109 protein-coding genes, 5 tRNA genes and 2 other annotated features (1 of these 116 running past the window's edge) are annotated in these 114,284 nt (G+C 53.7%); of the genes, 84 read left to right on the plus strand and 30 right to left on the minus strand.

Annotated elements, in window-relative coordinates; all coding sequences use genetic code 11:
* The first annotated feature begins 577 nt into the window (after nucleotides 1-577).
* The 12 genes from spoIIGA to KQX66_RS26270 all read left to right on the plus strand — a co-directional run bounded on the left by spoIIGA (nucleotide 578) and on the right by KQX66_RS26270 (nucleotide 11,470).
* Nucleotides 578-1,477: a sigma-E processing peptidase SpoIIGA gene (gene spoIIGA, locus KQX66_RS26215; protein ID WP_216795743.1), complete on the plus strand. Its 900-nt coding sequence runs from the start codon at nucleotides 578-580 to the stop codon at nucleotides 1,475-1,477.
* Between the two features lie 148 nt (nucleotides 1,478-1,625).
* On the plus strand, nucleotides 1,626-2,348 hold the full coding sequence (gene sigE / locus KQX66_RS26220; RefSeq protein WP_025853411.1) for an RNA polymerase sporulation sigma factor SigE: 723 nt from the start codon (nucleotides 1,626-1,628) through the stop codon (nucleotides 2,346-2,348).
* Between the two features lie 171 nt (nucleotides 2,349-2,519).
* The gene (gene sigG / locus KQX66_RS26225; protein ID WP_010491950.1) at nucleotides 2,520-3,302 is read left to right on the plus strand and encodes an RNA polymerase sporulation sigma factor SigG; all 783 of its coding nucleotides are present in this window, start codon (nucleotides 2,520-2,522) and stop codon (nucleotides 3,300-3,302) included.
* 423 nt (nucleotides 3,303-3,725) lie between these two features.
* Complete coding sequence (locus tag KQX66_RS26230; RefSeq protein WP_010491952.1) at nucleotides 3,726-4,025, plus strand: YlmC/YmxH family sporulation protein; 300 nt, start codon at nucleotides 3,726-3,728, stop codon at nucleotides 4,023-4,025.
* 98 nt (nucleotides 4,026-4,123) lie between these two features.
* Nucleotides 4,124-4,984 carry a peptidoglycan editing factor PgeF gene (pgeF, locus tag KQX66_RS26235; protein ID WP_216795744.1) on the plus strand — a complete coding sequence of 287 codons (861 nt, stop codon included), beginning with the start codon at nucleotides 4,124-4,126 and terminating at the stop codon, nucleotides 4,982-4,984.
* 79 nt (nucleotides 4,985-5,063) lie between these two features.
* Complete coding sequence (locus KQX66_RS26240) at nucleotides 5,064-5,753, plus strand: YggS family pyridoxal phosphate-dependent enzyme (protein WP_216795745.1); 690 nt, start codon at nucleotides 5,064-5,066, stop codon at nucleotides 5,751-5,753.
* 29 nt (nucleotides 5,754-5,782) lie between these two features.
* Nucleotides 5,783-6,208, plus strand: coding sequence for a cell division protein SepF (locus KQX66_RS26245; RefSeq protein ID WP_010491957.1), 426 nt, complete (start codon nucleotides 5,783-5,785; stop codon nucleotides 6,206-6,208).
* A 28-nt stretch (nucleotides 6,209-6,236) separates the two neighbouring features.
* Nucleotides 6,237-6,506, plus strand: coding sequence for a YggT family protein (locus KQX66_RS26250; RefSeq protein ID WP_216795746.1), 270 nt, complete (start codon nucleotides 6,237-6,239; stop codon nucleotides 6,504-6,506).
* A gap of 26 nt (nucleotides 6,507-6,532) precedes the next feature.
* Nucleotides 6,533-7,315, plus strand: a complete 783-nt coding sequence (locus KQX66_RS26255; protein ID WP_216795747.1) for a YlmH family RNA-binding protein — start codon at nucleotides 6,533-6,535, stop codon at nucleotides 7,313-7,315.
* Nucleotides 7,316-7,435: 120 nt separating this feature from the next.
* A complete protein-coding gene (locus KQX66_RS26260; protein ID WP_025853401.1) occupies nucleotides 7,436-7,915 on the plus strand; it encodes a DivIVA domain-containing protein in 480 nt (159 codons plus the stop codon).
* A gap of 60 nt (nucleotides 7,916-7,975) precedes the next feature.
* Nucleotides 7,976-8,245, plus strand: a binding site (T-box leader).
* 51 nt (nucleotides 8,246-8,296) lie between these two features.
* On the plus strand, nucleotides 8,297-11,065 hold the full coding sequence (ileS, locus tag KQX66_RS26265) for an isoleucine--tRNA ligase (RefSeq protein WP_216795748.1): 2,769 nt from the start codon (nucleotides 8,297-8,299) through the stop codon (nucleotides 11,063-11,065).
* Nucleotides 11,066-11,143: 78 nt separating this feature from the next.
* Nucleotides 11,144-11,470 (plus strand): DUF5665 domain-containing protein, encoded by a 327-nt coding sequence (locus KQX66_RS26270; protein WP_216795749.1) that lies wholly within the window; start codon nucleotides 11,144-11,146, stop codon nucleotides 11,468-11,470.
* A gap of 7 nt (nucleotides 11,471-11,477) precedes the next feature.
* Here KQX66_RS26270 and KQX66_RS26275 read toward each other — a convergent pair whose 3' ends face one another.
* Nucleotides 11,478-12,248, minus strand: a complete 771-nt coding sequence (locus KQX66_RS26275; RefSeq protein ID WP_216795750.1) for a TraR/DksA C4-type zinc finger protein — start codon at nucleotides 12,246-12,248, stop codon at nucleotides 11,478-11,480.
* A 117-nt stretch (nucleotides 12,249-12,365) separates the two neighbouring features.
* Here KQX66_RS26275 and lspA point away from each other — a divergent pair, with 117 nt between their 5' ends.
* The 3 genes from lspA to KQX66_RS26290 are packed head-to-tail and all read left to right on the plus strand — an operon-like array spanning nucleotide 12,366 to nucleotide 15,033.
* Nucleotides 12,366-12,893: a signal peptidase II gene (gene lspA / locus KQX66_RS26280; protein WP_216795751.1), complete on the plus strand. Its 528-nt coding sequence runs from the start codon at nucleotides 12,366-12,368 to the stop codon at nucleotides 12,891-12,893.
* Nucleotides 12,890-13,843, plus strand: coding sequence for an RluA family pseudouridine synthase (locus KQX66_RS26285; RefSeq protein ID WP_216795752.1), 954 nt, complete (start codon nucleotides 12,890-12,892; stop codon nucleotides 13,841-13,843). The genes lspA and KQX66_RS26285 overlap by 4 nt, the downstream gene beginning before the upstream one ends.
* A gap of 26 nt (nucleotides 13,844-13,869) precedes the next feature.
* Nucleotides 13,870-15,033, plus strand: a complete 1,164-nt coding sequence (locus tag KQX66_RS26290) for an aminotransferase A (RefSeq protein WP_216795753.1) — start codon at nucleotides 13,870-13,872, stop codon at nucleotides 15,031-15,033.
* Nucleotides 15,034-15,098: 65 nt separating this feature from the next.
* Here the strand turns inward: KQX66_RS26290 and KQX66_RS26295 are convergent, their stop codons facing one another.
* Together KQX66_RS26295 and dapD are read right to left on the minus strand one after the other, a co-directional pair.
* Nucleotides 15,099-16,247: an N-acetyldiaminopimelate deacetylase gene (locus KQX66_RS26295; RefSeq protein ID WP_216795754.1), complete on the minus strand. Its 1,149-nt coding sequence runs from the start codon at nucleotides 16,245-16,247 to the stop codon at nucleotides 15,099-15,101.
* A 76-nt stretch (nucleotides 16,248-16,323) separates the two neighbouring features.
* Complete coding sequence (gene dapD, locus KQX66_RS26300; RefSeq protein WP_025853391.1) at nucleotides 16,324-17,037, minus strand: 2,3,4,5-tetrahydropyridine-2,6-dicarboxylate N-acetyltransferase; 714 nt, start codon at nucleotides 17,035-17,037, stop codon at nucleotides 16,324-16,326.
* Nucleotides 17,038-17,438: 401 nt separating this feature from the next.
* Between dapD and pyrR the strand changes: the two genes are divergently transcribed.
* The 11 genes from pyrR (at nucleotide 17,439) to KQX66_RS26355 (ending at nucleotide 30,125) form a co-directional block, all read left to right on the plus strand.
* Complete coding sequence (gene pyrR, locus KQX66_RS26305) at nucleotides 17,439-18,020, plus strand: bifunctional pyr operon transcriptional regulator/uracil phosphoribosyltransferase PyrR (protein ID WP_063184227.1); 582 nt, start codon at nucleotides 17,439-17,441, stop codon at nucleotides 18,018-18,020.
* Nucleotides 18,017-18,925: an aspartate carbamoyltransferase catalytic subunit gene (locus tag KQX66_RS26310; RefSeq protein WP_216795755.1), complete on the plus strand. Its 909-nt coding sequence runs from the start codon at nucleotides 18,017-18,019 to the stop codon at nucleotides 18,923-18,925. The genes pyrR and KQX66_RS26310 overlap by 4 nt, the downstream gene beginning before the upstream one ends.
* 46 nt (nucleotides 18,926-18,971) lie before the next feature.
* Nucleotides 18,972-20,255, plus strand: a complete 1,284-nt coding sequence (gene pyrC, locus KQX66_RS26315) for a dihydroorotase (protein WP_216795756.1) — start codon at nucleotides 18,972-18,974, stop codon at nucleotides 20,253-20,255.
* Between the two features lie 322 nt (nucleotides 20,256-20,577).
* Nucleotides 20,578-21,753 (plus strand): glutamine-hydrolyzing carbamoyl-phosphate synthase small subunit, encoded by a 1,176-nt coding sequence (carA, locus tag KQX66_RS26320; protein WP_216795757.1) that lies wholly within the window; start codon nucleotides 20,578-20,580, stop codon nucleotides 21,751-21,753.
* Complete coding sequence (carB, locus tag KQX66_RS26325) at nucleotides 21,740-24,955, plus strand: carbamoyl-phosphate synthase large subunit (RefSeq protein WP_216795763.1); 3,216 nt, start codon at nucleotides 21,740-21,742, stop codon at nucleotides 24,953-24,955. The genes carA and carB overlap by 14 nt, the downstream gene beginning before the upstream one ends.
* Nucleotides 24,956-25,071: 116 nt before the next feature.
* Nucleotides 25,072-25,803, plus strand: a complete 732-nt coding sequence (pyrF, locus tag KQX66_RS26330; protein WP_308647278.1) for an orotidine-5'-phosphate decarboxylase — start codon at nucleotides 25,072-25,074, stop codon at nucleotides 25,801-25,803.
* Between the two features lie 37 nt (nucleotides 25,804-25,840).
* A complete protein-coding gene (pyrE, locus tag KQX66_RS26335) occupies nucleotides 25,841-26,500 on the plus strand; it encodes an orotate phosphoribosyltransferase (RefSeq protein ID WP_284439849.1) in 660 nt (219 codons plus the stop codon).
* Nucleotides 26,501-26,636: 136 nt separating this feature from the next.
* Nucleotides 26,637-27,155 (plus strand): sigma-70 family RNA polymerase sigma factor, encoded by a 519-nt coding sequence (locus KQX66_RS26340; RefSeq protein ID WP_216795765.1) that lies wholly within the window; start codon nucleotides 26,637-26,639, stop codon nucleotides 27,153-27,155.
* A gap of 14 nt (nucleotides 27,156-27,169) precedes the next feature.
* Complete coding sequence (locus tag KQX66_RS26345; RefSeq protein WP_216795766.1) at nucleotides 27,170-28,294, plus strand: hypothetical protein; 1,125 nt, start codon at nucleotides 27,170-27,172, stop codon at nucleotides 28,292-28,294.
* Nucleotides 28,291-29,244, plus strand: a complete 954-nt coding sequence (locus tag KQX66_RS26350) for an ABC transporter ATP-binding protein (protein ID WP_216795768.1) — start codon at nucleotides 28,291-28,293, stop codon at nucleotides 29,242-29,244. The genes KQX66_RS26345 and KQX66_RS26350 overlap by 4 nt, the downstream gene beginning before the upstream one ends.
* Entirely contained in the window at nucleotides 29,241-30,125 is an 885-nt protein-coding gene (locus KQX66_RS26355; RefSeq protein ID WP_216795770.1) for an ABC transporter permease, read from the plus strand. Before KQX66_RS26350 ends, KQX66_RS26355 begins: the two co-directional genes overlap by 4 nt.
* 109 nt (nucleotides 30,126-30,234) lie before the next feature.
* On the opposite strand, the gene mtnB is transcribed toward KQX66_RS26355, so the two are convergent.
* From mtnB to KQX66_RS26390, 7 genes are all read right to left on the minus strand, one after another.
* Nucleotides 30,235-30,879: a methylthioribulose 1-phosphate dehydratase gene (gene mtnB, locus KQX66_RS26360; protein WP_216795772.1), complete on the minus strand. Its 645-nt coding sequence runs from the start codon at nucleotides 30,877-30,879 to the stop codon at nucleotides 30,235-30,237.
* A complete protein-coding gene (locus KQX66_RS26365; protein WP_216795774.1) occupies nucleotides 30,869-31,537 on the minus strand; it encodes a 2-hydroxy-3-keto-5-methylthiopentenyl-1-phosphate phosphatase in 669 nt (222 codons plus the stop codon). The genes mtnB and KQX66_RS26365 overlap by 11 nt, the downstream gene beginning before the upstream one ends.
* Nucleotides 31,534-32,832: a 2,3-diketo-5-methylthiopentyl-1-phosphate enolase gene (locus tag KQX66_RS26370; protein WP_216795776.1), complete on the minus strand. Its 1,299-nt coding sequence runs from the start codon at nucleotides 32,830-32,832 to the stop codon at nucleotides 31,534-31,536. The genes KQX66_RS26365 and KQX66_RS26370 overlap by 4 nt, the downstream gene beginning before the upstream one ends.
* Before the next feature lie 15 nt (nucleotides 32,833-32,847).
* A complete protein-coding gene (gene proC / locus KQX66_RS26375) occupies nucleotides 32,848-33,714 on the minus strand; it encodes a pyrroline-5-carboxylate reductase (protein WP_216795778.1) in 867 nt (288 codons plus the stop codon).
* A 46-nt stretch (nucleotides 33,715-33,760) separates the two neighbouring features.
* Nucleotides 33,761-35,008, minus strand: coding sequence for a glutamate-5-semialdehyde dehydrogenase (locus tag KQX66_RS26380; protein WP_216795935.1), 1,248 nt, complete (start codon nucleotides 35,006-35,008; stop codon nucleotides 33,761-33,763).
* A gap of 66 nt (nucleotides 35,009-35,074) precedes the next feature.
* Nucleotides 35,075-36,208 (minus strand): glutamate 5-kinase, encoded by a 1,134-nt coding sequence (gene proB / locus KQX66_RS26385; protein WP_216795779.1) that lies wholly within the window; start codon nucleotides 36,206-36,208, stop codon nucleotides 35,075-35,077.
* A 73-nt stretch (nucleotides 36,209-36,281) separates the two neighbouring features.
* Nucleotides 36,282-36,504 (minus strand) — a binding site (T-box leader).
* Nucleotides 36,505-36,547: 43 nt separating this feature from the next.
* The gene (locus tag KQX66_RS26390) at nucleotides 36,548-37,759 is read right to left on the minus strand and encodes a pyridoxal phosphate-dependent aminotransferase (RefSeq protein WP_284439850.1); all 1,212 of its coding nucleotides are present in this window, start codon (nucleotides 37,757-37,759) and stop codon (nucleotides 36,548-36,550) included.
* Nucleotides 37,760-38,034: 275 nt separating this feature from the next.
* Between KQX66_RS26390 and KQX66_RS26395 the strand changes: the two genes are divergently transcribed.
* Together KQX66_RS26395 and KQX66_RS26400 are read left to right on the plus strand one after the other, a co-directional pair.
* Nucleotides 38,035-38,823: a class I SAM-dependent methyltransferase gene (locus tag KQX66_RS26395; RefSeq protein WP_216795781.1), complete on the plus strand. Its 789-nt coding sequence runs from the start codon at nucleotides 38,035-38,037 to the stop codon at nucleotides 38,821-38,823.
* Between the two features lie 102 nt (nucleotides 38,824-38,925).
* The gene (locus KQX66_RS26400) at nucleotides 38,926-39,723 is read left to right on the plus strand and encodes a carbon-nitrogen family hydrolase (RefSeq protein WP_216795783.1); all 798 of its coding nucleotides are present in this window, start codon (nucleotides 38,926-38,928) and stop codon (nucleotides 39,721-39,723) included.
* Nucleotides 39,724-39,747: 24 nt separating this feature from the next.
* Here KQX66_RS26400 and KQX66_RS26405 read toward each other — a convergent pair whose 3' ends face one another.
* From KQX66_RS26405 to KQX66_RS26415, 3 genes are all read right to left on the minus strand, one after another.
* Nucleotides 39,748-40,671: a LysR family transcriptional regulator gene (locus KQX66_RS26405; RefSeq protein WP_216795784.1), complete on the minus strand. Its 924-nt coding sequence runs from the start codon at nucleotides 40,669-40,671 to the stop codon at nucleotides 39,748-39,750.
* Nucleotides 40,672-40,873: 202 nt separating this feature from the next.
* A complete protein-coding gene (locus KQX66_RS26410; RefSeq protein WP_216795785.1) occupies nucleotides 40,874-41,032 on the minus strand; it encodes a hypothetical protein in 159 nt (52 codons plus the stop codon).
* Nucleotides 41,033-41,057: 25 nt separating this feature from the next.
* Nucleotides 41,058-41,399, minus strand: a complete 342-nt coding sequence (locus tag KQX66_RS26415; RefSeq protein ID WP_216795787.1) for a DUF2512 family protein — start codon at nucleotides 41,397-41,399, stop codon at nucleotides 41,058-41,060.
* Between the two features lie 214 nt (nucleotides 41,400-41,613).
* On the opposite strand from KQX66_RS26415, the gene leuC reads away from it, so the two are divergent.
* The 22 genes from leuC (at nucleotide 41,614) to KQX66_RS26525 (ending at nucleotide 66,716) form a co-directional block, all read left to right on the plus strand.
* Nucleotides 41,614-43,032, plus strand: coding sequence for a 3-isopropylmalate dehydratase large subunit (gene leuC / locus KQX66_RS26420; RefSeq protein ID WP_216795789.1), 1,419 nt, complete (start codon nucleotides 41,614-41,616; stop codon nucleotides 43,030-43,032).
* Between the two features lie 35 nt (nucleotides 43,033-43,067).
* Nucleotides 43,068-43,673 (plus strand): 3-isopropylmalate dehydratase small subunit, encoded by a 606-nt coding sequence (gene leuD, locus KQX66_RS26425; protein ID WP_216795791.1) that lies wholly within the window; start codon nucleotides 43,068-43,070, stop codon nucleotides 43,671-43,673.
* Nucleotides 43,674-43,861: 188 nt separating this feature from the next.
* Nucleotides 43,862-44,734, plus strand: a complete 873-nt coding sequence (locus KQX66_RS26430; RefSeq protein ID WP_054973961.1) for a 3-hydroxyacyl-CoA dehydrogenase family protein — start codon at nucleotides 43,862-43,864, stop codon at nucleotides 44,732-44,734.
* The gene (locus tag KQX66_RS26435) at nucleotides 44,731-45,945 is read left to right on the plus strand and encodes an acetate/propionate family kinase (RefSeq protein WP_216795793.1); all 1,215 of its coding nucleotides are present in this window, start codon (nucleotides 44,731-44,733) and stop codon (nucleotides 45,943-45,945) included. The genes KQX66_RS26430 and KQX66_RS26435 overlap by 4 nt, the downstream gene beginning before the upstream one ends.
* Before the next feature lie 40 nt (nucleotides 45,946-45,985).
* Nucleotides 45,986-47,284 carry an asparagine--tRNA ligase gene (gene asnS, locus KQX66_RS26440; protein ID WP_216795796.1) on the plus strand — a complete coding sequence of 433 codons (1,299 nt, stop codon included), beginning with the start codon at nucleotides 45,986-45,988 and terminating at the stop codon, nucleotides 47,282-47,284.
* 55 nt (nucleotides 47,285-47,339) lie between these two features.
* Complete coding sequence (locus KQX66_RS26445; RefSeq protein ID WP_216795799.1) at nucleotides 47,340-48,020, plus strand: DnaD domain-containing protein; 681 nt, start codon at nucleotides 47,340-47,342, stop codon at nucleotides 48,018-48,020.
* Nucleotides 48,021-48,247: 227 nt separating this feature from the next.
* Nucleotides 48,248-49,105, plus strand: a complete 858-nt coding sequence (locus KQX66_RS26450; protein ID WP_216795801.1) for an ABC transporter ATP-binding protein — start codon at nucleotides 48,248-48,250, stop codon at nucleotides 49,103-49,105.
* On the plus strand, nucleotides 49,065-50,168 hold the full coding sequence (locus KQX66_RS26455; protein ID WP_438804212.1) for an efflux RND transporter periplasmic adaptor subunit: 1,104 nt from the start codon (nucleotides 49,065-49,067) through the stop codon (nucleotides 50,166-50,168). Before KQX66_RS26450 ends, KQX66_RS26455 begins: the two co-directional genes overlap by 41 nt.
* Nucleotides 50,168-53,068 (plus strand): ABC transporter permease, encoded by a 2,901-nt coding sequence (locus KQX66_RS26460; RefSeq protein ID WP_216795803.1) that lies wholly within the window; start codon nucleotides 50,168-50,170, stop codon nucleotides 53,066-53,068. Before KQX66_RS26455 ends, KQX66_RS26460 begins: the two co-directional genes overlap by 1 nt.
* A 4-nt stretch (nucleotides 53,069-53,072) precedes the next feature.
* Nucleotides 53,073-53,951: an ABC transporter ATP-binding protein gene (locus KQX66_RS26465; protein ID WP_216795804.1), complete on the plus strand. Its 879-nt coding sequence runs from the start codon at nucleotides 53,073-53,075 to the stop codon at nucleotides 53,949-53,951.
* A gap of 212 nt (nucleotides 53,952-54,163) precedes the next feature.
* Nucleotides 54,164-55,633 carry an ABC transporter substrate-binding protein gene (locus KQX66_RS26470; protein ID WP_216795805.1) on the plus strand — a complete coding sequence of 490 codons (1,470 nt, stop codon included), beginning with the start codon at nucleotides 54,164-54,166 and terminating at the stop codon, nucleotides 55,631-55,633.
* A gap of 68 nt (nucleotides 55,634-55,701) precedes the next feature.
* Nucleotides 55,702-57,912 carry a hypothetical protein gene (locus tag KQX66_RS26475; protein ID WP_216795807.1) on the plus strand — a complete coding sequence of 737 codons (2,211 nt, stop codon included), beginning with the start codon at nucleotides 55,702-55,704 and terminating at the stop codon, nucleotides 57,910-57,912.
* Nucleotides 57,913-58,104: 192 nt separating this feature from the next.
* A complete protein-coding gene (locus tag KQX66_RS26480) occupies nucleotides 58,105-58,632 on the plus strand; it encodes a GbsR/MarR family transcriptional regulator (protein WP_253957447.1) in 528 nt (175 codons plus the stop codon).
* A gap of 168 nt (nucleotides 58,633-58,800) precedes the next feature.
* Nucleotides 58,801-61,902, plus strand: a complete 3,102-nt coding sequence (locus KQX66_RS26485; RefSeq protein WP_216795808.1) for an efflux RND transporter permease subunit — start codon at nucleotides 58,801-58,803, stop codon at nucleotides 61,900-61,902.
* Between the two features lie 58 nt (nucleotides 61,903-61,960).
* Complete coding sequence (locus tag KQX66_RS26490; protein ID WP_216795809.1) at nucleotides 61,961-63,217, plus strand: efflux RND transporter periplasmic adaptor subunit; 1,257 nt, start codon at nucleotides 61,961-61,963, stop codon at nucleotides 63,215-63,217.
* 31 nt (nucleotides 63,218-63,248) lie between these two features.
* Entirely contained in the window at nucleotides 63,249-65,066 is a 1,818-nt protein-coding gene (locus KQX66_RS26495; RefSeq protein WP_216795811.1) for a hypothetical protein, read from the plus strand.
* Nucleotides 65,067-65,197: 131 nt separating this feature from the next.
* Complete coding sequence (locus tag KQX66_RS26500; RefSeq protein WP_216795813.1) at nucleotides 65,198-65,749, plus strand: phosphatidylglycerophosphatase A family protein; 552 nt, start codon at nucleotides 65,198-65,200, stop codon at nucleotides 65,747-65,749.
* Nucleotides 65,750-65,861: 112 nt separating this feature from the next.
* The gene (locus tag KQX66_RS26505; protein ID WP_010492025.1) at nucleotides 65,862-66,026 is read left to right on the plus strand and encodes a hypothetical protein; all 165 of its coding nucleotides are present in this window, start codon (nucleotides 65,862-65,864) and stop codon (nucleotides 66,024-66,026) included.
* 78 nt (nucleotides 66,027-66,104) lie between these two features.
* Nucleotides 66,105-66,181, plus strand: a tRNA-Met gene (locus tag KQX66_RS26510).
* Between the two features lie 9 nt (nucleotides 66,182-66,190).
* Nucleotides 66,191-66,267 (plus strand) — tRNA-Ile (locus tag KQX66_RS26515).
* Nucleotides 66,268-66,278: 11 nt separating this feature from the next.
* A tRNA-Leu gene (locus tag KQX66_RS26520) sits at nucleotides 66,279-66,364 on the plus strand.
* A 133-nt stretch (nucleotides 66,365-66,497) separates the two neighbouring features.
* The gene (locus KQX66_RS26525; protein ID WP_216795815.1) at nucleotides 66,498-66,716 is read left to right on the plus strand and encodes a spore germination protein; all 219 of its coding nucleotides are present in this window, start codon (nucleotides 66,498-66,500) and stop codon (nucleotides 66,714-66,716) included.
* 108 nt (nucleotides 66,717-66,824) lie between these two features.
* Here KQX66_RS26525 and KQX66_RS26530 read toward each other — a convergent pair whose 3' ends face one another.
* Nucleotides 66,825-67,298: a hypothetical protein gene (locus KQX66_RS26530; protein ID WP_216795816.1), complete on the minus strand. Its 474-nt coding sequence runs from the start codon at nucleotides 67,296-67,298 to the stop codon at nucleotides 66,825-66,827.
* A 136-nt stretch (nucleotides 67,299-67,434) separates the two neighbouring features.
* On the opposite strand from KQX66_RS26530, the gene KQX66_RS26535 reads away from it, so the two are divergent.
* From KQX66_RS26535 to KQX66_RS26590, 11 genes are all read left to right on the plus strand, one after another.
* Nucleotides 67,435-67,671 carry a spore germination protein gene (locus KQX66_RS26535; RefSeq protein WP_010492031.1) on the plus strand — a complete coding sequence of 79 codons (237 nt, stop codon included), beginning with the start codon at nucleotides 67,435-67,437 and terminating at the stop codon, nucleotides 67,669-67,671.
* 6 nt (nucleotides 67,672-67,677) lie between these two features.
* The gene (locus KQX66_RS26540) at nucleotides 67,678-67,929 is read left to right on the plus strand and encodes a spore germination protein GerPB (protein ID WP_216795818.1); all 252 of its coding nucleotides are present in this window, start codon (nucleotides 67,678-67,680) and stop codon (nucleotides 67,927-67,929) included.
* 15 nt (nucleotides 67,930-67,944) lie between these two features.
* Nucleotides 67,945-68,571, plus strand: a complete 627-nt coding sequence (gene gerPC / locus KQX66_RS26545) for a spore germination protein GerPC (protein WP_216795820.1) — start codon at nucleotides 67,945-67,947, stop codon at nucleotides 68,569-68,571.
* Nucleotides 68,549-68,731: a spore germination protein GerPD gene (locus tag KQX66_RS26550; RefSeq protein WP_216795822.1), complete on the plus strand. Its 183-nt coding sequence runs from the start codon at nucleotides 68,549-68,551 to the stop codon at nucleotides 68,729-68,731. The genes gerPC and KQX66_RS26550 overlap by 23 nt, the downstream gene beginning before the upstream one ends.
* Nucleotides 68,731-69,117: a spore germination protein GerPE gene (locus KQX66_RS26555; RefSeq protein ID WP_216795824.1), complete on the plus strand. Its 387-nt coding sequence runs from the start codon at nucleotides 68,731-68,733 to the stop codon at nucleotides 69,115-69,117. Before KQX66_RS26550 ends, KQX66_RS26555 begins: the two co-directional genes overlap by 1 nt.
* Before the next feature lie 106 nt (nucleotides 69,118-69,223).
* Nucleotides 69,224-69,613 carry a VOC family protein gene (locus KQX66_RS26560; RefSeq protein ID WP_216795826.1) on the plus strand — a complete coding sequence of 130 codons (390 nt, stop codon included), beginning with the start codon at nucleotides 69,224-69,226 and terminating at the stop codon, nucleotides 69,611-69,613.
* A 216-nt stretch (nucleotides 69,614-69,829) separates the two neighbouring features.
* Nucleotides 69,830-70,030, plus strand: a complete 201-nt coding sequence (locus KQX66_RS26565) for a hypothetical protein (protein WP_216795828.1) — start codon at nucleotides 69,830-69,832, stop codon at nucleotides 70,028-70,030.
* A gap of 230 nt (nucleotides 70,031-70,260) precedes the next feature.
* Nucleotides 70,261-70,500 carry a WYL domain-containing protein gene (locus KQX66_RS26570; RefSeq protein ID WP_216795829.1) on the plus strand — a complete coding sequence of 80 codons (240 nt, stop codon included), beginning with the start codon at nucleotides 70,261-70,263 and terminating at the stop codon, nucleotides 70,498-70,500.
* Nucleotides 70,501-70,514: 14 nt separating this feature from the next.
* Entirely contained in the window at nucleotides 70,515-70,685 is a 171-nt protein-coding gene (locus KQX66_RS26575) for a hypothetical protein (protein WP_216795941.1), read from the plus strand.
* A 504-nt stretch (nucleotides 70,686-71,189) separates the two neighbouring features.
* Entirely contained in the window at nucleotides 71,190-71,513 is a 324-nt protein-coding gene (locus tag KQX66_RS26585; RefSeq protein ID WP_216795836.1) for a MazG nucleotide pyrophosphohydrolase domain-containing protein, read from the plus strand.
* An 81-nt stretch (nucleotides 71,514-71,594) separates the two neighbouring features.
* Nucleotides 71,595-72,158 carry a 3'-5' exonuclease gene (locus KQX66_RS26590; RefSeq protein ID WP_216795838.1) on the plus strand — a complete coding sequence of 188 codons (564 nt, stop codon included), beginning with the start codon at nucleotides 71,595-71,597 and terminating at the stop codon, nucleotides 72,156-72,158.
* 521 nt (nucleotides 72,159-72,679) lie between these two features.
* Here the strand turns inward: KQX66_RS26590 and KQX66_RS26595 are convergent.
* Together KQX66_RS26595 and KQX66_RS26600 are read right to left on the minus strand one after the other, a co-directional pair.
* Nucleotides 72,680-72,752: transfer RNA gene (locus KQX66_RS26595), tRNA-Val, on the minus strand.
* 112 nt (nucleotides 72,753-72,864) lie between these two features.
* Entirely contained in the window at nucleotides 72,865-73,623 is a 759-nt protein-coding gene (locus KQX66_RS26600) for a hypothetical protein (RefSeq protein ID WP_216795839.1), read from the minus strand.
* Between the two features lie 937 nt (nucleotides 73,624-74,560).
* Between KQX66_RS26600 and KQX66_RS26605 the strand changes: the two genes are divergently transcribed.
* A complete protein-coding gene (locus tag KQX66_RS26605; RefSeq protein ID WP_216795847.1) occupies nucleotides 74,561-74,875 on the plus strand; it encodes a hypothetical protein in 315 nt (104 codons plus the stop codon).
* Between the two features lie 1,079 nt (nucleotides 74,876-75,954).
* Here KQX66_RS26605 and KQX66_RS26610 read toward each other — a convergent pair.
* Nucleotides 75,955-76,027, minus strand: a tRNA-Val gene (locus tag KQX66_RS26610).
* A 189-nt stretch (nucleotides 76,028-76,216) separates the two neighbouring features.
* On the opposite strand from KQX66_RS26610, the gene KQX66_RS26615 reads away from it, so the two are divergent.
* Nucleotides 76,217-77,167 carry a hypothetical protein gene (locus KQX66_RS26615; RefSeq protein ID WP_216795849.1) on the plus strand — a complete coding sequence of 317 codons (951 nt, stop codon included), beginning with the start codon at nucleotides 76,217-76,219 and terminating at the stop codon, nucleotides 77,165-77,167.
* On the opposite strand, the gene KQX66_RS26620 is transcribed toward KQX66_RS26615, so the two are convergent.
* Entirely contained in the window at nucleotides 77,144-77,590 is a 447-nt protein-coding gene (locus tag KQX66_RS26620) for a PilZ domain-containing protein (RefSeq protein WP_253957449.1), read from the minus strand. The two genes, KQX66_RS26615 and KQX66_RS26620, sit on opposite strands and share 24 nt — an antisense overlap.
* 371 nt (nucleotides 77,591-77,961) lie before the next feature.
* Between KQX66_RS26620 and KQX66_RS26625 the strand changes: the two genes are divergently transcribed.
* Nucleotides 77,962-78,255, plus strand: coding sequence for a DUF1811 family protein (locus KQX66_RS26625; protein ID WP_010492069.1), 294 nt, complete (start codon nucleotides 77,962-77,964; stop codon nucleotides 78,253-78,255).
* Here KQX66_RS26625 and KQX66_RS26630 read toward each other — a convergent pair.
* A complete protein-coding gene (locus KQX66_RS26630; RefSeq protein ID WP_216795851.1) occupies nucleotides 78,252-78,974 on the minus strand; it encodes a Crp/Fnr family transcriptional regulator in 723 nt (240 codons plus the stop codon). The two genes, KQX66_RS26625 and KQX66_RS26630, sit on opposite strands and share 4 nt — an antisense overlap.
* 206 nt (nucleotides 78,975-79,180) lie before the next feature.
* Here KQX66_RS26630 and mobA point away from each other — a divergent pair, with 206 nt between their 5' ends.
* Nucleotides 79,181-79,813 carry a molybdenum cofactor guanylyltransferase gene (gene mobA / locus KQX66_RS26635; RefSeq protein WP_216795852.1) on the plus strand — a complete coding sequence of 211 codons (633 nt, stop codon included), beginning with the start codon at nucleotides 79,181-79,183 and terminating at the stop codon, nucleotides 79,811-79,813.
* 118 nt (nucleotides 79,814-79,931) lie between these two features.
* Nucleotides 79,932-80,462, plus strand: a complete 531-nt coding sequence (locus KQX66_RS26640; RefSeq protein ID WP_216795854.1) for a divergent PAP2 family protein — start codon at nucleotides 79,932-79,934, stop codon at nucleotides 80,460-80,462.
* On the opposite strand, the gene KQX66_RS26645 is transcribed toward KQX66_RS26640, so the two are convergent.
* From KQX66_RS26645 to KQX66_RS26655, 3 genes are all read right to left on the minus strand, one after another.
* The gene (locus KQX66_RS26645) at nucleotides 80,416-82,056 is read right to left on the minus strand and encodes an ATP-binding protein (RefSeq protein ID WP_216795861.1); all 1,641 of its coding nucleotides are present in this window, start codon (nucleotides 82,054-82,056) and stop codon (nucleotides 80,416-80,418) included. The two genes, KQX66_RS26640 and KQX66_RS26645, sit on opposite strands and share 47 nt — an antisense overlap.
* A gap of 171 nt (nucleotides 82,057-82,227) precedes the next feature.
* Nucleotides 82,228-82,461: a DUF3892 domain-containing protein gene (locus tag KQX66_RS26650; RefSeq protein ID WP_216795863.1), complete on the minus strand. Its 234-nt coding sequence runs from the start codon at nucleotides 82,459-82,461 to the stop codon at nucleotides 82,228-82,230.
* Between the two features lie 43 nt (nucleotides 82,462-82,504).
* The gene (locus tag KQX66_RS26655) at nucleotides 82,505-83,248 is read right to left on the minus strand and encodes an MBL fold metallo-hydrolase (RefSeq protein WP_216795865.1); all 744 of its coding nucleotides are present in this window, start codon (nucleotides 83,246-83,248) and stop codon (nucleotides 82,505-82,507) included.
* 186 nt (nucleotides 83,249-83,434) lie between these two features.
* On the opposite strand from KQX66_RS26655, the gene KQX66_RS26660 reads away from it, so the two are divergent.
* From KQX66_RS26660 to KQX66_RS26670, 3 genes are all read left to right on the plus strand, one after another.
* Nucleotides 83,435-83,782, plus strand: a complete 348-nt coding sequence (locus KQX66_RS26660) for a YhjD family protein (protein WP_216795867.1) — start codon at nucleotides 83,435-83,437, stop codon at nucleotides 83,780-83,782.
* 232 nt (nucleotides 83,783-84,014) lie between these two features.
* Nucleotides 84,015-84,629 carry a stalk domain-containing protein gene (locus KQX66_RS26665; RefSeq protein ID WP_054972058.1) on the plus strand — a complete coding sequence of 205 codons (615 nt, stop codon included), beginning with the start codon at nucleotides 84,015-84,017 and terminating at the stop codon, nucleotides 84,627-84,629.
* A 100-nt stretch (nucleotides 84,630-84,729) separates the two neighbouring features.
* Nucleotides 84,730-85,029: a DUF1292 domain-containing protein gene (locus KQX66_RS26670; protein WP_054972059.1), complete on the plus strand. Its 300-nt coding sequence runs from the start codon at nucleotides 84,730-84,732 to the stop codon at nucleotides 85,027-85,029.
* Between the two features lie 125 nt (nucleotides 85,030-85,154).
* Here the strand turns inward: KQX66_RS26670 and KQX66_RS26675 are convergent, their stop codons facing one another.
* A complete protein-coding gene (locus KQX66_RS26675) occupies nucleotides 85,155-85,574 on the minus strand; it encodes a DUF1885 family protein (RefSeq protein WP_025853302.1) in 420 nt (139 codons plus the stop codon).
* A gap of 137 nt (nucleotides 85,575-85,711) precedes the next feature.
* Here KQX66_RS26675 and KQX66_RS26680 point away from each other — a divergent pair, with 137 nt between their 5' ends.
* Nucleotides 85,712-86,554: a Cof-type HAD-IIB family hydrolase gene (locus KQX66_RS26680; protein ID WP_216795869.1), complete on the plus strand. Its 843-nt coding sequence runs from the start codon at nucleotides 85,712-85,714 to the stop codon at nucleotides 86,552-86,554.
* Between the two features lie 270 nt (nucleotides 86,555-86,824).
* Here the strand turns inward: KQX66_RS26680 and KQX66_RS26685 are convergent, their stop codons facing one another.
* Nucleotides 86,825-88,294: an aminotransferase class I/II-fold pyridoxal phosphate-dependent enzyme gene (locus tag KQX66_RS26685; protein WP_498047104.1), complete on the minus strand. Its 1,470-nt coding sequence runs from the start codon at nucleotides 88,292-88,294 to the stop codon at nucleotides 86,825-86,827.
* A gap of 365 nt (nucleotides 88,295-88,659) precedes the next feature.
* Here KQX66_RS26685 and KQX66_RS26690 point away from each other — a divergent pair, with 365 nt between their 5' ends.
* Nucleotides 88,660-89,838 (plus strand): MFS transporter, encoded by a 1,179-nt coding sequence (locus KQX66_RS26690; RefSeq protein WP_216795878.1) that lies wholly within the window; start codon nucleotides 88,660-88,662, stop codon nucleotides 89,836-89,838.
* A gap of 68 nt (nucleotides 89,839-89,906) precedes the next feature.
* Here KQX66_RS26690 and KQX66_RS26695 read toward each other — a convergent pair whose 3' ends face one another.
* A complete protein-coding gene (locus KQX66_RS26695; protein WP_216795880.1) occupies nucleotides 89,907-90,497 on the minus strand; it encodes a GNAT family N-acetyltransferase in 591 nt (196 codons plus the stop codon).
* Between the two features lie 48 nt (nucleotides 90,498-90,545).
* Complete coding sequence (locus KQX66_RS26700) at nucleotides 90,546-91,208, minus strand: TetR/AcrR family transcriptional regulator (RefSeq protein ID WP_216795881.1); 663 nt, start codon at nucleotides 91,206-91,208, stop codon at nucleotides 90,546-90,548.
* A gap of 205 nt (nucleotides 91,209-91,413) precedes the next feature.
* Here KQX66_RS26700 and KQX66_RS26705 point away from each other — a divergent pair, with 205 nt between their 5' ends.
* Entirely contained in the window at nucleotides 91,414-92,610 is a 1,197-nt protein-coding gene (locus KQX66_RS26705) for a macrolide family glycosyltransferase (RefSeq protein WP_216795884.1), read from the plus strand.
* A 90-nt stretch (nucleotides 92,611-92,700) separates the two neighbouring features.
* On the opposite strand, the gene KQX66_RS26710 is transcribed toward KQX66_RS26705, so the two are convergent.
* The 4 genes from KQX66_RS26710 to KQX66_RS26725 form a co-directional block, all read right to left on the minus strand.
* Complete coding sequence (locus KQX66_RS26710; RefSeq protein WP_216795885.1) at nucleotides 92,701-93,462, minus strand: hypothetical protein; 762 nt, start codon at nucleotides 93,460-93,462, stop codon at nucleotides 92,701-92,703.
* Between the two features lie 162 nt (nucleotides 93,463-93,624).
* Entirely contained in the window at nucleotides 93,625-94,050 is a 426-nt protein-coding gene (locus KQX66_RS26715) for a universal stress protein (RefSeq protein ID WP_216795887.1), read from the minus strand.
* 96 nt (nucleotides 94,051-94,146) lie between these two features.
* A complete protein-coding gene (locus KQX66_RS26720) occupies nucleotides 94,147-94,473 on the minus strand; it encodes an SPW repeat protein (RefSeq protein ID WP_216795888.1) in 327 nt (108 codons plus the stop codon).
* Between the two features lie 197 nt (nucleotides 94,474-94,670).
* Entirely contained in the window at nucleotides 94,671-95,297 is a 627-nt protein-coding gene (locus KQX66_RS26725; RefSeq protein WP_216795890.1) for a DUF1054 domain-containing protein, read from the minus strand.
* 200 nt (nucleotides 95,298-95,497) lie between these two features.
* Between KQX66_RS26725 and KQX66_RS26730 the strand changes: the two genes are divergently transcribed.
* From KQX66_RS26730 to KQX66_RS26785, 12 genes are all read left to right on the plus strand, one after another.
* Nucleotides 95,498-96,454 (plus strand): ABC transporter permease, encoded by a 957-nt coding sequence (locus KQX66_RS26730; protein ID WP_216795892.1) that lies wholly within the window; start codon nucleotides 95,498-95,500, stop codon nucleotides 96,452-96,454.
* Between the two features lie 30 nt (nucleotides 96,455-96,484).
* The gene (locus KQX66_RS26735) at nucleotides 96,485-97,363 is read left to right on the plus strand and encodes a carbohydrate ABC transporter permease (protein ID WP_216795894.1); all 879 of its coding nucleotides are present in this window, start codon (nucleotides 96,485-96,487) and stop codon (nucleotides 97,361-97,363) included.
* A gap of 143 nt (nucleotides 97,364-97,506) precedes the next feature.
* Nucleotides 97,507-99,072, plus strand: coding sequence for an extracellular solute-binding protein (locus tag KQX66_RS26740; protein WP_253957450.1), 1,566 nt, complete (start codon nucleotides 97,507-97,509; stop codon nucleotides 99,070-99,072).
* Between the two features lie 301 nt (nucleotides 99,073-99,373).
* Nucleotides 99,374-100,411 (plus strand): response regulator, encoded by a 1,038-nt coding sequence (locus tag KQX66_RS26745; protein WP_216795904.1) that lies wholly within the window; start codon nucleotides 99,374-99,376, stop codon nucleotides 100,409-100,411.
* Nucleotides 100,411-102,276 carry a sensor histidine kinase gene (locus KQX66_RS26750; RefSeq protein WP_216795905.1) on the plus strand — a complete coding sequence of 622 codons (1,866 nt, stop codon included), beginning with the start codon at nucleotides 100,411-100,413 and terminating at the stop codon, nucleotides 102,274-102,276. Before KQX66_RS26745 ends, KQX66_RS26750 begins: the two co-directional genes overlap by 1 nt.
* Nucleotides 102,277-102,314: 38 nt before the next feature.
* Nucleotides 102,315-103,082: an SDR family NAD(P)-dependent oxidoreductase gene (locus tag KQX66_RS26755; RefSeq protein WP_216795908.1), complete on the plus strand. Its 768-nt coding sequence runs from the start codon at nucleotides 102,315-102,317 to the stop codon at nucleotides 103,080-103,082.
* A complete protein-coding gene (locus KQX66_RS26760) occupies nucleotides 103,079-105,202 on the plus strand; it encodes a heparinase II/III domain-containing protein (protein ID WP_216795916.1) in 2,124 nt (707 codons plus the stop codon). Before KQX66_RS26755 ends, KQX66_RS26760 begins: the two co-directional genes overlap by 4 nt.
* Entirely contained in the window at nucleotides 105,195-107,504 is a 2,310-nt protein-coding gene (locus KQX66_RS26765) for a DUF4962 domain-containing protein (RefSeq protein ID WP_216795918.1), read from the plus strand. The genes KQX66_RS26760 and KQX66_RS26765 overlap by 8 nt, the downstream gene beginning before the upstream one ends.
* 900 nt (nucleotides 107,505-108,404) lie before the next feature.
* Nucleotides 108,405-109,685, plus strand: a complete 1,281-nt coding sequence (gene ectB / locus KQX66_RS26770) for a diaminobutyrate--2-oxoglutarate transaminase (RefSeq protein ID WP_216795940.1) — start codon at nucleotides 108,405-108,407, stop codon at nucleotides 109,683-109,685.
* A 74-nt stretch (nucleotides 109,686-109,759) separates the two neighbouring features.
* Nucleotides 109,760-111,328 carry an esterase/lipase family protein gene (locus KQX66_RS26775; RefSeq protein WP_216795920.1) on the plus strand — a complete coding sequence of 523 codons (1,569 nt, stop codon included), beginning with the start codon at nucleotides 109,760-109,762 and terminating at the stop codon, nucleotides 111,326-111,328.
* 9 nt (nucleotides 111,329-111,337) lie between these two features.
* A complete protein-coding gene (locus KQX66_RS26780; RefSeq protein ID WP_216795927.1) occupies nucleotides 111,338-112,048 on the plus strand; it encodes a 4'-phosphopantetheinyl transferase family protein in 711 nt (236 codons plus the stop codon).
* 123 nt (nucleotides 112,049-112,171) lie between these two features.
* Nucleotides 112,172-114,284, plus strand: part of the annotated coding region (locus KQX66_RS26785) for a non-ribosomal peptide synthetase (RefSeq protein ID WP_216795929.1) (this coding region is incomplete at its 3' end). The annotated region continues 1,072 nt past the right edge of the window; 2,113 of its 3,185 annotated nt are in view.

Raw genomic sequence — 114,284 nt, forward strand, 5'->3', positions numbered from 1 at the left:
TTCAGCATGAATAAAATCCTGCGAATGAGCGAGATAGAACGAGAAAACAGCATCATACTGAGGGAGGCGGACGTAAACTCTTACGGGATATACCCCACATCTATTTGGCTGAGTTTTTCTACTCTTGGAGTTTCTCAACATCCGGAGCCACCTCACGGTACGTGAGGCGGCTATGCTTTTTTCTTCGCCTCCTCACGTACCGAGAGGTGGCAGTCCTCTTCCTACTCCTCCCTTGGTTGGGAGGAGTGGGACCTCGCTAGATCAGCTTGTGTGGCGGAGAGCAGCGTATGTGCCGTAGAGTTTACGTGCCGCCTTTGAACTCGGGTTCTTACCGCAAGGTAAGTTGAATAGAACCCGAGTTCAACAGCGGCCGAAGGCACATACGGCTGCTCGCAGCCACACGCCCTGCTGATCAAGTTCCAACTCCCGCTCCATCAACTCACTCCCCCCAACCCCCTCCTCTCGACAAAAATAGTACCGCCCCCTCGGCATGTTTAGACAGACTTTGAAATACAATTGGGATATACTTGTCTCATTCGCGGCAAGCGGGCGGCAAGTTGGGCGGGAGGTAACGAAGATGGTCGTGTACATCGATGTCATTTTCCTCATGAACGTGCTGATCGACGGCGCGCTGCTCTGGACGACGGCCTGGTCGCGCAAGCTCCGTTACCGCCCGTGGCGGTTGGGGCTTTCCGCGGCCATCGGAGGCAGCTATGCGGTGATGCTGTTTTTTCCGCCGTTATCGTTTCTGTTTACGTTTGCGCTAAAATTCGCGCTTTCTCTGCTGATGCTGCTGACCGCCTTCGGATTTGGGGGATTGCAGCATTTTTTGCGGAACCTTGGCGCATTTTACGTCATCAATTTCATGGCAGCCGGTGCCGTCTTCGGGTGCGCCTACTTTTGGCAATCCTCCAGCGAAATCATCAATGGTATCTTGTTCAGCCACGATCTGGGGGTCACGCTAACGATGCTGGCCTTTTCCTTCCCGTTGGCGGTATGGCTGTGCCGGAATGTCCTGCAAGCCTTAAGGCGCAAGCAGGAGCTGACCTCGTTCTTGGCCAAGGTGGAGGTCCATATCGACGAATTTGCTTCCAGTTGCACCGGACTTATCGATACGGGCAATCAGCTGTACGATCCGCTGACGAAAACGCCGGTCATGGTCATGGAAGCGACACAGTGGGGGGAGCGCATTCCCGAAGCATGGCTGGTCAAAATCCGCCGGGCTGAAGTAGATCAGCTCGTGACGTCGATTGGTACCGAACCCTTTGTCTGGCAAGATCGCTTGCGCCTTGTGCCGTATCGGGGGGTGAACCGGAATACGCAGTTTATGCTGGCGCTCAAGCCGGACCGGGTCGTGATCACAACGGGAAGCGAGCAGATCGAGGCGAATAAAGTACTGATCGGTCTGGACGGCGGCCGCCTCAGTTCGGACAACGCTTACCAGGCCATCATTCATCCTTCGCTAGTCAACATGTAACACGAGCGGGACCCGATATCTGCTGCCTGGCTTGTCGCAGCTCAAGGCCGTGCTTGTAAGGGAGACCGAAGCTTGACCGCAAGAAAGCTGTTTTCACGACTGGGGATGTCCGGATATTAAAACGGTACGAATGGGAGGAAGCGTAAACATGATGGTCAAGTGGAAGCTGATGCTGCAAATTATGTATTTTCGCCTGCTGCTGGTGCTGGGGCTCAAATCGGACGAAATCTACTACATCGGTGGAAGCGAAGCGCTGCCGCCCCCGCTCACACGCGAAGAGGAAGAATATTTACTGGAAAAGCTTCCTTCAGGAGATGCGGCCATCCGCGGCATGCTGATCGAACGAAATCTGCGGCTCGTCGTTTACATCGCGCGTAAGTTCGAGAACACAGGCATCAATATCGAAGACCTTGTATCGATCGGCGCAATCGGCTTGATCAAAGCGGTCAATACGTTCGATCCAGAGAAAAAAATCAAGCTCGCCACGTACGCCTCGCGATGCATCGAAAACGAGATTTTGATGTATTTGCGACGTAACAGTAAAATTCGCACCGAAGTTTCGTTCGACGAGCCGCTCAATATCGATTGGGACGGCAACGAGCTTTTGCTGTCGGATGTGCTCGGGACGGAAAACGACACCATCTACCGCAATATCGAGGAGCAGGTCGACCGCAAGCTTCTCCATAAGGCACTTGACAAGCTGTCGGAGCGCGAGCGGATCATCATGGAACTGCGTTTCGGCCTGCAGGACGGCGAAGAGAAGACGCAAAAGGACGTTGCGGACATGCTCGGCATCTCCCAGTCGTATATTTCGCGGCTCGAAAAGCGCATCATCAAGCGGCTCCGTAAAGAGTTCAACAAGATGGTGTAAACTGGAAAAAGTTTTTTTCATCGGCGATGAAAGCGAAACCGTCCTTGCCGGAACTGGCTTTGAACGATTTTTAAGGAGCGGTATGTCCGTTTGAGAGCCCGACGAGACCGCATAAAAAAGCATTCCGAGGAGATAATTAACAGTAATGTTTCTCCTTGGGAGGTAATCACGGTGACCCGAAACAAAGTCGAAATATGCGGCGTCGATACGGCAAAGCTACCGGTTTTGACCAATGCGGAAATGCGTGAACTATTCGTGGACCTGCAAACGAATAATGAACGATCTGCAAGAGAGAAATTAGTCAACGGCAACCTCCGGCTCGTGCTGAGCGTCATCCAGCGGTTCAACAACCGGGGGGAATTTGTCGACGACCTGTTCCAAGTAGGCTGTATCGGACTGATGAAAGCCATTGATAATTTCGATTTAAGCCAGAATGTCAAGTTTTCCACCTACGCGGTTCCGATGATTATTGGAGAGATCCGCCGTTACCTTCGGGACAACAACCCGATCCGCGTGTCCCGCTCCTTGCGCGATATCGCTTATAAGGCGCTTCAGGTGCGCGATCAGCTGACGAATCAAAATTCGCGGGAGCCCACCATTTACGAAATTTCGGAAGCGCTCGGCGTGCCGAAGGAAGATGTCGTGTTTGCGCTCGATGCCATACAGGACCCGGTGTCGCTTTTCGAACCGATCTATCATGACGGCGGCGATCCGATCTATGTGATGGACCAGATCAGCGACGACCGGAACAAAGACGTCTCGTGGATCGAGGGCATTGCCCTCCGGGAAGCGATGCGAAAGCTGAACGACCGCGAGAAAATGATTTTGTCCATGCGCTTTTTCGACGGTAAGACCCAGATGGAAGTGGCCGACGAAATCGGCATTTCCCAAGCGCAAGTATCCCGGCTCGAGAAATCGGCCATATCCCAGATGCAGAAGCATGTGAAAAACTGACGGGAGCTTGCCCGACCTGCGAAGATCCGACCGACTCGCTACAATGCAGCGGGCGCGGTCTTTTTTTATAGCCTGGCGGACATTTTGCCCAAGTTGCTCATATAGTATAAGAAAAGCTTCTTATCGAAGCCTGTTCGAGGAAGATACATTCGTGTTTTAGAGGAAGCTTTTCTTGCGATATAGAATTCAATCAGCTCCGCTGATAACGTATAAATTCTATATCTAAAAAAAAGGGCATTTGCTGAACCGGTTTTTTGGTTTTGAAACGTCTATTGGCGAGTTGGTCGTAGAGTGAAACGTGATACGCGGCGAGTTTTTTTCAGACCGTGTTTGAGCCGAAGCGGATTACTTTTCACTCGCAGACGTGTCGCCAGCGAAGCTGCCAAAATCGTTCCGCAATATGCCTTCCCCGGTGGTGACAGCGTGAAAATATCCGATTTCCAAACCAAAGACGTGATCAATATCGTCGACGGCAAAAAGCTGGGCCAAATCAGCGACTTGGAGCTCGATCTCCGGCAAGGACGAATCGAGGCGATCGTCGTCCCGAATTCCTCCCGTTTTTTCGGATTGTTCGGCGGCGGAACCGATGTGATTATCCCTTGGAGCAACATCGTCAAAATCGGTATGGACGTCGTCCTGGTCAAGCTGGAGGACGTCCGGGCTTTCCGGCAGCAGGAGCCGGCCGATAACGTGTATGAGTACAACCGCCAGTCCCGCGGATAGGGCAAACGAAAAGAAGCGTGCATTCACCCGGACGAACAAGGGTGTTCTTTTTTTTCGCTTCGTGTATACTGAGTAGTAAAAAGACGGGAGGCGGACCCATGGAACCTTTTGTAATCCGACAAGCCGATAACGGCTGTGAATTGCTTATGCTGGAGCGTTTCATGAACGCCTGTCCGGCCGTGACGGCCGGCTTTACGACAAGACGAGGCGGGGTTAGCCGCGAAGCCTTCGACACCTTGAACTGCGGGCTTCACGTGGAGGATGTGCCCGCAGATGTGGTTGCGAACCGAAAATTGCTGGCCGAATCGCTCGAGTTGCCGTTCGAATCGTGCACATACGCGGAGCAGGTGCACGGGAAGGAAATTCAGGTTGTTGGCAAAGGGCAGAGCGGTGCGGGCAACGATTCTCGGGAGAAGGCGCTGCAGGGCAAAGACGGCTTCGTGACGAACGAACCGGGAGTCTTTTTGCACGCGTTGTTTGCGGACTGTGTGCCGCTGTATTTTTACGATCCGGTCCGCAAGGCGGTAGGATTGGCGCATGCAGGGTGGAAGGGCACCGCCTTGCAAATCGCTACGGCAACGCTGGAGACGATGAGCGCGGCATATGGCACCAAGCCCCGGGACGTGAAGGCCGCTATCGGCCCTTCCATCGGCGCATGCTGCTACGAGGTGGACGATGCCGTTATTGCGCGAATGGACAAGGTGCTGGAGAAGGTTGCGCCGGGCGGCGGCGCCGACGAATCCGGCCGTTCACCGTTCTACGAAAAAAAGCCCAACGGCAAATACAAGTTGAACTTGCAACAAATAAACCGACAAATTATGATAAAAGCAGGAATTATGCCGTCTCATATCGAAATAAGTGGTTTATGCACAAGCTGCCGTACCGACTTGTTTTTCTCGCATCGCAAAGAGGGCGGAAAGACCGGTAGAATGGCGGCATGGATCGGACTGCGGGAATAGAGGCTGGGGGGACTCTGGCTTGATAACACCGGAGACCGCCCCATAGCCGGGCAGGCCGAAAGCGAGGTGAATTGACGTTATGACTGTAGAGCTGAAGGAACGAATCGAAGAAGTCCGCAAGCGTATTGCCACGGCTTGCGCCCGCGCGGGGCGTAGCCCTGAAGAGGTGCGCGTCATCGCCGTGACGAAGTACGTTTCTCTGGAAACGACAGGACAAGCGCTGCGGAGCGGACTGACGGATGTCGGCGAGAACCGCTGGCAGGATGCCGCTGCCAAATGGGAAGCATTCGGCAGTGAAGGCGTGTGGCATTTCATCGGACATCTGCAAACGAACAAAGTAAAGGACGTCGTCGGACGATTCGCGTATATTCATTCGCTGGACAGGCTGTCGCTGGCCAAAGAGATCGAGAAGAAGGCGTCGGCGCTCGGAATCGAGGTTCCGTGCTTTATTCAGCTGAACGTGTCGGGGGAAGAGACGAAATACGGTTTGGAGCCCGGCGAGCTGCTTGATTTTGTGGCGGAGCTGCGGAGTATGAAGCATATCCGTGTGACCGGTCTGATGACTATGGCGCCTTACGAAGCGGAGCCCGAGGCGACCCGCCCGGTGTTTCGCGGGTTACGCGAATGGCGGGACCGTCTGAATCGGGAAGCCGTGCTCGACTACGAAGTGACCGGTTTATCGATGGGAATGTCGAACGATTTTGAAGTGGCCATTGAAGAAGGAGCGACTTGGGTGCGTCTTGGTTCGGTCTTGGTAGGTAAAGAGTGACAGAGATGAAACTCCGAGGAGGAAAGGATATGGGCGTAATGAATAAATTCATGAACTTTCTGGGCTTGCAGGAAGAGGAAGAAGTCGTGGAGCGCGAGCGCGTCGTAGAGCATCATGAAGAAGCTGAAACCCCGGCGCAGGAATTGCGTAAAAATAAGGGGAACATCGTCAGCATCCATTCACAAAAAAACGTGCGGGTCATCTTGAACGAGCCACGGTCTTACGAGGAAACCCAGGAAATTGCCGACCATTTGCGCTCACGCCGGCCTGTCGTCGTCAATCTGCACCGGGTCCGTCCGGATCAGGCTACGCGGATCGTCGACTTCCTGAGCGGTACCGTGTATGCGCTCAGCGGTTCCATCTCGAAGATCGGACCGAACATTTTTTTGTGCACTCCGGATACCGTGGAAATTCACGGTTCGATTTCGGAAATGATGCACCATAACGAAGAATAGCGTACTTAGAAAGAACGAGGTGAACGGCTTGTACTACATTGAAGATTACATTCGCACTTTAATTTCGATTTATCAGTACGTGCTCATCGCCTACGTTCTACTCTCCTGGCTGCCGAGCGCGCGCGAAAGCTTTATTGGGGAAATACTGGGGAAGCTGTGTGAGCCGTATTTGTCCGTATTCCGCCGTTTCATTCCTCCGATCGGCGGGATGATCGATATTTCCCCGATTGTCGCGCTGATTGCGCTGCGTTTTGTAGGGGAAGGAATCGTTGCGGTTCTCCGCTTCATTATTCCGTAGCCTGATATGGCAGGAGACGTAAACCGATGATGCAGGAACAACTCTATGCCCACTTCCATCCGGACGAACACCGCTTTGTCGATAAGGCGTCGGAATGGGTGGAGCGGGCCGGACAGCATACGGTCAAGCTGACCGACTTTTTGGACCCGCGGCAAATTTTCATCCTGACCACGCTTGCCAACCGGAACCCCGACGTGCAGGTGCGATTCGACGGCGGGCATCCGGGCGCGGAACGGAAGCGGGCATTGGTCGCTCCGGATTATCGCGTGCTGGACGACGAAGAGATGGGAATCAGCCTCATTGAAATTACCTCCGAGGACGAAAAGCTGAAGGAGCTGGACCACGGCGATTTCATGGGAGCGATCCTCGGACTTGGCATCAAGCGCGATAAAATCGGCGATATTTATGTACGGGAAGACGGCTGCCATTTTCTCGTAGCTTCGGAAATTGCCGATTATATCCGGCTCAATCTGAGTCAGGTGCACCGGCTGCACGTGCGGACGGAGCAGCTACCGCTCGATAAGCTCATGGCGACGGAAACGAAGATGGACGAGATGCTTTTATCGGTCGCTTCGCTTCGTCTGGATGGCATCGTAAGCGACGTATACCGGTTGAGCCGGGCTAAAGTGCTTGTTCCGATTAAAGCCGGGCGGTGCAAAGTGAACTGGAAGCAGGAGGAAGATCCGAGCAAGCCGCTGAAGCAGGGGGACGTCGTATCGCTTCAAGGGTTCGGACGCTTCAAAGTGCTGGAAGTCGAAGGGGTAACCAAAAAAGGGAGATACCGTTTAAAAATCGGCAAATATGCGTGAACGCCGATTTTTTTTGTTTGCCGATGCAGGAATATGCCAGCAACTGTCGAATATAGGATTACGCATGCGCGGACAACATAGGACCATAGCTTTTTTGCCAAATTTGCAGGAGGTGCAGCAATGGCTTTAACACCGCTCGATATACATAACAAGGAGTTCAGCCGCTCGTTTCGGGGATATGACGAAGATCAAGTGAACGAATTTCTGGATCAGGTCATTAAAGATTACGAATCGCTGATCCGTGAAAATAAAGAGCTGCAAAATCAGTTGGCCGCGATTCAAGAGCGTCTGGACCATTTTGCCAATATCGAAGAAACGCTTAGCAAAACGATCATTATCGCGCAGGAAGCTGCAGATGAAGTGAAAAATAACGCGAAGAAAGAAGCGCAGCTGATCATTAAAGAAGCGGAGAAAAACGCCGACCGCATCATTAACGAATCGCTGACCAAAGCGCGTAAAGTGTCGGTAGAGATCGAGGAGCTGAAGAAGCAGGCGTCGATCTACCGGACACGGTTCCGTACGCTCATCGAGGCACAGCTGGAGCTTCTTAGCAAGGAAGATTGGAGCTCGCTCGACCGGGTGGAAATCGAGCAGCCATAATGGGCCCAAAGTTGACGTAGAAGCTCATTTCCGCTATACTCCCTGTATAAGTTAACATGAATCAAAGCGATGACTGGGACGAGTACTTGACGTCCAGCGGAGGCCAGCGAACCGGGGGGATGGTGCGAGCCCGGACTTCGGCGGTCAAGGAATATCCCCCAGGAGCATCTCTTGAACCTCGTTCCGGAAGTAAAGAGCATCGGCTGATCCCGTTATCGATCAATGGAGCGAAGACTTCGAGCAGGGCAGGGACCGTGAAGATCACGGGCGATTGCTTTGACGCTTGGTCGTCTTAATCAGGGTGGTACCGCGAGACTTCTCGTCCCTTAGGGATGCGAGGTCTTTTTTTTGTTGCAAATTCAGTTAGGAGTGAGACAATCAATGGATTATGGAAAAACGCTAAACTTGCTGCAAACGGACTTTCCGATGCGCGGCAACCTTCCGCAGGCTGAACCGAAAATGCAACAGCATTGGGACGAGACGGACATCTACCGTCAAGTGCAGGAGAGCCGTAAGGGCAAACCGAAGTTTGTTTTGCACGACGGACCGCCATATGCGAACGGCGACATTCATATCGGCCACGCGCTGAACAAAATTTTAAAGGACATTATTGTCCGTTTCAAAACGATGCAGGGCTACGATGCGCCTTACGTGCCGGGCTGGGATACGCACGGCTTGCCGATCGAGCAGGCCATCACCAACAGCGGCAAAGTCGACCGGAAAAAAATGAGCGTGCCGGAATTCCGCGACTATTGCAAAGACTACGCTTTGCAGTGGGTGGAGAAGCAAAAAGCGCAGTTCAAGCGTCTCGGTATCCGCGGCGATTGGGATCGCCCGTATATTACGCTGCTGCCTGAATACGAAGCGCAGCAAATCCGCGTTTTCGGCGGGATGGTGACGAAAGGCTACATCTACAAAGGGTTGAAGCCGGTGTACTGGTCGCCTTCTTCGGAAAGCGCGCTGGCGGAAGCCGAGATCGAATACCGCGACAAGACGTCGGCTTCGATTTACGTAGCTTTCGACGTACAGGACGGCAAAGGCAAGCTGCCTGCGGACGCCGCCATCGTCATCTGGACGACGACGCCTTGGACGATACCGGCGAACCTGGGGATCAGCGTCCATCCGGATTTCGACTACGTCCTGGTAGAAGCGGGAGGCCGGAAGTTTGTGCTGGCGCAAGGACTGCTCGAAGCGGCGGCCAAGGAGATCGGCTGGACTGATGTGAACGTTGTACAGACGTTCAAGGGCAGCGAGCTGGAGCATGTGCTCTGCCGCCATCCGTTCTACGACCGGACGTCGCTCGTGATGACCGGCGAGCATGTGACGCTGGAAGCCGGGACGGGCTGCGTACACACCGCTCCGGGGCACGGGGAAGATGACTTCGTGATCGGGCAAAAATACGGTCTCGGTGTCTTGTGTCCGGTGGACGACCAGGGGCATATGACCGCGGAAGCGCCGGGCTTTGAAGGGCTGTTTTACGATAAAGCCAATAAAGCGATCACGGAAAAGCTTCAAGAAAGCGGCCACCTGTTGAAAATGAGCTTTATTCAACACCAATATCCACATGACTGGCGGACGAAGAAGCCGGTTATTTTCCGGGCGACCGAGCAGTGGTTCGCATCGGTGGACAAATTCCGCCAAGCGATGCTGGACGAGATCAAGCGCGTGAAGTGGACGCCAGAGTGGGGCGAGATTCGCCTTCATAACATGATCGCCGATCGCGGCGACTGGTGTATTTCCCGTCAGCGGGCGTGGGGCGTGCCGATTCCGATCTTTTACTGCCGCAGCTGCAACGAGCCGCTGGTCAATGAGACGACGATCGAACATGTCGCTTCGATTTTCGAGAAGGAAGGCTCCAACGCCTGGTTCCTGCGTGACGAGAAGGAGCTGCTCCCGGCGGGTATCGTTTGTCCGAAATGCGGTCATGACCACTTCCGCAAAGAAACGGATATTATGGACGTATGGTTCGATTCCGGGTCCAGTCATTCGGCTGTGCTCGAAACACGGGAAGAGCTGCAATGGCCGGCCGATCTGTATTTGGAGGGCTCGGACCAATACCGCGGCTGGTATAACTCGTCCTTAATTACCGGCGTGGCAGTCAAAGGACAAGCGCCGTACAAAGGCATTCTGAGCCACGGCTTTACGCTGGACGGCGAAGGACGCAAAATGTCCAAATCGCTTGGCAACACGATCGATCCGAATCAGATGTGCAACAAGCTGGGCGCCGATATTTTGCGCTTGTGGGTGTCTTCGACCGACTTCCAGGCGGATCAGCGCATCTCGGACAACATTTTGAACCAAATTGCCGAGAGCTACCGGAAAATTCGCAACACGCTGCGCTTTTTGCTCGGCAACCTGTCAGATTTCGATCCGGCCAAAGACCGCGTAGCCGTCGAGCAAATGAGCGAATTGGATCGGTTCGCGCTGCTGCGTCTGCACCGGATGACGGATCGTGTCATTAAGGCGTACGACAACTACGATTTCCACGTGGTGTATCAGACCGTGAACCATTTCTGCGCGGTTGATATGAGCGCGTTCTATCTGGATATTTTGAAAGACCGGTTGTATGCCAGCCTTCCGTCCGATCCGGCACGCAGAGCGGCGCAAACCGTATTATACGATGCGCTGACGGCAATAACTAAGTTGATTGCTCCGATTTTGCCGCATACGGCCGATGAAGTATGGAAGTACATTCCAGGTACGACACTGCCGAGCGTACAGCTCGCAGAGCTGCCGACGGTCGATGCAAACTTATTTGATGCAAATCTGGAACAAAAATGGGAAAAATTCAGCGGCGTGCGCGACGATGTGCTGAAAGCACTGGAGGAAGCTCGGAAGGAAAAGCTGATCGGCAATTCGCTCAGCGCCTCGGTACATTTGTACCCGAGTGCAGAGACGTACGAACTGCTCGGCGGCTTCGAACGATTGGATCTGCTGTTTATCGTTTCCGCGGTGACAGTTCATCATCCTGACGAGACAGCCCCAGAGGGAGCTCAAACGTTCAAGGGGCTTGCCGTAAAAGTTGCTGTGGCCGATGGGGAGAAGTGTGAACGCTGCTGGATCGTTACGCCGGAGGTCGGTCATGACTCCGAGCACCCGACGCTGTGCAAACGCTGCTCGGAAGTGTTGAAAGCCAGCGCTGCAGGCTGAGGGGCTAGCGAGCCATCCATGGGAAGGGAAGTTCTTCCCATGGAAAGCTCGTTATTTGAACCCCGGGAGGGTTGCGCAATGGAACAGACGACGAAAAAGAACGACCAGGAAAAGCTGCTAGAGCAGGTTCACAAAAAAGTTAGCGAAATTGCGGCGAACATCGAACGGACGCAAATTGCCGACTACGTTCTGCTCATGAATAGCCCGATCCGCCTGATTTGGACCAACCTGCTTGCCGGGATTTCACGCGGCGTAGGCATTGCGATCGGTTTTACCATTTTTGCGTCTACGATCTTGTATCTGCTGCAGGCGCTTAACGTGTTAAACTTGCCTATTATCGGGAATTATATTGCCGATATTGTCAAGCATGTGCAGTACCAGTTGGAAGGAAGAAGGACGTTCTAGATCAACCTTACGAAAAACGGTCTTCGGCTTCTTCCTCGGGTTCGAGCAAGCCGTCTCCTTCGCCGCTGCGCATATAGTGTTGGTACGCCTTATTGCGGACGACCGTGACCTGACGGCCATACATGTCGGTGGCCAGGAAGCTTTCGATCGGTTCGACGTATCCTTCGGATTCGTCGGCTTCGATCTGCATCTCGTTGTAGCTGTCGGATTCGTTCGGATCGTCGGCCATCGCCGGCGTATTGGACGTTCCCCAGCTTTCGACGATTTGCCAGGCGTCTTCGCCGTCGAACTGCGTCTGCCCTTCGCGTTCGTCGAGACTAGTTCTTCCGAACGGCGGGTCAAGAAATTTTTCTTCCGCGGGCCGGCGTTGGGACATATCGGGGTCGGGTACATGCTCGACGCAGTAGGCGGTTGTAGGGACGGCTTCCAGCCGTTCGTGCGGAATCGGCTGCCCGCATACCCGGCAAATGCCGTATTCTCCCGATTCCATACGCGCCAGAGCCTCGTTGATGTCGGTAAGCTGGTGCTCGGCATTTTCGTGAAGGGCGATATCTTTGCCGCGTTCGTACATCTCGGTGCCCAAATCGCCGGGATGGTTGTCATAGTTGGAAAGCTCTCCGGTCTGGACGCGCATGGAATCGCCAAGTCCCATATGCTCGCGCGATTCCAAGTGCCGCTCCAGCCACTGCTTTTCTTCCGTCAGCTTGGCTTTGAGCGCTTGGATCTGCTGCCCGGTAAGCGGACCGGGTGAACCGGATTCGAACGGAAGGTTAGTCAAGAAAAGCGCCTCCTTTTGTTTAAAGCAAGCATGTATCGTTATGTTTCGCGCCACCCGTTGTTTTTAGCTAGGTAAATGTATGCAGGTTGTCAGCAAGCCCAATAAGGAGTTGTTATCTTGAGATATTACATTTATGCTTTTATCGTTCTCCTGTTGGACCAGGCTACCAAATGGCTTATTGTAAGCCGATTGGAGCTAGGGGAATCGCGATCGGTTATCGGCGATTTTTTCCAAATCACCTCCCATCGGAACGCCGGAGCGGCCTTCGGCATTTTGCAAAATCAGCGTTGGTTTTTCCTGGCGATTACCGTTCTTGTAGCGGTTGGGGTGGTCTGGTATTTGCAGAAGACGCGAAAAGAAGGAAAGAAGCTGCTGCCTTTTGCTCTGAGTTTGCTGCTTGGAGGGGCACTCGGCAATTTTATCGACCGTGCGCTGTTCGGCGAAGTTGTGGATTTTCTCGATTTTCACTTCCGCTTCAGTTTCTTCGGCATCCCGGTGAACTATCCGTTCCCGATCTTTAACATTGCCGATTCCGCCATCGTCGTCGGGGTCGCCTTGATCTTCGTTGATTCACTGATCAGCTGGCGCCAGGAAGCGAAGCAAAACGCAGCCAACAAGCTGGAAAGCGGGGACGCGCAATCATGAATGTGACCGAGCAAGGATGGTCGGAGCAGGACCAGCGATTCGAATGGACGGCCGAACCGGAAGACGCCGGTGAACGCATCGATAAGTTCATTACGGAAGCGCTGGAGGAAGAAGTGTCCCGCACGCAAGTGCAGCAATGGATCAAGGACGGCTGCGTGAAGGTTGACGGCCGCGCCGTGAAGCCTAACTACAAGCTTTCCGAAGGAGACGCCATGACCCTGGTCATGCCCGAACCGGAAGAGCTGGTGCTTACCCCGGAACCGATTCCGCTGGACGTTGTGTATGAGGATTCCGACGTGATTGTCGTAAACAAGCCGCGAGGTATGGTCGTCCACCCGGCGCCGGGACATTACAGCGGAACGCTCGTCAACGCGCTTTTGTATCATTGTAAGGATTTGTCCGGCATTAACGGCGTCGTTCGGCCCGGCATCGTTCATCGTATCGATAAGGATACATCGGGTTTGCTGATGGCCGCGAAAAACGATCTGGCTCATTCGGGGCTGGCTGCTCAACTTAAGGCGCATACGGTCAATCGCAAATATTATGCCCTTGTGCATGGAAACGTTCCGCACGAGAACGGCACCGTCGATGCGCCGATCGGACGAGATCCGAAGGATCGGAAGCTGTATACCGTCACCGAACGGAACAGCAAGCATGCGGTCACGCATTTTCTCGTAGTGGAGAGGTTCGGCGATTATACGCTATTGGAGCTGAAGCTGGAGACGGGGCGCACGCATCAGATTCGGGTGCACATGAAATTCATCGGACATCCGCTTGTAGGAGATCCGGCTTACGGTCCTTCCAAAAGCAAGGGAGTCCTGATGGAAGGACAAGCGCTTCACGCGGCCGTGCTCGGATTCGAGCATCCGCGCTCGGGAGCGGAGCTGCAGTTCGAAGCGCCGATTCCGGACGATATGCAGCGGCTTCTTGAAGTGCTGCGAACAAGGTAACAAGGTAAGGGACATGGGGGAACACTATGGAACAGCTTGAGCGCTTGATAAACCCAAGTGTAAAAGAGATTCAAATCTCTGGCATTCGGAAAATTTCCAATTTGGTTGCGAATTATAAAGACGCCCTCACGCTGACGATCGGCCAGCCTGATTTTCCGACACCGGATCACATTATGCGCGCAGCTGAGCGGGCCATCGAAGAGCACCGTACGACCTATACGCCGAATGCGGGTCTGCTTGAGCTCCGGCAGGCTGCAGCGGCGTTCATGGAACGCAAATACGGGCTCGGCTATTCCGGGCTGGAGGAAGTGCTCGTAACCGTGGGCGCGAGTCAAGCGCTGGACATTACGCTTCGCACGATTTTGGAACCGGGAAGCGAAGTAATCCTGCCGGGGCCGATCTACCCGGGCTATGAGCCGCTCATTCGCCTGTGCGGCGGCGTGCCGGTTTATGCGGATACCCGCGGCACCGGCTTCAAACTGACGGCGGACGTACTGGAGCCGTATTTGACCGATAAAACGCGGTGTGTCATTTTGGCTTATCCGTCCAATCCGACCGGCCGGGTGATGAGCGCAGAGGAGCTTGCCGATATCGCCCAGCTGCTCGAATCGCGCAAGCTGTTCATCATTTCCGACGAAATCTACAGCGAGTTGATCTATGACGGGCCTCATCGTTCCATTGCCTCCCTGCCTAGGATGCGGGAGCGTACCATCGTCATTAACGGATTGTCGAAATCGCATTCGATGACGGGGTGGCGAATCGGCTTTACGTTTGCCCCGGCTTATTTGACGCAGCACATGGTTAAGGTTCACCAATACAACGTCACCTGTGCGAGCTCGATCAGCCAGTATGCAGCCATCGAAGCGCTGACGGCGGGACTCGACGATGCGCTGCCGATGAGAGCCGAGTATGTGAAACGGCGGGACTTCGTCTATGACCGGCTCGTCGAGATGGGCTTCGAGCTGGCGAAGCCGGAGGGAGCGTTTTATTTGTTCCCTTCGATTGAGCGCTTTGGCTTGTCTTCCATGGATTTTGCCATGAAGCTGCTGGACGAACAGCGGGTGGCCGTTGTGCCGGGAGATGCGTTCTCCGCGCTTGGGGAAGGCTATATCCGTTTATCGTACGCTTATTCGATGGACGTTTTGGAGCGGGCCATGGAGCGGTTGAAGGTGTTCGTAAACAGCCTGTAGGTAAAAATAAAAGCTTCTCATCCCGTTTCTCTGTGACAGAGACGGTGACGAGAAGCTTTTATTTGTTAGTGTTCGCTTTTCCAAGTCAGGAAGCGACTCATCAGGTCGATGGCCAGGTCGATGGCACGTTCGTCCGGCTCCAGCTTCGCATGATGCAGTCCGTAAGGGGTTCCGACGCCAAGCCAGAACATGAATCCGGGAATCGCTTCGAGAAAATAACCGAAATCTTCGCCGGTCATCGCTTCGGTACATTCGATGAGTTGAAGGGGAAGTGAATGATCGATTTCCCGAACCCAGTTCATAAATTGGCCCGTCACATCCGCCTCGTTAAACACCTGCCGGTAATTGGCGCCGTAATCGATCTCGGCCTTGCAGGCGAAAGCCGTCTCCATTCCGGCAACGAGCGCCTCGATCCGGGACTTGACGAGCGACATCGTTTCGGCCGAGAGTGTCCGGATCGTTCCTTCCAGACGGGCCGTCTCGGCGATAATATTTTGCTTCGTGCCGCCGTCGATCTTGCCGATCGTAATGACCGCCGAATCCAGGGGATTCACATTGCGGGAAATGACGGTCTGCAGTTGTCCCACAAGCTGGCACGCGGCAATCACCATATCATTGGCGTTGTGCGGGAAAGCCGCATGTCCCCCCTTACCCGTGAGGGTGATGAACAGCTCGGACGTATTGGCAAACAAGATGCCCGGTTTGGTAGCCACGGTGCCTACCGGATATTCCGGGGCGATATGCAAGGCGAAGATTTCGTCAGGCATCCAGTCCCGAAGTTCTTCGCATTCGAGCATCGGCTTGGCGCCCCCGGGACCTTCTTCCGCGGGCTGAAAAATAAAGGTTAGATTATCGCGAATCGGCTGCTGTGCAAAATGAGTCAGGATACCGAGGCCGATGGACATATGCAGGTCGTGCCCGCAGGCGTGCATAAAGCCGGGATGCTCCGAGCGGAAGTCGTACCCGGTGTCTTCCGTAATCGGGAGCCCGTCGATGTCGGCGCGGTAGCCGAACCGGCGCTTGGGCGCGGTTCCTTTCACATTCACGATAATTCCGGTTCGCCAAGTTCGGACTTCGAGCCGCTCCTGCGGCAAGGTTGCGATGTAATCGAGCAAATACCGCTGGGTCTTATACTCCTGAAACCCGAGCTCCGGGATTTTATGCAAATCTCTGCGGATTTGGACAAAGCGGCTCGGGTTGACGGCTACGGACATGGTGTCAATGCCTCCTTTGGTGAGGGAATGAAGAGAAAGGCCCGGCGTCTGATCGCCGAGCCTTGAATGCGCCGAATTACAGATTGCGCAGATCTTTCAAAATTTCCGTTTTCGACTTCGTTTTGTCGTCTACTTTTTTAATGACGCGGGCAGGGGTACCGGCAACGACGCTGAATTCCGGCACGTCTTCCACGACGACTGCGCCTGCAGCGACGACGGAACCTTGTCCGACGCGCACGCCTTCGAGAATAACGGCGTTAGCTCCGACGAGCACGTCGTCTTCGATCACGACAGGTTGAGCGGAAGGCGGCTCGATCACGCCCGCGAGGACGGCGCCTGCTCCGATGTGGCACATTTTGCCGACTTTCACGCGGCCGCCGAGAATGGCGTTCATATCGATCATCGTGCCTTCGCCGATAGTTACGCCGATGTTGATTACGGCTCCCATCATGATGATTGCGTTATCGCCGATGCCGACCATGTCGCGGATAATCGCGCCCGGTTCGATGCGGGCATTAATATTTTTGAGGTCCAGCAGCGGTACTGCGGAATTGCGGCGGTCATTTTCGACGACATAGTCTTCGATTTTGCCAGCTTCCGCATCCAGCACGCTTTTTACTTCCGCCCAGTCGCCGAACAGCACGCCGCTTTTGCCGGAGATGAACGCTTGAATGTTGTCTCCGAAGGAGATGGATTCCAGGTCGCCTTTAACATATACTTTAACCGGAGTCTTTTTCTTGCTTGTTTTAATGAGATTAATAACGTCTTCCGTATTCATTTCGATCGACATAAACGGGATTCCAGCTCCTTATGTAGTGATACCGTGAACGAAAACGGGCATGATCCGTTGTCCCGAAGATCACGAACTACATCTTTTATAGCATAAAACGCATGCCCTAGCAATCCTTGGCCGGTTAATCGGAGGGCGACCCAGAATGTATTGACATTGGGTGTCGAACATGGCATAATGCTTGTAACTGAATAGCACCTTTAAAATCAGTCCCGTGAGGCTGGCAAGGTGAACGACGAATCGAACGGTCCAAGCGGATGCGCCGACGGCATAGATGCCGGTGAGGTGTGTCTGTTCCGGTGTAACCTGTTCTGTTTCTGTGCGCGCAAACCTTGCCGATACGGCAAGGTTTTTTTATGGTCAAAATCGCGAAAGCTTTGGTGAAGGAGGTTGCCTGACCGATGGAGTCTGCTGAGCATGTGTTAATGGATGAAACTGCGATACGGCGGGCTTTGACTCGTATCGCCCATGAGATTTTGGAGAAAAACAAGGGCTTCGAAAACTGCATGTTAATCGGCATCCGGACACGGGGGATTTACCTTGCAAAGCGGGTGGCCGACCGAATCCGCGAGATCGAGGGCATACCTGCTCCCATCGGCGAAGTGGATGTGACCAAATACCGGGACGACCGAAGCGGCTTGCTGGAAGCGACCGTATCGGGAGCCCGGGAAGATGCGCCGGGAAGCGAGCAGGCAAACGATCGTCTGGAGGTTCACAACAAAAAGCTCATTTTGTTCGATGACGTGCTGTTCACGGGACGCACGGTAAGGGCAGCCATGGATGCCCTGATGGATCTCGGCCGGCCGCAAATGATTCAATTGGCGGTGCTGGTAGACCGGGGGCACAGGGAACTGCCGATTCGTCCGGACTTCGTAGGAAAGAACATTCCGACGTCCCGGCTCGAAAGCATCGAAGTACAGGTGAATGAAGTGGATGGGGTGGATCAAGTCGTCATCACAGGACAGAGGAGGCCAAACGAATGACACAGCTTCAAGTACAGTCGGAAAAACATTTGCTAGGCACCAAAGGACTTAGCGCCGGAGAGCTGAACGCGATCCTCGATCGTGCGGCCCACTGGGAACAGCATCCGGTAAAAGTGACGAACCAGCTGCAAGGGCGCTTTGTCGCCAACATGTTTTTTGAAAACAGCACAAGAACGAGATTCTCCTTCGAGGTTGCGGAAAAAAGGCTTGGAGCGGAAGTACTCAACTTCGCGGCAGCCGTCTCCAGCGTACAGAAGGGCGAATCGATCTACGATACGGTGCGAACGCTCGAATCGATGGGCATCGACGCCGGCGTCATCCGCATGAAGCCCAACGGGCTGCTGGCCGAGCTGGCGCAAAAAATCAAAGTTCCGCTGATCAACGCGGGTGACGGCAACAACGAGCATCCGACGCAGGCGCTGCTCGATCTGTATACGATGCGCAAGCAGTTCGGCGAAATCCGCGGCCTTCATGTGGCGATCGTCGGAGATATCCAGCACAGCCGCGTGGCGCGTTCAAACTTGTGGGCGCTGCAAACGCTGGGAGCCAAAGTAAGCTTCTGCGCGCCGCCGGTCATGCAGGCCGCCGAGCTTGCGGAGCATGCGCCTTACGTCTCGATCGACGAGGCGCTGAAAGCCGACGTGGTCATGATGCTGCGCGTGCAGCTCGAACGGCACGAAGGCTCGCTGTTCGGCTCGGCCGAGGAATATCGCGCCGCGTACGGGTTGACGGCAGAACGCGCCGCCCGCATGGCGCCGCACGCGGTCATCATGCATCCGGCTCCGTTCAACCGGAATGTGGAAATCGACGATGAGCTGGTGGAATGCGAGAAATCGAAAATTTTTACGCAAATGAGCCATGGCGTACCGATCCGGATGGCGGTCATCGAGCGGGCGCTGAGCTAAACCGAATCCTTAACCTACTACGAAGACGAAACGAGCGGAGGTTCCCATGGGAATTTGGATACTGAATGCCAGCCTGACGGCTGGGGGCAATGAATTAAAGAAAAAGCACGTGTTCGCGAATGGCGAACGCATCGAGCAAATCGTCGACGCAGGGGAAGCATTGCCGGATACGGCCGGGCATACGGTTATCGATGCCCAGGGCAAGCTGCTGGCGCCCGGACTTATCGACATGCACGTGCATCTGCGCGAACCGGGCTTCGAATATAAGGAAGATATCGCATCGGGTACCCGCTCGGCGGCGCGTGGCGGTTTCACAACGATTGCCTGCATGCCGAACACGCGGCCAGTCATCGACACAGTGGAAACGGTGCAGTACGTGCTGAACAAGGCTAAGACCGAAGGCATTGTACGCGTCCTGCCTTACGGCTGCATCACGAAAAACGAGCTTGGCCGCGAGCTCACGGACTTCGATGCCTTGAAGGAAGCCGGGGTCATCGGCTACACGGATGACGGCGTCGGCGTGCAAAGCGCACAAATGATGAAGGATGCGATGGCTAAAGCGGCCTCGATCGGCATGCCGGTTATCGCGCACTGCGAGGACAATACGCTGGTCGAAGGCGCTGCTGTAAGCGAAGGCGCATTTGCCCGCAAGCACGGACTCAAAGGGATTCCGAACGAATCCGAAGCGATTCATGTCGGCCGCGACATTTTGCTAGCTGAAGCGACAGGAGTGCACTACCATGTATGCCACGTCAGCACGGAGCAGTCGGTCCGCCTGATCCGGCAAGCGAAGCAGATCGGCATTAAAGTAACCGCCGAAGTGTGCCCGCACCACCTGCTGCTGTCCGACGAAGACATCCCGGGGATGGATGCGAACTGGAAAATGAACCCGCCACTGCGCACTCCACGCGATGTGCAGGCCTGCATCGAGGGCCTTGTCGACGGCACGATCGACATCGTAGTCACCGACCACGCTCCGCACAGCGAGGAAGAGAAAGCGCGCGGCATGCAGCTTGCCCCGTTTGGCATCGTCGGCTTTGAGACGGCCTTCCCGCTCTTATACACGAAGTTCGTCGCTACGGGCCAATGGACGCTGGAGTTTCTGCTCGATAAAATGACCAAGCTGCCGGCGCAAGTATTCGGACTCCCATGGGGAACGATCGAGGTTGGCAAAGCCGCCGATCTGACGCTGATCGACCTCGAAACGGAGAAGGAGGTCAACCCGGCGGAATTCCTCTCCAAGGGACGCAACACGCCGTTCACCGGTTGGAGCCTGAAAGGCTGGCCGACCTTAACCATCGTCGGCGGAAATGTCGTCTGGTCCGAATAGGAAAAGGCGAGTAGACCTCCGCTGCGTGGGGAACCTACAGTTAGGGAAATAAAGGAACCGAGTTCCTTATTTATAGAATTACGGCATTTTTAATGAAAGAACGGCTAGAGTGCGTCGCGCACGCTGCCCGTAGTACCGTAAAGCGTGTCCGGCCGGCCGCGGGGGCGTCAGCCTCCACGCCGTCCGATCCCCCGTCGCAGCTCCTTCAAAGCTACGTACCCCCTTATGCGACAGCTTGAGGGGTCCAGGGGCAGCGCCCTTCGGGTCCCCCTTTGAAAAGGGGGATTAGGGGGATGAATACCACATAAGGAGATGACAGCAGATGCAGGCAAGATTGTTGTTGGAAGACGGTACGCTGTTTACCGGCAAAGCATTCGGAAGCACCGGCGACTCGGTTGGCGAAGTTGTGTTCAATACAGGCATTACAGGATACCAAGAGGTATTGTCCGATCCGTCCTATTGCGGACAAATCGTGACTATGACGTACCCGCTGATCGGAAATTACGGCATCACGCGCGACGATTTCGAATCGATTCGTCCGTTTATTCACGGATTCGTCGTTCGCGAGCACGAAATGGTGCCCAGCAACTGGAGAGCCGAGTACTCGCTGGACAGCCTGCTTAAAGAATACGGCATTATCGGCATCAGCGGCATCGATACCCGGATGCTGACCCGTCGCATCCGTCACCATGGCGTCATGAAAGGCATCCTGACCACCTCCGAGAAGCGTGTGGAAGAGCTGCTGGAGCAGCTTAAAGCATCGCCACTCATGACCGATCAAGTATCCCGCGTATCCACGAAGAGCGTGTTTAGCGCACCGGGAACGAAAGAACGCGTCGTGCTCGTCGATTTCGGCTCCAAGAGCGGCATTTTGCGCGACTTGACCAAGCGCGGCTGCGACGTCGTCGTCGTGCCGCAGGATACGACCGCGGATCAAATCCGCCGTCTGGCGCCGGATGGCATCCTGTTGTCCAACGGCCCCGGGGACCCGAAAGATGTGCCGCATGCGGCGAAAATGATCGCCGAGCTGCTCGGCGAATTCCCGATCTTCGGCATCTGCCTCGGCCATCAATTGTTCGCTCTGGCGAGCGGCGCCGATACGGAAAAGCTGAAGTTCGGCCATCGCGGCGGCAACCACCCGGTAAAAGATTTGGCTACGGGCCGCTGCTACATCACATCGCAAAACCATGGCTACACCGTAAATGAAGAGTCGATCGCCGGCACGGATTTGGAAGTGACTCATATCAACAACAACGACAAGACGATCGAAGGGCTGCGTCACAAAAAGTATCCGGCCTTCTCCGTTCAGTATCACCCGGAGGCAGCGCCGGGACCGTTCGATTCGAGCTACTTGTTCGATGACTTCCTGCAGCTGATCCGCGATCATAAGCAAAACAACCCGCAGCTTCCGCGTCAGGCGCAGATCGCAGCGGCATACAAAGCGGGCAGCACGGCCGTATCCGTATCGAAAGGGGAATTCCACTATGCCGAAAAATAATAACCTCAAAAAAATTCTCGTGATCGGCTCCGGTCCGATCGTCATCGGACAAGCGGCGGAATTCGACTATGCCGGTACGCAAGCTTGCCAGGCTCTGAAAGAAGAAGGCTTCGAGGTCGTTCTGATCAACAGCAATCCGGCAACGATCATGACCGACACGAACATGGCCGACAAAGTATACATCGAGCCGATTACGCTCGACTTCGTGACTCAAATCATCCGCCAAGAGCGTCCGGATGGCTTGCTGCCGACCCTCGGCGGACAGACCGGCCTCAACATGGCGGTTGAGCTTGCGCGTGCCGGCGTGCTGGAGCGTGAAAACGTGAAGCTGCTCGGTACCCAGCTGACGGCAATCGAGAAAGCGGAAGACCGCGATTTGTTCCGCGATCTGATGCGCGAGCTGGAACAGCCGGTGCCGGAAAGCACAATCGTTACGACGGTGCAGGAAGCGCTCGATTTTGCGAATGAAATCGGCTATCCGATTATCGTACGTCCGGCGTACACGCTGGGCGGCACGGGCGGCGGTATCTGCGCCACCGAGGAAGAGCTGCTGGAAACCGTTTCCTCCGGTATCCGTTACAGCCCGATCGGCCAATGTCTGATCGAGAAAAGCATCGCCGGCATGAAGGAAGTTGAGTACGAGGTAATGCGCGACGCGAACGACAACTGTATCGTCGTGTGCAACATGGAAAACTTCGATCCGGTCGGCGTTCATACGGGCGACAGTATCGTTGTGGCGCCGAGCCAGACGCTGTCGGACCGCGAATACCAAATGCTGCGTTCCGCATCGCTCAAAATTATCCGCGCCTTGAACATCGAAGGCGGATGCAACGTACAGTTTGCGCTGGACCCGCACAGCTATCAATATTACGTCATCGAAGTGAATCCGCGGGTTAGCCGCTCGTCGGCGCTCGCTTCCAAGGCAACCGGCTACCCGATTGCCAAGATGGCAGCTAAAATCGCGATCGGCTATACGCTCGACGAAATCGTCAATCCGGTAACGGGTCAGACGTACGCTTGCTTCGAGCCGACGCTGGACTATATCGTATCCAAAATCCCGCGCTGGCCGTTCGATAAATTTACGGCGGCAAACCGCAAGCTCGGCACGCAAATGAAAGCGACCGGCGAAGTCATGGCCATCGGTCGTACGTTCGAAGAATCGATTCACAAAGCGGTACGCTCCCTTGAAATCGGCGTGCACCGCCTGTATTTGAAAGACGCGGAGGCATTGGATCAAGAGACGCTTGAGCAGCGGCTTGTGAAGCCGGACGACGAGCGCATCTTCCTGATCGCCGAAGCGCTCCGCCGCGGATACAGCGTGCAGCAACTGCAGGATTTGACCAAGGTGGACTGGTGGTTCCTGCACAAGCTGGAAGGCTTGATCGCGTTTGAAGCCGAACTGCTTGCGCCGGAGTTGAGCGAAGAGCTGCTCCGCGAAGCGAAGCGCAAAGGCTTTACCGACCGCGCTATTGCCGAGCTGCGCCGTCAAGCCGACAAAGGGCTGAGCTTGACGCAGGAAGCGGACGTTCGCACATACCGGATCGGTCTGGGGCTGAAGCCGGTCTACAAAATGGTCGACACCTGCGCCGCGGAATTCGAAGCGACGACGCCTTACTACTACTCGACTTACGAGACGGAAGACGAAGTGAAGGAAACGGCCAAGCAAAAAGTTGTCGTGCTCGGCTCCGGTCCGATCCGAATCGGTCAAGGGATCGAGTTCGACTACTCGACCGTACATGCGGTATGGGCCATCCAAAAGGCCGGCTATGAAGCGGTCATTATCAACAACAACCCGGAGACGGTATCTACGGATTTCAATACATCGGACAGGCTGTACTTCGAGCCGCTGTTCTTCGAGGACGTCATGAACGTCATCGAGCGTGAGCAGCCGATCGGCGTTATCGTCCAATTCGGCGGACAAACGGCGATCAACCTCGCGGCACCGCTTGCGAAAGCGGGCGTGCGCATCCTCGGCACAGATTTGGAGAACATCGACGCGGCTGAGGACCGCAAAAAGTTCGAAGCGCTGCTCCGTCAGCTTGACATCGCACAACCGCCGGGTGGTACGGTAACCTCGGTGGACGAGGCTGTCGGCATGGCCTCCCGTTTCGGGTATCCGGTGCTTGTCCGCCCGTCGTATGTCCTTGGCGGCCGGGCGATGGAAATCGTCTACTCCGACGAAGAATTGCTGAGCTACATGGAGTACGCAGTCAAAATCAACCCGGAACATCCGGTACTCATCGACCGTTACATGCTTGGTAAAGAAGTCGAAGTCGACGCGATCTGCGACAAAGAAACGGTCCTGATCCCGGGCATCATGGAGCACGTGGAGCGGGCCGGCGTTCACTCGGGCGACTCCATCGCGGTATACCCGCCGCAGACGGTATCCGCCGAGCTGAAGCAAAAAATTATCGACATTACGACCAAAATCGCCAGAGGGCTGCAGGTCGTCGGTCTCGTCAATATCCAGTTCGTCATCTATCAAAACGAAGTGTATGTGATCGAAGTGAATCCGCGCTCCTCGCGTACGGTTCCTTTCCTCAGCAAAGTGACGAAAATTCCGATGGCCAACGTCGCAACCCGCGTCATTATGGGCGAAAAGCTGGCCGATATGGGCTATGAAACCGGCTTGTGGCCGGAGGACGAGTTCGTATCCGTCAAAGTGCCGGTCTTCTCCTTCGCGAAGCTGCGCCGTGTCGATACGACACTCGGGCCGGAAATGAAATCGACGGGCGAGGTCATGGGCCGCGACAAAACGTTTGCCAAGGCGCTCTATAAAGGTCTGATCGGCTCCGGCATGAAGATTCCGCCGACTGGCGCGATCATCGCTACGATTGCCGATAAAGACAAAGCCGAAGCGATTGATATTTTCCGCGGCTTCGAAAGATTGGGCTACCGCATCGTCGCTACGGGCGGAACGGCACAGGCTTTGGAGGACGCCGGTCTCCAGGTGAACCGCGTCAACAAGCTGAGCGAAGGCTCGCCGAACATTCTCGATCTGATCCGCAACGGCGAAGCGCATTTCGTCGTCAACACGCTGACGAAAGGCAAAACGCCGGAACGCGACGGCTTCCGGATTCGCCGCGAGGCGGTGGAGAACGGCGTCGTCTGCATGACATCGCTGGATACGGTTAGCGCGCTGCTGCACGTGTTGGAATCCATCTACTTCCAATCTACGGCCATGCCTGCGAATCACGCATAACAACAATTGCATTAGCACAGCGTTCCGCTCCTTGCGGAAATGCTGTGCTAATCCCTTGATTAGGCCTTCTACGAGCCTCAGATTCACCCGATTTTAAAGAAAAGGGGCGGTAACTTGTGTCTACCAACTTAGCGGCGGCGAAGCGCATCATGGTTGCGCTCGATTATGCCGAGGCGAAGCAGGCGGAGTCGCTCGTCCGGTCGCTGGAAGGCATTCCGTGTTATTTGAAGGTGGGAATGCAGCTGTTTTACAGCGCCGGTCCGGCGTTTGTACAAATGCTCAAAGAAAAGGGCTATAACGTCTTTCTCGATCTCAAAATGCATGATATTCCGAATACGGTCAAAGGTGGAGCAGAGAGCATCACGAAGCTTGGCGTCGACATGTTCAACGTTCATGCGGCCGGCGGCAAGCAGATGATGGAGGCGGCGATGGAAGGCGTGGACAAGGCGCTTCAAGCCGCATCCGGTCCCAAGCCGATCGTCATCGGCGTAACGCAGCTTACCAGCACAAGCCAGGCGGTCATGAACGAAGAAATCGGCATCGCAGGGACGGTAGAGGATGCGGTGATCCGATATGCGCGATTGGCCCAAGCCGCCGGGTTGCAAGGTGTCGTCGCTTCTCCGCTGGAGGTCGTTCGAATCAAAGAGACGTGCGGCAGCGGCTTTGTGACCGTAACGCCGGGCATCCGTCCGGCAGGAGCGGACATTGGCGATCAATCCCGCGTCATGACGCCGGAGCAAGCGTTCGCCCAAGGGACGGACTATATCGTCATTGGTCGTCCGATCACAGCTGCTCCTGACCCGAGAGCGGCGCTGGAAGCGATTATCGCTTCTGTCGAAGGGCTGTAAAAAGCGCATTTTTTTATACTTAAGGAGATGAAATCGAATGACAACCCCATCGATTCGTATAAATCCGGAGCTGGCCGGGCAAATTGCCGCCGATCTGCTGGCGATCGGCGCCGTGGCGCTTCGTCCGCAGCAGCCGTTTACTTGGACATCCGGTCTGAAATCGCCGATCTACTGCGATAACCGGCTGACCATTTCGTTCCCTGAGATCCGCGAACGGATCGCCGAAGGCTTCGTTGCGCTCATCCGCGACAATTTCCCGGATGTCGAAGTCATTGCGGGAGCGGCAACCGGAGGAATTCCTCATGCGGCTTGGGTAGCTCAAAAGCTCGGTCTGCCGATGGTTTACGTGCGTGACAAGGCCAAGGGCCACGGGAAGGAAAACTTGATCGAAGGCTTGATCAAGCCCGGCCAGAAGACGGTGGTCATCGAGGACTTGATCTCGACGGGCGGCAGCTCGCTCAAGGTGGCCTTGGCCGTCAATGAAGCCGGGGCGCAGGCTCTTGGGGTGCTTGGCATCTTCTCGTATCAGTTCGGGAAAGCGAAAGAGGCCTTTGCGGGATCGGGCATTCCTTTCGAGACGCTGACGAATTACTCGATACTGCTCGATGTCGCTCTTCGGAACGGCAGCATCCAAGAGCAGGATTTGCAGGCGCTGAAAGCATGGCGTGAAAATCCGAGCGAATACGGCAAAGTCTAAACAAAATTTATGGCATTCGAATTCTTCCGCTACGGTAAAGGGAAGAGTTTGGATGCTTTTCTTTTTTCACCGGGTGATACAAAATAAGGCTGACCCCTGTCTTATGTATAGCTGCAGCTGAAAGGAGGACATCACATTGGAACATCCGGATTCCGATTATTTCCGTCATATATTTTATAAGCATTACCCGTCGGTGCGCCGAAAATTAATCGCGTTAGTCCGCGACGAGGCAGCCGCCGAGGACTTGGCCCAGGAAGTATTTCTGCGGTTATACCGCAATCCGCCGGACGATCCGCAATTGATCGGCGCTTGGCTTCATCGGGTACTGACCCGGATCGCCTACGACCATATGTCCAAGCGAGCTCGCGAACGGGCGCTTCAGGAGAAGCAGGAGCTCCATCTCCGGGTAACGGAGCAGGAAGGCAAGTCGAACGAGGAGACGGTTTTGGAGCAGTTTGAGCACGAGGAATTGCGCGGTTGGCTGGACCAGCTTTCGGAACGCGACCGGAAAGTATTGCTCCTTCGATTCTCCGGCTACAGTTACGCGGAGATCGCCGAGAAGCTTCAAATTCGCGCACCGCTTGTAGGGACGCTTATCAACCGGGCGACCGCCCGATTGAAACGGCATGCGAAATTGCAAACTCAAGTTGAATAGGAGGACCACGGCATATGACTGAGTCATTTGTAAGGAAAAATTCCGACCCCACGAATGCGGCTTGGGAGAAGCTTCAGCAGCGGCTTGCTTCCGAACCGAAATCGCTTCGTTGGGAGGAGTGGGCAAAGGATGCCGATAAATTAAATCCGTCGTTGGCAGCAGCCGGGGAGACAGAATCGTTACAATCAATCGCTGTTTCCGACGATAGTCGTCCATTGCCTGTTTTGGAACCGGACAGGACAACGGAGACGACTAAAACTTATCCGTTCATTCGTTGGATGAAACGGCGCAGGAAGCGGGTGGCTGCTTCGGCCGCGGTGCTGGTACTGGCCGCTTTCCTGGGCACGCCAATCGGCAACGAAGCGCTGGCTTCCATATTGAATAAATTTCGGATGCAGGAAATGACAGTCGTTCAGGAAAACGATCTGAGGTATTTGCTGAACAGCGCTTTTCCGGAAGGACAAACGAAAGAAAACATCAACAAACTTGGAGCATTCACGAATACATCCGGCAAAATAAGAGGATCTTTTGAAGCCAATGAGCTCTCGCAGATGCTGGGACGCAGCATCGTCTTTCCTCAGGATTACAACGACAAGCAAGATAAGCCTTACGTTAGCCCCTCCAATACGCTAACGTTAAAGTTGAACGTTGACGAAGTAAACCGGGCAATGTCCAGGCTTGGCGCGAAGCAGATGCTGCCTGAATCCGTGGACGGGAAACCGATTACGCTTGAAACGGGCGAAAAAGTTCATCTGAACGTGAAAAACGGCGAACGAAGCTACTCTCTGACCCAGGAGCCGATTACCGTCGTATCAGTCGATCCGTCGATTCCGGTGGCCGAAGCGCTGCAAGCGGTTCTGCAGTTCCCGCTGCTGCCGGAGGATTTGAAGCAGAACTTGCAGAACGTGGACCTGCTTACTACCGGAAACGTGCCGCTGCCTATCATCGCGAATGAGCCTACCGAGAAGGTCAAAGTGGGAAACACGGATGTGCTGCTTATGACGGAATCTACGAAAAATCATAATTATTACAATGCCATGTGGGTGAAGCAAGGTCAACTCTTCAAACTTTATGGCTATGAATATCTCACGGATCGCGAAGCACTGCTTGGCAAAGTGAAGGAGCTGATCGGCTCTTGACCGGGCTAGCCATTACAGCGCATGAGCTGACGAAAGATTACGGCAACGGCCGCGGCTGCCGCAGCATTACGATTACCGTAGGGGAAGGGGAAGCCTTTGGCTTCCTCGGTCCGAACGGAGCTGGCAAGAGCACCTTTGTGAAAATGCTCGTCGGCTTGATCCGGCCGACGCAGGGCCACGGTGCGATTTGCGGCCATCCGATCGGCTCGTTGGAAGCGAGAAGGCATTTCGGCTACTTGCCGGAGTTGTACCGGTACCAGGATTGGCTCAGTGGCGAAGAAGTGCTGCAACTGCATGGCCGGCTATGCGGCGTCGAAGCTTCCGAGGCGAAGCGACGCATTCCGGAGCTGCTCGATCTCGTCGGGCTCGGGCTGCGGGGCAAAGACCGGGTGAAGCTGTATTCCAAAGGAATGCAGCAGCGGCTCGGCTTGGCTTGCGCCTTGGTGAACGACCCGCCTATCGTTTTTTTGGACGAGCCGGCCTCCGCGCTTGATCCATTGGGCCGGAGAGACGTACGAGAATTGCTCCGGCTGATGAAGGCGCAAGGAAAAACCATTTTTCTCAACTCGCACCTGCTGGAGGACGTGGAGCTGCTGTGCGATCGCGTGGCCTTGCTGAATAACGGTCAAATTCTGCAGGTTGGTTCCGTGGCCGACGTGCTGCACGAGACATCCCGCTGGCACCTTCGTGTCGGCGGGTTTGCGCCGTTTTTGCTGGCCTGGCTTCAGGAAGCCTCGGGCCTGACCGTACGTCTTCTTGAGATGGGAGCGGAAGAAGATTCGGTCTGGCTGGAAGCGGAGCTGGAGGATGACGAACAGGTCGGCTGGTTGAACGCGCTTGTTATCGAACAGGGGATGACGCTCTATGAAGTAAAGAAGGCAAAAACGAAGCTGGACGAATGGTTCGTCAGCTCTGTTGCCGGACGGAGCCACAGGGGGGAACGCGAATGATTACCATCATCGGCTCGACTTGGAAGGAGCTGCTGCGCAAACGGGTCATGCTGCTGACGCTGCTGATGACCGTCATTTTCTTGTTCGCCTTCTGGTTTGTTGCCAAAACCATCGGAGCAAGCTTGCATGACGGCACCTATAATCCGTCGGACGTGCAATATATAATTGCCGTTTACGAACGAAGCGCGATGATCTTGTCGCTCGGCTTTTTTTTCGGTTCGTTCGTCATTGCTTTTTTGTCCATTTTTAGCTCGTTCTCCGTGATTGCAGGGGAAGCCGAGCAGGGCGTACTGCAGGCCTTAATGACTCGGCCATTATCCCGTTTATCCTGGTACATGGGTCGATGGATCGGATTTGTCAGTTGGGGAATCGGTTACGCGGCGCTGCTTTTTATATCGATTCTGCTGGTGGCTTGGGCTCATGCAGGTATTCCCGGAGATATCGTGTCGCTGACGCGTTCGTTTGCTTTGTTTATTTTCGTTGTGCCACTGCTTGTGTCTTTATCGATGCTGGGCTCCTCCCATTTCTCTTCCACCGGGAATGGCGTGTTGATGACGATGCTCTACGGGGCGGGATGGCTTGGGGGCATGATTGAAAAAGTGGCAGGCTCGGTCCAAATTGATCAAAATATAGCCATTAAGCCGCTGCTGACCATCGCAGGAATCATGTCTCTTGTCATGCCGGCCGATTCGCTGCAAAGCCGAATGCAAGCAGAGCTATTTGCCGTGAACGAGCTTCAAGGCATCGTGAATCTTAGAAGTCTTTTCGGTTTTGTCGGTGTCGGCCAAGTGCCGTCAAACGCCTTTCTAATGTACAGTGCCGGATATATGCTTGTTATGCTGCTGCTCGGCTTGTGGTCGTTTCGGAGAAAGGACCTATGAATGCTTTTTCGATAAAAAAAAGCCCGTCTGTTCCTCACCGCGATGCGATGAGGGGATAGACGGGTTTTTGCGTTTAAGCCGAGTAGGACCGTGTTCTTACTGAAACGGTCTACTTCTTCAGCAGGGCCCAGCGATAGGCGTACTCGAACAGGAACTCGAACGCTTCGAGGTGCCGCTTCGCTTCGAAGGCATTGGCGCCCCAGGCATAAATGCCGTGCTTGCGCAGCAAAATGCCGGGAATGCGCGGCACGATTGCGCCTTCGACCAATTCGGCGATCCGCGGAATTTCCGCGTAGTTCGGGAGAATCGGAATATCGATGTGCGCTTCCTCTTCCCATATGTTGAATGCTTTGATCAATTCGACCCCGTCCACCGGCACGCTGCCTCGTTCCGCATACAGCTCGGAGACGAGGTTGTTGAACACGGTGTGCACATGAAAAATCGCGCCGCAGCCCGTCAAACGGTAGATCTCGCAGTGAATCAACGTTTCCGCGGACGGCTTCAGACCGGTCGTTTCGATCGGTTGGCCCGACTGATCGACCAGCAAATAGTCGGAAGGCGTATTGACCGATTTGTCCTTGCCGCTCGCCGTAATGGCAAACGCAAACTGCTCGGGAGAAAATTCCCCCGTCCGGATCGACAGATTACCGCTTGTTCCGGGAAACCAGTCGCGTGCGGCAAGCAAAGTTTTAATCTCCCGCAGCTCGGCGAACGCCTGCTGCTTCTCTTCCAAACGAATAGCGCTAAAGCTCACGCACTTTCATCTCCTCTAACCGCTTGATCACGTCGTGAAAATCTTCAAATGGATAGTAATTCAACCCGAGGTCCTGACACAGCTCGATCAGATGGGAGCGGGCGAATACCGTATCGGCCAGCTTGGCCCCGGCAAAATCGGTTACGCTGTCGCCGATCATAATGCGCTCGTACTTCTCCCGCGGGTAGGAGCGAATGATTCTCGTTTTGCACATGCCGCAGTCGTTATCACATTCGGCATCGCATGAATGCGGCCACAAAATGCGAATATGCGTGCCGCTGAAGTCGCTCGCGTTGCAATAAATGTTCTCCTTGGGGATCGCAAATGATGATAGAACGGGATAGACGAAAAAGTCGATTCCGCCGCTTGTCACCAAAAAGAGGATGTCCTCCTTCTTGCAGTAATCCAGCAACTCGCGGAACCCGCTGCGAATCGTCACGTTGCCGATCGCGTAATCGACGACTTCCTGCCGGCGGGAGGTCGGCAGCAGCGCAAACATGCGTCCGACGCCTTCCCGGATCGTAATTTCCTTGGAGATGACTTGATTAACCAAAGTATCCCAGCCCTCAGGCTGAAAATGCTTCATAATCGCTACGATATTGTCGTTCACGGTAATCGTCCCGTCGAAATCGCAAAAAATAACCCGCTGCTTGCTCATTCTTTAATCCCCCACGCGTCAATAGCCGCCTGCAGCTCAGGATGTCCGTCCGCGGCATACACCCGCAGCGGAACGCCCGACTGGCAGCCGTCGATCGCCTGCCGGAAGGCCCGCCCGCCGGCTGCAGCGCCCATAGGATGGCCATGTACTCCGCCTCCCGCATTGACGACCACTTGCCCGCCAAAATCTCGCAAGATGAGCGGCACAAGTCCGGGATGAATGCCGGCCGAAGGAACCGGAAAGCTCGCCGCAAGCGGAACTTGTCTGTTCGCGGACGTTGATGTGCCGTCCCCGCCGTAAATATAATCGGCCGCTTCGGTTGTCAGCAGCGCTTCCTTGATCGCCATGTTCTCTTCCTTCGGCATGACGACGGAACCGTACGGTGAAGGGAACAGCACCAAATCGGCCCCGGCTAGCCGCATGAGCTTGCCAAGCAGTACGTTCGCGGCGATGCCGTGATACGGCGACGGATACAAGGCCCCGGCGAGCGACGGATGAGCCATCAGCGGCACGTTGACGTCAGGGTGCCGGCTCAGCTCGCTGAGCGCGTCGAAGCCGTAAGCCAGCACATTAAACAGCAGCGCGTTGGCTCCGGCGTCGATCGCTTTTTTGGCTTGTTCGACGAGCCCGAAGGTCGGTCCGGTCAAATTGGCCGCGTACAGCAGCTTCTGCCCGGTTTCCCGTTCGGCTTCGGCCGCCGCCTGCATGCACAGCTCGACCCGCTTCTCGATCGGGGTCAGCGGATTCTCAAACAAAATCTCGTCGTCCTTGATCAGATCGACGCCGCCGAGCGCCTGCTGATAAAACTGCTCCCGCAGCGCGGGCAAATCGTGGCCGATCACGGATTTGAAAATGCTCATCAGCAGTGGACGGTCGTGGACGCCAAGCAGCTTGCGCACGCCCCGGGTGCCGAAGCGCGGTCCCGGAAAGGCGGATAGGAACGACTCGGAAAATGCCAGGTCGATCAGCTTGATCCGGCCGTCCATTGACAGCTTTCCGAAAACCGTGACAAGCAGGGCAGGGATATCGCGGCTGAAATTAATATCGGGATAAGCGATACGAATATCCGCATATCTTGCGGAAGCGGGCTCGCCTGCTGACGGTTCGTGTACGTCCACGCTGACGACGCGCCCGAGATGCTTTTCCATTTCCGCCTTGCGCTCTTCCGGCAGCTCGGTCCAGCTTCCGACAGTCAGACCGACAGCGATGCCGGTCGCTTTTTTATGAAAATCGGCTTTCTCGTCATAGCAACGGTAGGTGGCTACGCAATACGCTGAGGATATAGCAAGACTCACAAACGGACACCTTCTTTACTTGGTATGGGAAGCGATGGAAGCGCTGATCGCCGCGCCCATTTCGGCGGAACGTTCCGTGGCACGGCGTATTGCTTTGGAGACCGCATCGGTGAAGCCGCAGTGGTCCATCGTCTCGATGGCCGCCTGCGTAGCGCCGTTCGGAGACGTCACCTTGCGGCGCAGACCGGCCGGCTCTTCTCCGCTCAGCTCGACCATGCGGGCCGCACCCATCACCGTTTGCACGGTCAGACGCTTGGCCTCCTCATACGTTAGCCCCCCGCTCATTCCGCCTTCGATCATGGCTTCCATCATATAATAAATGTAGGCCGGGCCGCAGCCGGATAACCCTACAATCGTTTCCATCAGCGATTCTTCGACGATCGATACGATGCCGACGGAGCGGAACATCTCTTCGCCCAACTGCTGCTGCGCGTCCGAGACGCCGCGGGAAAAGCTGAGCCCGGTTGCTCCAAGCCCGATGGTGCTGGAGGTGTTGGGCATCGTGCGGACGATGGCCCAGCCGGTGCCGCCGAGAATCGCTTCCATCATGTCGATGGAAAGTCCGGCAATCACCGATACGAGCAGCTGCTCTTTGCGAAGCATCGGCTTCAAATCAAGTAAACCTTGAGCGGCGTCGCTCGGCTTAAAGGCCAAGACGACGATATCGGCTGAAGCGATAGCATCGTTTCGCTCGGCAGCTCCCGTGGCGTATCGAATGCCGTACTGATTCTTCAGTTCTTGCAGACGGGTTTCATTCGACCGGTTGACGGCTACAAGCTGTTCCGGCTGCATACCCGCCTCGGAGATGAGCCCCCGGATGATCGCTTCCGCCATGGAGCCGGCGCCGACGAACGTGATGTTTTTGGATAAAATCTGTGACATATTGGCTGCTCCTTTCGAACTTTGCAAGTGTATACGATCTTCTGGGTTAACCGCGAATTTGCCCGTCTCCGACAATGCAGTATTTGCTCGACGTCAGCGCCGGCAAGCCCATAGGACCGCGAGCGTGCAGTTTTTGCGTGCTGATGCCGATTTCGGCGCCGAAGCCGAATTCGAAGCCGTCCGTGAAACGGGTGGAGGCGTTATGATACACCGCTGCGGCATCGACTTCCTGCAGGAAACGCACAGCGTTCGCCTCGTCTTCCGTCACGATGCATTCCGAGTGCATCGTCCCGTGGCGGCGTATATGCTCTAGCGCCTCATCCAGTCCGTTTACGACACGAACGTTCAAAATATAGTCGTTATACTCGGTATCCCAGTCGGCTTCCGTGGCCGCCTTCACCGTCGGTACAAGCCGCTGCGTTTCCTCATCGCCCCGCAGCTCGACCATTTGCTGCACGAATTGCTCGGCGATGCTCGCCAGATGTCGTTCCGCGAAATCGCGATGCACCAGCAGCGTTTCCATCGAGTTGCATACGGAAGGCCGCTGTACTTTCGCGTTGATGGCGATCTTCAGCGCCATATCCGGCTGCGCGCTGGCGTCGATATAAGTATGGCAAATGCCAGCTCCGGTCTCGATCACCGGCACGGTTGCGTTTTTGACGACGTTCTGAATCAAAGAAGCGCCGCCGCGCGGAATAAGCACGTCGAGCAGGCCGTTCAGCTTGAGCATTTCGTCCACCGATGCACGGCCCGGGTCCATGACGAGCTGCAGCGCGTCTGCCGGAACGTCCGTCGATTTCAGCGCCGCATGAAGCACCTCGACGATCCGCTTATTGGAATGGAGTGCCGAGGAGCCGCCGCGCAGTACGACGGCGTTGCCGGTTTTCAGGCAAAGTCCTGCCGCATCCACCGTTACGTTCGGACGAGCTTCGTAGATGATGCCGATAACGCCGAGCGGCACGCGGACCTTGCGGATTTGCAGGCCGTTCGGGCGGTCGAACGCCTCCAGCGTATCGCCGATCGGATCGGGCAACGCGACGACCTGCCGCAATCCGTCGGCCATCGCTTCGATCCGCTGGCGGTTCAGGGCCAGCCGATCGAGCAGTGAGGTGCTGATGCCGCTCTCGCGTCCGCGCTGCAGATCCTCCGCATTCGCGGCGATAATCGATTCGGCCTCCGCTACGAGGGCATCCGCCATGCGCAGCAGCGCGTTGTTCTTTTGCTCTGTACTGAGCAGGCCTAGCTTCGGCGCGGCTTGCTTGGCCAGCTTCGCTTTTTGCACCACTTCGCTCAGGTTTAGAGCTTGATCCGTTGTCATGTTCAACTTCCTCCTTCAGAGCGTCGTTTTAGGTCGTTCTTGCTAGGTTTCGGCAGCATCCTTTGCTTTTGCCGGGGATGCGAGGGTAATCCATTCGTCGCGATGGATGACTTCGATGCGCGATACCTCGATCCGCTTCTGCACTTCCTCCGTACTAAGACCGGCAACGGCCTGAAGCTGCCAAGAGGCATAATTGACGACGCCGCGCCCGATCGTTTCCCCATCCGGGCCGAGCACTTCGATGACATCGCCGGGATGGAACTCCCCGGTCACTTCCTTGACTCCCGCGGGCAGCAAGCTTTTGCCGCCTGCGACGAGCGCGAGCTCGGCGCCTTCGTCTACGTAGACGGCGCCCTGCGGCTGGGAGTGAAACCCGAGCCACTGCTTTTTCATCGGCAAATTATGCTCTGCCGTATCGAAATAAGTGCCTTTCCCGGTTCCTTCCACGGCCAGCATCAGATCGCCGGGCTCCGCAACGCGCCCGACGAACACCGGCACACCGCCGCGCATGGCGATTCGTGCGGCTTCGATTTTGGAGCGCATGCCGCCGGTGCCAACACTGGAACCGGAACCGCCGGCAATCCGGTAAATGCTTTCGTCGATTTCCAGCACGCGGTCGATCCGTTTGGCGTCGGCGTTTTTGCGCGGGTCTTCGGTGTACAATCCGTCCGTATCGGTGAGAATGACCAGCCTTTGCGCCCGGACCAGATTGGCTACGAGGGCGGAAAGCGTGTCATTGTCGCCGAATTTCAGCTCGTCGACCGAGACCGTATCGTTTTCGTTAATGATCGGCAGCATTCCGCGGCGCAGCAGCTCTTCAATCGTCATCTGCGCGTTGTGGATTCGCTTGCGGTTGGAGAAGTCGGAGCGGGTAAGCAGAATTTGACCTACGCCTACGCCATGCCCCGAGAATGCGGCCTGATATGCTTGCATCAGCAGCGCCTGCCCGACGGAAGCGGAGGCCTGCTTCTCGTGCAGCAGCTTGGGACGTGCCGTGTAGCCCAGCTCCCGAAAGCCGGCTGCCACGGCACCCGAGGTCACGAGGAGTACGGGAAAGCCTTGGGCGCGAAGCGCCGCCAGCTCATCTGCAAAAAATGCGATTTTTGCCCGATTCAATCCGCCTTCGTCGGACGTTAGCGAGCTGCTGCCGATTTTCACTACGATCGTTTGCTGCATAGGAATCACTCTTTCCATGACTGATCTGGCTGTCGCCCGGGGCAGGGGCGGAAAACACAAAAAGGCCCCGTCCTTTAAGGACGAAAGCCTCTACTTCCGCGGTACCACCTTACTTGATGAATTGAAGACCAATCCATCCTGCTTCAGACCCTTGTAACGGCAGGGAAAGCCGTCCAGCTCGTCGCTGGCCGTTCAGGGGCGGGTTCGGCAAGGCTCCACGGTAAATTCTCGCAGCCGGTGGAATTTACTCTCTGATCGTGCAGGGGCTTTCCTACTATTCCCATCAATACGTTTTGCTTTTCATTAGCATAGCATGAGGGGGGAGGTTTGTAAAGGCGATCAGCCGAACAGGCGAAGCGCGTCGATTCGGTCAACCGCTTCGCGGAGCCGCTCTTCGGTGCTGAGCAAGCCGAGGCGCACATAGCCTTCGCCGTGATCGCCGAAGCCGACTCCCGGAGCGACGACAATCTTGGCCTGCTCAAGCAGCATGTCGGAGAACGATTCCGACGTATAGCCCTTCGGCACAGGCAGCCAAGTGAAGAAAGAGCCTTGCGAACGCGACGCCTGCCAGCCGATCCGGTCCAAAGCGCCGAACAGGGCGTCTCTGCGGCTCTGGTACATCTGCACGAGCTCGCGAACGCTATCCTGCGGGCCGGTCAACGCGACGGCCGCCGCCTCTTGGATGCCTCCGAACAAGCTGCAGTAGTAATGATCCTGAATCAAGTTGATCATCCGGACGATTTCGGGATTGCCGAGGCAGAAGCCGACCCGCCAGCCGGCCATGTTGTACGTTTTGGACAGCGTGTAAAATTCGACGCCGACTTCCTTGGCGCCCGGCAGCTGCAGGAAGCTGACCGGCTTCTGCCCGTCGAAGCCGATGGCGCCGTAAGCAAAGTCGCTGGCAACTACGACACCGTGCTTCGCTGCAAAAGCAATCGTCTCTTCATAAAAGGAAGCCGGAGCCGAAACTGCCGTCGGATTGTTCGGATAGTTGATGAACATCAGCTTCGCCCGATTCACGTCATCGGCTGAAAGCGCGCTGTAATCCGGCAGGAAGCCGTTCGATTCCAGAAGCGGCATAAAAGCCATCCGGGCACCGGCCAGGGCGACGCCGGACCAGTAATCCGGATATCCGGGGTCCGGCACCAGACAGACATCGCCGGGATTGAGCAGGCATTGGGCAATTTCCACAAGGCCGGTTTTGCCGCCGAACAAAACCGCCACTTCCGTTTCCGGGTCAAGCTCGACGCCGTAATCCTCCCGGTATCTTTGGGCGACGGCCTCTTTTAAGAACAAGTAGCCGTTGAACGGAGGGTAGCGGTGGTACTGCGGATTTTCCGCCGCTTGCTGCAGCGCCTTGACGATGTGCGGCGGGGTCGGGCGATCCGGATTTCCTTGTCCCAGATTGATGACGTCGTGTCCTGCAGCAATCTGGACATTGGCCTTGCGCACAAGCGTGGCGAAAAATTGGGTGGGTAATTCTTGCAGCCGCTGTGCCGGAATCATGGGAAAAGCGCTGACGGCTGCTTTTGTCGGGTTGTTGGTATTCATCTATGTCACTCCATTTAGTTTGGTTTCAAATGTGTTGCCTTACAATTAATTCCTTGTGTTCTTATCGGAATATGGTAAATACCCTGAGCGGATAGGAATAATGTAACATGAAAAACGGTGTGTGTATACGGGTCTATTTCATCGAATCATCCGTTTATCTGTCGAGTCTTCTATAATGTGCGCAAAATCAAGAAGATGTGTTATAATGATTGCATAAAGTTTCACTAAATGATATTTAGTTTCATATAATGAAACTAAATTGCGGAGGGAAATCCATGGCGATAAGCTTTCACGATGAATACAATAAATATACCTACACGGGCAGACACGCCGATTCCGGCTGGATGGAGCTGATCCGAAAGAAGGCGCGCCCCCAAGGGAAAGCGGCAGCGGACATCGGCTGCGGCGGGGGCATTTACGCTGTTGCTTTGGCAGAGCTGGGCGTTTCGTCGGTCGTCGGCATCGATTTCTCCGAAGCGATGCTTGAAGGAGCCGCAGAGCATTGCGCGGCCTACGGGCAAATCCGTTTGACCCAAGGGACCGCGGATCGGACGGGACTGCCCGAAGACTCGGTCGAGCTTGTGCTGGAGCGCGCGCTGATCCACCATATCGCCGCGGAAGCGCTGCCGGACGTATTCCGCGAGGCGCAGCGGATTCTCAGGCCCGGAGGGCTGCTGATTGTGCAGGATCGCACGCCCGAGGACTGCCTGCTTCCCGGGAGCAGGGAGCATCTGCGCGGCTACTGGTTCGAAAAGTACCCGCGTCTCCGCGAGCTGGAAGCAGGACGCCGTCACGATGCGGCGGCCATACGCAAGGCTCTGGAGGCATCCGGGTTCTCGGTTGTGGAAGAAACGCAGCTATGGGAAGTGCGCAAAAGCTACGCAAGCTATAGCGACTATCGGGAGGAGCTTTTGAGCCGGAAGGGACGTTCCATTTTACATGAATTGTCGGATGCGGAGCTTCAGGATTTGGCGGTTGCCATCGCAGCGGACTCGGGCTATGAAATGAATGAGCCCGCTCTGGAGCGGGACCGCTGGACGATATTCTTTGCGCAAGCGCGTTGAAGTTCCGCTTCCATTGCTCTATGATAATAGGAAGAAGCGGCGTAGCGCCCTAAAACGGGCCGCTGCGTCCGGAATTTCGAGACGGGTAAGGGGGAAGGTTAGATGGCTGGGCAACGATGGAATTTGGCTCTGCTGCAGATGGACATCGCAATAGGAGAACCCGAACGCAACTTCGCAAAGCTGGGGAGCCTTCTGAATGAAGCGGTCGCTCACGATTCGAAGCCGGATGTGATCGTGTTTCCGGAGATGTGGAACACCGGCTACGCGCTGGATCGGATTCAGGAGCTCGCGGACCGTTACGGAGAGCGGACCGAAGCGCTGCTGTCGGCGTTTAGCCGAAAGCACGGCGTAAACATCGTCGGCGGTTCGATCGCGGAGAAGCGGGACGACGGCGTTTACAATACGATATTCGCATATGACCGGCAAGGAAACCGTGCAGGAGACTACTCGAAAATTCATTTGTTCCGGCTGATGGATGAGGAGAAGTTTCTGCAAAGCGGAGACTGTGCGGGCGAACTGCAATTGGACGGCATTCCGGCCGGCATGATGATCTGCTATGATATCCGCTTTCCGGAGCTTGCGCGAAAGCTAGCGCTTGGCGGCGCGCAAATTTTGTTCGTTCCGGCCGAATGGCCGAATCCGCGGCTGCATCACTGGCGCACGCTGCTGATGGCGAGGGCGATCGAGAACCAGATGTTCGTCGTCTCCTGCAACCGTGTAGGCGTGAGCGGGACGACGGAGTTTTTCGGCCATTCGATGGTTATCGATCCGTGGGGCGAGGTGCTGGCAGAAGGTGGGGAGGCCGAAACGATCGTTCGCGCTGCCGTCGACCTCAGTCAGGTGCCTGCCGTGCGCAGCAAAATTCCGGTATTTGAAGACAGACGTCCTTCATTATATTAAAAAGGTACGAAAAACCGGCTCGGATCATTCCGACCGGTTTTTTGCGCGTTCGGCTTCCATCACTTGGCGGAATGTCTCCATGAACGCGGCGACCGCCTTCGATAAATAGCGCCCCTTGCGGTGGGCGATGACGAGGGTACGGGTCGGCCGGTTGGTCAGCCGTAGGTAAGCGGGCGCAAGCTCGTTCCATCCCCTCAACAGCATATGCGGGATGAAGGCAATGCCCATCCCTGCCGCGACGAGCGACTGGACCGTCTCGATATTGCTGCTCTCGAACACGATATTCGGCGTAAATCCGGCGTCGTTGCACAATGCGATTGCGATTTGACGGAAGCCCTGGCCTCTTTTCAGCGCGATGAACGGCTCCTCCTGCAGCTCCGCAATATCGACCGTTTTGCTTCCTCCTGCGGCCAGACGAGCGGCCAGCGGATGCTGCGGCGGGACGGCCAGTACGATCTCTTCCTCAATGACCGGTTCGTAGTCGAGCGAGTCGTCGATCAGGGGCAGGGAAAGCAGGCTAATGTCGGCTTGTCCGCTCGCCGTCAATTGTTCGAGGTTCGAGGTCGTCTCTTCGACGAGCACGATGTCGATTTCCGGGTAGCGCTCCTGGAAGACGGGCAGGACAAGAGGCAGCACGTGTGCGCCCGTAATCGGGAGGCTGCCCACGACAAGCTTGCCTTTGCGCATTTGGGAGATGTCTTCCATTTCTTGTTTTAACTGCTCGACCATGTCGAGAATTTTTTGCGCTTTTTCTACAAAGCGGGTACCGGCATAGGTGACCTCCACCGAGTTGGTCGTCCGTTGAAACAAAAGTACGCCGAGCTCCTTCTCCAGCTTGGAAAGCTGCTGGCTGAGCGACGGTTGGGCGATATGCAGCTTTTCGGCTGCGCGGGAAAAGTTCTTTTCGATGGCAATTTGCAAAGCGTATTGCAGCTGGCGCAGTTCCATGCGGCTCGGCTCCTTTTATAAAGAATACCTATCAATGCTACGTTAATCGTAGCGTATTTATTATAAGAATGAAAGAGCCGATGTGCGGCAGCTCCCCGTTCGCAAACAAAAAGGAAGAAAGAGCGGGAGGCTCCTTCTTCCAGGGCAGAACGGAATATGGTCTGAAACGAGCAAGCAGCCGCATTTTTTCGGCCGCAAAGCATCAAGTCCCGCAAGAGCCGGGATACCCGTCGTTCCGTTTCATTTCTTCCAAATGCTCGCGCATCTCTTCGTCTCCGGGCATTTCGGCGACCAGCTTTACTTTGCCGGGAGCGGGCTCCTTTGTTGGAGCAGCATCCTCAGGGCGAGGCGTATCGGTCATTGCGCAGTCCTCCTCGGGGGTATAATCAGGAATACCAACGGACGTCCCATCTTCGGAGCAGCAGGTGGTACCCGAATTCTACGGCAGCCGTGACGACGGCGATAACGGCAAGCTCCCGCCAGGACAATCCCCAATAATATGCGGTTCCGACGGCCCATAAAAATAAAGCGGCCAGCAGTCCGTCGGCCAAGGTTGCGGCACCGTTCCCGAATTCGTCGAGAATCCACTGATCTCCGAGAAAAAAAGCCAGAATGCTCAGGCTGCCGGAGGCCATTAGCGCCTGGAAAAGTGTTGCGTTGGAAAAATAAAGCAGCAGCGGGACGGTAAATAGAGCGTTTAGGACGAGTTTGACAAGCAGCTTGCTCACGCTTTCCAGCTCCCTTACTTTTGCTTTTGTTGAAAGGTTGTCCAATCGGTCCTTCATTTATGCAGTGGGAAGGGGAAGAGCCCCTGGCCTTTTTTTTGATTAACTCATAGCGAAAACCTATGAAGGCTATAGATATTATATCTTGGATCAATGAAGATGGACGTGATACGATAAGTGACATTAGGAGCATTATTCAGATACCGAGGTGGAACCGATGGCAAAAACAATGTTCGAAAAAATTTGGGACAATCACGTCATTCATTCGGAGCCGGGCAAGCCGAGCATCATTTATATCGACCTTCAACTGGTCCATGAAGTGACTTCTCCGCAAGCGTTCGAAGGCCTTCGCCTAAGCGGCCGCAAGGTGCGCCGTCCGGACTTGACGTTCGCAACGATGGATCATAACGTACCGACCAAGGATCGTTTCAATATCACCGATCCGATTTCCAAGCAGCAGATCGACACGCTCTCCAAAAACTGTGCGGATTTCGGCGTTACCCTGTTCGACCTGGACAGCATCGATCAAGGGGTTGTCCACGTTATGGGACCGGAGCTCGGTTTGACGCATCCCGGCAAAACGATCGTCTGCGGCGACAGCCACACGTCTACGCACGGCGCGTTCGGGGCTTTGGCGTTCGGGATCGGAACGAGCGAGGTGGAGCACGTGCTTGCGACGCAGTGCTTGCAGCAAGCGAAGCCGAAAACGCTGGAAGTGCGCATCAACGGCAAGCTGAAGCCAGGGGTTACGGCGAAGGACTTGATTCTCGGCGTCATTGCGAAATACGGCACGGATTTTGCAACCGGCTATGTTATTGAGTACACGGGCGAAGCGATTCGCGGCTTGTCCATGGAAGAGCGCATGACCGTGTGCAACATGTCGATCGAAGCAGGTGCAAGAGCAGGCTTGATCGCTCCGGACCAAACGACGTTCGATTACCTCCGCGGACGCGAATATGTGCCGCAAGGCGAGGCGTTCGAGCAAGCGGTAGCGGCGTGGAAGCAACTGACGACGGATGAGGGCGCAGTATACGATCGCGTGGTCGAGTTTGACGCGGACAGCCTGATTCCGCAAGTTACCTGGGGTACTAGCCCGGGTATGGGTACCGACGTCACGTCCCGCGTGCCGAATCCGGCGGATTTCAGCACGGAGAACGAGCGCAAAGCGGCGGAAAAAGCGATCGAGTACATGGGCTTGACACCGGGAACGCCGATGACGGATGTTACGATCGATTACGTATTTATCGGTTCCTGTACGAACGGCCGGATCGAGGACCTGCGCGCGGCGGCTGCCGTGGCTCAAGGCTACAAGGTGTCGCCGAGCGTGACGGCGATCGTCGTGCCGGGCTCGGGCCGGGTAAAAATCCAGGCGGAAAAAGAAGGCCTCGATAAAATTTTCATCGAAGCGGGCTTTGAATGGCGCGATGCCGGCTGCAGCATGTGTCTGGCGATGAACCCGGACGTGCTGAAGCCGGGCCAACGCTGCGCTTCGACATCGAACCGGAACTTTGAAGGCCGTCAAGGCCGTGACGGACGCACGCACCTCGTGTCTCCGGCGATGGCAGCTGCGGCAGCGATCGAAGGCCGTTTCACCGACGTGCGCGATTGGAATTTCAAAGTGAAGCAGGAAGCTTAAGAAGATTATCTTATCGAAGCGAGGAGTTAACCGACATGGAAGCTTTTAAACAGCATACCGGCCTGGTCGGTCCGGTGGACCGCGTGAACGTGGACACGGACGCCATTATCCCTAAACAATTTTTGAAACGCATCGAGCGTTCCGGCTTCGGCCAATTTCTGTTCTACGAGTGGCGTTTTGACCTCAATGGCAATACGATTCCGGAGTTCAGCCTGAATCAGCCGCGCTATCAAGGCGCTTCCGTTCTGATTTCCCGCGCCAACTTCGGCTGCGGCTCCTCCCGGGAGCATGCCCCTTGGGCCATTCAGGACTACGGGTTCAAAGTCGTGATCGCACCGTCGTTTGCCGACATTTTCTACAACAACTGCTTCAAGAACGGCATCCTGCCGATCAAGCTGAGCGAAGAGCAGGTCGAGGAACTGTTCCAGCGCACCGCGGCGAAAGAAGGCTACAAGCTGACCGTCGATCTGGAGAACAAAAAGATCACCGACGATCAAGGCCTCAGCATCGACTTCGATCTGGATGAGCACCGCCGCCAGTTCCTGCTGCTCGGTCTCGACGATATCGGTCTGACGCTGCAGCATGAAGACAAAATTTCGGCATACGAAGCGGCGCACAAAGCGCGTCTCGCGTACAAATAAGCGACGAATAGCCCGGCCCGACTCTCGAAAAAGAGTTAAGGTCGGGCTATTTTTTTGTCCTGCCGCATTTTATCATACAATGTTCAAAAACTTTCGACAATTTTCATGAAAAGTGTGATCTATGTTTTTTCAAACGCCGAAAGCGTTGTGTATAATATCACTGGAAGCATGATGGGAGGGTGACAGAAATGAGTTTTGCCAGAATCGGCGTCGTGGGCGCCGGAACAATGGGTCAAGGTATTGCCGAAATGTTGGCAGCCAAAGGGTTGGAAGTCATGCTGATCGAACGGACGCCTGAAAAACTGGATCAGGCCTGGGAGCAAATCGAGATCAGCTTGGACAAGCAGCTGGAGAAATGGGCGATCACTCCCGTTGAGAAAAAATTGATTCTTTCGCGCATCGCGAAGGAAACGTATATTCACCGGTTGGCCGAATGCGACATGGTTATCGAAACCGTTTCGGAAGATCTGGAGATTAAAAAGGAAGTATTCCGCAAGCTTGACGAGGTATGCCCGCCGTCGACCATTCTCGCCAGCAACACGTCTACGCTCAGCTTGACGGAACTGGCGGCGGAGACGCAATATCCGGAGCGTGTCATCGGCCTTCATTTTTTATATCCGGTCTCGAAAATTCATTTGGTCGAAATCATCCGCGCGCTGCAAACGGGAGAGGATGTTTTCCAGGAGACCCGGAAATTCGTCGAAGAAACGATTCAAAAACGCGGCATTCAGGTATATGAATCGCCGGGCTTTGTCACGACGCGCCTGATCTGCGTGCTGATCAACGAAGCGATGCATGCGCTGTCGGAGAGAGTGGCGAGCGCCGACGATATTGATAATGCGATGCGAATCGGCTATGATTTTCATTATGGGCCGCTGGAGATGGCAGACCGCTTCGGCCTGGATTCGATATTGGCCGCAATGGAACGTATGTTCCGTGAATTCGGCGATGTGAAGTACCGGCCGGCGGTGCTGCTGAAGCAGATGGTACGGGCCGGTCATCTCGGCACGAAGACGGGACAAGGCTTTTTCCGCTACGATAAGGACGGTGACCGGATATGATCGTACTCGTCATTAATGCAGGCAGCTCCTCGCTTAAGTTTCAGCTTTACGAGATGGAGAACGAATCCGTACTGGCTAAAGGGAAGGTCGAGCGGATCGGGATGGAGTCCGCGATCTTGACGTTCGAGCCGGAGGGCAAACAGGACGTTCGTGAAGTCAGCGAAATTTTGGAGCATACGACCGCGATCCGCAAGGTCTTGGACATGCTGGTGCATCCGGTCCATGGGGTGCTCGAATCGGCGCAGCAAATCGATGCGGTGGGACACCGGGTCGTGCACGGGGGCGAATCGTTTTCCAATTCGGTCCTGGTCAACGAAGAGGTAAAGCAGGAGATCAAGCGACTGTTCGATCTGGCTCCGCTGCACAATCCTGCCCATATGCTCGGGATTCAGGCGGTCGAAGCGAATATGCCGAACGTGCCGCAGGCCGTCGTCTTCGACACGGCGTTTCACCAAACGATGCCGCCGGTGACGTATTTGTACCCGATCCCGATGGTGCTCTATAAGAAGCATAAAATTCGCCGCTACGGGTTCCACGGCACCTCGCACGCTTATGTGAGCGAGCGCGCTGCGGCATTCCTCGGACGGCCGCTCCGCGAGCTGAAGCTGGTCACCTGCCACATCGGAAACGGGGCGAGCTGCACCGCGGTGATGGACGGGCGGTCGTACGATACGAGCATGGGGATGACGCCGTTGGAAGGGCTCATGATGGGAACGCGGAGCGGGGATATCGATCCGGCCATCGTCCCGTTTACGATGGGCAAGGAGGATTTGACGCTCAGCGAAGTGAACTCGATGCTGAACAAGCACAGCGGGCTGCTTGCCATCTCGGGAATCGGCAGCGACATGCGGGAGATTGACGAGGCAAGGCAGACGGGAGACCGCAATGCGGCGCTCGCGTTCGATATGTACGAGTACCGGCTGCGCAAATATATCGGCGCTTACGCGGCTGCGATGAACGGCTTGGACGCCATCGTCTTCACGGCGGGCGTCGGGGAAAACTCCGCTTCGCTGCGGGCCGCGGTGTGCCGCAATCTCAGCTTTCTCGGCTTGGAGCTGGACGAAGCGGCGAACGATCGGCGCGGGTCCGATGAACGCGCCATCACGACGCCGGGCTCCCGGGTACAGGTGCTTGTCATCCCGACCAACGAGGAGCTTGTTATCGCCCGGGATACGTACAGGTTGATTTTGGACCGAAATGATGTAAACTAGTGAACGATGGTCAATTTTATAAGTAGGCGGAGGAATGTTCATGAACCGTAACCTGTGTATGATCGGGGATGTGAATAAACATACAGACGAAACGGTGACGATCGGCTGCTGGCTGCATAACATCCGCTCCAGCGGCAAGATCCGTTTCCTGCAGCTGCGGGACGGCTCCGGTTTTATACAGGGCGTCGTCGTCAAGAGCGAAGTGCCGGAGCAGGTATGGGAAGATACCGGCAAGCTGACGCAAGAGAGCTCGCTCTACGTCACCGGAACGGTCCGCGAGGATACGCGCAGCAAAGGCGGCTTCGAGCTGACGGTAACCGGCGTTGAAATTATTCAAGTCACCAGCGATTATCCGATCACGCCCAAGGAGCACGGCGTCGATTTTCTGATGGATCACCGCCATCTGTGGATCCGTTCGCCGCGTCAGCGGGCGATTCTGGTCATCCGGGCGCAAATTATTCGGGCGATTCAGCAATTTTTCGACGAGCGCAACTTCCATTTGGTCGATCCGCCGATTTTGACTCCTTCGTCCTGCGAAGGAACGACGAATTTGTTCCATACGAAATATTTCGACGAGGACGCTTATTTGACGCAGAGCGGCCAGTTGTATATGGAAGCTGCGGCGATGGCGCTTGGCCGGGTCTACTCATTCGGTCCAACTTTCCGGGCGGAGAAATCGAAGACGCGCCGGCACTTGATCGAGTTCTGGATGATCGAACCCGAGATGGCGTTCGTTACGCACGAAGAGAATCTTCAAGTGCAGGAGCAGTTCGTCTCACACATCGTACAGTCGGTACTGGAGAACTGCCGCAAGGAGCTTGAGACGCTGGAGCGCGACACGACGAAGCTGGAGAAGGTCGTGGGACCGTTCCCGCGCATTACGTACGACGAAGCGGTTAAGTTCCTTCAAGAGAACGGTCACGAATTCGCATGGGGCGAAGACTTCGGCGCGCCTCACGAAACCGCCATTGCCGAGAAATATGAGAAGCCGGTGTTCATCACGCATTATCCGACGGAAATCAAGGCCTTTTATATGAAGCCGGACCCGAATCGTCCGGAGGTCGTGCTTTGTGCGGATCTGATCGCTCCCGAAGGCTACGGGGAAATTATCGGAGGCAGCCAGCGGATCGACGATCCGGAGCTGATGGAAGAACGCTTCCAGCAGCACGAGCTGTCCAAAGAAGCGTACCAGTGGTATCTCGACCTGCGAAAATACGGCTCCGTGCCGCACTCGGGCTTCGGCTTGGGGCTTGAGCGCACGGTTGCCTGGATTTGCGGGCTCGATCACGTTCGCGAGACGATTCCGTTCCCGCGGCTGCTGTACCGCTTGTACCCGTAAGGTCTGCATGCGGAAGCCGTCTCTCGCGAGTCTGTAAGTGGAAAGTAGGGTAGGCATGAGACGTAGCGATTACGATACGAAAGAGCTGCCGTCCGTGCTGCTCGCGGGCTGGCAGGACGGGAACGTCGACGTTCCCTACTGGTTGTTCAAATATTACAAGCAGCTTGGGCTGCTGGAGCCGGACGTGATGCTGATTCTTCATGTCATGGCTTTTAAACAAAAGGAAAACAAAGATTTTCCGACATTGGAAGAGCTTCAAGCCCGCATGTCGCTGCCGCAGGAGAAAGTGATTGCGGTGCTGCAAAAGCTGATCCGGGAGCAGCTGCTTCGGATCGATGAGATCGAAGATCCCGTTACGGGAGTCCACAGCGAAGCTTATAACTTGCAACCGCTGCTGGAGCGGCTCGCGGAGTGCCGCATTGAAGAGCATCGGGCGGAACTGGCGGCCAAGAAACAGGCCGAGCGGACGGGCAAAGCGGAGAGAAAAGATATTTTCTCGATTTTCGAAAACGAATTTGGCCGCCCGCTCACTCCCATGGAGCTGGAGTCGATATCCGGGTGGATCGACAAAGATGGCTATCCCGAGGAGCTTATCCTCGCCGGTCTTAAGGAAGCGGTGTTTGCCGGCAAGCTGCATTTCCGGTACATCGACCGGATCTTGCTGGAGTGGCAGCGCAACCGGATTACGACCGTTGAGCAGGCGAAGGAGCACTCGCAGAAATTTCGTTCCCGGTAAGCGGGAACAAAACAGCCCTGCACGCAGAAAATTGCGTGCAGGGCTGTTTTGCGTTATTGAGCGGTGTCCTGCGCTGGGGGGGACACCTGAGCAAGCGAGTCGAAAAACGTGAAAAACATTTTAAAAAACTGTAGTTTTTTTGTAACTTTTTTGTGATTTGTGGCGTCTATTATATTAGGCGTGACATGATTTTACAGATTTATAGAACGGTTAGAAGGAGGGGCCACATGTTCCAATGGCTGCGCAAACCTAAGAATGAAGCGCAGAATGAAGCGGCAGCCGCCGTGCCAGCCGCTCCGCAGGAGATCGACACCGCCGCGGCGCCGGAAGCTTCGGCCGACGGGGAAGCTGCTGCGGCAAGCGACGGCGCGAGTGTATTGGTCGATACCAGACCACCCATTGATACGAGTATCCCGCTCCTTACCGTAACGGGAGTGGAGCGTTCATTTCCTGTCGGAGGACAGCAGCTTCATGTGCTTAAGGGAATCAATATGGAGCTATATCCAATGCAGCTCGTTATGCTGAAAGGCCGGTCCGGCTCGGGGAAAACGACCCTGCTGAACATGATCGGCGGTCTGGACCAGCCGAACCGGGGACAAATCATGTTCAAGGAATACCCGTTCCATGAATGCAGCGATGACCAGCGGACGTACATAAGAAGAAAAGAGATCGGATTTATTTTTCAATCGTTTGCTTTAATGCCTCTTTTGTCCGCTTGGGAAAACGTGGAATTGTCACTGCGCATGGCGAAAGTTCCCCGATCGGAATGGAAAGCCCGCATCACCCATTGCTTGGAGCTGGTGGGCCTCAGCAAGCGGATGCACCATCGTCCGTTCGAGCTGTCGGGCGGGGAGCAGCAGCGTGTCGCTATTGCCAAAGCCATCGCGCACAAGCCCAGTCTGCTGCTTGCCGACGAGCCGACGGCGGAGCTTGATTCGCAAATGGGTGCGCAAGTCATGGCGGTATTCCGGGACATTATCCATACCGAACGCATGACGATTTGCATGACAACGCATGATCCGACAATAATGGAGGTTGCCGACCGTGTATTCGAAATGGTGGATGGAAAATTTATCAGTAGTTAAAAAATCGGGCCGCCCGTTGCTGCTCGTTTGCATCGCCGCATCCCTCGCGTTGTCGTCCGGATGCTCGCTGCTGCCAAAGGAGGACGAGGAGGAAGCGCTGCCGGCCATAACCCCGCCCCAGCTGTCCAAAAAACCGGAGTATACGGTTAAAACCGAGACGCTGGTGTTCGACGTTCCTCTCTCCGGGAAGCTGATGTCGACCGTAGAAGAAGATTTATACTTTACGGATGATGCCAATCGGCGCATCAAATCCCTCCCGGTCAAAACTGGAGACAAGGTTGAGCAGGGACAGGTGATCGCCGAGCTCGACGTCACGGAGCAGGAAAACAAATTGCGGCAGAAACGGCTGCAGACGCGCCAGGATGAATTGAGTATGATCGAAAAGCTGCGCAAAGCCGACGAGACAGGCCCCGAGCAACTGGAGCGGGACAAAATCGAATTTGAATTAAAAAAGGAAGAAGTCACCACGCTTGAAAAAACGATCGCCGGCGCCAAGCTGACAGCCCCTTATGCAGGCACGATTATTTCCGTATACATGAAAAAAGGGGATACGGCGAAGGCCTACGATGCGGTCGCCACGATTGCGGATCTCTCCCAGCTTACGGTGGCTGCAACCATTAGCGCGGACAGCTTGTCGAAAGTCGCCGTTGGCATGGAGGCTGAAGCGGACATCAACGGCGTAGGCAAGGTCAAAGGCAAAGTATCGAAGCTTCCGAGTCCGAAGGCCGGAAACAATGGCAATGGCGACGGCGGGTTCCCGGGCGGAGGCCAGCAGAAAAAGCCGGATTCGATTGAAAACTATTTGCTGATCCAGCTTGACCAATTTCCGGAGGGACTTGCCCACGGAACGCCGCTCGGGGTGAAAGTTATTACCCAGCGTAAGGAGAACGCCGTTACAATTCCGCCGGCCGCTCTTCGTTCGTATGCGGGCCGCAATTACGTGCAGGTTGTGGACGATAAAGGCAACAAGCGCGAAGTGGACGTCGAAATCGGACTGCAGACGTCGACGGCTGTAGAGATTGTGAAAGGTCTCACGGCAGGGCAGAAAGTAGTGGGACGCTAATGGCGATGCTCCGGTTTTTATTCCGTAAAATGTGGAACACGCGCTGGCTGACGCTCAGCACGCTCGCCGGCCTCATTATGGCCGTCGCTTTTACGACCAGCATCCCGATGTATTCCGACGGCTCGCTTAAGCGCGTCGTGTCGAAATCGCTGGAGGAGAAGAACAACGGGCTTTCCGCCGGTGCCGTCATGATCCGATTTCAAGCGTCCGGCAACGAAAAAGCCGATTTGAACGCGCTGAGTGACGTTGATCAATACATAAAGGAAGATTTGCCTAAGGACATCGCGTTTCCGTATGATGCTTACGTACGGACGTATTCGATTCGCGGCTCGCAAATTACGCCCGAGGATACGAGCAAGGTCGATCCGAGCAAACGCCGGCAGATGACGCTGATGGCCCAGAACGGCTTGAAGGATCAAGTCGAGCTGACGCAGGGGCAGTGGTTCTCCGAGCAGCCGCAGGGCGGAATTATTGAAGCCGTTATTCACGAGGAAGCGATGTTCCGCAACGACCTTCATATCGGCGACGTCTTCACGTATCCGATTAGCGGCGGAAACGGCATTGCCCCGCTCAAAGTGAAAGTGACGGGAACGTTCAAGCCGAAAAACGAAACCGATCAGTATTGGTATCAGGGCATGGAAGGGCTGCTTACGTCCTTTTTTATGAGCGAAGCCGGCTTTAACGATTACGTGCTGAAAAGCAAAAAAATTCCGCTTAGCTTGGCCAATTGGTATTATGCTTTTGATTTACGGGAAATCAAGACAAGCCAGCTGTCCTCGCTCGAGACGAAGCTGGAACGTTTGGATATCGTCTTGTTCCAAAAGCTCAAGAACACAAGGGTGGATATTTCCTTTATCCCGCTGCTGCAGGAATTTAAAGTGCAAAGCTTGCAGTTGCAAATGCTTCTCTTTACATTAGCAGCGCCGATGATTGCCATGGTGTTCTATTATATCGTCATGAACGCCAGACAATCGCTGGACCGCCAACGCACCGTCATTGCGGTGATCCGCAGCCGGGGCGGCAGTACGAATCAAATCATCTGGATTTATTTGCTCGAAGGGCTGCTGCTCGGCGCGATTGCGATGATCATTGGCCCGCTGCTCGGCTGGTTTATGGCGAAGAGCATAGGTTCGTCGAGCGGCTTCCTGACGTTCGTCGACCGCAAGGCGGTACCTGTCGGGGTATCGGCCGAAGCGCTGCTGTACGGTGTGGCCGCAGTCGTTATTGCGCTGATGGCCAGCGTCATTCCGGCCATTGTCTATGCCAAAGCCTCCATCGTGAGCTATAAGCAGAAGCTGGCCAGATCGGATCGAAAACCGTTTTGGCAGCGCTGGTTTTTGGATGTGGCGCTGATCGGTCTGGTGGGCTACGGGTATTACCTGTTCCACGACCGGCAAGATTTATTCAGCCGGACCGGGCTTACGACCGATCAGTTGAGCGTGAACCCGCTGCTGTTTTTTATTCCGGCATTGTCGATCATTGCGCTTGGACTGTTTTTCCTGCGCATTTTCCCGTGGCTGCTCCGCTTCGGCAACTGGCTGGGCAAAAGGCTGCTGCCGGTTCCCGTCTATCTGACGCTGACCCAGCTCTCGCGTTCGTCTACGGCGTACTATCCGCTCATGCTGCTGCTCATTTTGACGCTCGGGCTCGGCATCTACAACGCTTCGGCGGCTCGGACGATCGATTTGAACTCGACGGAGCGGGTGCTTTACGCCTACGGCACCGATGTTACCATGAGAGCGGAATGGACTTCCGTATCCGACGATCTGCCGTCAACGTCCAACCCGAACAAGGGCGGGCAAGGGCAAGGGCAGGGGCAAGGGCAAGGGCAAGGCGGAGGAAAGAACCCGGGTCAGGGAGGCGGCGGTCAGCCGGGAGGTCCAGGGGAACCGCCGCCAAAGCTGCGTTTCATTGAGCCTCCGTTCCAAGTGTTTCGGGAGCTGGAAGGCGTCGAGCACGCAGCACGCGTGCTGCAATCGAAGGGGAATGTGGTCGTTTCCGGCAAGTCGCTCGGACAGGGCATGCTGATGGGCGTCGATAACGTCGATTTCGCGAAAGTGGCCTGGTTCCGCAAAGATTTGTACAAGACGCATCCTTACAACTACTTGAATTTGTTGGGGCAATATGAGCAAGCGGTCATCATTCCGACCTCTTTTGCCGAAAAACATCATATCAAGTCGGGGGATTTGATCAGCATTTCGGTTTCCAGCCAGCCGGTCGAGTTTGTCGTGGTAGCTACCGTGCCTTACTGGCCGAGCCAGTATCCGGATCAGACGCCGTTTTTTATCGCCAACCTCGACTATGTGTACGATCAAGCGCCTGTCGTACCTTATGACGTATGGATGAAAATGAAAGACGGAGCCAAGGTGGCGCCGGTCATTGAAGCGCTCAAAGCCAAAAATATCGGCATTGCCAGCGTCAAAGACGTCCGCAACGAACTGATCACGCAGAAAAAGCACCCGGCGCGCGGCGGCGTGTTCGGCATCTTGAGCCTCGGTTTTCTCGTATCCGTTCTTGTCTCGTTGATCGGCTACATTTTGTACTGGTTTTTCAACTTGTCCAGCCGGGTCGTTCAGTTCGGCGTGCTGCGTGCTATGGGATTGTCGCGCCGGCAGCTTACGGGCATGCTGCTGCTTGAGCAGATGTTTACCGCCGGTCTGGCCATTGCACTCGGTCTCGGCATCGGCAAACTGACGAGCTACTTGTTCCTGCCGTTCCTGCAAACTGCGGAGAACGTTAAGACGCAGGTGCCTCCGTTCCGCGTTATATTCGATGCGAGAGATACCGATCAGTTGTATGTCGTCATAGCCGTTATGATGCTGACCGGTGCCGGGTTGTTGTTCCTTCACATCAGAAGGCTACGCGTACACCAGGCCGTGAAGCTGGGAGAGGAGAAATGATGCAGTGATTCATTGCGACGGGCTCGTCAAAATATACAAGACCGACGATATCGAGGTCGTTGCGCTTCATGGGCTGAACATTTCCGTCGCCCAAGGGGAAATGATGGCGATCATCGGAAACAGCGGCAGCGGCAAGTCGACGTTACTGAACATTCTGGGGGGGCTGGACCGCCCCTCCGCCGGCCAGGTGCGCGTAGGCGAATGGAACCTGCTGAAAATAACGGACGACGAGCTGGTGCAGTACAAGCGCAAAACCGTCGGCTTCATCTGGCAGAACAATGCGCGTAACCTCATTCCTTACTTGACGGCGCTCGAGAACGTGGAAATGCCGATGATTCTCAGCGGCCAGTACGACCGCGCCTATGCAAAGCAACTGCTGGAGTGGGTCGGCCTCAAAGAACGGCTCAACAACAAGCTGCAGCAGTTGTCCGGCGGCGAGCAGCAGCGGGTGGCGATTGCCATTGCGCTTGCGAATCGCCCGTCCTTGCTGTTGGCTGATGAACCGACCGGTTCCGTTGATACGCGGACGTCGGATATGATCATGGACATTTTCCGGCATCTGAATTCCGAGCTTGGCGTGACCATCGTTATCGTAACCCACGATATGGCGCTTGCCGGCAAGGTGGACCGCGTCGTCGCCATCCGCGACGGGATGACGAGCACCGAATTCGTCAAGCGCAACCCGAACCTGGACGCCGAAGGCGAGACGGCGGTGTCGCACGGATCGATTCACGATGTCCATGAAGAATATGTCGTGCTCGACCGGGCGGGACGGCTTCAAATTCCGAGGGCGTATTTGCAGGCGCTCGGAATCGAAGGAAAAGCATCAATGGAATTCGACGGCGAGAAAATCATTATACGTACGCCGAAGTCGCTGGATTAGCACGAAGGATTTCGGGAAGCGGAGAGAACCGTATAAACCGATGAGTTGTTCGAATCTTCCAATCCGAACATTAAGCTGGAAGCAATGGCAAAGTGAGGGGGATGCCTTGCTCCTGAAAATGAAAGAAAACCCGAATGCGTCTTTCGATCATTAATCTTTTGTTAAATACTTCCTTGATTATACATAGAAACTAATCCGGAGGGATCCTGAAAATGCAAAAATATGTTAAGAAGACGGTGGCTGTATCGCTCTGCGTCGGCTTGATGGCGCCGACACTGGTTGCATGCACGAAATCCGGCAGCGGGGACAGCAAAACCGAGAAAGTGCTTCGGATCGCAACCAGCATGGGATATGGCGGGGACAACGAGTATTTCCGGCAGCAGTTCACCGAATTGTTCGAATTTGCGAATCCGAACATTAAGCTGGAATTCATCTCGACATCGGATGACCGTTACATGTATGGGGGCCGCCCGGATCCGAAGGAAAAGCCGAAAGATCCGATGGATAAGCTAAAGGAAGTCATGACGGGCGATAGTCCGCCCGATGTCGTGATGGTTGGTTACGATCAACTGCCGGAGCTGATCAGCAACAATATGCTGAAGCAGCTCGATCAGGACATCGCGAAGGACAAATTCGATACGTCCGATATCGTTCCTGCGGTCATCGAGGGCATTAAAAAGGCGGGCGACGGCAAAATTTATGCGCTGGCGCCGACCTTCTACTCCTCCGCGCTTATCTACAATAAGAAAATATTCGACGAAGCCGGAGTTCAGTATCCGACCGACAAGATGACCTGGGATCAAACGTTCGATCTGGCCCGCAGATTGACGAAAGGGGAAGGGGAGAACCGCAAGTACGGCTTCTCGTTCTCGACGCACAACATGGGGGATGACATTTTCTACGCGACAAATATGTATACGGCGCCGCTCGATCTCAAAACTTTCGACGATAAAGGCGAGAAGATGACCGTCGATTCCGATCAATGGGAAAAAGTGTGGAAGACGCTGCTGCAGCTAAAAACCGAGAAGATTTTGCCTGAGCCGGTCGACTTCTCCAAACGGCGCAACCCTGGGCCTAACGAAGACTACAACCCGTTCATGGACGACGATTTCATATCCGGTCGTGCAGCGATGTCTATCATAAACTACTATCAAATTGGCCAGTATACGAACGTCATGAAAAATGCGGCGAATATCAAAGGCTTCACCCCGTTCGAATGGGATGTCGTTACGGTACCTGTGCATCAGGAAGCGCCGGAATACGGCGGCAACATCAGTCTGGACGGTCTGATGGGCATTAACGCCAAGGCCCAGAACCCCGAGGACGCCTGGAAATTTATCAAGTTTATCAACGGCGAGGAATGGGCGAAGCTGAAAGGCAGCAGCAGCCACAATTTGGTATCGCGTCAAAAGTACATCAAGCCGAAGGAGGGCGCAGAAATCAACATCAAAGCGTTCACGACACTGCTTCCTGCGCCAAGCCGGGACTACAAGATTTATCGCGAAAAACCGGGCTTGTACGAAGTGGAGCGCCTTGGCTCCCAAAAATTCCAGCAAGTCGTCCAAAATAAGCTGCAAGTGCGCGATGCGCTCAAGCAATGGCAAACGGAAGGCGATGCGATGCTGCAAAAAATTAAAGAGAATCCGAATGCTCAGTTTGATTCGATGATGCAGGGGGGATAAGATGTCCCTTCTCAGCAAGAATGCGGGCAGTACGTTCGGAGTGAAACTCAACAAGGAGGAACAACAAGATGAATTCCAAACGCAAACGATATAAAACTTGCATAGTTCTGCTGGCAGCCGTACTTGCCTTCGGGTCGGCGCTCCCCGCCTTTGCGGCGGAGAGCGGCGGCACGACCCCGCCTTCGGGGACAACGGCGACAGTCTCGACAGGGACCGCTCCGGCGATCGGAAAGGTCGCTCTTAACGCGACCAGCTATTTCGAGCTTAAAAATGTGGTCATGATGCCGGAGCAAGGTAACAAGACCGTGACATTCACCGTAGGGGTCCACAACGGAGGGACGACCGACCTGCAGTTCATCGATTACTGGCCGCGGCTGCGGACGAAAAGCGGCAACCAAATTTCCGTTCGCGTCCTGCCGCAGGACAAGGATAAAAACCGCATTCCGGCCAAGTCGAGCCAAGACATCAGCTTTTACGCAACGGTGAACGAATCGACGGACCTGAAAGATCTTATTTTTGAAATTATCAAATGGGACTTCAGCATGCCGGAGGCGGATTTTGTGCGGAAAATCGGAGATGTGAGCGTTCCTGACGACTATTCCGTCGTTACGCAGGCCGGTCAAGCACATACCATTCAAATGGCAAGCAATCCTGTCAAAGGCACCATCAAAAAAGTATTGATGAGCAAGAACGAGAAAAATTATACTCCGACCGTCGTCCTTAATCTGGAGAACGTAGGCTCAAAGAGCGTAGCGGTACCCGGATATCAATATTTGCTTCGCACAAGCGAAGGGTACATGTATCCGCTTGACGCCAAGACGGTAAAAGATTTGACCCTCAATCCGCAAACGAACAAAGATATCGACCTTACGGGGTCCGTTCCGGTCTCCGTCTCAACGGAAGGCTGGCAGCTCGTGATCGTTCAGAACGCGCAGGATTTGAAGCTGAATCTGCCGATTGCTTTCTTCGCTTTACCGGCCGTATCGGATACGGACGGGGTAGACACGGGCAAAGCCTTCAGCTTCACGAACAAAGCGGGTACCTACACGGCTCAACTGAACACCGTCCAAAGGCTGCCTTGGGAGGATCAGGATATTTTGACCGCAGGGTTTACGCTTTCCAACAAAGGTCCCGAAGCGCTTCCGATCCCGGATCTGACAGGGTATTTCAAGCTGGACGACAACGTGAAGGTGGAAGCGAAGCTGGTTCGGACGGACAATGTCATCGGTCTGGCTCCGAATGCAGAAGCTCAATTCCAGTTTATCGGAAAAATTCCTTACACGTCGCAATTCGGCAAGGTCAAGCTTGTGCTGCAAGAGAAAACAGGCAGCGGCAGCAGCGACGGCAAGACAGACCAGCAGACGGCGGCGAGCGATTTGCTCGAATTCGTACACCGCTCGGAGCTGATGAACATCCCTTATAATAACTTCGGCGAAACGTATAAAGTGACCAATGTGGGCCGCAGTGTAAGCTACAAGGTACGCTCCGTCACAACATATGCGGGGGACACGGCCGATACGTATACCGCTCTTCTCGAAGTGGGCAATTTGGAAACAAGAGCATCCGACATCTCGAAGCTGGTAGGCTATTTCAAGACAGCCCAAGGAAGATATTATCCGGCATCCATCTCCGAGGTTAAATCAAAAATCAGTCCGGACGGAAAGGCGCTTCTCCTGCTTTCGACTAATATTGCGAAAGGGTTCCCGACCTCCGGCATGAGCGTGATTATCGGCGAAGCCGTAACCGAAGGCAAATTGACCGAGGCGGATAAAAAACCAGATGCTTATGTCAACGCTGCGGCATACTGGCTGCCGCAAGAAGAGTTTACGGTCAAGAAAGACTTCAAAAATATAGATCTCGTGCCTTACCAGCTCTCGCTTAGTAATATTCGCTCCATAATCGATCAACAAGGCGTAAAGCTCAAGTTGGACTACGAGCTTACCAAAGATTTAATGCTGACCACGAACATGGAAGGGCGCAAACTGATTCTTGAGCTTGATGACGCTGACCGAAAAATTAAATTTAACAAAGAGTTTGATTTCAAAGACTTCGACGGTGGGTCGACTGATAAACAAGGTACGGCCAGCGGTAAGCTTGATCCGAAGGACAAGATCTTCATCGGAAAGCATAAGGACTTGGAATTGCAAGCTGACGATAAAAATCTGATTTTTGAAGTTAGCTATGTAAAAAAATTCAAGCTTAACCTTTACGATTCGTTCCAAGGACAAAAGAAGCTGATTGCTACTAAAGAGGTCGAGTGGTTTATTACCACGGAATAATATTTTACTTTTTTTTGATGAAACGAAACCGTTTCTGCATCAGTTGCGTAAAACTGTGCAGAAGCGGTTTTTTGCTGGGAACTCAGTGACATCTATGAATAATTGGTTAAAAGTTCATTGGGGGGATTGACAGGTTTTTCAAGACGATTTATTGTTATTAACGTTAACAACATTCTTAACGATGTTAATTCAATGAATAAGGAGAAAATAATGAGTAAACCGCATCTCTCGTTCGGTGAGTATAAGTGGACGGTCACCCAACAAATGTCCCGGACTTTTGAATTGGAAGGATTCAGCCCGCTGGTCGGCAAAATATTCGGCCTCCTTTTATTTGCGCCCAAACCGGTCAGCCTGCAGGAAATCGCCGATCAGCTTGGTGTAACGAAAGCAGCCGTTAGCGTCCAGGTCCGTGCGTTGGAAAAATACTCCATGTGCCAAAAAGTTCCGTTGAGAAGCGATCGCAAAGACTACTATTACATATCCGACGATTTCACACTGATCAGCATGCGGGCCAGCAAGCAAAAAATCGAATCGATTACCAGGCAATGCGAAGAATTGTTGTTCACTCTTAAAGGAATGTCTCAGATTGATGAGGAGGAAACAGAATCCTTTGAGGTTTCCAAGCGAAGGTTTACGGAAGTTTCCGCGATGTACCGGATGTTTTTATCTCGACTGGAGGGGATCGAAGAGGAGTGGAGCCGATTAAGAGAGCAGCTATAAACAGATAGACGAAAGACGGGACGCCCGGATTTTTTTTATGTTATGACTTTTTTCACCTTACAGCCGTTAACGAACCAAGCTATACTGAAAAAAGATTTATGGAAAATGAAGGGGTAACCGGAAACGCCTCGTCTAAGTAGTCAGCAACCGTAATGGAGGAGTAGAGAGATGAATTCATTAACAAATTTTTCGATGAAGAACATCGCCGCAGTAATCATTATTGTGCTGATGTTGTTTGGCGGCGGTACTTATGCGGCTTCCATCTTGAAAATGGAACTCATACCGAGTACTACTCAAACGAGATTCAATATTACCACCCAGTATACGGCTCCTCCTAAGGATGTTTTGGAGCTTGTCACCAAGCCTGTCGAGAAAGCGGTGGCGGGACTAGACGGCATCAAATCTTTAAAGTCTACCTCCAGCGATAACTTCTCTATGGTTACCGTAGAACTGCAGCAGGGGAAGAAGATTGAGGATGCCAGAAGGGACGCCGAAGGCTTGCTTGCGAACGTAAAGCTGCCCCAAGGCGCGGAAAAACCGAAGGTTCAGACCTCTAGCGCCGAAGCGAGCGCCATTTACTACCTCTCGGTGTACGGCGAAAACAACATGAGCCAGCAGGAGCTGGATAAGATCTACAAGGATATCGTCCAGCCTGGCTTTGCGGCCATCAAAGGGGTTGACCGCGTCGATGGGGTCGGCAATAAAGAAGCGGTTCTGACCTTAAGAATGAACGGCAATGCAATTAGCAGCTACGGATTGACACCGGCACAGGTGTCCCAAAGCATTCAAGCTGCCATTCTGACAAGCCCTGCGGGATTAGTCGACTTCAGCGGGAACACGCAAATGGTACGTGTCAAGAGCGATCTCAATACGATTTACAGCCTGGAAAACATGAAAATTACGGCTACGGGGGGACAAACGCTTCTTCTGAAAGACATTGCCAAGGTTGAAGCGATTTCCGAATCCAGATTCATTTCGCGCCTCGACGGCAAGCCGGCCATCGGTGTGACGATCTACAAAACGAAGAACTCCAATGACGTTCAATTGGCTGCGGAAGCAGACGCTTTGATGGCCAAGTGGAAGCAGGATTTCCCGAACCTTACGTTTAAACCGCTTTTTGCTACATCGAGCATGATCAAGGATTCGATTAACGGCATGGTTAAGGAAGGAGCGCTCGGCGCCCTGCTTGCCTCTATTATGATCCTGCTCTTCCTTAGAAATGTTCGGATGACCATCATCGTTTTGGTCTCTATTCCTTTATCGCTGTTAATCACGCTGCTTATCATGGCTCCGCTCGATATTTCGCTCAACATCATGACGCTGGGCGGGATTACGATCGCGATCGGGCGTGTCGTGGACGACAGTATCGTCGTTATCGAAAATATTTACAGCGAGCTCGTGAAAGTTCACGAGCGCGGGGAATCGGTCATTAAGAAAGCGACCGCGCAAGTGGCTTCGGCGATTACGTCCTCCACGCTTACAACCGTCGGGGTATTTGCTCCAATCGCCTTTGTCGGGGGAGAGCTCGGGGATTTGTTCCGTCCGTTCGCCGTCACGCTTTCCGCTGCGTTGATGTCTTCGCTGCTGGTGGCCGTGACCGTGATTCCGATGCTTGCCAAGATGCTCGTGCTGCGTTCCAAAAATATTAAGGTGCACGACGAAACGCAAGTCGGCAAAGTGTCCGGCGCTTATTTGAAAGTGCTGAAATGGTCGCTTAACAACCGCATCAAAACGATGCTGCTTTCCATGCTGGTTTTTATTGTGGCTATCGTAGGTACGGTTCCGCTCCTGGCTGTGGAATTCATGCCTTCCAGCGATTCGGATAAACAAATGTTTATTATGATCAAAATGCCTCGGGAAACTTCGCTTGCGTCCAACGACTTGAAAATGAAAGAGATCGAAGCGATGATTCGCGAGACGAAAAACGAGGCGGGAGAGCCTGCTTTCGAATACATGCAGTCCTATGTAGGCGGCGGTTCTACGGACAATCGCATAGACTACGAAAGCCAGTTGATTGGCGCGGCATCGCAGGGAACGAATGCCAAGAAGCTGCTGAATGAAACCAAGGAAAAAATATTGTACCTGCTTCCCAAAGGCTCTGAGGTAAACGGTATGCTGCTAAGCGGTGGCGGACCTGGTGGCGGGGGAGACTTCTCCTATATGCTTAAAGGCGACGACCTGAATCTGCTCACCCAGGGAGCTAAGCTGGTAAAGGATAAGCTTAAGGAAATTCCGGAATTTAAAGATGTAAAAGACAGCTTGAGCGAATCGAAGAATGAAGTGGAAATCGCCGTAGATCAAAATAAAGCCAGACTGTACAATTTGTCTTCGGGACAAATCGTCGAAACCGTGAATTCTTGGCTGAGAGAGGAAAAGATTGGAGATCTGAAATTCGACAATACGACCTTCTCCACCAAGATCATGCTTGACAAGAGCTTCAAGGATTCCATTGACAAAATCGGAAACTTTCTGATTAAGACTCCTACGGGAGCCACTGTCAAACTGAACGAAGTAGCGAAGGTTCGCCAAATCGAGGCTCCGGCGTCGATCACCCGGGATCAGCAAGTTCAATACGTAACGGTAACGGCAACGATCGAGTCCAGGGACAAGGGCGGCGTTAGTGCCAAAGCGGCGGAAATGCTGAAAACAGTGGAGCTTCCGTCAGGAGTTCGCCCTGAAGTCAAAGGGGTATCCGACGATATTCAGAAAAACTTCATGCAAATGTTCGTAGCCATGGCCGTCTCCATCTTTATTGTGTATCTGATCATGGTTCTGGCTTTCGGAAATGCTAGTGCGCCGTTTGCGATCTTATTCTCTCTGCCGCTTGCGGCAATCGGAGGCTTGCTTGGCCTGCTCGTCAGTGGCGAATCGCTCAACCTTACCTCATTGATCGGATTCTTGATGCTGATAGGTGTCGTGGTTACCAATGCGATCGTGCTTATCGACCGCGTGCAGCAGCTGAGGGAGGCAGGACAGTCCGTACGCGACGCGCTTTTGGAGGGCGGCTTATCCCGACTTCGTCCGATTATCATGACCGCGGGGGCTACTATTATTGCCCTGCTGCCGCTGGCTCTTGGGTTCTCTAAAGGAGCGCTTATCTCCAAAGGCTTGGCTGTTGTCGTTATTGGCGGATTGACCACCTCGACATTGCTCACACTGATCGTTGTACCGGTCGTATACGAAATTATTCACAATACCAAGTCTCGCCTCGGCCGCTTGTTCAACAGAAAGACATCGGAATCCAAGTCGACGCCGGTGACGAATGCTTAAGAAAGCATTTCATTCAGATAGATAGAGAGTTCCATAAGGGAAAAAGGAGAATCAGCCCATGAATCCGATCATGTCAAAATCTTTCAAGCAAAGTACCAAAGTGATGGGGGCCGTCGTTATTTCGACGGCGCTCCTCGCCGGCTGCGGCGCTCAGCCGCAAGCTGCACCGACAGCTGCTAATGCGTCGGAACCCCAGCTCAAGACCGTTAAAGTTTCGAAGATCGAGAAGCAGAGGATCGGCGATCCGCAGGAGCAGGTAGCCGAGGTTATTTCTTCCATCCAGATTGACTTGGTGACCAAGGTAGGCGGAGACGTCATGGAAGTAGTGAAGAAGCGCGGCGATATGGTGGAAAAAGGCGATGTGATTTTCCGCATGGACCCGACGGATGTAAAAATGAAAAAGGACAAAGCGCAGATTGATATTACCAGCAGTCAACAGCAGTTGGACAAAGCAAGACAAGAATTGGCCAACAGCAAGCAGGAAATGAAGAATGGAATCAAGAAGCTGGAAGAGTCCATTAAGGAAACCGAAAAGAACTATAACAAAATGCGCAACGATTACGATCTGGGCCTGGTTACAAAATTCCAGCTTGAGCAAATGGAAACACAGCTTAACAATCTCAAGCTCGATCTGGAAAACAACCGAAACAAGCAGAAAACGCTGGAAACGACGAACTCCTTGGCGCCGTTGGAGCAAGCGCTGCAATCCTCGAATCTTTCGATTCGCGAAGCCGATCGGACGCTCGAAAATATGGAAGTGAAAGCGACGGTTAGCGGCGTCTTAACCGACCTGCCGATTGAAGTGGGCATGTCTTTGAATGCTGGTTTCCAAGCCGGGAAGGTGCAACAGCTCGATCCGATCAAAATCCGGGCGGAGCTGACCGAGGAGACGGCTAATTTGGTGCGCGGCAAGCAGGAGCTGACATTCTACGTTCCTGGCACGCTTGACAAGACAAAAGCCAAGGTCAGCTATTTGGCTGACGTGATGAGCGCCAATTCCAAGTCTTACACGTTGGAGCTTGAGTACTCTAACGCTGAGCGTAAGCTTAAGCCCGGCATGAAGGCTCAGATTCTCGTAACGGAAGAAGCCGATCAGATGGTTGTTACCGTGCCTACCACGGCTATCGTGCGTGAAGGCGGAGACACGTTCGCTTTCGTGCTCGTAGGCGATACGGCGGAGAAGCGCAAAGTGGCTTTAGGCCGTTTGAACGAAACGATCCAAGAAGTGCTGTCCGGTCTCAAAGAAGGAGAACAGCTTATCATTTCGGGTCAGAACCAATTGAAAGACAAGGAGAAAGTCCAGCTGGCCAAGTAACTCTCAGCGGACCTGACAGGAGGAAAACCAAGTGAACAACAAGCTGAAAAAAACCGTAGCATCCGTCGTTATTACCGCCTCGATTATGAGCACAGGTTATTCCGCTCTTGCAGCGGAGCCTGCAGGAAGCGAGCCTGCGGCGCAAGCCGTCGTAACCTATAAACTGACCGACCTTCTCGATGTGGAAGTCAAGGGCGTATTGAACGAGCGAATTCAGGACGGTACCCGACTCGGCGTCGTCATTCGAATGAAGAATAACGGCGCTACCTCGACGCGGGTACCTGACTACGAATTGCGGGTGAAGACCAGCGAAGGCGTCGAGTATACGCTGCAACCAAGCGCCTCGAACGTTAAATCGATTCAGCCGAAAGCGAACACGGAGCTCAGCTATATGACCGTCATCGATCGCACCGATACCGTAAATCTGGCTCAGGTGAATTGGACCGATGTCGACTACTACATTTATCCGAAGAAGGAGACGCTGATCGTAGCGGCGCCGATTACGGGGGAGACTTGGAAAGGCGGCGATACGCCGATTACCGATCCGAGCGCGATTAAGAAATGGTCTGATTCCTTTACGATCCCGACATTAACCTCGCCGATCCAGTATACGCCGGCGGCGATCAACAAGGAGTCGACGGAGAAAGGCACTGTATACGTTGTACAACTGCTTGCTTACAACCCTTCGAACCAACGCGAAACGATTCCGACATTCGCCGTAGACGGCAAGGCGGCGGGAAAAGTATTTTCCGGCAGCCAGGTAGAGCAAGGAAATATCACGCTGGAAGCGAAGGAAGAAAAATATATTCATTTTGCTATTCCGACGGACCAAGATACGATCTTGAACAGCTTAAACATTTTGACCCCAGAGAAATTTGCAGTTGGCGGAGCCGGCGGCGCAGGGGTCGGAGGCGCAGGCAATGTGGGAGCAGGGGCCGGCGGTGCGGCTGGCGCAGGAGCAGGAGCCAATGCCGGTGCAGCTACGGGTACTGCCGGTGTGTATAACGTAGGACGTCTGAACATTTTGCTGCCGTCGCAGCAAACCGGAGAAACCGCCCTGGCCTATAAGCTCGGCACTCCAATGACGCTGGACAAACGGAGCCAGCTGATTCATCCGGATTTGGATGTTTCCGTTATCGAGTTCCATATGTTTGACAACAAGGAAGAAGGATCGAAAACCGTCTCGGCCAAATTCAAGCTTACGAATAAGACGGACCGGCCGCTCGCCGTTCCGGCATTTGCAACGGATCTGGTAAGCTCGGACGGTTATGAGTACAACGGCAGTCGTCAAAATATTACGACGCCGAACGTGCTTCCAAACTCTTCGCTCACCGTGAACTACTTCTATACGATCCCAGTGTCCGAAACCGGAAAGGGCTTGGCACTGAAGATCCAAGATACGAAGTCTGCGGCACCGTATAAGTCGACGATTGGCGCTTACAGTGTTGCGCTTCAAACCGAGGATAGCAAGGATACGTTTGAGCTGTATCCGTTTGAGATTAAAGTGAATAACTGGCAAATCGGTACAAGCTTCAATGCCATGGGAGCGAAGAACTACCAATACAAAGCGAAGTTCTTTATGGAAGTCAGCCGCCACGATCAAGTCCAAGTAGATCCGAGCTTCTCGGGACTGCTGTTCGAGCTGTACGATTCCGCAGGCCGGTTGATCGGATCGGGCAACGGATCGTTTGTTGGAGCTAACCGACTGGTTACCGGGGAAAACAATATTACTTTTGACGGTAACACAGAGCAATTCGATTATCCGCTGACCGTTCGGATTTATGAGCAGTTTACGACTACGGGCGGGCAAAAGTCCAAGCGTCTGCTTAAAGAGCTTAAGCAATCTTAATTCATAGTCGTTTGAAGTAAACGAAAGCCGGCCTTTGGGTCGGCTTTTCCCCAATTATCACCAGTTGTCCCATAGTACACGCATATAGATCATGGTATAATGATAGCACTTCCATTAAAGGAGCGATTCTCATGAAACGTCAGGTTCACAGCAAAGAAATAAAAGCTGCGGTATATCAAAAGCTGGAGGAACGCGGCGTGACGATGGAAGATATTGCCCTGATCGTCAGAGAAATGCAGCTTCCTTATCATCCCGATTTGACGCTGGAGACTTGTCTCGAATCGGTCCATGCAGTTTTGCAGAAGCGAGAGCTTCAGCATGCGATTCTTGTCGGTATCGAGCTGGACGTATTGGCTGAAAAAGGTTTGTTGACCGAGCCGCTGCAATCGATTATCGAAAGCGATGAAGGACTGTTCGGCTGCGATGAAACACTCGCTCTCGGGTCGGTGTTCGGATACGGCAGCATCGCGCTTACGACGTTCGGCCATTTGGATAAACAAAAAGTCGGAATTATTAAACGTCTGGATACCAAGAACGGCAACGGCGTACACACTTTCCTGGATGATCTGGTTGCCAGCATTGCGGCATCGGCATCAAGTCGTCTGGCCCATCGGCAGCGGGATGCGGATGAACGGGACAATGTCGTCGCTTATATTGCCGCGTCGGAAGAAAACGCGGGCTGAAGCGAAATTTGTTATATATTGGAGGAGCTTCCTTATGCAAATAAGGGAGCTTTTTTTGGGTTAAGATACTAACAAAACTTCATCTTCATTCGATAAGCGGAGTGAACATAAAATGAACTGGGTCTATTGGGTGAAATTGTACGACAGCAAGTTTCAAGCCGGGTGTCTGGCCAAGCGAATGGAAGAAGACTGGTGGATTTACGGTTACGAATGCCCCAGCGAAGTCCAGGTGTTCCGTTCCAAAAAAGGCCGTTTTGGCGTTCGCTACACTGTTTAATTTTTTTACTTGACTCCAACGTTTAAGTTGGTGTATAGTTATTTTTGTCGCTGTCATTATACAGTGTGGATTTTCTGACGCGGGGTGGAGCAGCCCGGTAGCTCGTCGGGCTCATAACCCGAAGGCCGCAGGTTCAAATCCTGCCCCCGCAACCAAAGCTTCAAGGGCCCTTAGCTCAGTTGGTTAGAGCGGTCGGCTCATAACCGATTGGTCGGGGGTTCGAGTCCCTCAGGGCCCACCAAACAGAACTGCGCCGGAGTGGCGGAATTGGCAGACGCACAGGACTTAAAATCCTGCGGTAGGTGACTACCGTACCGGTTCGAGTCCGGTCTTCGGCAGTTCCATAGTAGTATCTTACATAAAGAGTTTTGCTTTGATCCTTCAGAGCAAAACTCTTTTTCTTTTCAAGAGGAGATTTTTGCCGCGGATCCTCATATACTTTAGAACACGACAAGGAAGGGGGGGACTTCCATGCCTTCGATTATTTTGGCTCCGATCAAAATTACAGGCGCCGAAGGGGAAGTTGTATTCGGCGATGTATTGCAGGTTAATCCGAAAAGTACATCCAAGTCGTATTCGGGTGCAGGTGGCGGCAATACGGGGGATTGGATGGGAAATATTTCGCTGGTCAGTTCGACAAATACGTTTGATGCGGATGTTGCCGATTCCACTAACGCGGCGAATAATTAGAGTACATAGATACAAGGGAAGCATACCCTGATGATCTTGATCCATTCCGTACGTCTCAGACGGCCGCTTTGAGCTGTTTTGGGACGTTTTTGTTTGTGGAAGAGAAGGCTACATAAAACGAATATTGACGTTGGTATAGGGGTGGTCTATGGGCTGCTTGCGCATGTGCAACTGGAGAATGCTATTCTTATAAACCGCTTTGCAACTGCTTGGCACGATTTGGTTAGCAAGCCGGATCGTTTGCGTTTTGTCGTCCGGGAGTCCTTCCAAACGGATTTGGTAAGGATTGAGCATCAACCGGATTTTGTGCGCTTGCGCTTTGTCGGGGATATGGATTTTGGCGATGATATTGTTATGGGTGTCGAAGATTTCCGAATGAAAGTGATGCTTGAGCGCCTGAACCTCCACGTTAGGCAATGCCCGGTTCAGAACGTCTTTGATATACCCTTCAACCCAGTTTACGGGGTCTCCGTTGTCGCCGCTAAGGGAAGGGGTAGGGAACGGCAGCTTCCCGTTAAAAAACTGCTCGAATTGTTTCCAATTCATATCGAAAAACGAGTTGTTATTTTTGGAATCACCCATGTTTATCCACTCCTTACTGATTCCAGTATATGAGCCTGAAGCGCAAACCATGAGTCCCCGCTAGCTGCCAAAAACATACTTCTTATCCATGGATCATATACTACAATACAAAACCATTGAGTTAGGGTGCTGCCTCATGCCGGCTATCGTAGGCGCCATCAAAATTGTGAACGTCGGTACAGGCTCCATCGTGCACGTGGGAGATTCGATCCAACTGGCTCCGAGCGTAACGGCAAAAACGTTTGCCGGAGCGGGTTCTTTTAATACGGGGGATAATTTGCGGGTCTGCAATATGGTCAGCACCACCAATACCTACGATAACGATATCGCTGACTCCAATGTGGTTTCCGCCGATAAGGCAGGTGTCGTATAAACCGCCATGCAGCTAATTATACATCAAAGCATTGTCATTCAAAATTTCAAGATCGGCTCCGTATCGAACTCTTCCGTGCTTCAGATTGGGACCGCGGGTACGATTCGCGCGTTGGCCAATCTATATAATACCGGGGGGTTTACCGGTCCTGCCCCTCAGTTCACCGCTCCTGCAACGACTCCGCAGGCGACGCCGCCGGGTGTGATAGAGCAACCCAGCCCGATATCCTTGGTACCACTGCCTACACCTTCCAGGTAAACGGAGGAATGACGGATGTATTCATCTTACCCGGAATCTTACTTTCAAAAGCTGAACGACTATTTAAAATGGCAGACGAGCCGCATCCGTTCCTTGGAAAATAAGGTCGAGTCGCTTTCTCAAGAGCTGGAATCGATAAAAAAGCAGCGGGGAGTGACGATCGAGCGAATTGAGTATAAATTCGATCAATTGAAAGTAGAGAAGCTCGATGGGACGCTCAATGTCGGACTTTCGCCCGCGGGACTCGGCGAACAATCGGTCGAGGATATGGAGGTCAGTGGTGAAACGATTCGAACCAATACAGCCAAATCGGAGTCGTTTGCACGTATCCAACAGCGGGTGACGGATTATTTGCAGCAATCTTGCCCAGCCGAATTGGTACAACTGGAAGAGAAATACCAAGTGAAGCTGGATGAGGATACGAACGAATCGATCATTGGCGATCTTCAGGGGCAGATCGGGCAGCGGATCGATTATTATTTAAAACACGGGCTCGACCCGGACGTAGTCGTCTTGACGGCAGAGCAGGAACAGAGCATTACAGACAAAGTCATCCGGGATATTCGGCTCGGGCTCGAACAATATTTCTTAAAACGAAAAACCGAAGGAGGAGCTCCGAATGAATCTGCAGGTGGAGAATAAACAGATTTGTGTCGGGAACATTCAAGTTGAGGGCGTTGCCAGCTCGTCGGTTTTCCTGATTGGCGACGCTGAGGTCATTAGCTTGTCCAGCGTGTTCGATACACCCCCGGAATCGCTCATTATCGGGCCTCTCGTGCCGCTTGCATCCGGACGTGTGTGATGGCTTGCATTCCGCGTACATCCGTTGTCAGAAGCTTGAAGGTGAACGATGTCGGTTATGCTTCCACTGTTTTTATAGGGGACTTGGTCGATTTTTCTCCGGTGACTTATGTTTTTGCCGTTCAGCGGGAAATTCCGGTTTTTTATGGGGATGAAGGACATTTGAGCGCTTATCCCGTTTATTCGGCCCCGCTTCCGATAGGCCGGCAGGAGCCGGCAGCGCAGATGGACGTGACCAACACATGTCCGTTCATCTGTGCCGGGGATGTTCGGGTCATCGCCATTTCTTCGGCATCCATGGTGCAGTTCGGATCGGTCCGATCGATTCGTGCGGATACCAGGGTGAAAAACATCCGTCAGCTGCTTCGCGGGCTTCCTCCGAAATGAGATGGAAGTGACTTCGATCGAGCTGGCTGTGGTGGGCTTCCGTCTCCGTTCTGTGATATAATCATGTTGTAATATTGGAAACGAACGGGATAAGGGAGAGAACACAATGGCACGAAAAAAAATAGAGCACGTGGGCATTATGGTCCGGAATATCGATACGTCGGTACAGTTTTACAAAGATGTCGTAGGCCTTGAACTGAAGGATAAGCTCGTACATACGAACGGCGTCGTCACGCTGGCTTTTCTCGGGTTCAACGAGTCGGGGGAGACGGAGCTTGAACTGATCCAAGGTTATAACGACGGGCTTCCGGCGGAAGGCAAGGTGCATCATGTCGCTTTTACGGTGGACGACATTGAGGAAGAATTCGCCCGCATCAAAGAGCTCGACGTGCGTTTGATCGATCAAGAGATTACGACGCTGCCGAATGGCTCGCGTTATTTCTTTTTCTATGGCCCGGATGGTGAATGGGTCGAGTTTTTCCAATCGACGAGATAAGGCGCGTATGAATTCCGGAAAAGCAAAGCCCGATACGAAAATAAATTGTTTAAAGTGCAAGCACTTTTATGTAACTTGGGACCCGGGTTTTCCCAGAGGCTGCTGCGCTTACGGCTTCAAAACCGCGGACATGCCTTCCGCTTTGGTGCTGCGTTCCTCGGGTAAGCCTTGCTTGTCCTACGAAGAAAAAATAAAGTAAACGGCAGGGGAAACGACATGCTGTTCAGTAACCGTCAAAAGAAGCTGATCCTTGACGTTTTGCTCAAGGAGCGCAGACGCCTGTTTTCCAGGCATAAGGGCGAGCTGCTCGACAAAACGATCGAGGACTTGTCGCAGATGCTTCGCAACGAAGAAATCAATGCAGAACTTAAAGATAACGTCATCGATTGGAGCAGGAAAGGCGGCAAGCGCCGCTAGGCCGTCGATCATAAAGGCACCCCGTCGCGGGGTGTCTTTTATTTGCGACTCAACCTCAAGGTCAATGCTTGTTCCTCCGTTAACCTAAATTGCTCGCTCAACCCGATCTCCTCATCCGGATCTCTTGCGAACATGTAAAAAGAAAATTCCGCCACTTGAATTACGAACGAGTGTTTGGTATATAATAAATATAGAAGAACAAATGTTCCTGTTTTGAGGAGGGGAAAATCGTGCTTCCATGGCAAAAGTACACGGGGCGTATAGTTGAGATCATTTACGGGGACCGTTCCGGGCAATTCAGCAAGCGGAGGATCGTCATTCGATCCGTACAGCCTGCTTTCATTCGGGCTTATTGCATGGAGCGCGGAGCGGTCCGATGCTTTGCTATCGATCGCATATTGGCCGTACAGCCGGTCCCATCCGCGAAACGAGCGTCGTCAGCGTCAGCGAGACAGCGGGAATTGGCTTAAGGAGAGGGATGCATGTGAGAAGCAATCTGTACGATGAGTTGAAAGAGCACCGCCACGGAGATCAGGAGCGGCTAAGAAAGCTGATGGAAGAGATTCGTCTGCTGATGGAGGCGAAAAAAAAGCGCCCTCTGCTGGACAGACTTCGTACGAAACGTCCGAATACGAAGCCAAAAGCTTGGGACTAGCCGGCAAAGCAAGTTCCCGAAAAAAGCGGGGGCGTAGAAAAAAGAAAAGCCCGGCGGCATGTGTAGGACATTAAGCGGAAACCGGGCTAATGCTGACGTTTTCTTTCGAATCGGAGACAACCTGACAAATTCCTGCATTATATTTCATCGAATTGATGAAGTGGAAGCCTGTCTTGAAAACGACGTATTTCTTGAGCGGGTTCGGCTTGTGGAGCTTTTGGCAAGCGAGGCAATAGTACATAAGTTTTCTCCTTTTCAAGTCACGATATGACAATTATAGACACATTATATGCTTAAAATTGCGAAATATCACTCACAATGGTATTAAGTTTTAATAAAGATTGTCCAATTCCCGTTATCCATCACATCGAAACAACTTAAACGTAAAAAGACAGGTATCAAACAAGCCTTCCATCGGGTTGTGAAGTTGTGGTACCCTGTAGTTGTCCGAGGGAACTGAAAATAGAGAGTTTTTGACATTATTCGGAAAAGGTGGAGAGTAAAATGAAGCGTTTTGAGGAATGGGTCATGCAATTTTACGGACAACGAAATTGGACGCAATACGGCGTCTTCGAACGTATGGGTTTTCTGATGGAAGAAACGGGAGAGCTGGCACAAGCCGTGCGTACCTATGAAATCGGCCGGGATCGTCCGGACGAAGCGGTAAAGCCAGAGCCGGTGTTGAAGGAGGAGTTGATGGGAGAGCTCGGGGACATTTTGGCGAATCTGGCGATTTTGGCCAATAAGTATGGTTTTACATTGGAAGATGCCGCCAAGGCTCATCAGGAGAAATTATTGAAGCGATTCGAATCCGACCCGGTGAATTGAGCCGCTCTAATTTTCCGCTAAAGTATAATGATGCGCAGAAGGTGGACAAACTAGAAAAAATTGCTCATGCAGGAGATAAGAATGCTCGCAGTCATCTTTGATGTAGAGACTACATATGTAACCGTAAAAGGCGACATCCCCGAAATCGTGGAGATCGGCGCATGCAAGGTGAATCTGAATCCGTATGAACCGGGTGAAGCCGTCACGGATTGTTTTCAATGCTATACGTTTCCTGAAATCAAAGGACGGTTCGGCAAAAAAACGTTAAAATTTATCGGCTTGAAGGAAGAGGATCTGGGAAAAGTAGTTCCGTTTCGCGAAGGGTACGACCGATTCATGGAATGGATCGGCTCCGAGCTGGTTTACTTCTGCAGCTGGGGGGTCGATGACCGCAAAATTTTGCTGGAGCACTGCAAGCGGTTCGATCTGTCTCAAAGCTGGGTGAACCATTACCATGACATTCAGAGGCCGATCTCGCAGCTGCTGGTTAAGCGCAATCAAATGAAGCTGAAGGATGCGATTGAACTGGCCGGTATCGAGAAAGAAGGCAGATTTCATTCCGCCCTGGTCGATGCGATTAACACAACGAAACTGTTTGTCCGGTATTACGATCAACTTCATTTAAGAGCCGTGATGCGGGGCTGAAGTTGGTTGCTGCTTATCATGTCTTATTAAAACCAGGAAAACCCCAAATCAGGGGTTTTTCTAATCTCAACATTTTTTAACGTCATCTATTTTTGGATACGGTTGTTGATTCCGAGAATCAGTGTTGGGTGAAAATGGGGAATAGATGCTTTTAAAGAAGCAGTTAAAGAGCAAGGAAGATTCGGTAGCAAAACATTCGAGGCAGTAAAATTATTTCAAAAGGTCACCATGCACTTGCCTCTAAATGAACAGAATGGAATCATTGGTCAGAAAACGTGGTTGGAGATTATAAAGCAGTATGATGTAATGACTAGACGCTCATATGGGAGAAGTGACGTATATCCAACTCCTAATCATATAGCCAGGAATCTGGCTCATTCTCCATTTGCCCCTCATCAACACTTAAGATCGATGAATTGCTTTGCTTCATCAAATTGGTTCCATCCAAAAAGAAACTACTAGGGAGTTGGAAACATAGAAAAAAGCCCGCAGAATCAAAGATTCACGGACTCATTTCATTATGACCTGTAGTGGGCTCGAACCACTGACCCCCACCCTGTCAAGATGGTGCTCTCCCAGCTGAGCTAACAAGTCATGTTGTATTTGTTGTTGCAAGAAATAATATACAGCATATAAAGGCAGAAGTCAAGGGGAATGAATGAAAAAAATGCCCGCAAAGTATCGGATGCTTTACGGGCAGAGGAAATTATTTGAATGTGACCATCTGGTATACGGTTCGTCCGTCGCCGGTAACGTCAATCGTTTGCCCTGTGGACGTTTTGGCTTTCATCTGAGATGAGCCGCTTCCGTCCAAAAATATACCGTCGACCAAAGTGCCGGAGCCGATTTTTTCTTTGATCGCGGTACGGAACTGCTCGGGGGTGCAGGTTGTATTGGTGACGACGAGCCAAACGTTTCCTCCGGAATTGTACACCAGCGCCGACCGGCCGGAGGCCGTGCCGTTAACACCTCCAGGAATGTTTTCAGCGGTGGCTTGGCTTTTCCAGGTCGAGTCGCTGCTCAAGCGCATGCTGATTCCGCCTTGTGCCCAATAGTTGGATTTATCCGATACGTTCAACTCGCTGGCCCATTTTACGACCTGTACTGAATATTTGCTTGCTTTAGCGTCCCATACTAGCGTTCCACGCGCATAACCAACGTTCACCGCGCCTTTATAAAGCTCGCCGATGGACCCACCGCCTGCGGGCACATGGTTATTTACCGCAATCGACAGCAGAGTTCCGCCGGAACCGAAAAATCCGCCGTTGATGCCATAGCTGCTTTGATTTTTTAAATTGCTGCTAATCGCTTTTAATTTGATATCGTTGGGCGAAGCTTTCATTGCATGCAATACGACACCGTTGGAAGCCGTTACTTTGGAGTACGTGTAATTGGCTGCCGCACTGACAGGCACAGCAAGCACCAACAGGAAGACAAGCGCTAAGATGAGAGATTTCTTGAACATCTCCATACCTCTTTTCTTCGATTCATCTATTAATAGAAGATCGGCGCCTTCTTCAATTAACAATTTCATTATAGTAGGTTTCCGGATTTGAAAATATAGGAATATAATATCTTTATATGGTAATTTGATTGCTAATTAAATTCATGCCAAATTGGGTATCGGGAGATGGATACGACCATCTAACAGCATATATTTATTTTTATTTGGATACCGAATTTGATACCAAGAGCTAAATTAATGGACCAATGATTTATAGAAGTGGGAAGCCTTTTACTGAGGTTAACAAAAGTCAATCTGTGTTTTATCCTTAAAAACAAAAAAACTCACAGATAAACTCCGTGAGGGGAAATGAATTAAATGTTAATAAGTTGAGAGCATTATTAAGACCACTGGCCGGGACTCTTTTTGTTTGCTTTTGAAGATGTTTCGTACTATTCACTTTGGGCGTACTTTTCAAGCTCTGTCGGTTTTTTTCTATCGCCAATTACTGCATACACCGAGGACCAAGCACGAGAAATATCTTGCCCCAAATAGAGCTACTTTGTTCGGGTTCTGTTAACTGAATTTCTTTCAAATGCCGTAAAAACTACTTTTCCCGCATGTTTTCGAATACGCAATTCCACCCATTTATCGTTACCCTTGAAACTAAAAACCTTTTCCAATTTTTCATCATCCCTCGTTCTGCCCTCGTCTTTGGCTTTGATAGAAGTATAATACTATATGCAGATATTGGAAATCATCCAAGCAGATTGTGCCGATAGGTTTCGGCCCGTTCCGCGGTCTTCCGTCTGAAAATAGGCAAATCCCATTTTCGTAATTCCCTTCCATCCAATGTTACTGAATTTTAAATATATGTATATATTCATAAATATTTCATAGTATATCCATTTAATATTTGATATAATTTATTTGTAAAATTATACAAAGGAGTGATTTTATGAAAACTGCATTTAAAATTCTGTCCAGTGCTGTTTTGGCATTATCCTTAATGACTGGAGTTGCCGCAGCAGAACCTACAGCTCTCACACAATCTGCCAATACTCAAGCTGTAAAACAATTAAATCTAAAAGTCGGTGAAAAGATTAGGTTACACGCCGTTAAAAATGCTTCCTCTAGCCCGTATGGCGTGGTCGATCTAGTAATCCGCCGTTCGTATCTCAACATGTTCTACTGCGATGTGTATGGTGTTGCTCCTGGTGATGCGATTGTAAAAACGAATATTGGGGATTTTTCCATTCATGTTACACAGTGATATCTCAAATAATTATTCAGCACCTTTAGGGGTGCTTTTTTTATCTTATTTCCCATCCCTTACACAGTCCTCCTCAGTTTGATTCTGGATAAATAATCCCGCCTACGGTTTTTTCGCAATCAAGCTGCCGTTCGCCCGGCATTATTTGAAGGGGCCGAAGCCCCTGAATTATTTCTGTGCCTCTAGGATCGCCGCCGCGATTTCGAAACCGAGCCGGCGCCCTTGGCAAATTCCTGCCCGGCTTTGTCGGTGCGTTCTAATGCTTCGGCACTCCAGAATTGTTGAAGGAATTTTAAGTCACTTATGATCTTCCGCTCTTCGGCAATGGGCTACCTCCGCGAATTATGTTGGTATTGGGAAAGAGAATGCTTTAGGAGGGTTAACACGCGATGCTCCCCAAAATCCTTGAGTACAAGATCGAGGGAAATGTCCTTTACCCCTTAGTTTATATGGACTTGTCCCTCTTGATTGATGAATACGATTCGATTATGATGTCAGTAAAGCAAGTGAGGCGGAAGAGGAGGGCCTAACCTTCCCTTCCTGTTACTTATTTGAGAATGACGGCAGCATGACACAGCGAAGGATTGCAATTCGGTCGGTTGAACGAGCAAAGCGTTTTGTTTCCAGCGGCAAGCGCCGCGAGTATTCAAACTGGAGAATATCCTTGCCGTACAACAGGCGGTGCGTCATGCTGGATGCTGAACGGAAAGTGCTGCGGATCGTTGCGAATTATTCGGCTGGCCGTAAAAGGATGCCTTCTTTAATCGAGCTGGGGAGGGAAGGTTATATTTCTTAGTCTCCGGCCAATCCTGAATGGATCACGTTGATCCAGGCATGGGAACGGGAGGACCCGGGGAGCGGGTGGCAGGTGTACGGTTCAAGATGAAAATTTCCAAGAAAAATTACTAAAGCCCCGGCTCGATAGCTTCGGGGCTTTTTCGCGTGTATTTTGTGTAAATCGGCGGCCGCCCCCAACTTGTCCCCAAATTGCTATTTTTGCATCTGTATCAGTAATTTTAAATTTGCTGTTACAATGAGAAAAGCCGCGTCCCATAAGGGCTCGCGGCTTTCTGCTATAATGACCTGTGCAGGGCTCGAACCTGCGACCCCCACCCTGTCAAGATGGTGCTCTCCCAGCTGAGCTAACAAGTCATGTTTCATATCTTGCGGGGACGTTTTCCATAATACCAAGATGGGCGTATAATGTCAAGCGTTAGCCTGCAAATTTTTTTGTTTTTGTAAATATGGGTTTATTCCGTCATGGATCTCTCTTTTATCCCTGTACATTCGTTATGGTATAATAGAGCAAGTTAGACATGCATTTGAAAAGAGGGGACTTTGATGAGAGATTTTCGATGGGCGCATTTGCAGCCGCATATCGAAGGGGGAGAGAACGAGCAGCCGGAACCGGAGCAAGAAGCGCTGGATTGGGGCGAGCAGGAATGGGGAACTCACCGTTACCACGTCAACCGGCTTGTCGAGGATTCCGTATCGCTGCTGCCTATGCCGGAGAAAGCCGTCGTATTGGGAGCGGGGAATCATGGCGATGTCGGCCTGCCGCGTCTTTCCGTCCATTTTCAGCAGGTAACCGCGCTGGATACGGAAGACAATATGCTGCAGGAATGGCTCGATTCGGCTGGGGGAATTGCTAATAACCGGGTACGTTCGTTAACGAGAATCGACTATACCCGGCTGGACCAAATTTCCTTCTACGAAACGTTTGAGGAGCTGCTGGCGGAAGGCAAGTCTGCCGGGGAAATAACGGATTACTTGAGGGACTGCGCATTTCGCGTGCGTGGGCTGGAGGCGATGCCTCATTTGAAAAAAACGTTTTCGCTCGTCGTTTCCTCGGGTGTGCATACGCAATTGTTTTATCCGGATGCGCTCATGCAATTTTACGGCTACATGGAGAAATACAATGAAAATGAAACCCGGCAAATTGTCGAGGCGCTGGGATACCTTCGGAACAGCCTGATATCAGACTATAACCGGATGCTGCTGTCCCTTGTAAAACCCGAAGGCCGGGTGATGGTATGGACGGATATGATTTTGCTGGACGAGGATAAACAATGGATCGCCGAGGAGTTGGACCAGCGGCAAACCGATAAGGAGAGAACGAGCTTTTTGTTCGAAGCGTTCGGGCAGTACGGGATCGAAGCGGCTGTGCTGGGTCTCAAGGAGCTTCACGACTCCCTTCGCCCGGATCAATTGTTGTTCCGCAGCTGGGTCGGGTATACCGATTCCGGCAAAACGTATTTGATCGCCGGGTTATCTGGCCGGCTCCGCCCGTAATAGTTCGAATTCGGCCAGATCTTCTTCCGTACAGAAGCTGCATTGCGAGATGACGGTGGTTTTGCGAAGCTTGATCGCTAATTGGTTGATCATGCTGGTCAATGCCGCCGTCTCCTTTTCGTTATGCGAAAACTGAATGCTGTATTCCGGATGACCGGTTTCCGTCTGCCCGGAGCGTACAAGCATCCCCAGTGTCCGGTATTCTTTGGCCAGAGCGGTGAACTTCAGCTCGATCAATAAACGGCTTTCGTCCGGCAGTGGGGCTGCGGTAAAAAAGCGTGCTCCACCGGCGCTGAGGTCCAGCATCGCGGCTTTCGTCGTTTTGAATTCCGGCTCAAGATCGTCCATTCCGATAAGTTTCAATTCCGCGCATAGCGGCTGCTGAAAGCGCAAACGAAAAAAGCTGCGCTTGTTTTTTTCCATACTCATCATCTCCAACAGTCCTTTGCAGCAGGGTGAAGAGGCAAATTAACGTTTGCTATAACAGAGCGGGTCCGGCTTAAGCAACCGCTTTCCAATAAAAAGCCGCTCAGGAATAGAGCGGCGGTTGAATGCAAAGGATGTGATTCTTGCTGTGCAGAACGGCGCTGTTTCCGATCAATTCAATCCGATCGATCTCGCTTGGTATCGGCGAGCCGGCGGGAGAGGGAGGGACTTCCATTTGAAGTGGTCCTCTCTTCCAAATTCGGATAAATCTATTATACAATATTGTCGGAAAAAGAACATTAAAACTTTGTTACACTTGTTAACATGATTAAACTTGCAGAACAATATGTGGGAATGGAGAATCGCAGATGAAAAAATTATACAGTCAAATGACCATGGCCGAATTGGAGCAGGAAATGAAGAGCCTGCGGGAGGAGCTGGACCGGGCGGAATTTCCAAGCCAGCGCTCCGTGATCGAGCGCAAATATTATACGGCGCAAGCTTATACGCTCGATCCGTCCGATTTTCCGCCAGGGGTGTATAAGGTGGAGCATGTGCAGCTACCGTTTATTTTAAGCTATGTGAACGGTATTATGGCTTGGGGGACATTAGGGGAAGAGCCGGATGCCAGCTTCCCGATTTCGATGCTGACCCGGCTCTAAATGCGGCACATATCAACCGGACAATTCTCGCATTGGCAGATGTCGCGGAGATAAGGCAAATCTTTAACGACGATGTAGTTGTTTTCCATGGCAATAATATTGGCGCGCTTCAGATCGCCGAGCATCCGGTTGACGCTCTCCCGGGTTGCGCCGATCATGTCGGCAAGTTCGCTGTTCGTAAGCTTTTTGGTGATGACGATTTCCGATCCGTGACTTTTGCCGTACGTGTTGCACAGCCGGATCAGCGTCGAGCAGAGAGCGCCGGGCTTGCCGAACATCATGAGATCGCGGAATTTCGTTTGAGTCATCCGATGCATAAGTCCCATCCACTTCATGAACTCGACAGCAAGGTCTCCGTGCTGCCACAGCAGGACCTCCAAATCCTTTTGCTGGATGACCCCGATGATGGAGTTTTCCGTGACCTCGGCATTAAAGCTGTGAACGGAGTTTTGGAAAGGATCGACCTGCCCGAACAAGTCTCCGGTATTATAGACATAAAGGATGAAGCTTTTCCCTTCATCGCTGGCTTTCGTAATCTTCACTTGACCGCGCTTCAAAAAGTACAGTTTATCGGCCGTATCGCCTTCCCAGAATAAATGATTTCCGGATTCGGCTCTCATTTCATACATAATTTCCTTAAGCTTCGTTAAGCTTTCTTCCGTAAAACAATCCGAATTGGCCACTTGGCTGACCGGTTTTCGTTGCAGCATATCCGTCATGGTACATACCTCCGGCGTCGGTCTGGTAAAGACCTCTGTAGGTTTTGTTGTATCTAACATACCTTATTCCGCAGGATTTGTGATGTGATTTACATCACACTTCCTTAAATCTTCATATTTTTTTGTGATCTTTGTAACATGCAGCGCTTCGCCCGACGTGTATAGTGAAGATAAGAATCACATTACATGGGGGAAGTGAAAACGTTATGATGACCGGAGTGCTATTGGCGGGCGGTCACCCGCGGCGAATTGAAGGCCGTCCCGCGGAACTGTTGGTGTTGGCTGGTGAAACGGTCGTAGCGAAACAAATCCGCGAAATGCTTACGATCTGCGGAGAAGTCATTATCGTAACGAACGAGCCCAAAATTTTTCTTGAACATGTCCCCCGGTCCGTACGTATCATTACGGATTTTTACCCGGGCCGCGGACCTCTTGGCGGGCTTCATGCGGCGCTCACCTTGTCCAGATACCCGGAGCTCTGGGTCACCGGCGGGGCCATGCCGTTCATTTCGGCAAGAGCAGCCTCTTTCCTGGCGGAGCACCGGAGCGTCTTCGGTTACGATGCCGTGCTGCCGGAGGTATCGGGACGGCCCGAGCCTTTGCATGGCATATACCGCCAAAGCTGTCTCACGGCATTGATGCCTCTGCTGGAATCGGGAAACGACGTACAGCCAGGCTGGATGTCGTTTCTGCGCAAGCTTCGTTGGGGCTGCGTCGAAGCGGATATGCTTCGCAAGCAAAATTTGGGGGATGCCTTTACATTTCGGATTAAAACAGAAAAGCAGTATTCGGAAGCGGTTTCGCGGGCGCAAGCGCAGGTCCGAAGCGTATTCCGGTAAACAAGGGCGGAGCTTTTCCGCCTTTTTATTTTCCCGGTTCGTGCTGGAAGCCATGGAAGTGAAAAGCCAAGTATAGAAACAGCGGCGGATTACGATGCTATGCTTGAGGTGATGGCTGATGAATCGGGCGTTATGGACGTCCCTTGCCGCTATAGGTACGGCACAAGCGCTGAAAATACCCGACCGGATCCGTGAGAACGGCCGCTTTGAGTGGGCAGACCTGTTTCGGACCGGCGGCATGCCGAGCTCGCATTCGGCCGGAGTCGTGTCGCTCGCGACGTATGTCGGGCTTAAGAAAGGGACTTCCTCCATCTCATTTTCGCTTGCGGTCGTATTGAGTCTGATCGTGATGTACGACGCCATGGGGATTCGCCGTCATGCCGGCATGATTGCATCGGAGGTAAATCAGCTGGAGGATGTGCTCGTTAAATTAACGGAGCAGCATCCTCCTCATGTGCATCGCAAAGACAAAGATCTGGAAGAACGATTAGGCCATTTGCCGGAAGAAGTGTTGGGAGGGGCAGCCATCGGGGCGGCAATCGGTTGGCTCAGCTATATGACGGAGTTTCCCCGGCATCGCCCGGGGAAAGCATGGGCCTCTTTTATACGGAAATCGTTGTACACGCTGAGCTCTCGTATGGTTCAATAAGATCGTTTGTTCCGGACGTCGGCAAAGTAATCGTAAATTTGGTGCCTTCGTCCGGCACGCTCTCTACCTCGATGGTCCCTTCGTGATCCTGCACGATTTTATGACAGATGGATAAGCCCAGACCCGTTCCGGAATCTTTGGTCGTATAGAACGGGATAAAAATTTTATCCAGCTCCGACTCCGGAATGCCTTTGCCGGTATCGGAAATTTCAATTACGGCATCGGGTCCCGCGGCAAATAGCCGGATTCGGACGACGCCTTGTTCGGGCATCGCTTCAAAAGCGTTTTTGACCAGATTTAGCAGCAATTGAAGCATCTTATCTTGATCCATCAGCATTTGAATATCCCGGTCGTCGTGTTCGAATCTTACTTGATGTCCGAGTCTCGTCGTCTCCGAATCCAGAAGCGAGAGAACCCGGTAAATACAGCCTTGAATCGATTGGATTTTATACTGGGTGACATGAGGCTTGGAAAATTGCAAAAATTCGGCGGTCAGCATACTCATCCGGTTAATTTCGTCCATAATCAGCTCATACCAGGGCTCAATGTTGTAATCCCCGGCTTTGGACAACTGCAGAAACCCCTTGATGGTCGTCAGCGGATTGCGGATTTCGTGCGCCATGCCCGAAGCCAGCTCGCCGACGACGCGAAGCTTCTCCGACCGTAGCATATGCTCCTCGCGCTTTAGCCAGCTTTCCCGCTTCATCATATACAGTCCGTGCTCGGCGACGACGATCAGATCGTCCTTGTTCACCCCGTCCCGGGAATAGCAGGCCATACCGAAATTGATTTCGATGCCTGTCAGCTTAGGGAATTCGGAAGCAAGCAGCTGCGTGACGGCATTGACTGTCTCCTGCATATCGTCCGATCGGAGCACGATCGCAAATTCGTCTCCGCCGTAGCGGCATATCAATAGAGCGTCGGGGAACATGATGCGCAGCAGCTCGGCCGCTTGCCTCAAAATTTTGTTCACGCCCTGAAAACCGTTTGTCGTATTCAGCGATTTGAGATCTTTGCAGTCGATGAGCACGAGAATGACGGGTTCTTTTTGCTTGACGAGCTGCTCCATTTGTTTATGAAATTCCTGAAAATTATATAGGCCTGTTAGCGAATCGTGAGTACTCAGATGCTTCTTCTCCTTGGTAAGCAGCTGTTTTTGCTGCTCGATATCGTAAATGTATTTGCGGAACATAAAAGCAAGCAGCAAGCAGGTTCCCGCCGTAAACACAACTTCGATCAGCGTGCTCCAACTGAAGGGGCGGCCGGCCATTGAAATGAGGGCATAAGCCAGCATCAGGGCCGCATTGGCGCTAAACGCATAGCGAAAAGGAGCTGTCCCGTAAAACAGCTTGCACATATGCAGCAAATAAAGCGGAAAGCACCAGTCGCTTAAGCTTGCGGCATGAAGCGCGACAAGGAGACTGAGTTGGACGACAAGCTGTGCCGGTATGAACGTGTGAACGGAACGGATATGCGTGAGTGCGTAGCCAAGGGATGCGAGAACGAGCAGCAGCGGACTTGAGGTCTGATTATGATAGAGGGAGGAAGCGCAAACCAAACCGGTATAAATGAGGAAGATCCAGCTACCTTTCATATTGGAACTCCAACTCCCGACGGAACCGTAGATTTTATTAGTACTAAGAGAAATTCTGTACGGGGAGGTGGAATTCCTGCTTGAACTCCCAAATTCAGTAAAAACTTTTTTGGGGTCCAAAAAAGAAAACCAAGCGGAATCGCCGGTCGGGCTGCGCTTGGTTTTCCGGGTTTAAAATCCGGGCAGGTTATCGAGATTGTTGCTTGGATCTCCGTCGGCGTTGGAGCGCAAATGCTCGTCCCCGTCTCTTCCGCGAAATACGTTCACGTTCTCGAGCTGTCCGTTTTTGGCGAGCTGCTGCGCTTCCAGGTAGTCGACCACCTGGCCGGAAGACAGCTTCAATTCAACGATGTCGCCATCGCCATTTTTGCGTACGGCTACGACTTGCTGCTTGTTTTGATCCATGCGGTATCGCCTCCACGGATATCATGCGCCGGATGGAGGCGTTTTATGCTTCGAACGTATAGGTCTTGAACTGCTCGATAAACGTCATATCCCCGGTTTTTCCGTTAAACTGAGGCATATCGTCGCCATAGTGCATCAGCAGCGTCTTTTGCTGAATCGGCTTCGGCAGCGTCATCAGCTCGTCCAACGTGGCGTGAACGATGCCGGGGGAGTAGAGCTGACAATCATGCAAAAATACGGTGCAGCCCTTCTGATGAAGGTCGTGCAGCAGCGGACCGTTGAACCGGGTATCGGAGCTGAAGAAGATTTTGCCATTCAGCAGGACCGAATAGCATGGCTTGCCCGGGATGTGATCGGCCGGGAGGAGTTCGACTGTCAGACCGGGATGGAGGGCTGTCGGCGTATGCTCGCCAAGTGCGACGACATGGAAGTAATCGTTAAGGGATGTAACGTTTTCCGCCACATTTTCCAGTCCGCCGCGCAGCGATTGCTCCCATAGGATCGTCTCCAGTTTGGAGGATACGATTAACGGTATTTTTCTTTTAAACGTGTACATATAGCGAAAGGCGAGCTCTTCGAGTCCCCCGACATGGTCCGCGTGAATGTGGGAGATAAGCACCGCATCGATCTGATCCAGAGAGACGCCGAGCTCGTGCAGAGCTCTTGGTGCGGTATAACCGCAGTCGATTAACAGCGTGAAGCCGCCGGCGTAAACCAAGGCATTATTATTATAGTACGTTTTCGCAAACGCGCTGCCCGTACCAATCATTTGAATTTGCAGACTCACTTGGTTCCTCCGCTCGTTAAGGCTTCCAGCCGGATATGCTTTTAAATTTACCATGGTTATCTTACACGATTCAAGATGGGTTTGTCACATTTTGGGTAAATTTAATACATCTTGTCCCTCTTGTAATGGGAACAAATGTTCTATATAATTAAATCAAATCTTTATTTATCCAGCAGGTGAGTAAATATGCGGAATACGACAGTGGAACCGTGGGTGCATCAGTATGTCGTCACGCTTTATTTGCTTAAGGCGCTTGAACGCGACCGGAAGCATGCCGAAGCAATGAAGCTGTCCAGAATATGGGGAGGTCTTTTCGAACGACTGCTGCTTTTGGCCGAGCGGGAGCATAACCAGGTGAAGCAGCGGCTGCGCCGGAGCGGTTGCCGCATCGTTCTGGAGGAAGTGACCCCGGAGCGTCATTACCATGTTATGTATGTATTCCAAGGCTATGAGTTTCACTGCTCCATGATGCCTATCGTGCTGAAGGGCAAATGCGAAGAAAAGCTGCAGGAGCTCCTTGGGGGCGTGAGCTGAAATTTCCCGGGCAAGCGCACGAACCGCCACGACTCGCCTTGCGGAAGCATTGTTCGACAATGATGCCTTTGTTGGCATATTTTGTATAGCAAATGGAAAAAATCTTCTTTACACACAACATCTAGAGGGGCGCTTTAAAAAAGCTGAAAGTTTTCTGGACGAAGCGCGCAACTCTTACCGCGCTATGGAGTATAAGATAGCAGAACGAAGAACATGATGGAGGTTGCTGGAAATGAAGGTGCCGCGATTGCTGACGCTGGTGCTGTCGCTTTCCTTATTCGGAACAGCGGGAGCGTTCGCCAGCTCCATGTGGGGCGATTTCGAAGGTTTTCCGAAAGTAAAGCTAATGATCAATAATGCGGAAAAGCCGTTCAAAGACGGTGAAACACCCGCTTTTGTCGCGAAGGGAAGCGCCGTATTCCCCGTTCGCGTGTTGTCTGAATCTTTGCAGGCGCTCGTGAAATGGGACGACGCTGCGAAGACCGTTTCCATTACCAAGCCGAACGTACATATGTTTGTTGCGAAGAAGGTCAATGACGACTATTCGATCAAACAGCCGTTCGGCGGCGTGAAGAAGGGCGACCGTCTCGACTTTGCCGTGTTTGCGCAGGTAGACAGCTTGACGACGCCGATTTCTTCTTTCAAAATCTCGATCCACGCTCCGAACGGGGAGCAAGTGGCGGTTCATGAGAAAGCCGTCAACGGCCAGAAGGAAAGCTTCTGGTACCCGTGGCCGTTTAACGTCACCTTCGCCGAATCGGGGAACTATGTCGTGAAGTTCTCGATCAAACCGGACGAGCGCAGCGACTATACGGTCGTCTCGGAAAAGGTGATCGCATCCGAATAAGGTGGGCGGACGGTTGGCTTAACCCGGTTCATTGACTTCGTCTTGTCGTGCGTGGTACGATACGGGAGAACATTAAATTAAGATGAAATGAGGTTTTCCCATGAGCGATCACATTCATGACGCTTCCTGCGATCACGATCACGATCATGAGGACGATATCTTTATCGTGACCGACCAAGACGGAGTCGAGCATGAGATGGTGATGGTATACACTTTCGAAGCTAACGACCGGGCCTATGCGGTACTTCTCGATCGTAACGATATGGAGGCAGACGGCGTTATTTTCCGGATAGACGAAGAGGACGGCGAAGCTTTTCTTGCGAGCATTGAAGACGAAGAAGAGTGGGATCGCGTTGTTCAAATCTACAACGAAATTGTGGAAGAACAAGAGCAGCAATAACGAATACCGTAAAAAGCCTTTCTTGCTTGCAAGAAAGGTTTTTCGTGTTTTAAGCGGCTGCGATGGGCAAGGGGGGAGTCGAAAAAGACCGTTTCCGGCAAGGCGGACAACGGTCTTTTGGACGTCTATTTACGCGGATTGAAGTACATGGTTCGTCCGTTGAATAAATGGAGCTCCGCTTTCCACAGCTTGGCGAGATATTTGCAAAACTCGTTACCCTTGGCTTTGTCGCCATGTGTGGCGTCCTCAGGAAGGACAAACTGGACGTAATGCCTTTGCGTCTCGCCCGATGTCTCCGATCCGACACCTGCCACAATATATTTGTAGCGCGGACTTGTTGCCTTTAAATAAAACCACTTGCCTTCCCCTTCGGGTTTTGTTTGAATCTCATACGGAAATCCGGCTTCGTCGTATTCCCAATTGAGCTGTTTGCCGGTCAGCGCAAGCTGCTCGCGGTAATGCTCCAGCTGGGCCTTCAATTCATCTAACGTCAGGGAGGAAACGGCGGACCCTTCGACGAACTTGATATAAGCGCTTTGCGCCATGATGAATGCACCTGCCTATACATATGGACTGGAACGATTTTCTTGTTTGAAGTACCATGAACATCATAGCATTAAGAAAAATCAATTACAATACTTGTTCCGGCAACGGTAGACAGGCAGGGAAGAGGGAGAGAGCGATGAAAGACAGAAGGTTTGAAGGGTATTTACTGGTGACGGATATGGATGGGACGCTGCTTGATAGCGCCAAACAAATAAGCGTCGAAAACCGAGCCGCCATCGAACGGTTTACGGGCTTGGGCGGCCGGTTCACGCTCGCGACGGGGCGGATCGCCGGCTCGGTCCGGCCTTTCGTGGAGCAACTGCCCGTAAATGCGCCGGCCATTTTATACAACGGAGCGGTCATTCATGATTTCAGCCGCGGAGAGGCTGTCTGGGAACGGACGCTGCCCGCATCGGCCAAGGAGGCGGTGGAGCTCGTACTTGGGCGGTTTCCCGGCATCGGCGCGGAACTGTACGTGCGCGGAGGAGCGGCGCCCTATGTGCTGCAGGAGAATGCAGCGACGGAGCGTCACCGGGCCGTGGAGAAGTTTCCGCTGCTGCGGCTGAGTTCGTACGACGACGTCTCTGAGCCGTGGATCAAGCTGCTGTTCGCCTGGGAGCCGTCGCTGCTCGATGAAGCCGTACCCGAGATCGAGCGGTTGACGGCAGGGACGGAGGTCGTCTGGGTTCGTTCGGACGATAAATATTTCGAGATGCTGGCTCCGGAAGCGACGAAGGGACATGCACTGGAGCGGTTGGTGGCGGAGCTAGGCATCCCGATGGAGCGCTGCATCGCGCTTGGGGATCATCTGAACGACCTGGAGATGATACGTCGGGCAGGTATCGGTATCGCCGTCGCCAATGCGCATCCTGAGCTTCTGGGCGCTGCCAAGCGCCATGGCAAGCACCATAACGAGCACGCGATAGCCGACGCGATCGAGTGGCTGGAGGAACAAGTCCGGCAGGGGACGCTAGCATAAAAAAAGCTTCTCCAGAGGAGAAGCTTGGGCTGTCGAGAAAGTGGTTTTAACAAGAATAGAGATGCAAACGGAGGTGGGGTATCCACTGGAGAAGCGACAGCGTTCGCCTTTGTCTGCAGGAAATATCCGCTACTAAGCGGTTTTAAATAAAAAATTTCCTGCGGACAACAGCGACCGGAAGTAGATACCCCACCCCTCGTAAACACCTCTATTACTTCAGTTTCTTTCTCAACAAGCTTAAGCTTCCCCAGAGCAGAAGCTTTGAATTTTCTAGAAAATCGCGGGAGCTTCGACGATGACCTTAACGTATTCGATGCTGCGGTCTTCCGGTCCCTTGACCGGCAGCCCGACGTCGATATGCTCGGTAATGTAGTCGATGAGATCCTGCGAGATGATTTCGCCCGGGAGCAGAATCGGAATGCCCGGCGGGTAGACGTAGATGAATTCGGCGATAATGCGATCGGCCGATTCTTTGAACGGGATCAGCTCCGTATCTCCGTAGAACGCGTCGCGCGGAGCCAGGGCGAGCTGCGGAATTTTCGGGATTTTGATGACCAGTTCGTTCGCTTGGCGAATGTTGTAGTTCTCCTCGGACATCCGGCGCAGCGCGTCAAGCAGGATGTCGATGTTTTCGCGCGTATCGCCCGGCGTAACGAGGCACAGCACGTTGTACATGTCGCTGAGCTCGACTTCGATATTATAGTGCTCGCGCAGCCAATTTTCCGCATCGTAGCCTGTAATGCCGAGATGGCGCACGTGGATATTGATCTTTGTCGGGTCGTAGTCGTAGGTCGCTTCCGTACCCAAAATTTCTTCTCCGAAGCATTCCAGTCCCGGGATACGGTTGATTTCCTCGCGGGCGTAGTTCGCCAGCTCCAGCGTCCGTTCTGCCATCATGTGGCCGTTCAGCGCCAGATTCCGCCGCGCGCAGTCCAGCGATCCGAGCAAAATATACGACGTCGAAGTCGTCGTCAGCATACTGATGATCGTCTTCGCGCGGCGCACGTTCACGCGTCCTTCGCGAATGTTCAGTACGGAACTTTGCGTCATCGAGCCGCCAAGCTTATGCACGCTCGTAGCGGCCATATCGGCGCCGGCCTCCATGGCGGACATCGGCAGCTTGTCGTGGAAATGAATCAGCACGCCATGGGCTTCGTCCACCAGCACTGGAATGTTGTAGCTGTGCACGATCTCTACGATTTCCTTCAGGTTCGCGCACACGCCGTAATACGTCGGATTGATGACCAGCAGCGCTTTGGCGTCCGGATGGCGCTCCAACGCGCGTTTGACGGAGCTGGTCGTCACGCCGTGATCGATCCCGAGATTTTCGTCGCGAACCGGCTTCAAGAAGATCGGCTTCGCGCCGGCGAAAATGATCGCGGCCATGATCGATTTGTGAATGTTGCGCGGAACGATGATTTTGTCGCCTTGGGAGCAGACGGTGAGGATCATCGTCATGATGGCGCCGCTGGTGCCCTGCACGGAAAAAAACGTATGATCGGCCCCGAACGCGGCAGCGGCCAGCTTCTGGGACTCTTCGATGACGCCGGTCGGCTGGTGCAGGTCATCGAGCGGAGCTATATTAATCAGGTCGATGGAGAGCGCGTTATCACCGATAAACTCCCGGAACTCGGGGTCCATGCCGACACCTTTCTTATGTCCTGGAATGTGAAACTGTACCGGATTGCGCCCGGCATGCTCCTTAAGTGCGGTAAACAGAGGAGTTTTCGTTTGATCCACGGTCATCCCTACCCTTCGTGTGTACGAGTATTGTTGGCTATGCCAGTGTTCGCCGGAAAAAAGCAAACAAAATGAGTATAGCAAAAAGCGACGCGGATGCAAGCGGTTTTTGGTAAATAGTTTGTTAACCTGGCCGAATAATTAACCGCGGAGGCGAACGGAGGCGGAAAAAGCCTTGTCGGCCGCGCATTTCTAAGGCTTCCGAGCGCAGGTTTGTCGATTTTGTTTAATCTTAAAAAGCTTTCGTTTCCATCGTCAAAAAAGTTATGGTACGATAAGAATAATTTCTGCCAATGGCTTCGGCCGAACCCGCGGCTCAGGCCGTCTTAGGATCAACCAACAAATCGGGAGGAACAGTTACGCATATGAAAAAACAGCTGGCAATTATTATGGTACTGCTGATGACGATATTTATCGGCTTCGGCATTATCATCCCGGTGCTTCCCGACGCCGTCACCGGATCGGGGGCCGACAGCTTTCATCTCGGCATGCTGTTGTCGGTCTATTCTTTGGCGTCGTTTCTGATGTCTCCGATATGGGGCGGACTATCGGACCGGATCGGACGCCGCCCGCTTATCATGACGGGAGCGCTCGGCTTCAGCGTCAGCTTCTTCTTGTTCGGCATGGCCGGGGATAACCTTGTGCTGATGTACGTGTCGCGCATATTGGGAGGCTTGTTCTCGGGAGCGACTACCGCGTGCGCCGTCGCTTATGTCGCGGACATTACGACCGAAGAGAACCGCACCAAGGGCATGGGGCTTGTCGGCATGTCGATCGGTCTGGGCTTCATCTTCGGCCCGGCGTTCGGAGGCTTGTTGAGCCACTTCGGCTTGCAGGTGCCATTCTTTGCGTCTTCCGCACTGGCGCTGGCCACGTTCGCATTCGCCTTCTTCATGCTGCCGGAGTCGCTGACCCCGGAAATGCGGAGCAGACCAAGAGAAGCGAAAGCTTCCCGTTGGAGCGCATTCGTCGGTTCGCTCAAATATTTGTACGTGCTTTCGTTCTTTGTCTCGTTCACGCTGGCGGGGCTGGAGGCAACGCTGCTGCTGTTCGAACGGGACCAGATCGGCGCGACGCCGACGCAGCTCGGCATCATGTTCGCGGTAAGCGGCGTCGTCGGCGCCTTGATTCAAGGCGGCGTGGTCCGGCGGCTGATCAAAAAAGGGCAGGAAGCCCGCGTGATCGGTATCGGCCTGCTGCTGTCGGCGCTCGGCTTCGTGCTGATCCTGTTCTCCAACAGCCTGCTTACCGCTTCGCTCTACTTGAGCGTCTTCGCCGCAGGGAACGCGCTGATTCGACCTTGCGTCACCTCGCTGATTACGCAGAAGACAAAGGTCGGACAAGGGGTAGCTTCCGGTTTAAGCTCCTCGATGGACAGCTTGGGCCGCATTACCGGGCCGCTGCTCGGGGCCGGCATTTACGATTACAACCACAGTGTGCCGTTCGTGACCGGAGCGGTCCTTTGTATCGCAGCTTTGTACTTGCTGTACCGTTTTATCGTTGCGGATCGCGCAGATACCCGGGCAGCCGGACAGCCCGTATAACGAAATCAAGAGGAACGCAAAGAAGCCGCCGCATGCGATTGTTCGCTGCGACGGCTTTTCTTTCTTATTCACACCAGATGGCTCAGCGCCGAATCCGTCCGATCGCCGGGGGCCGGGGGCCATTCCTCCCGCGTCATGGCATAGATCGCATGATCTTCCCATACGCCGTGGATCTGCAAATAGTTGCGGGCCAGGCCTTCCAGCCGCATGGCGTTTTTTTCGACGACGCGTATCGATCCTCTGTTGCGAGGCATGATGGCCGCTTGAACCCGGTGAAGTCCGCAGTTCTCGAATGCGAACCGGAGGACAAGTCCGACCGCCTCGGACATGTAGCCCTGCCCGTTGAAGCGTTCGGATATGTAATACCCGAGATTGGCGTTCTGCCATGGTCCTCGAACGATGGATGATAGCCTGACCCGGCCGATAAGCTCGTCCGTGCCGTTCAGAAAAATACCGAAGGCGTAGGCGCTGTCCTGCTCCCGTTCGGCGATCGTCTTCACCAGCGATTCTCGTACGGCGTCAAGGGTAAAAGCGTTGCTGTCCTGCAGAGGCTCGAATGGACGGAAGAACGTTTCGTTTTCCGCCCGCAGCAGATGAAGCGCTGGGACATCCGGTAATTCAAGAGGTCGGATATAAATCCGGTCTCCGTGTACAATCATGAAGCTGTCTCCTTTGGAACCCGAGTATGAAGCGTATATCTCCACAGCTTACCGAGTGGCGAGTCCGTGCATAATAAAGCGGATGCACGTCTCCGCTTCTTCTTCCTCGTCCCATTCTTGTTCCGGTACGAGCAGGAAACGGGTAATTAGGAAGCCGATGATGACCGAGGCGGTCAGCCGGACTACGGTGGCGGCAGGAAGGGGGATGATCTGCCCTTCTTGTTGAAAAAAAACAATCACTTTCTTGATTCGCGTTAATACTTCGTTCATGACGTCTGTCTTGAACTGCTCCTGGAGGTCGGGGTGAAACGGAATTTCCTGCATCAAAATTTTGATCATGGGCAAATGCTGGCGGGCGAACTCCAGACGGTTGCGGATGAGTGATCGCAGAAAGTCCTCGTACCGGGTATACTTCGCCTCCAGCACCGGCGTGAAATTACGGAGGACGAACGGGGCGACGAGCTTAGCCATGATCGGACGGACGATGGACAGCAGCAAGTCTTTTTTGGTTTTGTAATGACGGAAGATCGTGCCTTCCGCAACGCCTGCTTTTTGCGCGATTTCACTGGTAGAAGCTGCGGCGTAACCTTTCTCGGCAAAAATCTCGATGGCCGCATGCAGGATTTTCGTTTGTTTTTCCGTCATTTTCGGTTCTTCGTCACTTAGCTTAAGCAACTGCTCGATCCAATCTTCGTTCGATTCGGATAACATGACTCACACCTCTTTGATGCATAGTTCGGGAGCCTCATATATTATACACCAAAATTGTCCTGAAGTGTGAACGAGCGTTCGAATGCGTTGATTGGAAAGCGATTTGGATTAGGTATTTTGGTCTTTGAACGGGATTATCGGACCTCCGCGAAAATCAGCGGGCAGGCGCTCGAAGCGGTATATTTTTTCATGAAAGGTGATGACTATGGCACGCGTTTTGCTAATCAATGGAGGGTCTGAAGGGCATATCAATCCAACCCTCGGTGTGGTTCAAGAACTTATCCGTCGCGGCGAAGAGGTGGTTTACTTTGCAGCGGAACAATTTCGCGATCGCGTCGAGCCGACGGGGGCGAAGGTGATCACATTTGATGAAGGCAAATTTCTGGAGGCGTTCCTTGCCGGAGGAAGAACGCCTTGGGCACGAGTGGGGGGACTATTGCGCACCGCCGACATCGTCATTCCCAGTGTCCTGGAGCAAACCAAAGGAGAGCGCTTTGATTACATCATTCATGACTCGATGTTCGGCTGCGGGCGTTTGCTTGCGCAAATACTCGACCTGCCGGCAGTTAACTCGTGCACAAGTTTTGCATTTCAACAAAGGAGCTTTGACCGTCTGCAAGATCGCCTTTCGCACCATTTTCCGGCAGACGTGAATGAACGTGCACAACAGGAGTATCACCAGCTGGTCAGTACGATACAAGCAAAATACAATGTGCAAATCGGCTCCGCCTACGAGGTTTTCTGCAATCCCGCGCCACTGACCATCGTCTATACGTCGAAACGCTTCCAACCCGATGGAGAAAGCTTCGACGAGACGTACAAGTTTGTTGGACCGTCTATCGTGCCGCGCGCACAGGGTCAATTTGATTTCTCTGCTATGGACACGGAACATCTGATTTACATATCGCTCGGCACCGTTTTCAATCAAGCCGTGGATTTTTACAAGCTCTGTTTCGCGGCGTTCGCCGAAACGAAGTGCACCGTGATTCTATCTGTCGGCAGACAAACCCGGATTGCGGAATTGGGAGACATTCCAGCGAATTTTATCGTTCGCGACTACGTGCCGCAACTCGAAGTACTGCAACGCGCCAAATTGTTTATCACACACGGCGGCATGAACAGCACCAGTGAAGGCCTTTATTATGGTGTGCCGCTGATTGTATTTCCTCAAAGCGCCGACCAGCCTGTTGTGGCGCGGCGCGTGGCCGAAATCGGTGCGGGCATCCACCTGAAGCAAGAAGGCTTAGCTGCCAAAGAGCTCAGAGAGGCGGCGGAACGCGTACTCCAGGATGCTTCGATTCGAAAGGTATGCGTTGAGCTTGGCGATTCGTTCCGAGCTGCGGGCGGATATCATCGAACCGTCGAGGAGATCTTTGCGTATAAACGAAGTCTAATGAAGTGACACGTCGCCTCCGTTTTCGTAAAGGTTGGCAAAGCAAAAAACCGCCCCTGTCGGGACGGTATAGGTCGTAAGCACTGTTTAATCGTAATGCTATGGAGCGGTTGGAGCGTTATTCGTTTCAGGCTTCTTCCTGTCCTGCGAGGGTTTGCGGTCGACCATGTTCTCAATCCACGGGGTCATTTCGTCCTTGATTTTGCCGACCAGCTGCTCTCTGGACATTCCCTTGCTTTGCGCGATGTCGGTCAGCGATTTGCCCGACTTCAGCTCGGTTTTCAACTGGTCCTCGGTCATTCCGAGAAGGGAGGCGAGCTTGTCCGGCGCAATGCCCAGATGTTTTTTACCCGCGTGCATGCCGAAGCGGCCGTTTCCGTCAAAGGTACGGTTCACCATCTTTTTCAGGTGCTCTGCCATGCGGCTTTTGAGCTTTTCCGCTTGTTCGGCGGTTAGTTTCCCGGAAGCTGCGGCTTCGTCGATCGTTTTACTGCGCGCTGCCTGCAGCTTGGCGACCAAATCGGCTTCGCTCATGTTTTTCTCCGCGGCCAGCTGTACGAGCGTCTTGTCTTTAAGCGAGGCGATCAGCGAGGCTTTGTCCGTGCCCAGAATCGCTGCGGCTTCCTCGAAGATCGGCATGCCTTTGGCGGAAGCGCCGGAGTCCTTGGAGCCGTTACGCTCGCTTCGATCGCCGAACCACTCCTGGAACGGGCCGGCTTTCGCTTTCGTCGCAGACGGCTGCTGCGCGGCCGTATCTTCGGCGTGCGCCGATTGTCCGGTTCCATACAGGACCCCGCCTCCGAGCAGAAGCGCAAGCGCCAGCGAGGAGACGATAACCCGTTTCGCATACGTTTGCTTCATGCAGGTTCACCTTCCTGATGTTGGATTGGTTTTGCAACCATGATTAGAATAGGCAACCAAGCTTAACCTCACTTTAAAGCAAGCTTAGGCTAAAATAAAATTTTGAGCAACGACGAATAGACCGCCGGTCGGGCGGTCTGGTCGGACGATGGGGAATTCAGTTTATTTCACAATCAGCACGGGTACCTTAGCCTGCTGCACGACGTTATGGCTGACGCTTCCAAGAAAGAACTCGCGGATTTTCCCGAGTCCCCGGCTTCCCATGACAATCAGGTCGCACCCGATCTCTTCCGCATGCTCCAGGATACTGTAAGCCGGCTGCCCCCGGGTCAGCGTAAATTTCACGTTTAGCGTCGACGGGATGAGCGACTTGGCCTCCTCGATCGTCGCTTCGGCAGCTTCGATATAATTGCTGTTAACTGCATATTCGCTGCCGATAAAAGTAGGAAGGGCGTACACATGAATAATTTCGAGCCGCGGAGGATGTAGGCTGTGAGATTGTTCCTGGACCAATTCGACCGCACGCTTCAAGGCTTTCTTCGATAAATTCGAACCGTCATAGGCAACAAGGATTTTAGAAAATAACATCATCCTCACCTCATTTGCGGTTTAGTGGGTTACGATTTCATTATACCACATACAACCGCAAAAACGACGGAAAATTCAGAAAATTAAAACCAATATTTAAAACTCCTCGTTCATATTATAAAAGTTCAAGAGGACGGTCACTACGCCGAGCACCAGAATGAAGAGGGTCATCCCCAGGCCGAATGAGAAGACGAAGGGCAGCATCATAAACCAAACGCCTGCCAAAAACGCTATCCAATGCTGCCACGATCCCCAGCCCGTTTTGCCCAATGCCAGCAGCGAGAAGGCGAGTTCAGCGAAGCCCGCGGCCATGCTGCTCCACAAAGCTCCGGAATGGCTGGAATAACCGAGAATCCACGGAGCGCCTATGAACCAAAGACCAATTAGCGCAGCCAGCAGGTTGCGAACCGCAGTTTTTTTCATGTCTACCCCTCCCTGAAAATGGATGGCCGTTCTATGTTAACTATATGCAACCGATTTCAAAAGGTGCTAAATTTCCGCTAATTATTGTAAAAAATGTGAGCAAAGTGGGGGATGGGGGCTGGGCAACATATGGCACCGCGAAACATAGAAAAAGGCCCCCGTCATCGGCTTGAGCCGGAGGGAGGCCTTGTCCTTGCTTACAGCTTGGCCATCTTGTATAAAGGCAGGGCGGAGATCATTGTTTCTTTAGCCAGCCGAAGGAAGGCTTGTCCGTCCGCCAGCACCGGGTCATCGGCAGGTATGTTGCGGCCGACCAGCAGCTCGACCTTTTTCACGTCGCGAAAACGACGGAGCGCTTGCTCGAACTGGCTGTCATCCAAATCCCGCACCGGTACCGCGTCTTTTTGCATATGATCGAACGAAAGCACGAAATCTTTGGGCAAAGCGGAGCGGACCTCCGGCAGGCGGTCCAAATACGTTTGGGCAATCGCCTGCTTGTTCGGCAGCTCGTAGATCAGGGCGAGCCAAATGAACACCCGGTCGTCGAACAAGCCGATCTGAAAATGGGGAAGCTGCTTGTAGCCGCGCTTGCTGCTTGAGAACGACATCCACGTGTCGACGGGCGGGTTCACCTTGCGGCGCGCGTGTTTGGCGATGTGCAAATACAGCTCTTCTCCGGCCTGCACGGCAATCTCATCCAGCAGCTCGCTGCTGATGGCGCCGAACTTGGGCTGAATGCGCGAGCGGATCGCTTCCATTCTTCCCTCCAGGCCTTCTATCGCAAAGGTTTCGAAATCCGTTTCGGTAAAGCCGGTAAACTGCATGACTGAAGACTCCTTTTTTTATCGATGACAACAATATAGCATAAAATGGGACGTCCGGGCACGCGTTCGACGACTGACGACATCTTTTTAGTCCGGAGCCAAAAAAAACACAAGCGAGAGAAAAGTCATTCCATTGTTGAAAGCGTTTTTACAGAGTAGGATGAAGCTACATTACAAGACGGATAAAGGAGGGGGCACGCATGGCGGTAAAAATGCAAGCGGTGAAAACGGTCGGCTACAAATCCGGGACCCGTAAAAACGTACTGCGGTTCATGTGGAAGTACAAAACGCTTTATTTGATCTCGGTTCCGGGGATCGTCTATTTTTTCATTTTCAAGTACGTTCCGCTGCTCGGCTCGGTGATCGCCTTTCAGGACTACAATATTTTTCAAGGCATGTTGGGCAGCAAATGGGTCGGTCTCGCGCATTTTAAACGGATGTTCGCCCATTACGATTTTTTGAACATTCTCAACAATACGCTGCTCATCGGATTGTACGACCTGCTCATCGCGTTCCCGGCTCCGATCGTTCTGGCGCTGCTGCTCAACGAGCTGCGTCTGGTGCTGTACAAGCGGGTGCTGCAGACGGTCGTCTATATGCCACACTTCTTGTCCTGGGTCATCGTCAGCGGCATCGCCATCGGCATCTTGTCGCCGTCGACCGGAGCGGTGAACCAGTTCATCAGCTGGCTCGGCTTCGAGCCGGTCTACTTCCTCGGCGAAGAATCGTGGATTCGCACGGTGCTTATCGGCTCCGGTATCTGGCGCGATTCGGGGTACGGGACGATCATTTTCCTCGCGGCGCTGGCGGGCGTTAACCCGGACTTGTACGAGGCGGCCGAGGTAGACGGCGCGAGCCGGTGGCGCCAGACGCTATCCATTACGATTCCGGCGCTGCTGCCGACGATCATGATCATGTTTTTGCTCCATATCGGCAAGTTTCTGGATTTCGGCTTCGAGCGCGTCTACGTGTTCCTGAACCCGCTTAACAAAAACAACGGCGAAATTTTGGACACGTACATTTATCAGGTCGGTCTGCTCGGACAGCAATTCAGCTATACGACGGCCATCGGCTTGTTTAAATCGGTCGTCGGTTTGGCGTTGATCGTCATCGGCAACACGCTCAGCAAGAAAACAACCGGGGAAAGCTTGTACTAACGGCTGCGGGAAGCGGGAGGTGTAAAAGTTATGAAAAAAGCAAGCGCAAGCTGGCAAGTTTTTAATGCGGCGAATCTTTTTTTTCTGACCTTGCTCGGGCTGGCGATGTTTCTGCCGTTCCTGGGCGTGCTGGCGCAATCGTTCAGCAGCTCCGAGGCCGTCATTGCCGGAAAAGTATTGTTCTGGCCCGTCGATTTCACCTGGATCAACTATCAGTATGTGTTCAGCGACGCTTCGATCTGGCGTTCCTTCGGGATTACCGTGTACATTACGGTGGTCGGCACGCTCATCAATCTGATCGCCACCGCTTCGCTCGCCTATCCGGTATCGAGGCAGGAATATGTAGGGCGGAAATTCGTGGTCGTCATGGTTCTTATCACGATGGTATTCAGCGCTCCGCTCGTTCCAAATTTTATCTTGATGAAAAGCCTTGGATTGACGAATACGCTATGGGCGCTGCTGCTTCCCGGCGCAATCAGCGCATTTAACTTTTTCATCATGCGCTCGTTCTTTATGCAGATTCCTTCGGAAATTATCGATTCGGGCCGGATCGACGGCTGCACCGAGCTGCGGATGATCTGGAGCATCGTGATGCCGCTCTCCAAGCCCGTGATGGCGTCCCTGGGCATTTTCTATGCGGTAGGCCACTGGAACACGTATATGAACGCGCTGTACTACATCAACAACCCGGCCTTGAGGCCGCTCCAGGTGAAGCTTCGCCAGCTGATCGATGCGAACGAGATCAACATCGACCCGTCGGCCTCTCAGTTCAGTTCGCTGGCGCATATGGACCCGGAGGGCATCAAGATGGCGACGATCATCATTGCGACGCTGCCGATCGTGCTCATTTATCCGTTCCTGCAAAAGCATTTTGTCAAAGGCATGATGGTCGGCTCCGTGAAATCTTAATCTCTGGCAACGGATATCGGTAAAACAGGGCGTTCTCCTCTTATAAACGCAACCTGAGCAAGCCGTATGCTATGCTTGGAAGGAGCGTCCTTTTACACTAAATGCAATCGCTCCATATCATTTCTCAGAAAAGAGGGGTACGTATGAAGAAATGGATGAAGGTCGGGCTTGCCTCGGCCGCAGCTGCGAGTATGCTGGCCGCCTGCGCCAAGACGCCGGAGCCGCCGGCGGCGGAAGGAACCGGCAATACGAACGAAAAAGCGAAATTCTCCATCTCAATGAGAACGCTCGCCTTCAATCACGTGGAGAAGTCGCCCAACATCAACGAAGACAAATGGGTGAAAAGGCTGGAGGAGCTGACCAACACGGACTTGAACATCGTGCTCGTCCCACACAAGGAATTCGAGCAGAAGATGATCCAGATGTTCGCCACCAACGACATTCCCGATGTCGTACAGGGCAGCGGCGGCGTGGCGGGCAAGGAGATGGCCGGCTCCGTTCAGGCGGGCGTTTTCCTGCCTCTTGACGATCTGCTGCAAAAGCACGGGCAAAACCTGCTGAAGAAAATTCCGAAGGACGCTTGGCAGAAAGAGACGTACCAAGGCAAAATTTACGCGATTCCCGAGTTCCTCTCGAACCCTTCGCGCCGCGCGACCGCGATCCGCAAGGATCTGCTCGACAAAGCGGGCTTGCCGGTGCCGAAGACGGTCGACGAATACTTGAACGTGCTGCGGAAGTTCAAGGAGCTGGGAGTCGAACAGCCGTATCAGGGCCGCGAAAATTTCAAATATGCGGATACGTTCTTCGGCGCCTTCGACGCGTTCCCTTACCTCTCCATGCACATGCAGCAGGGCGATCAAATCGTGCCGAAGTTTTTCAGCGTCGACAATATGACGAAGGCGCTGCAAACGTACAAAACGATGTTCGACGAAGGTCTGATCTCCAAGGAGTTTGCAACGATTAACCCGACCGTTTACAAAAACAATATATTGGCGGGCAAAGCGGGCATGTGGGCAATGAACGCCAACGAAGTGCTGCAGTGGGAGAAGCAGCTGCAGGCGAACGTCCCTACCGCCAAGATCGAGCTGATTCCGTCCCCGGTCGGTCCGGACGGCAAGGGCGGCTACTACTTGTACAACTCCGTCACCCGCGCCTGGTTCATCAATAAAAAGGTAAAAAATCCGGAGGCGATCATCAAATTTTTCGATTGGATGCTGTCCGACGAGGCGGAGAAGTTCTTTACATTCGGCATCGAGGGGGAGACCTACAAGACGGTGGACGGCAAGATCGAATACAAATCGCCGACGGACCCGCAAGGGGTGGACGAAGAGCGTTACCGCCAAGCGTTCCTCTGGATGGTGCAGGATACGAAGTACAACAAAGGCACGCTTAGCCTGACCCCGGAAGGGCAGAAATTGATGGGCATCTATGATACAATGTTGGCAAACGAAGGACGCGACGGCATCCAATTCGAGCCCCGTTTGGAAGCGTATATCAAAAATCCGGACATTTCGCCGGAATCCGATTTTGCCGCTCCGGTGCTGCTCCAGCATATGGTCAAAATGGTGTACGGCAAGGAGCCGATCTCCGATTGGCCGAAGGTCATCGAAGAGTGGAAATCGAAGGGCGGCAACGACGTCGTCAAGGAAGCGACCGAGAAGTTCAAAAGCAAAGATCCGAACGTGACGATCTCGATGCCGCGCCGTTAATTGCGTCTCTTCCATAAATAGCACGGTTGAAATGTAAACGTTTCTTTAATCCCTTTTCGCGGAGGGAAAAGGTGGTTCATGAGTGGTTGAGGTACGGTGTCCTGCCGGAGGGCATGTATCGTTTCGCGGCGAGTTTTTTGTTCCGATCCCTTCAACTGAAATCTTTTATCTAATCGGGGGATCGGAACAAAACGTGTCTGAGCTGAAGCGAAACGATACATGCCCGGCTGGTAAGTTACATCCGGCCGTCATTCTCACCAGTCTTTTCTCTCAGCGCCCCCTCTCGAAAGGAGCGTTCGCCATGTACCGAATCTTGATCGCAGATGACGAGCCGATGATTCGCAAAGGCCTGCAAAAGCTGGTGGAGCAATCCGGTCTGCCCATAACGAGCATCCGCACGGCCGAGAACGGCACGGATGCGCTGCAGCGGATTCGCGAAGAACGCCCCGATTTTTTGTTTACGGACATCCGGATGCCGAAGCTGGACGGGCTAGAGCTGTGCCGGCACGTGGCCGAGATGGACGCGGATATCCAGATTGTCGTCGTTTCCGGCTATAACGATTTTGAATACGCGCAGAAAAGCGTATCTTACGGCGTGAAGGAATACTTGCTGAAGCCGGTCACCATCAAAGGATTTCAGGAGGTGCTGGAGAAGCTCGTACGCTTCAGCGCGAAGCAGCGCTCCGCGACGTTCGTTCCCGTGACCCGGCTGGAAACATGGGCGGCCAGGCTGGATGAAGCCGTGTGGCTGCTGCAAGAACAGGAGCTGCGGGCTGTATTGGCGGAGATGCGCTGCGAGCTGGACGGCTTCGGCCTGAAACCGACCCGGTTGTGCGATGTGCTTGACGAGCTGCACGTTCTGCTGGTGAGCCGAATCAACAAGCGGGACGTATTCACGCTGTACGCCGGCTTGGAACTGGCGGACGTTTCGGAGAAGGAGGAGGCGTGGCGGCGGTTTGACGGCAGCGTCCGCAGCTTGTGCGAGGAACTCAGGCATAAGCGCCGGGGCAGGCGCAAGGACCCGGTCGAGGAAGCGAAGCAGTACATCGAGGATCATTTGGCCGAGGAGGTTTCGCTAGAGGAGGTGGCGGATCGTATCGGCTTGAACGCCTCGTATTTCAGCCAGCTGTTCAAGCAATCCACGCAGGAAACGTTCGTCCAGTACCGGACCCGCAGGCGGATGGAAAAAGCGAAGAAGCTGCTCCAGCAGCCGCATTACCGGATCACGGACATCTCGGGCGAGGTCGGGTACGCCGACCATCCGCATTTTACGAAGACGTTCAAGAAATACGCAGGGTGCCTTCCGTCCGAGTACCGGCACAAGATGGGCATCGAATAATGAAGCGCAAAACGCTATCCGGCCAAATTTACGTCTACTTTCTCATAGTGATTGCCGTTTCGTTGATTACGGTCGGCGTCGTATCCTACGTACAGTCTTCCAAAGAGCTGGACCGCCAGGCCGAGCAGTACATGGAGCAGATCGTCGACAGTGCGGCCTACCAGACGGATATATATTTGCAGACGTACGAGCTGCTTAGCAATTCGTTCACTTCGAACCCCGACGTCCGGTCGTTCATGGAAATTGCGTCCGACGATGGGTACGGGTATTACTACTACTCCACGCAGATCAAGAAGTTCGCGTCGAATTCCGTGCAATCGATCGCAGCGCTGTACAAGCAGTTGAACATGATTTATGTCGTCGGGCAGCACCGGCGTTCCGTCATCTACGATAACCAGAACTTGATTTTTCTGGACCCTGCGGAGTATAAGAGCAAGTTCGAGTACATTATGAAAAATACCCCTGACGACGGGCAGATGGTTCTGCTGAACGTGAGCCTGCGGTCGGAAGACCGGGGGACCGTCGTCACGATGGCGCGAAAAGTGCGCGATGCCGCTTATAACGATGCGAACCGTGGGGTCGTCGCCATCGAGTTCAAGCTTGCGGAGCTGGCGAAAATATGGCAGCGCGCGAACGTGGGCAAGGACGGATATTTCTTTATTGTCAATGGTAAAGGAGAATTTATTTACCATCCGGCTTTGCCGCTGAAGGATGCGAAGCTGGAACCGGAGCTATTCCGGCATATGGAGCAGAGCGCGGGGAAATCGGTCATCGACCGCTATGAGGGGCAGGACCGGCTGTTTGTCTCCAGAGGTTCGAGCTATTCGGACTGGAGGCTTGTCGCCTCGATTCCGGTGCAGGAGCTCCGGCGTCCGGCGTCCACGATCCGCACCACGACGCTCGGCGTCGGACTGCTGACGCTGATTGCCGCTCTGTGGCTCGCCTACCGCTTCGGCCGTTCCATCGTCGCGCCGATTCGCGAGTTGAAAGAAAGCATGCGGCAAACGGAGAAAGGGAACTGGCAGCACATCGACGAGATCGGCCGGACGGACGAGATCGGCGGATTGATTCACAGCTACAACCTGATGGTGACGCGGCTTTCGGAGATGATCGAGAAAGTATACGAAGCCGAGCTGCAGCAGCAAAAGAATGCGCTTGAGCTTGGTCAGGCGGAGCTGGAGCGGCAGCGTGCGGAATTTCAATCGCTTCAGTTGCAGATCAACCCGCATTTTCTGTACAACACGCTGGAAACGATCAACTGCTACGCCATCGTGCAGGATTCGTACGAAATTACCGAGATGGTGGAAGCGATGGCCTTCATGCTGCGCTATTCGATTCAAACCAATCTGGAAGAAATCACGGTGGCTAACGAACTGAACCACGTGCGCAATTACATGATCGTGCTGCGGCACCGGATCGGCCGGGAATTCGAGATCGACGTCGTCATTCCGCCATCGCTGCTGCTGGAAAACATGGTGCGTTTGACGCTGCAGCCGCTGATCGAAAATATTTTTCAGCATGCGTTTCCCGGCGGCTTCGAGCCGCACCATTACATTCGCATCGATGCGCGCAAGCAGGGCGGGTTGTTCGAGGTGTCTGTGGAAGATAATGGAGCGGGCATCGAGCCCGACCGGCTGGAAGAGCTGCGCAGACGACTGAAGCAGAACCGGCTCGCCGACGAGCACGAGGGCGGGCGGCAGCGCGGGGGGATCGGACTGATGAACGTTCATCGGCGCATCCAGATGGTGTTCGGGGAGCAATATGGCCTGTCGATTGAAAGCGAACGGGGCCGCGGCAGCCGCATTACGATGACGATGCCGGAAACGTCGGCACCGGCGCTGCGCTCTATTAAAGATACTGCCTGACCTTAATCTTTCATTTCATGGATGCGGAGGAGATTTAGATGAAAATCGATTTAACGGGAAAAGTGGCTTTGGTAACGGGCTCGAACGCAGGGATCGGCCGCGCGATTGCGATCGCGCTTGCTGCGAGCGGCGCCAAGGTGGGCGTCAACTGCTTGCGCAACGTGGCGCAGGGGGAAGAGACGGTTGCCGCCATCCGGGCAGCCGGGGGCGAAGCGGTGCTCGTTCAGGCCGATGTGACGGACGCTGCGGTGATCGACCGTCTCGTATCGGAGGTCGAGCGGGCGTTCGGCGGAACGGTGGATATCTTGGTCAATAACGCCGGCCATCTGGTGAAGCGCCAGCCGAACATCGACATGACCGAGCAATTGTACCAGCAGATCATGGATGTGAATCTGAAAAGCACGGTATTCATGTGCAAGCGCGTCCTTCCGGGCATGAAGGCGAAAGGGGCGGGCCGCATTATTAACATGTCCTCCGTTGCCGCCCATAACGGAGGGGGGCCGGGTTCGAGCATTTATGCCGCAAGCAAGGCGGCCGTATCCGCCTATTCCAAAGGACTTGCCAAGGAAGCGGCGCCCAGCGGTATCACGGTTAATCTCGTGTCCCCCGGCTTTATCGGCAATACGATGTTTCATGCGACCTTTACGACGGACGAAGCGCGCAAAGCGACGGTAACCGGAATTCCGCTGCAGCGGGAAGGGACGCCGGAGGATGTGGCAGGCGCCGTCCTGTATCTGGCCTCCGATCTGGCCTCTTATTTGACCGGCGAAACGATCGAGATCAACGGCGGGATGATGATGCGATGAGTACGGGAATCCGGCATAAAACGGAAAAGCACGCCTGGGGCCGTCGGGTGCTGGCCGAGCTCAAGGAGGAGCTGGACCGGCTGGAAGCGGCGGGCAGCTTGCACATTCCCGTGGAGCCGGGCGGCTGGTGGCATCAATACGTGTGCCCCCATCACCATGCGGAGCTGCTGTTCGATCCCGCCGAACGGGATGCGCAGTCGTTCCGCTGCCCGCACGGCTGCCTGATCGAAGGCGAAGCGTACCGCGGGGCTTGGCTCGCGTTCAAGCACCAGTCCCTGGCGCGCGCCGCGCTTCAAGCGGCGGCGGTCTATGCGGCTTCGCGCGAAGCGGCCTATGCGCTGCTGGCGAAGCGGATCATTGCCGGGTATGCGCGCCAGTTTCCCGACTACCCGGTGCATCCGGACGCCCAGCCGTGGATGCTGAAAGGCCGGGCGTTTCACCAGGCGCTGACGGAAGCGATCTGGTCGACGACGCTGCTTCGCGCCTGCTTGCTGTTAAGCGACGAAGGCGTGACCTGGACGGAGCCCGAGCGTGAGGAGATCGACGGTTATTTGCGGTTGCTGGAGGCAAGTATGACGGAGTACCGCCGTATTTTAATTCACGAACGGGGCAATGCGGAAAACAATTACACGGCTTGGCTTAACGCTTCGCTTTCGTGCATCTACGCGGTGAAGAACGATCGTAGCGGATTGCTTGCCCTGATTGCGGGCGAAGGGGGCTGGAAGCATCATCTGTCTATCGGCGTCAAGCCGGATCAGCTTGAGTTCGAAGGCAGCACGTACTATCACGTGTTCGTTCTGCGGGCATACTTGATATCGGCGGAAATGGCGGAACGTTTCGGCATCGATCTGTACGACGCCGAAGGGACGGCGGGTCAATCGATGCGGGGGATGTTCGACGTGCTGGCTGCGCTCGCCGACGACCGGGGCGGGCTGCCCGCCCTGCATGACGGCCCGATGGAGCGGCTGCCCTATGCCAGAGAAATCGCCGAAATTATGGAGATCGGCCTGAGCCGGTACCGTCAACCGGGGCTCGTGCCGATCCTGCGCGAAGCGTATCGGCAGATGGGCGGGCCGGACGGCGCGCGCTGCCAGCTTGAGGCGCTGCTGTACGGCGAAGGCGAAGAGCCTGCCGCACGGAGGTTCGGCGGAAAGGCCGCAGCGGGAGGCGGGACGGACAGCGAAGAAACGGGGCTGCAGCGGGGCTCCAGATTGCTCCACGATTCCGGCTTTGTTCTGGGCCGGAGGGCGTCGAACGCGTTGTCGTTTTTGGCAGACTTCGGCCCGCACGGAGGCTCGCACGGCCATTACGACAAGCTTCATCTGACGGTGATGCACCGGGAAACGGCGTTTACGCCGGACTTCGGCATGGTGCCTTACGGATCGGAGCTCCGCAAGCAGTGGTTCGCCGAAACGGCAAGCCATAACACCGTATCGCTCGGCGGAGCATCGCAGGCGGCCCACACCGGAAGCTGCCTCCGCTTCGAAGAAACAACGGCCCATACGTACGTATGGCTACGGTCGGAAGGCGCGTATCCGGGCTGCCGGATGGACCGGCACCTGCTGCTGACCGATCAATGGCTGCTGGACTGGTTCGAGGTAGCGGCAGGGGAAGAGGCGTCGATCGAATGGTGGATGCACCCGGTCGTACCGGTCAGGGAAGAGACAGCTCCTACCGGTGTTGAGACCTGCCCGGAGCAAGCGCCGGATGACGGCGGCTTCTATGCGTTGGCGATCGAAGGCGAGTGGCAGCGCCTGCCCGTCGTTAAGCGTTACGAGGCTGCGGCGCCCGTTGGCTCAGCAGCGGGGGAGTTGGGGCTGTCGTACAAGGTGCCGGGCGGCGGGCGGATTTATCATGCGGCGCTGCTTCAACCGGGAGACGAAGCCTATGCCGTGAGGACTCCGGGCACCAGCGTCGACCCGAGTCGGCCGCTAACCGCTTTGCTGCATCGGCGGCACGGCCGGAGTGCACGCTTTGTTCACGTGTACAGCGCCGGAGAACGGACGGCCTTGAAGGAGATATCCCTTGGCGTGGTTCAAGTCGAATCGGCGGGAGAGCTTTGCATCTGCGAGCTTACGGAGAAGGGACTTACCGTCATAGGAGGGGAACGCCATGAGTAACCTGGCACCGTTATACGAGCCGCAGAGCGGTGTGTTGACCGTGCAGTATGCACCGGACGAACAGACCGTCCTTACCGAAAATCCGCCCCGGTTCACTTGGATTCCGGCACAATTGGAACATGACCGGTACGTGCTGCAAATTTCCCGCAGCGCATCGTTTGCGGAGGAGGAAACGGAGACGGTTGCGCCGGTTCCGTATAATTTGTATACGCCGGACCGTCCGCTGGAGCCTGGCACGTATTACTGGCGGTATGCGCTGCTGACGGGCGATGAAGCGGGCCGAACGGCCTGGAGCCGGGTGCGGCGCTTTGCCGTGCCCGAAGGGCTGCCCGAGACGCCGCTGCCGTCGCCGGAGAGCCGCTATGCGCAAGCTTCGGCGGCACATCCGCGGCTGTGGCTTCAGGCTTCCAAGCTGCCGGACTTCCGCCGCAGGGTCAAGGAAGACCCTTCCTATTGCGGCTGGGAGACGTTTTACGAGCGCTCCGTCCGGCCCTGGATCGGGCGCGAGCTTATTGCGGAGCCGCAGCCGTATCCGGACCACAAAAGGGTCGCGAGCCTATGGCGGAACATGTACCTGGACTGTCAGGAAGTGCTGTACGCGATCCGGCATTTGGCCGTCGCCGGCGTCGTGCTGGAGGACGAGGCGCTTATCGGACGCGCGAAGCTGTGGCTGCTGCATGTCGCCGGCTGGAATCCCGAAGGAACGACCTCGCGCGATTACAACGACGAAGCGTCGTTTCGGGTAGCCGGGGCGCTCGCCTGGGGCTATGACTGGCTGTACGACGCGTTGAGCGAAGCGGAGCGCGAGCTTGTCCGCGGTTCGCTATTCAAGCGAACGGGACTTGTGGCGTATCACGTGATGGAGCGGTCCAAAATCCATCACGTGCCGTTCGACAGCCACGCGGTACGTTCGTTGTCCAGCGTGATGGTGCCCTGCAGCATCGCCTTGCTGGGGGAGGAGCCGAAGGCGCAGGAATGGCTCGATTATACGCTTGAGTATTACGCGAACCTGTACACGCCGTGGGGAGGCGCGGACGGCGGCTGGGCGGAAGGTCCGATGTACTGGACGACCGGCATGGCGTTTGTGACGGAGGCGTTCAATCTGCTCAAAAACTATACCGGCATCGATTTTTACCGTCGTCCGTTTTTCGCCAAAACCGGCGATTTTCCGCTGTACTGCTTCAGTCCGGATACGCTGCGCGCCAGCTTCGGCGACCAGTCCACACTCGGCGATCCCGTCAGCTTGAAGACCGCCTTTAACATCCGGCAGTTTGCCGGAGTGACCGGGAATGGGCTGTATCAATGGTATTTCGAGCGGGTCAAGGAGATCGATACGGACTCGGAAATGAAATTTTACAATTACGGCTGGTGGGATTTCCGGTTCGACGAAATGGTGTACCGCCACGATTATCCGGCAATCGAGCCGGTTCCGCCGACGGAAGCGTCAATCGAGCCGGTCAAATGGTTCCGGGATGTCGGCTGGGTCGCTTTCCATGGGGACATGGCCGATCCCGAGCGTCATATCATGCTGCTGACGAAAAGCAGCAAGTACGGCTCCGTCAGCCACAGTCATGGCGATCAGAACGGCTTCCTGTTGCATGCCTATGGCGAGCCGCTTGCCATCGAGAGCGGCCATTACGTCGCTTTCGGCAGCACGATGCACCGGAACTGGAGGCGGCAGACGCGTTCCACCAACAATATTCTCGTGGATGGGCTCGGCCAATACGCCGGAACGGATAAAGTGCTGGCGATGGCGGCCTCCGGCATCGTCGAGGCGGCAGAGCAGCGGGACGGTTACGGCTATTCCCGCTGCAATGCGACGGCGGCCTACCGGCAGCACGTCCCTTACTTGGAGCGCTATGTCCGTGAGCTGTACTTTTTCGGGAAGTCGTTCGTCGTCGTCGTCGATCTCATCGATCTGGAACGGCCCGGCCGCGTCGAGTGGCTGTTCCATACGCTGTACGAGATGAAGCTGTCCGGACAATCGTTTAAGGTGCAGGGCTGCAAGGCGGATATGGACGGACGTTTCGTCTATTGTTCGTCCGGCGAGCTGGGGCTGACGCAGCATAACGAATTTGCGGACGTTGATCCGTCCGAGTACGAAGGGCTGCCGGTTCACTGGCACTTGAAAGCGGCGACGAAGGAAGCGCGCAGCCATCGGCTCGTTACCCTGTTGGTGCCGGTCAAGCACGGCGAACCGAAGTACGTCTCGCATTTTCTGGACGATCAGGACCACGGTGTCCATCTGTATTTTACGGAGGACGGGGTAACCCGGAAGGTCGAGGTGCCGAAGGCATATTAAACCTTCGGACGATAACCGGCAACAATGCAAAAAGCTGCCAAAAGGATAGCTCACTATCCCTTCGGCAGCTTTTTTTTGCGTTAAAAAATATTAAGTATTTGAAAATATGCTCTCCGGGCCTGTCAGCTGTATACGAAAAAAACGGATGGCCAACGGACCGCTTTTTCTTTTTTGGCTGTAGGGAACCAGGTATTCTACATCTTTTGTCATCAATCGACAAAATCTCTGAACCTGAAAGTCGAATCTTCTGAATCGTTTTTATTAAGCGTTTGTAAAAATGTCTAATTTTTGAACAAAAGTTTATAATTGATTACAAAATAGGACTTTACTACCATGTTATCTTTGCCTAATAATTGTATATAATTAGCAGGTGTTGGTTATTTTGTAATCGCATAGAAGGGGGTGACGACCGGATGTTCTCACGAAGGCCTTCTTGGATTTTGAATGCCGATGCAAGCTCTCGCACAAAACAGAAGACGCCGCAAAGCATTTGCCCTTCGTAAGCTCCGGGCAGAAAAAATCTCCATTAAGTGGGAGAATGGTTGCTTAAATCCAGCCTGATCCATCTCAAACATCTTGTTCAACCCACGTTCTGTTCATTTCATCGCATCATGAAACCGCATCTGCATCATTTCTACACACAAAACCTTACTCCTTAGTCTACCGCATGACCTGTTTTCAGAACAAGCCACGAATCCTGCAGGGAATACCTGAGGGACGTTTGCAGCATGACGAATCGAACAAACGATCTAGGTTCCGCCCTTGTTGCAGGCGATATTGCCGTATGCCAGGCGCTTTAAAAAGAGGGTACGAACATTAAGAACCACATCGCGGAGGTAAGCCCTTAACTAATTTTAATAACAGAATACATCATACCTGAGGAGAGATTATGATATGACAGTGAACACATTCGAAGCCTTGGAATCCAATGTTAGATCTTATTGCCGTTCGTTCCCGGACGTTTTCGTACGTGCCAAAGGCTCCGTCCTATATGCACAGTCCGGGAAGTCGTATATCGATTTTTTCGCCGGTGCGGGCGCTTTGAATTATGGACACAATAACGACTACATCAAAGAGCGGCTCATCAGCTATTTGCAATCGGACGGCATCAGCCACGGGCTGGACATGTACACTTCGGCCAAGGAAACGTTTCTGCAGACGTTCTCGGACAAAATTCTGAAGCCACGCGGTCTGAACCACAAGGTTCAATTTTGCGGTCCGACAGGGACCAATGCGGTAGAGGCGGCCTTCAAGCTGGCGAGAAAAGTCAAGGGCCGGACCGGCATATTTGCCTTCATTGGCGCGTTTCACGGCATGTCGCTCGGCAGCTTGGCCGCCACCAGCAGCCTGTATCATCGCGAAGCGGGCGGGGTTCCGCTGCACGACGTGACCTTCATGCCTTTCCCGGCAGGCTTTATCGACGGATTGGACACGATCGGATACATGGAGGCCATTCTGACGGACGACCATTCGGGTATCGCCAAACCGGCAGCGATCATCCTCGAAACGATCCAGGCGGAAGGCGGTCTGAACGAAGCTCCGATCGAATGGCTCCGCCAACTGCGCGATTTGTGCGACCGTCACGACATTCTGCTCATTTGCGACGAAATCCAAGTCGGATGCGGACGGACGGGGCCGTTCTTCTCCTTCGAGCGCGCAGGCATCGTTCCCGATCTGGCCGTGCTTTCCAAATCGATCAGCGGTTACGGGCTGCCGATGTCCCTGCTGCTGCTGAAGCCGGAGCTCGACGTCTGGAAGCCGGCGGAGCACAACGGCACATTCCGGGGGAACCAGCTTGCTTTCGTCGGCGCTACGGCTGCTCTCGAATTCCGCGAACAGACCGGATTGGAGGCGGAAACGGAGCGCAAGGCCAGATTCGTCGAGCAATTCTTGAAGGAGCAAATTTTGCCGATCGACCCGCGTCTCACGGTAAGGGGCAGAGGGCTCATCTGGGGAATCGACACGTCGGGCAGCGGGGATGAGACGCTCTCCAAAGCGATTGCCTCGCGCTGCTATGAGCTCGGGCTGATCATCGAGCGGGCGGGACGTAACGATGCGGTCGTCAAGCTGATGCCTGCGCTCACGATTCCGATGGAGGAGCTTGCCAAGGGCTGCGAGACTCTGAAGCAGGCCGTAACGGAATGCTGCGCATCGAACTTGCTTCAACCGGAATTGGTCTGAAGTCCGGCCGGCGGGTGATGGAGTAGCGAAATCGTATTCGGTTCACCATTTTATTGGGGGAGTGAATGTTATTGATGAATAAAAAAGTTCTGACGTTGCTGTTGTCATGCCTGCTGCTTTGGGCTGTCGTTGCAGCGCCTGCTTCCGCTGCCGCACCCAACCCGAACTTATCTGGCGTTCCCGGAACTTGGGCGCCCGGCGCCACACCGAGCAACCTGAATCCGAACTACCCGGTCATTCTGTTCGTACAAGGCTTAACAGCAAACGCCGGAACTTGGTACGAAACGAACGATATGTACCAAACGGCTTACAATAACGGGTATCAAACCGCTTTTGTCGAGCTGTACGATTCGGGAGGCCCGTCGAAAAATATGTGGGATAACGGCAAGCTGCTTGCCGATAAAATCGTGGAAATTTCCAAGGCGTTCCCGGGCAAAAAGCTCGTGATCGTCGCCCACAGCAAAGGCGGGGTCGACTCGCAAACGGCTCTCGTGCATTACGGCGCGTATCCGTACGTTTCGCACGTCATCACTTTAGGAAGCCCTCACCATGGATCGCAGCTCGCCGATTTGGCCTACTCCGACTGGGCGGGATGGCTGGCGGACCTGATCGGTTATAAGACCGAGGGCACCTACTCCATGCAAACGTCTTACATGAACTATTTCCGTTCGATTACCGATTCGCACGCCAACGTTTCGAAGAACAAGATTTACACGTTCGCCGGCGACGGCTGGCACGATTCAAGTCCGATTTACCTCATCGGTGGGCTATACTTGTCGAAGTTCGGTTCGAACGACGGCGTCGTAACGGTCACCAGCGCCCACAATCCCAAGGGCACCATGGTGAAGAGCGGACCGTGGGACCACAAGGTGGTTCACAACGGCACGCCGATGTTCCCGCTGATCAAGCCTTATTTGGCGGCTTCAGCCGGATTGGCAGCAGAGGCGGAAGGCGGCAGCGCCGGACAAAGTGCGGCTCGGGAAACGAATCCGTTGGACCGGGTTCAACCCGGCAGCACGCTGATCCGTGGAGGCAAGCATGAAAGCATCGCTGTCGAGCGTTTTCTCGTGGAGAACGACGTGCGGAGTATCACCTTCGACTGGATTGCCGATCAACCGGCCGACCGCCTGGAATTGATTGCGCCGAACGGCGAGAAAAGAACGATTGACGTCAAGGTAGAGCAGGATCAGGAGCTGTTCAAAAACGGCTGGCACCATACGGCGGTCGTTGCCAAGCCGGAGCAAGGCGAGTGGACGCTGCAGGCGCAATCCAAAAAGCCCGGCGCGCATCTGCTGACCGTTCAATACGACTCGGCACTTTCCGATTCGCTCAAGCTGACGACACAAGACAAGCAAAAATTCCGTGTAGAAACCGACGGCAGCGGGTTGTCCTCCAACAAGCTCAACGTTCGTTACAATGTGAGCTTTATCCCTGAGCAAGGCAATCCGGGCAAAAAGCAAATCCAATCGTTGAAAAAACAAGCGGTGGCAGGCGCGAATAACGAATTGGATCTGACGGCAGCCCAGGAACCGGGCGTTTACCAAACGTCCGTCGAGGTTCAGGGTGTGACGGCGCAAGGCGCTCCGTTCGAAAGATCCCTGCTCCGCTCGGTCTATGTCGATAAACAGGGGGGAAGGCACTAACCGACGCTTATGACGATCGAAGTTTACGCGGTGCGGTTATCCGGGGAGCCCGAGGCCGGCATCATGCAGCAGCTGTACGATTGCGTATCGGAAGAAAAGCAGGCGAAGGCCGCAAAATTGAAGCAAACTGAGGACCAGTGCAGAACGTTGGTCGGGGAAGCGCTGGCGCGGTGGCTCATCGGACAAAAATGGGGACTTCGCCCCTCGGATATCCGGTATATCCATAATGCTTACGGAAAGCCGTCTTTGGACGGTTTTCCGAATATTCATTTCAACGTATCCCATTCCGGCGAGTGGGTCGTGTGCGCCATCTCGGAGCAGCCGGTAGGCATTGATATCGAACGGCAGCAGTACATCGATTTTTCATGGTCCTATCATTATTTCGCCCCCGAAGAGGCATGCGATTTGCAGCAGCGCCCGTTTGCGGAGAGGTTGCCTTATTTTTACGATCTGTGGACTTTGAAGGAAAGCTTTATTAAGCAAAGAGGGGTCGGGCTTTCTCTTCCTTTGGACCGCTTCGCGGTGCGGGTAACGTCGGAGGGCAATCCCGTCCTGCTGCATAGCCCGGATTTAAAGGAGTACTGGTTTAAGCAGTATCCTGTGGACGGTCCGTACAAGCTGGCCGTATGCGGGCAGGAACGCGATTTTGCCGAAGAGCTGACCGTCCTGCCTTTCGACACGTTCGTGGAATCGCTAGTATCTGTACAGCCCGTTTCGTAAACGGACGGGCCATATGATGAGCTCTGCGGGCTGAATAAGCCCGCTTGCTCTTGAGCAATGATTTTTCCAGTACCTTGGGTTGCGGGCCTACCTTACGAATCCCTATGCCAGGAGAGTGTCGATGTGAACGAGAATAAAAATAAATTGTATGCTTTAACCCAAGCGCAACGAAGAATTTGGAATATGGAGATGATGTATCCGAATACGACCGTCGGAGCCATTGGAGGAACTTTATTCATAAGGGGTCACGTCCAAACCGACATTTTGATGCAGTCGGTCTATAAATTGATAAGAGAGTATGATGCTTTCCGTATCCGAATAGCTCCTTCCGAAGCCGAACCGATGCAATGGTTCGAAGAGGAATCGAACATCATCCCCGAATGCGATTATCTGGAAATGGGGAGCGTCGAGGAAGCGCAGGTATGGCTGGAGCATTTTAATAAAGTTCCAATAAGCATTTTTGATGAAAAGTTATATCAATTTTGCGTTTTTAACATTAACAACGAAGAGCACTGGTTTAACCTGAAAATCAATCATATTATTGCCGACGGCGTGGCATCGCATATCATTTGCAATACGGTCATGCAAAACTATATGGATTTGCTGAATGGAACCGTGCCGGATCAGAAAGCCAAAAGCTCTTATCTCGAATATATTTATGCCGAACAGGAATATGAGAGGTCGGAACGTTACCAAAAAGATAAGGCCTACTGGTTGGACAAGTTCAAATCGTTCTCTGAAATTACCGCCATCAAACCGAATACGCCATACGCCATAAGCACGGAGGCCAGAAGAGCGAGCGTTCCCCTTAGCGATAAACGTTACGAACAATTGAAACAATACAGCGAGCAGAATAACGTCAGTATATTTACTTTGTTTTTGGCATCCTTGTATATCCTTCTTCATAAAATAACCGGAAATCAAGATATTACGGTAGGCACGATTTATGCAAACCGGACGTCGAAGCAAGAAAAAGAAACGATCGGGATGTTCGTAAGCACCGTTGCGACGCGCATGCTGCTGGACCCGGATCAGAGCGCAGCCTCTTTTCTGCATCATGTATCCAAAGAACAGAAGTCGAACCTCCGCCATCAGAAATATCCGTACAATCAGCTCATTCAGGATTTGAGAAAAGAAAACAAGCAGCACGACATTCCGGAATTGTTCCGGGTGGATATTGAATATTTGCCGCTTACCTGGTCCCATTACGATGACCTCAGCGTTCTGCAAAACAGCCGTTTTTGCGGACACGAAGTGGGGGATTTTGCCATTCACGTCGTGGACATGGTTGATGACGGGCGGATTGAATTGAATTTCGATTACCGCATTCAGTTGTTCGAGGAACATGAAATCCTGCGCATTGCCGAACAGATGATTGCGATTATCGAACAAATTATACAGAACTCTCAGCAGACGGTGCGCGAGCTGTCCATGCTGAGCGAAGAAGAAAAGAGCAAGATATTGACCCAGTTTAACCCGGCATTGCCCGAGATTCCGCACAATAAGCCGTTCCACCGGTTGTTTGAGGAGCAGGCGGCACGTAACCCGGAAGCGGTAGCGGTCGTGTACGAGGACAAGCAGTTGACGTACGGACAACTGAACGAACGGGCGAACCGGCTGGCCGGCACGCTGCGTGAGGGCGGCATCGGCCGGGAATCGATCGTCGGCATTCTTGCCGACCGTTCGGTGGACCTGCTGGTCGGCGTCATGGCGGTCTGGAAAGCGGGAGGCGCGTATGTGCCGCTTGATCCGGACTATCCGTCCGACCGCATCCGGTTCATGCTGGAGGATAGCGGAGCGGCGATGCTGCTGACGCAAACCCATCTGCAGGACCGCGCCCAAGCGTGGCTGGCGGAAGATGCGGCGCTACAAAGCGTGCGCTGCCTCTGCCTCGACGACGAACGTTCGTTCGGCGGAGATGGAGCGAACGGACCTGACACGAGCGGGCCGTACAATCTGGCGTACGTGATCTACACGTCGGGCACGACGGGACGGCCGAAAGGCGTCATGATCGAGCACCGCAGCCTGGTCAATACGGCAGCGGCTTACCGCCGGGAATACCGGCTGGATCAGTTCCCGGTGCGGCTGCTGCAGTTGGCGAGCTTCTCCTTCGACGTATTCGTCGGGGATATTGCCCGGACAATGTACAACGGTGGAACGATGGTCATTTGTCCGAAGGACGACCGCATCGATCCGACCCGTTTGTACGGCTGGATTCGCGACTGGCAAATTACGA

Source organism: Paenibacillus oleatilyticus (assembly GCF_018998565.1).
Lineage (GTDB): Bacteria > Bacillota > Bacilli > Paenibacillales > NBRC-103111 > Paenibacillus_G > Paenibacillus_G oleatilyticus.

What these genes read in the sequence shown, in the direction of transcription:
- spoIIGA (WP_216795743.1), top strand. Translation starts at nt 578, where the DNA reads ATGGTCGTGTACATCGATGTCATTTTCCTCATGAACGTGCTGATCGAC.
- sigE (WP_025853411.1), top strand. Translation starts at nt 1,626, where the DNA reads ATGATGGTCAAGTGGAAGCTGATGCTGCAAATTATGTATTTTCGCCTG.
- pgeF (WP_216795744.1), top strand. Translation starts at nt 4,124, where the DNA reads ATGGAACCTTTTGTAATCCGACAAGCCGATAACGGCTGTGAATTGCTT.
- KQX66_RS26240 (WP_216795745.1), top strand. Translation starts at nt 5,064, where the DNA reads ATGACTGTAGAGCTGAAGGAACGAATCGAAGAAGTCCGCAAGCGTATT.
- KQX66_RS26245 (WP_010491957.1), top strand. Translation starts at nt 5,783, where the DNA reads ATGGGCGTAATGAATAAATTCATGAACTTTCTGGGCTTGCAGGAAGAG.
- KQX66_RS26255 (WP_216795747.1), top strand. Translation starts at nt 6,533, where the DNA reads ATGATGCAGGAACAACTCTATGCCCACTTCCATCCGGACGAACACCGC.
- KQX66_RS26260 (WP_025853401.1), top strand. Translation starts at nt 7,436, where the DNA reads ATGGCTTTAACACCGCTCGATATACATAACAAGGAGTTCAGCCGCTCG.
- ileS (WP_216795748.1), top strand. Translation starts at nt 8,297, where the DNA reads ATGGATTATGGAAAAACGCTAAACTTGCTGCAAACGGACTTTCCGATG.
- KQX66_RS26270 (WP_216795749.1), top strand. Translation starts at nt 11,144, where the DNA reads ATGGAACAGACGACGAAAAAGAACGACCAGGAAAAGCTGCTAGAGCAG.
- KQX66_RS26285 (WP_216795752.1), top strand. Translation starts at nt 12,890, where the DNA reads ATGAATGTGACCGAGCAAGGATGGTCGGAGCAGGACCAGCGATTCGAA.
- KQX66_RS26290 (WP_216795753.1), top strand. Translation starts at nt 13,870, where the DNA reads ATGGAACAGCTTGAGCGCTTGATAAACCCAAGTGTAAAAGAGATTCAA.
- KQX66_RS26295 (WP_216795754.1), bottom strand. Translation starts at nt 16,247, where the DNA reads ATGTCCGTAGCCGTCAACCCGAGCCGCTTTGTCCAAATCCGCAGAGAT.
- dapD (WP_025853391.1), bottom strand. Translation starts at nt 17,037, where the DNA reads ATGTCGATCGAAATGAATACGGAAGACGTTATTAATCTCATTAAAACA.
- pyrR (WP_063184227.1), top strand. Translation starts at nt 17,439, where the DNA reads ATGGAGTCTGCTGAGCATGTGTTAATGGATGAAACTGCGATACGGCGG.
- KQX66_RS26310 (WP_216795755.1), top strand. Translation starts at nt 18,017, where the DNA reads ATGACACAGCTTCAAGTACAGTCGGAAAAACATTTGCTAGGCACCAAA.
- pyrC (WP_216795756.1), top strand. Translation starts at nt 18,972, where the DNA reads ATGGGAATTTGGATACTGAATGCCAGCCTGACGGCTGGGGGCAATGAA.
- carA (WP_216795757.1), top strand. Translation starts at nt 20,578, where the DNA reads ATGCAGGCAAGATTGTTGTTGGAAGACGGTACGCTGTTTACCGGCAAA.
- carB (WP_216795763.1), top strand. Translation starts at nt 21,740, where the DNA reads ATGCCGAAAAATAATAACCTCAAAAAAATTCTCGTGATCGGCTCCGGT.
- pyrE (WP_284439849.1), top strand. Translation starts at nt 25,841, where the DNA reads ATGACAACCCCATCGATTCGTATAAATCCGGAGCTGGCCGGGCAAATT.
- KQX66_RS26345 (WP_216795766.1), top strand. Translation starts at nt 27,170, where the DNA reads ATGACTGAGTCATTTGTAAGGAAAAATTCCGACCCCACGAATGCGGCT.
- KQX66_RS26355 (WP_216795770.1), top strand. Translation starts at nt 29,241, where the DNA reads ATGATTACCATCATCGGCTCGACTTGGAAGGAGCTGCTGCGCAAACGG.
- KQX66_RS26365 (WP_216795774.1), bottom strand. Translation starts at nt 31,537, where the DNA reads ATGAGCAAGCAGCGGGTTATTTTTTGCGATTTCGACGGGACGATTACC.
- proC (WP_216795778.1), bottom strand. Translation starts at nt 33,714, where the DNA reads ATGTCACAGATTTTATCCAAAAACATCACGTTCGTCGGCGCCGGCTCC.
- proB (WP_216795779.1), bottom strand. Translation starts at nt 36,208, where the DNA reads ATGCAGCAAACGATCGTAGTGAAAATCGGCAGCAGCTCGCTAACGTCC.
- KQX66_RS26390 (WP_284439850.1), bottom strand. Translation starts at nt 37,759, where the DNA reads ATGAATACCAACAACCCGACAAAAGCAGCCGTCAGCGCTTTTCCCATG.
- KQX66_RS26395 (WP_216795781.1), top strand. Translation starts at nt 38,035, where the DNA reads ATGGCGATAAGCTTTCACGATGAATACAATAAATATACCTACACGGGC.
- KQX66_RS26400 (WP_216795783.1), top strand. Translation starts at nt 38,926, where the DNA reads ATGGCTGGGCAACGATGGAATTTGGCTCTGCTGCAGATGGACATCGCA.
- KQX66_RS26405 (WP_216795784.1), bottom strand. Translation starts at nt 40,671, where the DNA reads ATGGAACTGCGCCAGCTGCAATACGCTTTGCAAATTGCCATCGAAAAG.
- KQX66_RS26410 (WP_216795785.1), bottom strand. Translation starts at nt 41,032, where the DNA reads ATGACCGATACGCCTCGCCCTGAGGATGCTGCTCCAACAAAGGAGCCC.
- leuC (WP_216795789.1), top strand. Translation starts at nt 41,614, where the DNA reads ATGGCAAAAACAATGTTCGAAAAAATTTGGGACAATCACGTCATTCAT.
- leuD (WP_216795791.1), top strand. Translation starts at nt 43,068, where the DNA reads ATGGAAGCTTTTAAACAGCATACCGGCCTGGTCGGTCCGGTGGACCGC.
- KQX66_RS26430 (WP_054973961.1), top strand. Translation starts at nt 43,862, where the DNA reads ATGAGTTTTGCCAGAATCGGCGTCGTGGGCGCCGGAACAATGGGTCAA.
- KQX66_RS26435 (WP_216795793.1), top strand. Translation starts at nt 44,731, where the DNA reads ATGATCGTACTCGTCATTAATGCAGGCAGCTCCTCGCTTAAGTTTCAG.
- asnS (WP_216795796.1), top strand. Translation starts at nt 45,986, where the DNA reads ATGAACCGTAACCTGTGTATGATCGGGGATGTGAATAAACATACAGAC.
- KQX66_RS26445 (WP_216795799.1), top strand. Translation starts at nt 47,340, where the DNA reads ATGAGACGTAGCGATTACGATACGAAAGAGCTGCCGTCCGTGCTGCTC.
- KQX66_RS26450 (WP_216795801.1), top strand. Translation starts at nt 48,248, where the DNA reads ATGTTCCAATGGCTGCGCAAACCTAAGAATGAAGCGCAGAATGAAGCG.
- KQX66_RS26460 (WP_216795803.1), top strand. Translation starts at nt 50,168, where the DNA reads ATGGCGATGCTCCGGTTTTTATTCCGTAAAATGTGGAACACGCGCTGG.
- KQX66_RS26470 (WP_216795805.1), top strand. Translation starts at nt 54,164, where the DNA reads ATGCAAAAATATGTTAAGAAGACGGTGGCTGTATCGCTCTGCGTCGGC.
- KQX66_RS26475 (WP_216795807.1), top strand. Translation starts at nt 55,702, where the DNA reads ATGAATTCCAAACGCAAACGATATAAAACTTGCATAGTTCTGCTGGCA.
- KQX66_RS26480 (WP_253957447.1), top strand. Translation starts at nt 58,105, where the DNA reads ATGAATAAGGAGAAAATAATGAGTAAACCGCATCTCTCGTTCGGTGAG.
- KQX66_RS26485 (WP_216795808.1), top strand. Translation starts at nt 58,801, where the DNA reads ATGAATTCATTAACAAATTTTTCGATGAAGAACATCGCCGCAGTAATC.
- KQX66_RS26490 (WP_216795809.1), top strand. Translation starts at nt 61,961, where the DNA reads ATGAATCCGATCATGTCAAAATCTTTCAAGCAAAGTACCAAAGTGATG.
- KQX66_RS26500 (WP_216795813.1), top strand. Translation starts at nt 65,198, where the DNA reads ATGAAACGTCAGGTTCACAGCAAAGAAATAAAAGCTGCGGTATATCAA.
- KQX66_RS26505 (WP_010492025.1), top strand. Translation starts at nt 65,862, where the DNA reads ATGAACTGGGTCTATTGGGTGAAATTGTACGACAGCAAGTTTCAAGCC.
- KQX66_RS26525 (WP_216795815.1), top strand. Translation starts at nt 66,498, where the DNA reads ATGCCTTCGATTATTTTGGCTCCGATCAAAATTACAGGCGCCGAAGGG.
- KQX66_RS26530 (WP_216795816.1), bottom strand. Translation starts at nt 67,298, where the DNA reads ATGGGTGATTCCAAAAATAACAACTCGTTTTTCGATATGAATTGGAAA.
- KQX66_RS26535 (WP_010492031.1), top strand. Translation starts at nt 67,435, where the DNA reads ATGCCGGCTATCGTAGGCGCCATCAAAATTGTGAACGTCGGTACAGGC.
- KQX66_RS26540 (WP_216795818.1), top strand. Translation starts at nt 67,678, where the DNA reads ATGCAGCTAATTATACATCAAAGCATTGTCATTCAAAATTTCAAGATC.
- gerPC (WP_216795820.1), top strand. Translation starts at nt 67,945, where the DNA reads ATGTATTCATCTTACCCGGAATCTTACTTTCAAAAGCTGAACGACTAT.
- KQX66_RS26550 (WP_216795822.1), top strand. Translation starts at nt 68,549, where the DNA reads ATGAATCTGCAGGTGGAGAATAAACAGATTTGTGTCGGGAACATTCAA.
- KQX66_RS26555 (WP_216795824.1), top strand. Translation starts at nt 68,731, where the DNA reads ATGGCTTGCATTCCGCGTACATCCGTTGTCAGAAGCTTGAAGGTGAAC.
- KQX66_RS26560 (WP_216795826.1), top strand. Translation starts at nt 69,224, where the DNA reads ATGGCACGAAAAAAAATAGAGCACGTGGGCATTATGGTCCGGAATATC.
- KQX66_RS26565 (WP_216795828.1), top strand. Translation starts at nt 69,830, where the DNA reads ATGCTGTTCAGTAACCGTCAAAAGAAGCTGATCCTTGACGTTTTGCTC.
- KQX66_RS26585 (WP_216795836.1), top strand. Translation starts at nt 71,190, where the DNA reads ATGAAGCGTTTTGAGGAATGGGTCATGCAATTTTACGGACAACGAAAT.
- KQX66_RS26590 (WP_216795838.1), top strand. Translation starts at nt 71,595, where the DNA reads ATGCTCGCAGTCATCTTTGATGTAGAGACTACATATGTAACCGTAAAA.
- KQX66_RS26600 (WP_216795839.1), bottom strand. Translation starts at nt 73,623, where the DNA reads ATGTTCAAGAAATCTCTCATCTTAGCGCTTGTCTTCCTGTTGGTGCTT.
- KQX66_RS26605 (WP_216795847.1), top strand. Translation starts at nt 74,561, where the DNA reads ATGAAAACTGCATTTAAAATTCTGTCCAGTGCTGTTTTGGCATTATCC.
- KQX66_RS26615 (WP_216795849.1), top strand. Translation starts at nt 76,217, where the DNA reads ATGAGAGATTTTCGATGGGCGCATTTGCAGCCGCATATCGAAGGGGGA.
- KQX66_RS26620 (WP_253957449.1), bottom strand. Translation starts at nt 77,590, where the DNA reads ATGGAAAAAAACAAGCGCAGCTTTTTTCGTTTGCGCTTTCAGCAGCCG.
- KQX66_RS26625 (WP_010492069.1), top strand. Translation starts at nt 77,962, where the DNA reads ATGAAAAAATTATACAGTCAAATGACCATGGCCGAATTGGAGCAGGAA.
- KQX66_RS26630 (WP_216795851.1), bottom strand. Translation starts at nt 78,974, where the DNA reads ATGACGGATATGCTGCAACGAAAACCGGTCAGCCAAGTGGCCAATTCG.
- mobA (WP_216795852.1), top strand. Translation starts at nt 79,181, where the DNA reads ATGATGACCGGAGTGCTATTGGCGGGCGGTCACCCGCGGCGAATTGAA.
- KQX66_RS26640 (WP_216795854.1), top strand. Translation starts at nt 79,932, where the DNA reads ATGAATCGGGCGTTATGGACGTCCCTTGCCGCTATAGGTACGGCACAA.
- KQX66_RS26645 (WP_216795861.1), bottom strand. Translation starts at nt 82,056, where the DNA reads ATGAAAGGTAGCTGGATCTTCCTCATTTATACCGGTTTGGTTTGCGCT.
- KQX66_RS26650 (WP_216795863.1), bottom strand. Translation starts at nt 82,461, where the DNA reads ATGGATCAAAACAAGCAGCAAGTCGTAGCCGTACGCAAAAATGGCGAT.
- KQX66_RS26660 (WP_216795867.1), top strand. Translation starts at nt 83,435, where the DNA reads ATGCGGAATACGACAGTGGAACCGTGGGTGCATCAGTATGTCGTCACG.
- KQX66_RS26665 (WP_054972058.1), top strand. Translation starts at nt 84,015, where the DNA reads ATGAAGGTGCCGCGATTGCTGACGCTGGTGCTGTCGCTTTCCTTATTC.
- KQX66_RS26670 (WP_054972059.1), top strand. Translation starts at nt 84,730, where the DNA reads ATGAGCGATCACATTCATGACGCTTCCTGCGATCACGATCACGATCAT.
- KQX66_RS26675 (WP_025853302.1), bottom strand. Translation starts at nt 85,574, where the DNA reads ATGGCGCAAAGCGCTTATATCAAGTTCGTCGAAGGGTCCGCCGTTTCC.
- KQX66_RS26680 (WP_216795869.1), top strand. Translation starts at nt 85,712, where the DNA reads ATGAAAGACAGAAGGTTTGAAGGGTATTTACTGGTGACGGATATGGAT.
- KQX66_RS26690 (WP_216795878.1), top strand. Translation starts at nt 88,660, where the DNA reads ATGAAAAAACAGCTGGCAATTATTATGGTACTGCTGATGACGATATTT.
- KQX66_RS26695 (WP_216795880.1), bottom strand. Translation starts at nt 90,497, where the DNA reads ATGATTGTACACGGAGACCGGATTTATATCCGACCTCTTGAATTACCG.
- KQX66_RS26700 (WP_216795881.1), bottom strand. Translation starts at nt 91,208, where the DNA reads ATGTTATCCGAATCGAACGAAGATTGGATCGAGCAGTTGCTTAAGCTA.
- KQX66_RS26705 (WP_216795884.1), top strand. Translation starts at nt 91,414, where the DNA reads ATGGCACGCGTTTTGCTAATCAATGGAGGGTCTGAAGGGCATATCAAT.
- KQX66_RS26710 (WP_216795885.1), bottom strand. Translation starts at nt 93,462, where the DNA reads ATGAAGCAAACGTATGCGAAACGGGTTATCGTCTCCTCGCTGGCGCTT.
- KQX66_RS26715 (WP_216795887.1), bottom strand. Translation starts at nt 94,050, where the DNA reads ATGTTATTTTCTAAAATCCTTGTTGCCTATGACGGTTCGAATTTATCG.
- KQX66_RS26720 (WP_216795888.1), bottom strand. Translation starts at nt 94,473, where the DNA reads ATGAAAAAAACTGCGGTTCGCAACCTGCTGGCTGCGCTAATTGGTCTT.
- KQX66_RS26725 (WP_216795890.1), bottom strand. Translation starts at nt 95,297, where the DNA reads ATGCAGTTTACCGGCTTTACCGAAACGGATTTCGAAACCTTTGCGATA.
- KQX66_RS26730 (WP_216795892.1), top strand. Translation starts at nt 95,498, where the DNA reads ATGGCGGTAAAAATGCAAGCGGTGAAAACGGTCGGCTACAAATCCGGG.
- KQX66_RS26735 (WP_216795894.1), top strand. Translation starts at nt 96,485, where the DNA reads ATGAAAAAAGCAAGCGCAAGCTGGCAAGTTTTTAATGCGGCGAATCTT.
- KQX66_RS26740 (WP_253957450.1), top strand. Translation starts at nt 97,507, where the DNA reads ATGAAGAAATGGATGAAGGTCGGGCTTGCCTCGGCCGCAGCTGCGAGT.
- KQX66_RS26745 (WP_216795904.1), top strand. Translation starts at nt 99,374, where the DNA reads ATGTACCGAATCTTGATCGCAGATGACGAGCCGATGATTCGCAAAGGC.
- KQX66_RS26750 (WP_216795905.1), top strand. Translation starts at nt 100,411, where the DNA reads ATGAAGCGCAAAACGCTATCCGGCCAAATTTACGTCTACTTTCTCATA.
- KQX66_RS26755 (WP_216795908.1), top strand. Translation starts at nt 102,315, where the DNA reads ATGAAAATCGATTTAACGGGAAAAGTGGCTTTGGTAACGGGCTCGAAC.
- KQX66_RS26760 (WP_216795916.1), top strand. Translation starts at nt 103,079, where the DNA reads ATGAGTACGGGAATCCGGCATAAAACGGAAAAGCACGCCTGGGGCCGT.
- KQX66_RS26765 (WP_216795918.1), top strand. Translation starts at nt 105,195, where the DNA reads ATGAGTAACCTGGCACCGTTATACGAGCCGCAGAGCGGTGTGTTGACC.
- KQX66_RS26775 (WP_216795920.1), top strand. Translation starts at nt 109,760, where the DNA reads ATGAATAAAAAAGTTCTGACGTTGCTGTTGTCATGCCTGCTGCTTTGG.
- KQX66_RS26780 (WP_216795927.1), top strand. Translation starts at nt 111,338, where the DNA reads ATGACGATCGAAGTTTACGCGGTGCGGTTATCCGGGGAGCCCGAGGCC.